The organism is Acidocella facilis ATCC 35904 (assembly GCF_000687875.1).
GTDB classification, from domain to species: domain Bacteria; phylum Pseudomonadota; class Alphaproteobacteria; order Acetobacterales; family Acetobacteraceae; genus Acidocella; species Acidocella facilis.
In genome coordinates this window covers 167720-280383 of sequence record NZ_JHYG01000005.1, presented here as the reverse complement: position 1 = coordinate 280383, position 112664 = coordinate 167720, and the positions used below count along the sequence as shown (strand labels likewise).

The following is a 112664-nucleotide window of genomic DNA, read 5'->3' as shown; positions in this document are numbered from 1 at the left end:
AGCGCCCGGAATGCCAGGGCATGGAGCTCGAGGCCCGCTATGGCAAAGAGCGGATGGACCTCGTGTTCCGGGATTTTCGCGATCAGGCCGAGGAATACGCACTTAACGATGCCAAAATCACCCTGGCCTACGGGCTATGGGTCGAAAAGATGGCCCGGGAGCAATTCGGCCTGAAGCACCTGCCGAGCACGCTCGCGGGCATTTCGGCGGCGCTTGTCCGCCAGAAGGCCGGCGGTGGCGATGCGCTTGCCGCGCTCATGGGCCGCGAGACCCGTACCGAGCAGCGTTTCGATGCGCGGACCCGAAAGTTTCGTACCGTGAAGCGGGACGCGGTATCTCCGGGATTGGCCATCTACTACCAGATGGCCTGCAACGCCTACCACGGTGGCCGCAATGAGTGCTTCTACCACGGCCCCACGCCGGTAGGGATGTGGTACGATTACGACCTGCCCGGCGCTTATACCACGGCGCTGGTGGCCCTGCGGCCGGTCGACCATCGCCGCATCCGCCAGGAGGCCGACCCCGACGCTTTCGGCATCGACGACATGGGCATTGCCTGGGTCACCTTCCGGTTCCCCGCCGGCACGCGGTTCCCGTGCCTGCCGGTGCGGGCCGCCAACGGCGGGTTGGTCTTTCCGCTTGAGGGGCGTCAGGAAGATCGCGTGTACGCCTGCGCGCCGGAGATCTACCTCGCCCGCCGCATGGGCGCCGAGATCGAGATCATCCAAGGCTTCAAGGCGCCGTGGTGCTCCGAGACGCGGATTTTTGAGGATTTCACCCGTCTGGTGCAGACCAAGCGCCGCGAGTTCCCCAAGAAGACCCATGCCGCGCTGAACGAGCTGTGGAAGGAGGTCGGCAACTCGGCCTATGGGCTCACGGGCCAAGGGCTAAAGGACAAGAACGGTTTCGACCCCCGCACCATGCGCTCGCAGCCCATCCTGCAATCGCCGCTCACCGAACCCTTCCTGGCCGCCTGGGCCACCAGCTTCATCCGCGCTGTGCTGGGTGAAATCCTCGCGGGCTTGCCCGATAACGGCACCGTGGTCACCGCCACCACCGACGGCCTGCTGACCAACGTGCCGATCGAGCGCCTGAAGCTGAACGGCCCGCTCTGCTCATATTTTGCCGACATCCGCGAGCGGTTGTTCGGCGAGCGCGAGGTGCTGGACCCGGAGCCGAAGCACGGCGCGCGGCAGCTCATCTCGGTGGCGGTGCGCACGACGTTTACGGCGCTATCCGCCCCCGGCCAGGAACTGGTCTGCGCCAAGGGCAGCGTGAAGCCCGATACCGCGTCGGATCCGGTAGCCCAGAATCGCTTCATGCGGCGTCTGTATATGGATCAGTACATCGGCATGAAGGTCAAGCACGAGTATCTCATCTCGGCTCGGGAGCAGTTCACCAAGGAGTGCGATCTTATTCTCGCGAAGCCCGAGCGGGCCTTGCACATGCGCTATGATTTCAAGCGCCGCCCGGTGCGGCCGCGCATGCAGGCGCTGGGGATACGCCAGGCGCGCGTGGCATGGGAAAGCGTGCCTTGGCGGACGCTCGATGAGGCGGAGTTTGCCCGGGTACGCGTCGAGGGGTGGGGGCGCGAACGGGAAAGGGTCTTCAAGACCCTGGAAGACTATCGCGATTGGGAGGCCTATTTCGAGGCCAGCGTGGCTCTGCGCAATGCCGCGGCCGCCGCAGGCATCAAGCCGCCGTTCCAGATTCGTAAAGACAATGCCAGGGGCATATTACTGCGGCTATTCCTGCAAGCCGGACGCCGGGGGGCTTGGGGGGTTAATTTCCCGCCGCGAGAGCTTGGGGCCATCGCCGAGGCATTCACTGAAGCTGGCTTCAAGGTAACCAAGGACGACATCACCTACGCCGGGCGCCGCTTGGCGCCTCTGCTGGCACACTGTGTACCCTGGGTACCCGAGACGCGGGAGTTGCTGGCCGTGATCCTTCGCCACTTTCCGACGTTCGATTATCGAATGGCGTTTGCTGGCGACGATCCGGAAGCCAAACAGAGTGCCGCGCACGATGCCGCTTCCGATGTTCTGGAGGATTTGTGACCATCGCCACCCTGAACAAGGCCCTGCTACGCGACCTGCCGGCGGTGCCCGCCGGCAGGAAGAAACTGCGCATCGTGGATGCTCAACTGTCGGGATTTCACATGGAACTGGCCGCGACGGGTAGCATCACCTACCGCCTGCGTTACCGCAATGCGCGCGGGCAGGTGCGCGACATCAGGCTGGGGAAGCACCCCGAGCTGACGCCGGACGAAGCGCGGAAGCTCGCGCTGAAGTACAAGGGCGATGTGTGGCGCGGGGGCGACCCCGCGGCGGAGCGCGACCGCCTGCGCGCCATTCCGACCTTCGAGACATTTGTCAGAGAGCATATTCTGCCGCACGCGAAGGAGACGCTGCGCTCCTATGTCGAGGTCGAAGGGCTGATGCGGCTGCGCGTGGTGCCGGCGCTGGGCAAGCTCCATCTGGACGAGATCACCCCGCTTCACGTCGCCCGGTTTCGCAAGGGGATGATCGACGAGGGGCTGTCCGCATCGCGGGTCAATGCGCATCTGGCCGCGCTGCGCCGGGCCTTCAACCTGGCCATCGAGTGGCAGTTCTTCCAAGGAAGGAACCCCGCGGCTTCGCCGGGGATGCTGCGCACCGAGGGGCGCGAGATGTTCTTGGACGCCGCGCAGGTGAAGGGGCTGCTCCTCGCCCTTGCGGCCGATCCGGACCAGGGCGCGGCCTCGGCCGTGGCGCTGCTCGCGCTGACCGGCGCGCGGAAATCCGAGATTCTCCTGGCCCGCTGGTCCTGTGTGGATTTCGACCGCCGCATCCTCTGGGTGCCGCGCTCCAAGAGCGGCCGCCGCCGCCCGATTTTTCTCTCCGATCAGGCCATCGCCGTCCTGAAGCTGCAGCCGCGCCAGCCGGGCGCGGAATTCGTCTTCCCATCGCCCCGCCGGGATGAGCAGGCGCTGTCCGAGCTGCGCGGCGTCTGGGCGCGCGTGAAGCTTGCGGCGGATCTGCCGGAGGATTTGCGCCTGCACGACCTTCGCCACACCTTCGCCAGCCTGCTCGCCAACGACGGCGTACCGCTCTACGATATTGGGAAGCTGCTCGGGCATACGCAGCTTGCGACAACCAGCCGCTACGCCCATCTCCAGGCCGATCGCCAGCTCGAAGCGGTCAATTCCGTCGGCCGGCTTGCCGTCCCCACGGAAAATGAGTCGGTTTCTAAAAGATCAGCTCACAACGACAATGATGAACAGGATGCCGCGTAGAGACCCAGCCGAGACGGTTGGCGGTGGACAGCTTCGATGGGGCATGAGAGGGGCCAGCACCATGTGGTGCTGGCCCCTCTCTGTACGCTAGTCCCGCGATGAGCTTCGGATACTGGTTCCATCAAGTTTCGTTGGTGCCTAGCCCCGCGAGAGCAAGGCCTCGATGGCGGCGACGATGGCTTCTTCACCCGTTGTTCCACGGCGTGCTACGTGCGCCTTGAACCGCACATATAGCTCCGTCGGCAAGAAGGCGCCCACGCGCCGGCCTTTAGCACCCTTCGGCGCCTTGATCTTCGGCTCCGCCAGCGGCGTCGCCTCGCCCTTCGTGTGCAGAAGCGGGCGGTTCACGTGGTCGAGCTGTTTCACGGCACCCTCCCCAGCAGCGCGCCGACCTCGGCCCACAACGCCGCGAGTTCGCGCGCCGCGGCTCCCGTCGGTTCGGCCTCGATGGCCGTCAACCCCTTGCGCATCGCCTCGGCGATCGCCACGCGGTGGTGGACGACCTGCCTCAGCAGGTGCCCCCGCTCGCTGAGCTCCCGTACCGCGCGGCCCGCCAACCGGCTTCTGTAGATGGCTTGGTTAAGAACGAAATGACGCGTCATCGAAAACGTTTCCGCCAATGTTTCGGCCCACTCGATGGCGTCCAAATCGATCATGCTCGGCCCGGTCGGGATCAGCACCAGATCGGCGGTGGCGATGGCGTCGGCCAGGATGTCGGAGAACCCGGGCGGGCAGTCGATGACGATCAAGTCGAATCCCGCGGCCCTGGCGCCCGCCGTGTCGAACCTGAAATCGCCCTCCGGCTGCCGGAGCAGTTGGGGCTCCCGCTTGTCGCGGCGATTCCACCAGGCGGTCAGCGACCCCTGCGGGTCCAGGTCCACCAGCCCGACCCTGATACCGGGGCGGGCGACGAGCGCTGCCGTGGCCAGCGCCGCGGCGAGCGTCGTCTTTCCGACGCCACCTTTTGTGGCGGCGATCGTGATGATCTGCATGCTGTCAACTCCTCCTACTGTACTGTACTGTCGAGGGTCGCGCGAATGCGCGTTCGCCCGATTTCTTGTTAGGGCGGACGCATGCCTGCGCGGCACAGTGCGGCCGGTCGGGCTGCCCCCTCTATTCCGGGCGTGGTCCCGATGAAAGGCGATGTGTCGGGGGTTGCGCGAGAGCGTCGGATGCGCGCGATGGCATGCCAGCTGTATCGTCGACGTCGCCTCATGCGGACCATCCCGCATCTTCATGAGAACGAGTGCGACGTCCGATCCCGTAACAAAGATTTGGGCACGCCTACCGATACATGCGCCCATCTGGCCAACTTCATACACTCAGGAGATACGCATGCGCCCAAACCACACGCTCCCCCTTGCGAACAGGGCACCGTCGCAGCCTCTACCGCCGGCCTGCACCGCGAAGCCCGCCGCCGAGGAAAGCGCGCCGGCCACCGATCGCCTGCTCACCCAGCGGGACGTCGCCCGGCTGCTCGGGGTCACCATCCAGACGCTTGCCAAGTGGCGCCGTACGGGTAAGGGCCCGGCCTGCGTCCCGCTGGCACGCAACGTCGCACGCTACAACGCGGACGACATCAAGACCTACATCGAACAGCTGCGCGCGTCTGCGTCGACAGCCGAATAGGTGTAGAGCTCTCAGGCGTCACCGTAACGGTCCAGGTTCAGAGGGGGATTTCATGAATTCACCTGCTGGCTCGCCGCAGGTCTATCGCAACCAAGCCCCTGCCGCCCGTGCGGCAGGGGCTTTCATATGGAGTTCACGATGACGACGGAACCACAAGACGAGACGCTGGCGGCGCTGCTGCGGCGTCATGCCGCCGGCAACGACTTGCCGCGCTACGTGCCGCAAATTCGCTTCGTGGATGCCATGGCCCGCGGCGACGATCCGCTGCACGTTCTGCCGTATTTCGCCGACGTCGGCGTCCAGGTTCAATCCATGGAAGACCTGCTCGAGGCGTGCAACGATCCGGCCGAAGAGGAATTCGACGGATTCAGAGTCGACGAGGGAGTCGCGGTGTACTTGGCGATCGATGGCCAATGGCTCCTGTTCACTCACTGAAGGGCAAGGCCACATGAAGAATGATCCGAATCTTTCCCCCTCGCGCGATGTCATTTCTCAGCGCATCGCCAGTGACGGCCGCGCTGTTACGTTCCTGGCGACAGACCACATTCCCGGCATGCCACCACGCCTCTGGGGCGTACTGGTGGAAGCGGGCGGCGAGGCGGATGGGGGTGCTGCCGCCTTCATCCGCCTCGGCTTGCGTGGTGGCCGCGATGGCTGGTCGGTAACCCAGCTTCTCGCGATCGCGCAGGCACGCTTCGCAGTTGAACTGGCGCGTAGCGGCGCACCCGTTGCGAAAGCAATTCTCCATCACCTGGAGAATGCGCTCGCTGTCTACCACGAGGCGCTCAGCGACAATTCCATCCTGCCCATTGCCTTTGAACCTGCGCAGGAAGTTTCCTCGTATCCATGGACAAGGGCGCGGGCAGGGCTGTTTTGCATCGACATGTGCCCGGAGCCATTCGGTCACGGTGCGGGCATCACGGCGGAGCAGCTCCTGACCGCGCTGGACCTGGCGCTCGACGCCTGGTTGCCGGTGACCCCATGGCGCCGGCGATGCTGGGAAACGCGCCGCGCGGTGCGCGAGGCTTTGACCCTTGAGGTGCAGCGTGTGCTGGGCGTGAAAGCCTGATCCCGCACCGGCATTTCATGTGCACGCCCTGACCGCCGGTCCGGGCAAATCCCTAACCAGCATCGAGCAGAAGCCCCGCCCCACCGGCGGGGCTTCCGCATTTGGAGCCCCAAACTCATGGATCAAACCGTCCACTCCTTGGAGGCGCTGCTCACGCGCTATTCCGATATCGAAAAGCTGAGCGAGGTGCAGCGCGTGCGTTTTACTGATGCCGTGCGCACCGGCGAGGACCCGCTCAGCATCGTCAAATATTTCGACACAGTTGGCATTAAAGTGCAGGCGCCTGCCGATCTTTTCGCACTCAACGACGATCCTAACGAGGAAGAGGTGAATGCCTTCTGGGTTCCTGAAGGTGTTGCGGTCTCCATCAACAGCGACGATCTCTGGCTTATTTTCGAGATCGACGGCGCTGACACCGTTCCCGGAGGTGTGAGGGCATGATCGATTTCGATGAGAAGGCGGTTGTGGCGGCGCGCGCCACAACCGACGATCGCCGCTTCGTGCTCTTCACCGATACCGATCTACTGCCTCACTGGGGTCAGCGATTTTGGGGTGTGGCGCTGGACACGGGTGGCGATGGACACGGCATCCTGGTCCGTTATGGCACAGGCGGCGGGGCGCCCGTTGGCTGGACGCTGCGCCAGTTGCTTTGCGTGGTGCAGGCCAGGATGGCGTTGGAGCACGCCAGGGCGCCCGAAGGTGGCGCTTTGGCCGTACTTGAGGCTTTGGGGCGCGCCGTGCGACAAATGCCAGCCGGCGAGGCACTGGGCAATGGTGTCGACTTTGGTCCTGGCGGGCAATCCTCGCCTTACGCCTGGACCCTGGCTTGGACCGGCGAACTGGTCTTGCCGCTGTGTCCAGACCCGCAGAGCCGCGAGGAGGGCGTCATGCCCGAGCAGGTTATCGTCGTCATCGACGAGGCGTTGCGCGACTGGTGCGAGCGTGCGCCGTACCTGCGAAAGCTTTGGTTATGCCGCAACGCTGTACGCGCTGCGCTCGCCGCCGAAATCAGGCGCGTGCGGATTGCCCGTGGCGAAGCTCCAGTCGCAGAGGACCCGGACTAAGCTCACGGCCCGACAGGCTCACCCCAAGAGTTGCCAACGCGCCTGACGGCCCCGTCAGGCGCAATTTTTCTGCCTTGTCCGAACACCGTGAAAGGAGACCCCTCGCCATGGGCAAAGCTGTAATCACGTCTGCCGCCTTGCGGGCACTGGCGCCCCTGCCTGCGGGGGTTGTCAAGTTCCGGCTGTTCGACAGCCGGCTGCACGGTTTTATTGCAGAGCAACGTCGGACCACGATCACTCTGTATTTTCGTTTCAAGGATCAGCGCGGCCGTAGCCGCGAGGTTAAGCTCGGGCGTCTGGGTGACGTCACGGCTGAACAAGCGCGCAAACGCGCGGAGCAGCTCAAGGCCGAAGTGAGCCTTGGCGGCGATCCGGTCGCCGCCCGGGAAAAGCTGCGTGCCGTGCCGAGCGTGGCGGAGTTCGCGGCCGATCGCTACTTGCCCCATGTGCGGGAAAGGTTGCGCTCGGCGCATAATATCGACGCCTATCTGCGCCGGCGCATCCTGCCCGCCCTGGGCCGGAAGGCGTTGGACGAGGTGACGGTGACGGACGTGGCGGAATTGCGCCGCAAGCTGGTTGCGGAAGGCTTGGCGCCGGGCACGGTCAATCGCCATCTGGCGACGCTGCGGGCGATGTTCAATCTGGCCTCGAAATGGGAGCTTTTCGAAGGAAGAAATCCCGCCGCTTCGCCCGGCATGTTGCGCGAGGAGCATCGTGATCTCTATCTCAGCCCGGCTGAAACGCAGGCGCTGGTGAAGGCGCTCGACGCGGACGAGGACCCTATCGCGGCGGCGGCGCTGGCGCTGCTCATCGTGACCGGCGCCCGGCGCAGCGAGATCATCCTGGCGAAATGGGAGCAGGTCGATTTGGAGCGCGGTCTGCTCGTGGTGCCGCGTTCCAAGAGCGGCAAGCCGCGCTACATCCCGCTTTCACCAGTGGCGGTGGGCATTCTCCGCCGTCAGGATTCGCTTCGCCGGTTATTGGAGGCGGACCGGCTCGCCGCTCTGGCCGAGGCGGAGGCGTCGGGCAAGGTGGTGGGGGACCCGGGGTCCAATCCGTATGTCTTTCCGAGCCATCGCCGGCCGGGCAAGTCCATCGAGGGGCTGCGCGGCGTCTGGGCACGGGCAAAAAAGGCGGCGGGTCTGCCCGCCGATCTGCGCATCCACGATCTGCGGCATTCGTTCGCATCCGCGCTGGCCAATGCCGGCACGCCGTTGAACGAGATCGGCACGGTGCTGGGTCATTCACAACTCAGCACGACGCAGCGTTACGCTCATCACAGTCCGCAACGGCTGATTGCCACCGCCACCACCGCGTCCAGGGCCTGGAACCTGCTGCCGGAAGCCAAACAGGCCGAGGGTGTAGCGGCAGAGACGGGGGACGCGGCATAGGCCGAACGGACGGGCCGGAACCCCCGCCACAACCACAAGCGTGCAGAAGGAGAAGGCGCCGAAGCGCCTTCTCCAATCCAGAAACGAATCAAAACTCGAAAGGAACCATCATGCGGAACGAGAAGAACCAGCTCACCACCGGCGCGATTGAGCCGCCGCACCATGGGCAAGCGCCAGCCCCAGGGGGCAGAAGGCGTGGCCTGTGGAACCGTTTGCCGGCGGCGGTGAAGATCATCCTCACCCTGCCGGTGGTGATGGCGCTGCTGGGCGCCGAAATCGAGCTGCGACTGGCACCCCAGCTCGACCTTGTCCTCACCGCCGCCGGCGTTTGTGCCATGTGGGCGTGGCTCGCGGGCAGTATCCCGCCGTAGCGTAAATTATGAGAGAGAGCCGCCTGGGGGCCTCTCTCTCTTTTTCCCCTGGGAGTGCCCGGGCTGCCGGTGCTGCCCTGTCTTCCGCCCCTAGACCCTACATCTCCCCGTGATACTGTCACAACGACTACAACCAGCACCGGAATCCAATGGCCGTCGACTTTCAAGATGTTGCGAAGCGCCTGTTCAAGGCCGCCGAGACCCTCTGGACCAACACGGGCCTGCGCCCGGACCAATATGCCCAGCCTGTCCTCGCCCTCATTGCCCTGCGGCAGATGGAGGCTAAATTCCTGCTGGTTGACGCCGAGCTGAAGCCGACTTTCACCGGCCGCCTGAAACCCACCCCGGCCGCCTACCAGGCCCGCGGCGCCATGTTCGTGCCCGAGGTCGCCCGCTTTTCCCGCCTGCTGGCCCTGCCGGGTAATGCCAACCTCGGCGCCGAGCTGACGGCGGCCATGGATGCCATCGTGGATGCCAACCCCGAGCTGGCTGGCGTGCTGCCCCGTGGCTACGCAGCTCTGCCCAACACCGTGCTGGCCGACCTGCTGCGCCTGCTCGCACCGCTGGATATGGAGGGCGACGCCTACGGGCTGATTTTTGAGTATTTCATGGGCGAGTTCGCCTCAGCCTTCATGCAGAAGGGCGGCGAGTATTTTACCCCGGCCTCGATCGTGAAGCTGATCGTGGAGGTGATCGAGCCCTTCCATGGCGCCATACTGGACCCCGCCTGCGGCTCCGGCGGCATGTTCGTGCACTCGGCCGAATTCGTCCGCCGGCACCACAAGGCTCCGGACAAGGAGCTGGCCATCTACGGTGTGGAGAAGATGGACGACACCATCCGCCTGTGCCGCCTGAACCTCGCCGTGCACGGCCTCTCGGGCGACATCAAAGGCGGTGGCAACACCAACAGCTACTACGACGACCCGCACAAGCTGCTAGGCAGGTTCGATTTCGTGATGGCCAACCCGCCCTTCAACCAGAGCGAGGTCGACCGCACCCGCCTCGTCACCGCCACCGGCCAGGTGGACCCGCACTACCCGCTCGGCCTGCCCACGGTGAACAACGCCAACACGCTCTGGATCAACCTTTTCTACGCCGCCCTGAACGAGACAGGCCGGGCCGGCTTCGTGATGGCTAACAGCGCCAGCGATGCCGGCGGCAGCGAGCGGGACATCCGCCGCCGCCTCATCGAGACCGGCGCGGTGGATTGCATCATCGCGGTCGGGCCAAACATGTTCTACACCGTTACCCTGCCGGTGACGTTGTGGTTCCTCGACCGCGGCAAGGCGAAGGGGCCGCGCGCGGATCAAGTGCTGTTCCTCGACGCGAGGCATTTATTTCGGCAGGTCACGCGCGCCCATCGCGTGTTCGACCCCGACCAGACCGAGTTCCTGGCCAACATCGTCCGCCTCTGGCGCGGCGAGTCGACCGAGAATGTCGCCGGTAGCGCCGCCCGCATGGCGGAAGCTTTCCCCGATGGGGGATACCGTGACGTGCCCGGCCTCTGCCGGGTGGCCACGCGCGCCGACATCGCCGCCCAGGATTGGAGCCTCAACCCGGGGCGCTATGTCGGCGTGGCGCCGGGTGAGGTGGTGGAGGATGAAGAATTTCGGGTGAAGCTGGAGGCGTTGCAGGAGGAGCTGGAGGGGCTGAACGCCGAGGCAGTGCGGTTACAAACGATGATCGCAGAGAATGTAGCAGAGCTGCTGACGGCATGACTGGGTATAACCATCCGTTTCTTCAAGGCGGCTTGCCGTCGGGGTGGAAAGTTATGACCGTCGATAAGGTCAAAGCACCTGAACGTCACGCATGTGTCGCGGGACCATTTGGCTCGTCGATCAGTTCAAAATTTTTTGTTGAAAAAGGCGTTCCCGTAATTCGAGGATCGAACCTTTCTCTTGGACTGGAGCGCTTCATTTCGTCAAACTTTGTATTCATTGCCCCTGAAACCGCTGAGAAGTTTTCTGCGCAAACTGTTGTGCCTGGGGATTTGGTTTTTACCTGTTGGGGTACAATTGGGCAGGTCGGTCTGATTCCACCTGATGGTCCATTCCATCGGTATGTGATTTCGAATAAGCAATTGAAGCTTAGAGTAGACTCGCAATTGCTTGAGCCTCTCTTCGCGTATTACTATTTTGCCTGCCCCGAGACGGTCGAATATATCCAAGGGCGCGCTATTGGCTCAGCCGTTCCTGGCATAAATCTGGGGATTTTGAAGTCTCTCCCGGTTATACTTCCCCCTATCGAAACCCAGCGCCGTATCGCCTCCATCCTGGGGGCCTATGACGACCTGATCGAGGTGAACAGGCGGCGCATCGCGGTGCTTGGGGAAATGGCCCGGCGCCTGTTCGACGAATGGTTCGTCAACTTCCGCTTCCCCGGCCACGAAGGCCACGCGATGGTTGAGACGAAGGGCGGGACCATACCCGAGGGTTGGACCATGCAGCCGTTGGAAGCCCTGACGAGCTACATCTCCCGAGGTATTGCACCGGCGTATGATGACGAAGCCCCTGGTCTAGTGATCAATCAGAAATGTATCCGCGATGGTCGACTCTCCCTGAAAGCCGCTAGACGTCAACGCAAAGCTGTACCTCCAGTGAAGGTGGTAGAGGCTGGCGACATTCTGGTTAATTCAACTGGGACGGGAACGCTGGGTCGTATCGCCCAGGCTGAAGAGATTCCCCCAGGCACCACGGTTGACAGCCACGTAACGATCATTAGGCCGCGAAGAGAAGTTGACCGTGATTTTCTTGGCACTTCCGTTTCACGTCTTCAGGCCCTCTTCGAGAGTATGGCCGTTGGTGCTACAAATCAGATGGAACTCAATCGCAGCAGATTGGCGTCTACGGAGGTAGTCGTTCCACACGGCGGCCTTGCCGTTCAGTTCGGGGCAGTCGTGCGGCCGATTCGGGTCCTGGCGCACAAGTTGGAACGACAATGCGATCGGCTGACAGCTTCCCGCGACCTCCTCCTCCCGCGCTTAATTTCCGGCGAGCTTTCCGTCGCCACCGCTGAGCGGGAACTGGAAGACGCCGCCTAATGGTGCCGAAAGACCCTCCCACATCGCTGGTTTCCAGCCTGTCCACCGAGGCAGCCCTGGTGGAAAACCCGGCGATTGAGTTGATGGGTGAACTCGGCTGGTCCACCGCCAACCTGCTGCATGAACAACCCGGCCCAAAAAACCCCACCGGGCGGCTTTCGTTCAAAAATCCCTTTCTGTCGGCCCGGCTGGCGGCGGCCCTTCGCGCGATCAACCCCTATCTGCCGGACCAGGCCTTGGCTGATGCCATCGACACGCTGACGCAGGATCGCTCCGCCATGCTGCCGGTAGCCGCCAACCGCGAGGTGGCCCGGCTGCTGCGCGAGGGCGTGCCGGTCGCCATCAAGCAGCCCGACGGCCTGCCGAAGGATGAGCGGGTCTGGCTGATCGACTGGCAGGACCGGAGCAAGAACGATTTTTTCCTGGCGTCCCAACTCTGGGTGCATAGCGACCTCTATGTTCGCCGGCCCGACCTTGTGGGCTACGTCAACGGCATCCCGCTGTTGCTGATGGAGCTGAAGGCGGCGCATGTAAAACTCTCCGAGGCCTACGACAAGAACATCAAGGACTACCGCGACACTATCCCGCGCTTGTTCGATGCTAACGCCTTCGTGGTGCTGTCCAACGGCCATGAGGCGGTGCTGGGCCCCAGCCACGCGGCGCTGGAGGATTACGCGCTGTGGAAAAAAGTGGCCGATGAGGACGAGGAGGAAAAAGCCGGGTTAGAGACGCTGCTGCGCGGCACCTGCGCGCCGGAGCGGTTTTTAGACATCATCGAGAATTTCATCATCTTCCAGGAGGTGGTCGGCGGCCAGCGCAAGGTGGTGGGCAAGTATCACCAGGTGCTGGGCGTCAACCGTGCCATCGAGGCCGTAAAGCAAGTGCGGGAAAACCAGGGGCGCCTCGGCGTGTTCTGGCACACTCAGGGCAGCGGCAAGAGCTTGTCCATGGCGTTCTTCGCCGAGAAGGTGCTGCGCACGCGGGGGAATAACTGGTCCTTCGTCGTGGTAACGGACCGTACCGAGCTGGATGACCAGATCGCCGGCACCTTCGCCTCCATCGGCGCCTTTGGGGCATTGAAAGCGCGCGACTGCCAGGCGCAGAGCGGCGCCGATCTGCGGGAGAAGCTGGCCGGGCAGCAGCGTTACCTCTTCACCCTGATCCAGAAATTCGGCACTGAGCGGGGCGAGCTTATGCCGGTGCTGTCAGAGCGCTCGGATGTCATCGTCATCACCGATGAGGCGCACCGCAGCCAATACGCCCAGCTCGCCGCCAACATGCGCCGAGCGTTACCCAACGCGGCCTTCCTAGGCTTCACCGGCACACCGCTGATGGCGGGTGAGGAGCGCACCCGCGAGGTATTTGGGGATTACGTCTCCATCTACAATTTTGCGCAGTCGGTGGCCGATGGCGCCACCGTGCCGCTATTTTACGAGGGGCGGCAGCCAGAGCTGCAACTGGCCAAGGAGGATTTGCGCGACGACCTGCAGGCGCTGCTGGATGAGGCGGAACTGAGCCCGGAGCAGGAGAAGCAGGTCCAAACACAGTTCGCCCGGCAGTACCATCTCATCACCCGCGAGGACCGGTTGGATAAAATTGCCGGTGATCTGGCCCGGCATTTTGCCGGCCGAGGCTATCGCGGGAAGGGCATGTTCGTGGCCATCGACAAGGCCACCGCCGTGCGGATGTGCCTGAAGACCCAGGCGGCGTGGCAAGGCCTGATCGCCGAGCAGGAGGCGTTGCTGGCCAAAGCGCCGGAGCCGGCGCGCGAGGCGCTGGCGGAAAAACTCGCCTGGATGCGCGAGACGGGCATGGCGGTGGTGGTCAGTCAGTCACAGGGCGAGATCGAGGAACTGAAGGCCAAGGGTCTCGACATTACCCCGCACCGTAAACGCATGGTGGAGGATGATCTCGAGGGGCGGTTCAAGGACCCCAAGAATCCCCTACGCCTGGTGTTTGTCTGCGCCATGTGGATCACCGGCTTCGACGTGCCAACATGCAGCACCGTCTACCTCGACAAGCCAATGAAGAACCACACGCTCATGCAGACCATCGCGCGAGCGAACCGGAACGCGCCGGGCAAGCAGGCCGGCACGATTGTGGATTACGTGGGCGTGTTCGCGAACCTGCAGGACGCGCTGGCGATCTACGGTGCCCCGAAGGGGGGAGAGAAACCCATCCGCGACAAGAGCGCTCTGGTCGAGCTGCTGGAGGACGCACTCGCTGAAGCGGAGAGCTACGGCAAAATTTATGGTGTCGATACCGCAGGCATCCTCGACGCTGACAAACTCCAGCGGGCCATGCTGATCGGCAAGGCTCAGGAGGCGCTGATTGCCCCTGATGACGTCCGGCGCGGATTCCTGCGGCGCGCCGATGCCGCCACGCGCGCCTATCGGGCCGTGCTGCCCGATGATCGGGCGGCACCATTCCTGAAACGCGTGGCCGCGCTGGTCGTGGTAGCGCAGGCGATCCGCAACCAGCTTGGCCCGGCTGACATTTCTACCCTGGCCGCGCAGGTGGAGGCGCTGCTGGATGAGAATATCCTGGGCGTGGAAATTGCCGCCCCGGTGCGCGAGGGCGGCGACACGAAGGGGCTGACCGACCTCTCGACAATCGATTTCGAGGCTCTGGCGGAGGCGTTCGCGAAGGGGCCTCGCACCACGGTGGATCAGCTGCGTACCAAGGCTACCGAGACCGTGGAGAGAATGGCCGCGCAAAACCCCTCACGCGTGGATTTGATCGAGAAGCTGGAGATGCTGATCGACGCCTACAACTCCGCCACGGCCAGCGTGGAGGAAACATTTGAGAAGCTAAAAGCCTTCATCCGCAGCCTCGATGAAGAGCAGGGCCGTGCCGCGCGCGAGGACCTCACCGAGGATGAACTGGCGATTTACGATCTGCTCACGAGGCCGGAACCGAAGCTGACCAAAGCGCAGGACGCGGAGGTTAAGAAGGTCGCCCGCGAGCTGCTGGTACAGCTCCACGACAAGGTAGCCGTCTTCGAGTGGCACCGCCGCCAGCAGACCCGCAGCGATGTGGAATGGACCATCAGGGAGGTCCTGAATGCACTCCCTGCCGAGCCCTACCCAGAGGAACTATGGAACGCGAAGGTGGATGCGACTTGGCAGTTCGTGTTCGGGCGGCCTGATTGGGCGTTCTCTCTTCAAACTGAGTAACGGCTGAGGGCACTTCGCCGGAGCCGCGAAATCTCATAAGGTAACGTCATGGACGCAGTGACATCGATCGTTGAGCCAAGCTTCGAATTCGACCTCGCGGGTAGGGTTCGAAACCTAGGATTGCCTGCCTCGGCGGTTAACTCTTTGATTCCATTGTTTGAGGCTGTCAGTAACGGCCTTCATGCCATAGAGGCGCGGTGGAAGGACGACGCAACGCGTTTGGGGCAGGTTACCATTGAGATTCATCGGAGCGGTGACGATGACGGGGGCGGTGTCACGGGCTTCACGGTCACCGATAATGGGATCGGCTTGAACGAAACGAACTGGAGGTCATTTCTAACCTCTGATTCGCCGATGAAAATTGCACGCGGCGGCAAGGGAGTCGGTCGCCTGGGATGGCTCAAGGCATTTAGCGACTGTCGAATCACCAGCCGATTTGATGGGGCCGACGGCGTGATGTGCCGGGAGTTCGGTTTTGCGCTGCGTGACGGCCCCAATCCAATTCATGGGCACGTTTTGACGCGGGAGGCTGGCCGGAAAGGCGCAGGCACTGAAGTCCGTCTTATGCCCTTTCAACCCAATTTTGAGGCCTATTGCCCGAAGAAAGCAGCGACAATTGCTGCCAAATTAGTGGGGCACTTCCTGAACTATTTTGCCTTAGGCAAGCTTCCCCATATGGTCATTACTGACGGCGCGGAGGTGATCAATCTGGGTAAATTCTTCTCAGACAATCAACAGCGAAATGACGTCAAGGTTATTGATATCCAGTTGGACCCGATCATCGGACCATCAGAATTTCAAATTTACCACGTGCTCCTCCACAAGCAGTTGAAGTTTTTGGAGGGAGGGAACCACTGGATGTTCTACGCGGGTAATGAGCGCGTGGCCTACCAAGAGCAGCTCGATAGTCAGCTTGGCTTGAAATATGTGGGGGAGAACTCCGACTGCGTTTACGTCGGCTTGGTCACCGGGAGCTATCTGGACGGGCACGTCAATCAGGAGCGAACCAACTTCACCTTCGGTAAAGATAGAATGGCTGAAATTCACAAGGCCGCAATTGCGTCGGCCAAAGAATTTCTTGGGCAATATATCGACCGAATTCGTGAGCAACAGGTTGAGACAACAAGTCGGATCATCCGCGACAACCCGCAATTTTTACCTTTTAGGGATGCACTGCCTGAGTTTGTCGAGAAAAATCTATCCCTGAATACTCAGGGGGACGAGGAGATATTTCTTGAGTTAAGCAGGCGGAAGCTACGCGCCAAGCGACAGTTGGACGGGCAGCTGCGATCCTTGAAGGAGAACGGCCCGGATAGTGTACAAGGCAGCGTCGAGAAGATCACCAAGGCCCTGAATGACGAAAAAAAGAGTAGCTTGGCTGAGTATGTGGTCCGAAGGAAGGCCATCCTCGACTTGCTCGATTCGTCGTTGGCGTTCAAAGAGCCCGAGAAACGCCGCTACTATAAAGAAGAAGTGATTCATGAGCTAATCGTACCACTTAGGTCTAGCTCAGAAGAGCTGGACTATAATCAGCACAATTTGTGGATACTCGATGATCGGTTAGCCTTCTACTCGTTTTTTCGAAGCGACAAGCCATTCTCGACTTTTACTGAAGGGGATAGCGGCAGAGAGCCCGATCTCGCCGTGATCTTCGAACCCTCCCTTGCTTTCCGGCGGGAAGGTTCCGACGAGCCAGTCGTGATTATAGAGTTCAAGCGCCCAGGGCGAACCGAATACGACCAAAACTCCAACCCGGTGACGCAGGTTCTGGAGTACGTCGACCTTTTCCGGGCAGGTAATGCTGTCACGGATAAGAACGGGAGGGTTATCAAACCCATAACTCCGGCCACGCGGTTCGTCTGCTTCGTCATCGCAGATTTTACAGATAATCTGAAAAAAGTTTTGCGATATTCGGTGGCGTCACATCCAACGGCCGACGGCGAGGGCTTCTTTGGCGTGTCCACAGAACACAATGCCAGCATCGAGGTGCTGCCCTATTCGAAAATTCTTCACGACGCAAAGGTTCGAAATGAGGCATTCTTCCGACATCTCGGGCTGGGTTGAAGGACCCCTGGGCAAGGCTGATTGTGGGCATACCGTGGGACGGCGAAGGAGCCCGCAGCCGCTACCAGCCTCGGATCTCACAAGCCTTTGTAAAGCAAGGAGAAAATGGCGCGCCCGAAGAGATTCGAACTCCTGACCCTCAGATTCGTAGTCTGATGCTCTATCCAGCTGAGCTACGAGCGCGCGGTGCGCGGGGTGTAACCGAAGCGTCTTGCGCAGGCAACCCCCACCTTAAAATTAAATCGCCTGCAGTTCTGCGAGCAGCGCATCCCCCATTTCCGCGGTGGACAGGACGGCGCGGCCGGGAGCGGCGATGTCAGGCGTGCGGCCGGCCTTGGCCAGAACGCGCTCCACCGCGGCCTCAATGGCGGCGGCATCCTCGTCCATGTCGAAAGAGTAGCGCAGCATCATCGCCAGGCTCAGCACCTGCGCCAGAGGGTTCGCCTTGGCCTGACCGGCAATGTCCGGGGCGGAGCCGTGGATCGGCTCGTAGAAGCCCGGCAGGCGGCCGGTGGCGTCCTTGGCGCCCAGAGTCGCGGAGGGCAGCAGCCCCAGCGAGCCGGTGAGCATCGCCGCGAGGTCAGACAGCAGATCCCCGAACAGATTGCCGGTGACGATGACATCGAACTGCTTCGGGTTCTTCGCCAGCTGCATCGCGCAATTATCGGCATACATGTGGCTCAGCGCCACATCCGGGAATTCGTCCTGCTGCAGCTTGGTCATCACCTGGCGCCAGAGCAGGCCGGATTCCATCACATTGGCCTTCTCCACACTGCAGACGCGGTTCTGGCGCTTGCGGGCCAGCTCAAACGCCACCCGGCCGACACGCTGGATCTCGCCTGTGGTGTACACCTCGGTATTGATGCCGCGCTGGGTGCCGTCCGGCAGCGTCTCAATGCCGCGCGGCTCGCCGAAATACACCCCGCCCGTGGCTTCACGCACGATCATGATATCCAGCCCGCGCACCAGATCTGGTTTGAGCGAGGAGGCATCCACCAGCGCGTCGAACACTTTCGCCGGGCGCAGATTGGCGAACACCTGCAGCTCGGCGCGCAGCTTCAGCAGCCCGGCCTCGGGGCGGATGTCAAACGGCACCTTGTCCCATTTCGGGCCGCCGACGGAGCCGAACAGCACCGCATCCACGCCCTTGGCCGCGGCCAGCGCCGCATCGGTCAGCGGTACGCCATGCGCGTCGATGGAGGCGCCACCCACCAGCTCCTCGGTGATGGCGAAGCTGGCGCGCTTGCTCTCCTGCAGCCAGCCCAGCACGCGTTTGGCCTGGGCCATCACTTCGGGGCCGATGCCGTCGCCCGGCATCAGCAGCACACTCTTATTGGCAACCATGATTACGCTCCCTGAATTTTCGGCGTCCAGGCCGGGATTTTCGACTCATAGGAATCGATCGCGGCCGCGTGTTCCAGCGTCAGCCCGATATCGTCGAGCCCGCCAAGCAGGCAATGTTTGCGGAACGGGTCCACCTGGAAGGGAATCTCTTCGCCATTCGGGCGCACCACCATTTGCCGCTCAAGGTCCACGGTCAGACGGGCATTGCCGCCCATTGCCGCATCCTCGCGCAGCTTCGCGCAGATCTCTTCCGGCAGCGCGATCGGCAGGATGCCGTTCTTGAAGCTGTTATTGAAGAAGATATCCGCGAAGCTGGGCGCGATGATGCAGCGAATGCCGAAATCCAGCAGCGCCCAGGGGGCATGCTCGCGCGAGGAGCCGCAGCCGAAATTATCGCCCGCCACCAGGATCTGCGCCTTGCGATAAGGCTCCTGGTTGAGCACGAAATCGGCCTTGTCCGAGCCGTCGGCATTATAGCGCATATCCGCGAACACGCTCTTGCCAAGCCCGGTGCGTTTGATGGTCTTCAAAAACCGCGCCGGGATGATCTTGTCGGTATCGATATTATCGATGTTCAGCGGTGCCGCGATCGCGGTGAGGGTGGTGAACTTATCCATCAGATCAGCTCCCGGACATCGGTGATCACGCCGGTCACGGCGGCGGCGGCGGCCATGGCCGGGGAGAGCAGGTGGGTGCGCCCGCCCGGCCCCTGGCGGCCCTCGAAATTACGGTTGGAGGTGGAGGCGCAGCGCTGGCCCGGCGTCAGCTTGTCCGGGTTCATGCCCAGGCACATCGAGCACCCGGCCTCACGCCATTCAAACCCGGCCTCGGTGAAGATCTTGGCCAGACCTTCTTCTTCAGCCTGCTGCTTCACCAGGCCCGAGCCCGGCACCACCAGCACCCGCACGCCCTGCGCCACCTTGCGGCCCTTGGCCACGGCGGCGGCGGAGCGCAGATCCTCGATGCGCGAATTGGTGCAGGAGCCGATGAACACCACGTCAATTTTGGTGCCCTGGATCTTCTGCCCGGCCTCTAGCCCCATATAGCTCAGCATCCGCTCCATCTGGGCGCGCTTGGCCGCGTCCGGCTCATCCGCCGGGTTCGGCACGCTGCCGGTGACGGGAATGACGGTCTCCGGGCTGGTGCCCCAGGTGACCTGCGGAATGATATCTTCGGCCCGCAGCTCGACGATCTTGTCGTAATGCGCGCCCTCATCGCTCGGCAGGGTCTTCCAATAGGCCACGGCGGCATCGAAATCCGCCCCCTTCGGCGCGAATGGACGGCCCTTGATATACTCAAAGGTCACCTCATCCGGCGCCACCAGCCCGGCACGCGCGCCACCCTCGATGGACATGTTGCACATGGACAAACGCCCCGCCATGTCCAGCGCGCGGATGGCCTCACCCGCGAACTCCATCACATAGCCGGTGCCGCCGCCGGTGCCGATCTTGCCGATCACCGCCAGCATGATGTCCTTGCCCGAGCAGCCCTCCGGCAGCTTGCCATCCACGCGGATCAGCATGTTCTTCGCCGGCTTCTGCAGCAGCGTCTGGGTGGCGAGCACATGCTCCACCTCCGAGGTGCCGATGCCAAAGGCCAGCGCGCCCATCGCGCCATGGGTGGAGGTGTGGCTGTCGCCGCACACAATCGTCATGCCCGGCAGCGAAATGCCCTGCTCCGGCCCGATCACGTGCACAATGCCCTGCCGCACGTCCGACATCGGGAAGTACGTCACCCCGAAATCCTTGACGTTCTGCTCCAGCGTCGCAATCTGCAGCGCGCTCTCCGGCTCGTTCACTTCGGTCAGACGCTCAGCACTGGTCGGCACATTATGGTCGACGACGGCGATGGTGTTCTCCACCCGGCGAACCTTGCGGCCCGCCATGCGAAGCCCCTCAAATGCCTGCGGGCTGGTTACCTCATGTACGAGATGGCGGTCGATATAGAGAACGCAGGTGCCGTCCTCCAGCCGATCCACCACATGGGCATCCCAAATCTTGTCAAATAACGTCCGCGGCATCGTCTTCAGGCCTCCTCAAAGTAAGAAAGCCCAGGGGGCAGCTGCCCCCTGGACCCCCGCAAAGGGCCGAGAGGCCCTTTGATCCCATAAATTCGGGTCTGGGAAAGGGAGGGCCATCACAGCCCTCTCCACCGTAAGGTGGTGGTATGGCCCTCCCTTTCCCAGACCCGGGTGGGTTCCAAGGGCCTTCCGGCCCTTGGTGGGGGTGCAGGGGGTGAAACCCCCTGCGGTCTTCCTTACTGAGCGGCCTCGGTGGTCGTGGTGACCTCGCGGGCCTTCTCGGCGATGCGGGCGGACTTACCGCGGCGGCCGCGCAGGTAGTAGAGCTTGGCGCGGCGCACGTCGCCACGGCGGATCACGTTGATCTCCGCGATGATCGGGGCATAGAGCGGGAACACGCGCTCCACGCCTTCGCCGTAGGAGATCTTACGGACGGTGAAGGAGGAGTTCAGGCCACGGTTGGAGCGGGCGATGCACAGGCCTTCGAAGGCCTGGATACGGGAGCGCTCGCCTTCCTTCACGGTCACGTTCACACGCAGCGTGTCGCCGGGGGCGAAGGCCGGGATGGTCTTGGTCTCGGTCAGCTTCGCGATCTGCTCAGCCTCGAGGGTCTGGATGATGTTCATGGGTTAGGTCCTTCTCGAAACGGGTGTTTAGGGTGCTGGCGCACCGGTTGCAACAAATTGGGCATAGAGGTCGGGTCGGCGGGTTTTGGTGATGGCGATGGCCTGGTCCTGCCGCCAGCTGGCGATGGCGGCATGGTTGCCGGAGGTGAGCACCTCTGGCACCGCGCGGCCGTCCCATTCGGCGGGGCGGGTGAAATGCGGGTATTCCAGCAGCTTCTGAGAAAAACTTTCCTCCGTGCCGCTTTCCGCATGGCCCATGACGCCGGGCAGCAGGCGGACTACCGCATCCAGCAGCACTAGCGCCGGCAGCTCGCCCCCGGAGAGCACATAGTCTCCGATGCTGATCTCCTCGCCCCCGCGTGCCTCGATCACGCGCTGGTCGATCCCCTCGAACCGGCCGCAGACCAGGATCACACCTGGTCCGTCCGCCAGCTCGCGCACCTTCGCCTGGGTGAGAGGCGCGCCGCGCGGGGTGAAGAAGATCAGCGGGCGGTCATCCGCGACGCTGGAGATGGCGGCATCCACCACATCCGGGCGCAGCACCATGCCGGCACCGCCGCCGAAGGGTGTGTCGTCCACCGCGCGGTGGCGGCCCAGCCCGAACTCACGGATATCCGTGGCTTTCAGGCTCCAGGTGCCGGCTTCCAGCGCCCGCCCGGCGAGGGACTCGCCCAGCGTGCCGGGGAACATGGCGGGAAACAGGGTCAGCACATCGGCGCGCCAGCTCATAGGCTGGGCTCCTCGGTGTTGGCCATGTCGTCCTTGGCCTCGATCTCTAGCGGCGGGTTCACCACCACATAGCCATCGGCCAGCTTCACCACCGGCACGCAGGCCCGGGTGAAGGGGATCAGCAATCCGCCAGGGGTGAGTTCCAGGCTCGCACCGGCACCGTAATCCAGCACATTGCTGATCTTGCCCAAAACCTGACCTTGCTCATCCTGGGCATTGAGCCCGATCAGATCGGCCAGGTAGAACTCTTCCTCCTCGGTCTCCGGCAAAACGGAGCGGGGCAGGAACAGCTCGACATTGGTCAGGCGCGCGGCAATGTCACGGTCGGTGATGCGGCTGCGGGTGGCGCCGGTGACCGTGCTGATCCAGGCGACATTGTCATGCGCCCAGTCGAGCGCGAAATGCCGGCCCTTGGCGTCGACAAGCACATGCTGGCTGAGGAGATCGGGCTCCTCCCCGTAAGCGTGCACGCGCACTTGCCCGCGCACGCCATGCGGCTTGCCAATCACGCCCATCAGGATCAGCCGGTCTTCCACACTATGCCTCTGTCTATGCCCTCAAAAGCTCAAGCGGCGGCTTCGGCCTTGGCCTTGGCGGCGGCGCGCTCCTGGGCCTTCTTCTTCGGCGCGGACTGCTTCGGCTGCTCGGCATAGACCGGGGCCTTGATCAGCTCGGCCTTGGCCAGGAAGCGGGCGACGCGGTCGGTCGCCTGGGCGCCGTTGGAGAGCCAGTACTGCAGACGCTCGGTCTTCAGCAGCACGCGCTCGGCATGCTCGGCCGGCAGCATCGGGTTGTAGGTGCCGACGCGCTCGATGAACTTGCCGTCGCGCGGCGCGTTCGCATCGGCGATCACGATATGGTAGAACGGGCGCTTCTTGGCGCCGGCGCGGGAGAGGCGGATTTTAACAGACATAGAGACTCCTTGGTTTCATCGTAAACGTTAAAAGGGTTTGCGGCCGCCCTTGGCGCCGCCCATGGCGGCCTGCATCTGGCGCATCATCGCCTCAGGCCCACCCATCTTGTTCATCCGCTTCATCATGGTCGACATATCGTCGAACTGCTTCAGCAGCTTGTTCACCTCCTGCACCGAGGTGCCGGAGCCGGCCGCCACGCGCTTCTTGCGGCTGGCCTTCATGATATCCGGTGCCCGGCGCTCGGCCGCCGTCATCGAGCCGATGATGGCGAGGTGGCGCTTGAACACCGTCTGGTCGAGATTCGCATCGGCGATCTGCTGCTTCATTTTGCCCATGCCGGGCAGCAGCCCGAGAATCCCGGACATCGAGCCCATCTTGGAAATCTGCTTCAGCTGCGAGGCATAATCGTCCAGATCGAACTTGCCCTTCGCCATCCGCTTGGCGAGCTTCTCGGCCTCGGCCTTGTCGATCGTCTCGGCGGCCTTCTCGACCAGCCCGACAATATCGCCCATGCCGAGAATCCGCCCGGCGATCCGCTCCGGGTTGAATTCATCCAGCGCATCCAGCTTCTCGCCCTGGCCGATCAGCTTGATCGGCGCGCCGGTGACCGCGCGCATGGACAGCGCCGCACCGCCGCGCGCATCGCCATCCAGCCGCGTCATCACGATGCCGGTAATGCTCACCGCTTCGTTGAAGGCGGTCGCGGTGGTCACCGCGTCCTGGCCGGTCATCGCGTCCACGACCAGCAGCGTCTCCACCGGGTTCACCGCAGCGCGGATCGCCTTCACCTCCTCCATCAACGCCAGGTCGATGGACAGGCGCCCGGCCGTATCCAGGATCACCACATCGTAGGATTCGCGCCGTGCCGTATCCATGGCGCGGTTGGCGATCTGCAACGGCGTCTGCCCGGCGATGATCGGCAGGCTGGTCACCTCGGCCCGCTGGGCGAGCTGTTCCAGCTGCAATTGCGCGGCCGGGCGCTGCGTATCCAGGCTGGCCAGCAGTACCTTCTTGCGCTCGCGGGTGCGCAGGCGGAGCGCGATCTTGCCGGAGGTGGTGGTCTTGCCGGAGCCCTGCAGACCCACCATCAGGATCGGCAGCGGGGCGGGGGCCAGCAGGTTCAGCGGGGCGGGCAGCCCGCCCAGCGCCTCGATCAGCGCGTCATTGACGATCTTGACGACCATCTGCCCCGGCGTGACCGAGCGCAGCACTTCCGCGCCCACCGCCTGCTCGCGCACCTTGGCCACGAAATCCTTGACCACCGGCAGCGCCACGTCCGCATCCAGCAGCGCCAGACGGATTTCGCGCAGCGCCTCGGTGACGTCAGATTCCGACAGCGCCCCGCGACGGCGGAGCCTGTCGAAAATATCACTGAACTTGCCCGACAGATTGTCGAACATCAGGCCAAACTCCACTCCTTGCGCGCCCCGCCGGGCTCGGGCACATCAGATGCCGCCAGCCCACGCAACGCAAAACGCGCCGTGGTGCGAACACTCGCAGCACGACGGTTTTTTCCAGGGCCGAGCCTGTGCGCCCCTCAAGCCCCAGAGTCAAGCCTGGGCGGCGATGGGGGGCGGAAAAACCACGCTAGAGCGCATTCCGTTCACGTTGGTGCACGGAACACGCTCTCGCTTTTTGTTCGAGCGAGCAACTTTATCCGATCAAACGAGTCCGTTTGATCGGATGTTGCTCTAGCGGGGGCGGTCAGGGTGCGGCGCGGGCGGTGAGCACCATGCGGACCAGATCCGGCAGGCTGCCGGCCTGCATCTTCTCCATCAGGTTGGCGCGGTGGATTTCCACCGTGCGGGCGCTGATCTTGAGGTCATAGGCGATGCTCTTATTCGGCAGCCCCTGCACCAGCCCGTCCAGCACCTCCGCCTCGCGCGGGGTGAGGCGGCGCAGCCGGGCGAGGATGGCCTCGGCATCCGCCGCGCCGGCCAGGGCGCGGGCCTGGCGGGCGAAGCCTTCCTCCACCGCCGCCAGCAGGGTGTCGTCCGAGAAGGGCTTCTCGATGAAATCCACCGCCCCGTTCTTCATCGCCGCCACCGCCAGCGGCACGTCGCCATGGCCGGTGATGACGATGACCGGCAGGAAGATCCGCCGTTCGGTGAGGGTGCGTTGCAGATCCAGCCCGCTCAAACCCGGCATCCTTACATCGGTGACGATGCAGCCCGGGGCGAGCGGGACGGGGCTGTCCAGGAAGGCGCTGGCCGAGTCGTAGGCGCGCACGCTGTGGCCGGCGCTGGCCAGCAGAAACACCAGAGCGGCGCGCACCGCCTCGTCATCATCGATGAGATGGACGATGTTGGTGCTCATGCGGTGCGCAAGGTGAAGGCGAAGAGGGTGCCGCCGCCGGGGCGCGGCTCTGCCCAGAGCTTGCCACCATGCGCCTCGATGATGGTGCGCGAGACCGAAAGCCCCACCCCCATGCCGCTCGCCTTGGTGGTGACGAAAGGCTGGAAGAGCTGGGCCGCGACCTCCGGGGCGATGCCGGGGCCGGTATCGGCGACTGAGATGCGCACCATCCCATCGGGCAGCGGGGCGGTCTCGATCTGCAGGGTTTTGACTTCACTGCCCTGCATCGCCTCCATCGCGTTGCGGATCAGGTTCACCAGCACCTGCTGGATCTGCACCTTGTCGGCGATGACGACGGGGCAGTCCGGATGGAAGCTGAAGCCGACATGCACCCCGCTTTCGCGCGCCCCGATCAGCGCCAGGGCGCTGGCTTCCTCGATCAGCTTGGGCAGGGTTTCGCGCTGGCGCTCGGTGGCGCCGCGGGTGACGAAGTCGCGCAGGCGGCGGATAATCTGCCCGGCCCGCAGCGCCTGCTCGGCGGCGCGCTCGATGCCGTCCTGCAGCAGCGCCGGGTCGGCAGCGCCGCGCGCCAGCAGGCGTTTGCAGCCGCTGAGATAGGTGGCGATGGCGGTGAGCGGTTGGTTCAGCTCATGCGCCAGGGTGGAGGCCATCTCGCCCATGGCGGTGAAGCGCGACATATGGGCGAGCTCGGATTGCAGCTCATGCAGCCTTGCCTGGGTTTCCTGGCGCTCGGTGAGGTCGCGCACGAAGCCGGTGAAGACGCGCCGCGCCCCCATCACCGCCTCGCCGATATAGAGCTCCATCGGGAAGGTGGTGGCATCGCGGCGCTGGCCCATCACCACGCGTGAGGCGCCGATGATGCGTTTCTCGCCGGTGGTGAGGTAGCGGGAGAGATATTGGTCATGCTGCTCGCGATAGGGGGAGGGCATCAGCAGGCTGACATTGCGGCCGGTGAGCTCGGCCTCCTGGTAGCCGAAGAGCCTTTCGGCGGCGGCGGAGAAAGAGATGATGTCGCCCTGCCCGTCGATCACCACCATGGCGTCGGGCACGGTCTCCAGGATGGAGCGCAGATGCGCTTCGCGGTCCAGCCAGGCGGCGTCTGCCGGGGCATGGGTGGAGGGCTTGGTCTTCATGCTCCCCTGGTGGCGTTGTTGTGCAGCCACTCTAACCCGGGCCGGCAGCGAAACACAACCGAAGGCGGTGCCTGAAACAGCCCGCTGAAAAAAGTTGTAAAAGTTTTTTGGGTGCCGCCTTTTTTCCAAAAAAGGCGGCGAAAACGTCTGGGGTGGAGGCGACGCCGGTGCCTCTACCCCAGACGTCTACGGGGGCTTTTTGAAAAAAGTCCCCGCACCCCCAAAAACTTTTGATCATTTTAAAGGGCTTTAAGTGCCCAGATGCGCCAGGAAATGCCGCTCCGCCCGGCGGAAGCAGAAGATCAGGGTGAAGGAAATGCAGAGATAGATCATCGCCGCCAGCCCGAACGCATCGAACGGCGCGTAGGTGGCGGTATAGGCGTCATTGGCCACTTTCAGAATGTCCGGCACCGTGGCGGTAAAGGCCAGGGTGGTGGCGTGCAGCATCAGGATCACCTCATTGCTGTACATCGGCAAGGCGCGGCGCAGCGCGGAGGGGATGATGATGCGCCGGTAGAGCGTGGCGCGTGACATGCCATAGGCGCGCCCGGCCTCGACCTCGCCAAAGGCGGTGTCACGGATGGCGCCGTAGAAAATCTCGGTCGTGTAGGCGCCGGTATTCAGCGCGAAGGAGAGCAGGGTGCAGTTCAGCGCGGAGCGGAAGAAATGCGCCAGCGGCGGCGTGTCTTGGACGAAATGCAGCCCATAAATGCCGGTATAGATCAGCAGCAGCTGGACATAGAGCGGGGTGCCGCGAAAGATGAAGCCATAGAGCCAGACCGGGCCCCAGATCAGCGGATTTTTGGAATTGCGCGCGATCGCCAGGGGCAGCGCCAGGCAGAAGCCGATGGCGCAGGAGATGATCAGCAGCCACAACGTCATCGCCACGCCGGTCATCTGGTAGCCGTCGGAGACCAGCAGCGCCAGGCCGTAATGCTGGAGAATATAGATCATAGCACCGCCTTGCGCACGCCGATCATGTATTTGCGCTCCAGCAGCAGCAGCACGCCGTTGGAGATGATGGTGAGCACCAGATAGACCGCCCCGGCGATGCTGATGAAGTAGAAGGTTTCGAAGGTGGCCTCGCCGGCCTGCTGGGCGATTTTCACCACATCGGTGAGGCCGATGATCGAGACCAGGGCGGTGGCTTTCAGGATCACCTGCCAGTTATTTCCAAGGCCGGGCAGGGCGTAGCGCATCATCTGCGGGAACAGCACCCGGCGAAAGACCAGGAAGGGGCGCATGCCGAACGCCCGCGCGGCTTCCAACTGGCCCTTGGGCACCGCCATGAAGGCGCCGCGAAAGGTTTCGGTGAAATAGGCGCCATAGATGAAGCCCAGCGTGATGACGCCGCTGGTGAACGGGTCGAGATTGAATTCCAGATCCACCGCGTTTTGCAGATTATCGATCCAGTCGGTGAGATCGTTGATCCAGATCTGCAGCGAATAGAAAATCAGCAGCATCAGCACCAGGTCGGGCACGCCGCGGATCAGGGTGGTGTAGAGGGTGGCCAGGGTCCGGGCGGTGCGGTTCTTGGAGAGCTTCGCCGAGGCGCCGATGAGGCCGAGCAGGAAAGAGACCACGAGCGAGAGCAATGAGAGCTCGATCGTCGTGATGGTGCCGGCGAGAAGTTGCGGCCCGTAGCCACCGAGATTGAACATGCTCCAGCCCTGTAGCGAAAGCCGGCCCCGGCGCAAAGATGCCGGGGCCGGATGGTCTTGAGAATCAGGGCGCCTGCTTGGCGGCTTCGGCGTTATAGATGCTGAAGTTGAAATACTTCGCCTGCAGCTTCTTGTAGGTGCCGTTCTTGTGGATCTGCGCGATCGCCCAGTCGATCTTCTTCAGCAGCGCCGGCTCGTCCTTGCGCACGCCGATGGCGATGTAGGAGCCCAGCACGTCCTTCGGATCGGAGGTGACATTGCCGGCCAGCGCGTAATCAGCGCCCTTCGGGGTCTTCAGGAAGCCGTAATCGGCCTCGACGCTATCCTGCAGAGAGGCGTCCAGACGGCCGGAGAGCAGATCGGCATAGACCTGATCCTGGCCCTGATAGGAGACGACGTTGACGCCGTTCGGCTGCCAGTAGGTCTTGGCGTAGGTCTCCTGGATGGTGCCGGCTTCGACGCCGACGGTCTTGCCCTTCAGGCTCGCCGCGGTCGGCTGCAGGCCGGAGCCCTTCTTGGCGATCAGGCTGGTCGGCTCGTCATACATCTCGGAGGAGAAGGCGACCTGCTTGGCGCGCTCCGGGGTGACAGTCATCGAGGACAGGATCGCGTCGAACTTGCGGGCTTCCAGCGCCGGGATGATGCCGTCGAAGGACTGGCTCACGAACACGCATTTCACCTTCAGCTCGGCGCAGATGGCGTTGCCGAGATCGATGTCGAAACCCTGGAACTGGCCCGAGGAGGAGAGGCTCTCGAAGGGCGGGTAGGTGGCGTCGACGCCGAACTTGATTTCCTTGAAGTCCTTGGCCGAGGCGGCCACGGGCGCCAGGCCGGCGAGCAGACAGGCGGCGGCAATGGCCGGCGCGAGGAATTTTTTCATGTTGTCTCCCATGTTTGACAGACCGCCCCGGCCCGCCTGCCGGGATGCGGTTTCAATGACATTACCCGATTAAAATCACAGCGCAATCACCTGTTTGCGGTTCAAAACGTCGTGAAGTTGCGGTGTATCAAGGCAGATGCCGGGCGGGGCGGACAAGGTGAGGGCGAAAATGCCTGTTGAGGCGGCAGCGCAGCGTTGAAGAGGGGTTGGGAGCATATGGCCGAGTCACGGCCGCTGGTGCTGGTGCATTCGGATGAGGAGCCGGTGGGCCAGGCCTTGCGTTTCGCGCTGGCGCTGGAAGGGGTGGAGGTCGGGCTCTGCGCCAGTGGGAGCGCGTTGCTGGCGCGGCGGGATCTGTCCCTCGCCGTCTGTCTGGTGCTGTGCCATGCGCCACCGCAGCTGGATGGCTGCGCCCTGGCGGCCTTGGTGCGCCAGGCCGGCGTGGCGGCCAGGGTGCTGCTGCTGGCGCCGTCTCTCTCGCCGCAGATGCAGGCGCAGGCCCGGGCGGCCGGGGTGTGGCTGGTGCTGGAAACCCCGGTGCAGGGCGATGTGCTGGTGGAGACCATCGTCGCCTGCCTGCCGGGGCGGCGGGACTACGTAGAATCCCTTAAGGAACAAACCGGATAGCGAGGCGGCGCGGCGCGGCGCTAGATCCCTCTGTCTTTGAGGGGATCGCAAAATGTCAGTCACCATAATGAGGTCGCAAGCGCCGCAATTTCGGGTCCCGCCGATGGTGCCGGGCCGTCCGGCCCCGCAGCACGCCGCCCCGGTTCTGCATGTGGCGGCGGAGGCGAGTGTCTTCAGCCAGGGTGATGCGGCGCGCTGCATGTACCGGGTCGTCTCCGGGCTGGTGCGGGCCTGCGCCTTCCAGGCGGATGGGCGCCGGCATATCGATGCCTTCTACCGGCCGGGCGATGTGTTTGGCTTCGAGCTGAACGGCGTGCACACGCTCTGCGCCGAAGCGGTGAGCGACTGCACGCTGGTGGCGCTGCGCCAGCCGGCCCTGCAGAGCGACCCGCAGGAAGCGGCGCAGCTTTATCATTACGCTATGCAGGCGCTGCAGCGCGCCCAGACCCATGCGCTGCTGCTCGGCCGCTGCAACGCGCCGCAGAAGCTGGCGCATTTCCTGCTCGACCTGCCCGCCCTGGGGCCGGTGGTGGAGCTGGTGACCTCGCGCCAGGATATCGCCGATTATCTCGGGCTGACGATCGAGACCATTTCCCGCACCTTGTCGCAGCTGGAGCGCGACGGGGTGGTGAAGCTGATCTCGGCGCGGCGGATCCAGTTTCTCGACAAATCCCGGCTGGAGGCGCTGACCCGCTAAACAGGCTGGACGAATGAGATGATATAATATATCAATCCCAGACGTGACGTTTGGGAGTTGGCGTATGCTGTTTCATCGTATCGGTTTGGCGCTGGTTTTTGGCCTGGCCGGGCATCTGGCGATGGCGCAGCCCGTGCTGCATGCGGTCGGGCTGGAAAATCAATATGCGGACGTGCTGGCACAGATCGGCGGGCCTTATGTAAAGGTGAGCGCGATCCAGTCCGATCCGAACACCGATCCGCATGAGTTCGAGGCGACGCCGCGTATCGCCGCACAGTTCCGCAAGGCCGATCTGGTGGTGGAAAACGGGCTGGGCTACGATTCCTGGGCGGCGCAGCTGCTGAAGGGCGGCCATGCCAAGCTGTTGAGCGCGCAGGCGCTGCTGAAGCTGCCGGATAGCACGCCCAACCCGCATCTCTGGTACCGCACCGATACGATGCCGGCCGTGGCGGCCGCCGCGGCGGCGTTTTTCGAGGCCAAGGACCCGGCGCACAAGGCGCAGTATCAGGCCAATCTGAAAGCTTTCGATGCCGCGCTGGCGCCGTGGAAGGCGGAGATCGCCAAGGTGAAGGCGCGCTATGCGGGCGCGCCGGTGGCGGTGACGGAGCCGGTGGCGGATGATCTGCTGCAGGAGGCCGGGTTGAAGATCATGACGCCGTTTTCCTATGAGCTGTCGGTGATGAACGATACCGATCCGGCGCCGCAGGATGTGGCGGCGGAAGAGGCGCTGCTGCGCGACAACAAGGTGAAGCTCTTTGCCTATAATGAGCAGGTGACGGACCCGCAGACCGAGGCGCTGCTGGCGCTGGCCAGGCAGCACCAGGTGCAGATTGTGCCGGTCTATGAGCTGATGCCGAGCAGCGCCAAGCATTACCAGGACTGGATGCTGCAGGCGACGACGGCGCTGGACCAGGCCCTGGCCGCGAAGTAAGGGCTTGACCTTTCAACGCCCCGCTCTGAAGTAGCGAAAGTTTTTGGGGGTGTGGGGGCTTTTTTCAAAAAGTCCCCACGAAGGCCTGGGGTGGTGGCAATGGCGTTGCCACACGTCACGGTTTTTCGCCGCTTTTTGAAAAAAGCGGCACCAAAAACTTTTGGTTTTTATTCAAGGACTCATTGGTGGATCAGCCGGCACTTGAAGTTACCGATCTGGCCGTCGCCCATGGCGGGCGCGAGGTGCTGCGCAATATCAGCTTCGCGCTGCCGCGGGGCAGTTTCTGTGGGCTGATCGGCGCCAATGGTGCTGGCAAAACCACGCTGCTGCGCGCGATCCTGGGGCTGCTGCCGTCGTCTGGGCGGATCCAGGCCGGCGGGCGGATCGGTTATGTGCCGCAAAAGATCAGCCTGGAGCCGGATCTGCCAGTGCGGGCGAAGGATTTCGTGGCGCTGGGGCTGGATGGGCATAAATTCGGCTTCGCGCTGCCCTCGCGCACCCGGCGCGCGGCGGTGGCGGCCGCCTTGCGGGCGGTGGAGGCGGAGGGCTTCGCCGAGCAGCGCATCGGCCGGCTTTCGGGCGGGCAGCAGCAGCGTGTGCTGATCGCCCATGCGCTGGTGCGCCAGCCGGAACTGCTGCTGCTGGACGAGCCGCTGGCCAATCTGGACATCAAGGCCGCCGCCGAGATCGTGGCGCTGCTGCGCCGGCTCTGCCGGGAGCGGCGGATGAGCGTGCTGCTTTGCGCGCATGACATGAACCCGCTGCTGCCGGTGATGGATCGGATCGTGTATGTCGCCAATGGCCGGGCGATCTGCGGGCCGGTGGAGAAGGTGGTGCGCACCGAAGTGCTCTCGAAGCTCTATGGCTACCATATCGACGTGATCCGCGTGCATGGGCGGGTGCTGGTGGTGGCCGGCAATGCAGGGTTCGAACCGGAGGAAGAGGCGTGCTGCGCGGAATGTGAAGCCGCGCACGTGACGGCCATCCCGTAAGATGATGGCGTTTCTGCAAAGCGGGCCGGTACAGACCGCGCTGCTGCTGAGTGCGGCGGCCGGGCTGCTCTGCGGCGCGCTGGGGGTATTCACCGTGCTGCGCGGCCAGGCTTTTGCCGGCCATGCGCTTTCGGATGTCAGCTCTGCCGGCGGGGCCGGGGCGCTTTTGTTCGGGATTTCGCCGCTGCTGGGGTTTCTGCTGTTCGGCATCGCCGGGGTAGCGGGGCTGGAGCTGCTGCAACCCCGCCGTGCGGCGGGGCGGGACGAGGCGGCGGGCATATTGCTGGGTGCGGGGCTCGGCGTGACGGCGCTGCTGCTGCATTTCTGCCTGACCGGCCATGGCGCCTCGGGTGCGGCGCAGGCGGTGATGTTCGGGGCGATGTTCTCCGCCCCGCCCGGCACCGCGCTCTGGGCCAGTGGGCTGGCGGGGCTGTGCCTGCTGGGGCTGGTGCTCATCGCCCGGCCGCTGCTGCTGGCCACATTGGATGCCGAGCTGGCGCTTGTGGCGAAGCTGCCGGTGCGTGCCCTCGGATTCGCATTTCTGGCGCTGCTGGCGCTGGGGGTGACGCTGGCGGCGATGACCATCGGCGCGATTCTGGCCACAGCCCTGCTGATCGGCCCGGCGGCGAGCGCCTTGCGGCTGGCCGGCTCGCCATTGCGGGCGGTGCTGCTCTCGATGGGGTTGGGGCTGGCCGCCTGCTGGGGCGGGGTGGTGTTGGCCTATGTCTCTTATGGCTGGATCCCGGGGCGGACCTGGCCGGTGAGCTTCTTCATCGTCGCGCTGCTGTTTCTGTTTCATGAGGCGGCGCGCTGGGGGCGCAGGGCATGAGCTGGCTGGCGGAAATCTGGCTGGCGACCAGCCTGGTGGCGCTGGCGGCCGGGGCGGCAGGGTATTTCGTAGTGGTCCGCCGCGCCGGCTTTGCCGCGCATTCGCTGCCCATGGCGGCCTTTCCCGGCGCGGCGGCGGCCAGCCTGTTCGGCTTTCCGCTCTGGCTGGGGTTGGGCGGCTTCGCGCTCGGCGGGGCCGGGCTGCTGGCGCTGATGCAGCGCCGCGCCCGGCGGGATTCCGCCACCGCCTTACTGCTCTCCGGCCTGCTGGCGCTGGGGGCGTTGTTTCTCTCGCTGTCCGGCCATTATGCCGGGTCGGTCTATGGGCTGTTGTTTGGGCAGGTCTTCGCGCTTGGTCCGGCGGATCTGCCGGTGCTGGGGGCCATCGGGCTTTGTGTGCCGCTGGCTTTATGGGGGGCGATGCGCCCGCTCAGCCTCTCCGCCCTCTCCCCGGAGCTGACCCGCGTGCAAGGCGGCAACCCGGCCCTGTTGGAATTTCTGTTCCTGGCGCTGCTGGCGTTGGCGGCGGGCTTCGCGGTGCCGGTGACCGGGGCGCTGCTGGTGTTCAGCCTGATGCTGGGGCCAGGGGCGGCGGCGTCGCGGCTTTGCACCCGGCCGGGCGGGGCGTTCCTGCTCTCGATGGGCTTGGCGCTGGGGCTGTCCTCGGTCTCGCTGGCGCTGGCGTATGTCAGCGACTGGCCGATGGGGTTTTTCACCGGGGTGGGCGCGGCTTTGGTTTATTTGGCGGCGCGGATGACGCGGGCCTGACAGCGCTGGTTCAGGCCGGCTGTTCGGCGCAGTTGGCGCACAGCCCTTCGACTTCGATGACGGCGCGGCTGATGGAAAACCCCTGCCGCGCGGCGGCACTGGCCAGGGCGTGCGAGACCGCGTGATCCTCGATCTCCGTCACCGCGCCGCAGCGTTTGCAGATCAGAAACTGCGCGTCGTCATGATGATGGTCCGCCTCGGCGCAGGGCACGAAGGCGTTCAGCCGCTCGATCCGGTGGATCAGCCGGTTTTCCAGCAGAAATTCCAGCGAGCGATAAATGGTCGGCGGCACCGCGGATTTGCGGATCGGCTTCAGCTGGTCGAGCAGCTGATAGGCCGTCACCGGCGCGCTGGCCTGCAGGATCAGCTCCAGCACCTCGCGCCGCAGGGCGGTGAGCTGGGTGCCGTGCTGCGCGCAGGTGGCCTCCGCGGCCTTGATCCGGGCGGCAATCTCGGTCTCGTGGGGTGGGGCGGCATCGTGCGGCATGGAGAGGATATAGTGTATCCATGCCGCCTGGGCCATCTATTGCGGCATGGCTTCGGGGATGATGGTTTTCACGATGGTCGCATCCAGCGCCTCGAACCCGGCATAATCGATGGTGGCGTAGAGATCCTTGCGGGTGAGCATCTGGTCCACGCAATTCTGCGCCCCGCCATCCTTGGCGATGGCCTTGTAGAGCTTCTCTTGCGCCAGCGCGGCGACGCGCAGCGAGGTCACCGGCCAGATCACCATCTTATAGCCAAAATCCTCGAACTGTTCCTTGGTATAGAAGGGGGTGCGGCCGAATTCGGTCATGTTGGCGAGCAAAGGCGTGCCCTGCATGCGTCTGGCGAATTCGCGGAACATCTCCTCGGTGTTCAGCGCCTCGGGGAAAATCGCATCGGCGCCGGCTTCCATATAGAGTTTGGCCCGCGCCACCGCGCCGTCGATACCCTCCGAGGCGGCGGCATCGGTGCGGGCGATGATGTAGAGATGCCGGCGCGCATGCCGGGCGGCGGCGATTTTCGCCGCCATATCCTGCGCCGGGGCGATTTTCTTGTCGTTCAGATGGCCGCATTTCTTTGGCAGGATCTGGTCTTCCAGATGCATCGCGGCGGCACCCGCATCCTCGAAGCTGCGGACCATGTGCATGACGTTCAGCGCCTCGCCATAGCCGGTATCGCCATCCACCAGGACGGGCAGGCCGGACGCGCGGGCGACCTGGCGGATGAAGAAGCAGACTTCATCGACGGTGATGATGCCGAGATCGGGCAGGCCCATCGAGGCGGTCATCGCGGCGCCGGAGAGATAGGCGGCCTCGAAGCCGGCGTCTTTGGATTGCTGGGCGGCGAGGCCGTTATGGGTGCCGGGAATGCCGAGAATGCCGGGGCGGGCGAGCAGGGCGCGGAAACGCTCGCCGGCGGGGACGTTGGAATAGGATTCAGCGCTAAGATAGGTCATCGCGGCACGCTCCAAAATTATAAAAGTTTTTGGGGTGCAGCCCTTTTTTCAAAAAGGGCTGCAAAATGTGTGGGGGTGGCGGTGGCGTTGCCATACGTCACGGTCTTTCGCCGCTTTTTTGAAAAAAAGCGGCACCAAAAAACTTTTGCTACCGATCCTCAAGCTTCACGAACGGCAGATTCTCCGGCCCGGTATAGTTGGCCGAAGGGCGGATGATCTTGCCATCAATCCGCTGCTCGATCACATGCGCGCTCCAGCCGGCGGTGCGGGCAATGACGAACAGCGGCGTGAACATCAGCGTCGGCACCCCCATCATGTGATAGGAGACAGCGGAGAACCAATCCAGGTTCGGGAACATCTTCTTCGCCTCCATCATCACCGCCTCAATCCGCGCCGCGATATCGAACATGGCGGTGCTGCCCGCCTCCTCCGAAAGCTGCCGGGCGACACGCTTGATCACCACATTCCGCGGGTCGGCGATGGTATAGACCGGATGGCCGAAGCCGATAATGACCTCCTTCTTCTCCATCCGCGCGCGGATATCAGCCTCCGCCTCGTCCGGGGTCGCGTAGCGCTTCTGCACCTCGAAGGCGAATTCATTGGCGCCGCCATGTTTGGGGCCGCGCAGCGCGCCGATGCCGCCGGTCAGCGCCGAATACATGTCCGAGCCGGTGCCGGCGATGACCCGCGCGGTGAAGGTGGAGGCGTTGAACTCATGCTCGGCATAGAGGATCAGCGAGGTATGCATCGCCCGCACCCAGCTCTTGGAGGGGCTACGCCCATGCAGCAGCCGCAGGAAATGCCCGCCAATGCTGTCATCCTCGGTCTCGACCTCGATGCGTTTGCCGTTGGTGGAATAATGATACCAATAGAGCAGAGCCGATCCGAGCGAAGCCATCAGCCGGTCGGCGATGTCCTTCGCCCCCGGCTGGTTATGGTCATGCGCCTCGGGCAGGATGGTGCCGAGCACGGAGACGTAAGAGCGCATCACATCCATCGGATGCGCGCTGGCGGGGATCTGCTCCAGCACCGCGCGGGCGGCAGCGGGGATGCCGCGCATCGCCCGCAGCTTGGTTTTGTAGGCGGCGAGCGCGGCCTTGTTCGGCAGCGTGCCATGGACCAGCAGATGCGCGATTTCCTCGAATTCCGCCGCCTCGGCGAAATCCAGAATGTCATAGCCGCGATAATGCAGGTCATTGCCGGTGCGCCCGACGGTGCAAAGCGCGGTATTGCCGGCGGCGATGCCGGACAGGGCGACGGATTTCTTCGGCTTCGGCAGCGTGGCGGTATCGTTCATCGCATTTTCTCCTGCGGCTTGGGCGTTTGCGTTGGAGATATCCTATGGGTGCGACGCGTCCAGAGGAATGATGCGAAGGCGCTGGACGGGTTTTGTTGATTTTGCAAATTTAAACGCATGAAAGCGCCAAAAATCTTCGCAGGGACGAGGCTGCGCCAGGCCCGCGAGCGCGCCGGGCTGACGCAGCGGGCGCTCGCCGTGGAATTGGGGATTTCGCCCAGCTATCTCAACCAGATCGAGGCGGAGCAGCGGCCGCTGACCGCCCGGCTGCTGGCCCGTGCGGCGGCCAGGCTGGATTTGCCAAGCAGCTATTTCCAGGATGGCGAGGATGCCAGGCTGGCGCAGCAATTGCGCGAGGATCTGGCCGACCCGCTATTTCGCGCCCATCCCGGCGCGCCAGCGCAGATCGAGGCGCTGGTGCGCGGCGCGCCGCATCTGGCGGAAGCGTTCGCGACCCTCTACCGGGCCTACGACTCGCAGCGCGCCGCCCTGGCCCACGCCCCGGCCAGTCTGCCGTTATTTCCCTATGACGAGGTGCGCGACTGGGTGCAGTCCCGCCGCAACCATTTCGAGGCGCTGGACCGGGCGGCGGAGGCGCTGTTCGAGGGGCAAGGGTTTTCGCCGCTGACGTTGCGCGAGGATCTGCGCCGGTATCTGCGCGACGCCCACGGGATTTCGGTGAGTGCGGCGCCCGGCCTGCTGGCGGAGGGGATGTTCTGGCGGCTCAACCGCCGCGCCAAGGCGCTGCATCTGGCCGCCGAGGCGGCGCCGGAGAGCGAGATGTTCTGGCTGGCGCATGTGATCGCCCGGTTGGAGCAGGAGCGGGCGATCGAGGCGGAGCTGCGCCGGGTGCGGTTTTCCGCCGAGGAGACGTACGGCCTGGCGCGGCTGGCGCTGGTGAATTATTTCGCCGGGGCGCTGGTGCTGCCCTATGGCCGGTTTCACGATGCGGCGAGGGCGGCGCGCTACGATATCCAGCGCCTGCAGCGCCAGTTCGGGGCGAGTTTCGAGCAGGTCTGCCACCGGCTCTCCACCCTGCAGCGGCCGGACCTGCCGGGGATCCCGTTCTTTTTCGCCAAGACCGACATTGCCGGGAATGTGCTCAAGCGCTCCTCCGCCACGCGCTTTCAGTTCGCGCAGTTCGGCGGGCCGTGTCCGCTCTGGAATGTGTACCGGGCGTTTTCGCATCCTGGCGAAATCCTGGTGCAGCTGGCGCGCACGCCGGATGACGCGATCTATCTCAACATCGCCCGCACGGTGGGGCGGGGCGGTGGGTCTTACCTCTCCCGGCCACGCGCGGTGGCGGTGGTGCTGGGCTGCGAGACCCGGCATGCGGCGCAGACAGTGTATGCGGCGGGGCTGGATCTCGGCAATGCCAAGGCGGCGGAGCCGATCGGCCCGGGCTGCCGGGCTTGTTCGCGGACCGATTGCCGCCACCGCTCGGTGCCGCCGCTGGGCGCGGCGCTGGATACCGGCACGGCCGCGCGCGGCGTGGTGCCGTATCGGCTGAAGAGTGAGGTTTCAGGCGGCTGAGGCCATTGCAAATCCCAGCAGCACAGGCACAAAATTTTCGGGGTGGGGGGCAAAAACACCCCACGTCTTTCTCTACCAGAACCGATGCGCTGATCTGCGGCTGGCCATCGCATCACAGAAGCGATTCAGCGCCACAGGACGATGCGGATGAAGATTGTTCCTGGGCCGAGATCATCACGATCATTGCACCGCGCGGTTAAGCCCTGGTAGCATTTTCGGGTGATCGGCGCATTTGAAATCGGGTATTTGGCGGCATGACCGGGGCGGCGGCGCGGCTGCGCCTGGTTGGCGTGGCGCTGGCACCTGAGCTGTCGCGGCTGCGCGCGGCGGAAGCGGACCGGCTGCAGGCTGTGCGCATCGCCCGGCCCGGCTGGCCATGGCGCATGGCGCTGCTGGCGCTGGCCGCGCATCTGGCGGCGATTGTGGCCTTGCTCTGGCTGGGGCGGCTGGTGCTGCCGAAGCCGCCGCCGGAGCCGATCGCGATCAGCATCGTCTCCGAGACCGCGCCGCAGGGTACCATCCAGCCGACACCGAAAACCTCTCCCCTACCGCACCCCGCCCCGCCAGCCCCCAGCGCGGCCCCGTCATCCAGCCCGCAAACGCCGCCGACGCGCAGCCCGGCGCCGGCGCTGCCCGCGCCGCCCAGCCCGAAGGCCGATCTGCCGCCCCCGCCGCCCCCCGCGCCCGCCCCAACCCCGGTGGCTGCGCCGGCCCCGCCCAAGCCGGCCAGGGAGGTGGCCAAAGCATTGCCGCCAGCAGCCCCGTCAATGTCCGGCGCGAAAATCAAGGCGCAGAAGCAGGCGGCGGTGACGGTGGCGGTGCTGCATCCGGCGGTGGCCTTTGCCGATAACCAGGCCCCGGATTATCCGCGCGCGGCGATTCTGGCCGGCGAGCAGGGGGTGGTGCGCTTCAGGCTGATCGTCGGCCCGGATGGCCGGGTGGAGCGCTTCGAGCTGACCCAGAGCAGTGGCTATGCGGACCTGGATGCGAGCGTGCGCACCGCTGCGCTGAGCTGGCGCTACCAGCCGGCGACGCGCGGCGGGGTGGAGGTGCCCTCCATCGTCACCTTCCATGTCCGCTTCGTGCCGCATTGAGAACGTGCGAGAGCGTATTCCGCTCACCTTCGCGCGCGGAGCACGCTCTCGCTTTTTGTTTGAGCGAGCAACTTTATCCGATCAAACGATTCCGTTTGATCGGATGTTGATCTAACCTTTGCGCATGCACCTCACTCATCCGCATGAAGCCCCCGCCGCCGATCAGATCGATTTCAACCAGTTTCTCGCCGTGGATATCAGGGTGGGAACGGTTCTGACCGCCGAGCCCTACCCGGAGGCGCGCAAGCCGGCCTACAAGCTCTCCATCGATTTCGGGCCGGGGATCGGGGTGAAGCGCTCCAGCGCGCAGATCACCAAACATTATACGCTGGATGAGCTGGTCGGGCGGCAGGTGGCGGCGGTGGTGAATTTCCCGCCGCGGCAAATCGGCAAATTCATGTCCGAGGTGCTGACGCTGGGGTTTCCGGATGCGCAGGGCGAGGTGGTGCTGTTCGCGCCGGATCAGGTGGTGCCGAATGGGGCGCGGTTGTTTTAGGGGCGGCGGAGGGCGGTCTGTCCGGTGATGAGCAAGTAATCCAAGAAGCAGACATCAAAGACAGGCTAACGGGGCAACGGTAGTCGCCATGAATGTATCGCTTGCAGCGTTCAAAATGCTCGATTTAAGATGTTTACATGCTTTCAGCTGTACAGCTTCGCGTTGCGCGTCCAACTGACAATATCGAGGCTTTGATTCCATTTTATCGAGACGGTCTCGGATTGGACGTATTGTGTCGATTTGAAAATCACAATGGCTTTGACGGCATTATGCTAGGAAAAGTCGGTGTTATTTTTCATTTTGAGTTCACCCGTGCACAAGGCCATACGGTCGGTCGGGCACCGACACAGGACAATCTTTTGATATTCTACCTACCCGATCACGACGAATGGACTGCTGCTATAAACAGCATGAGGTCTGCGGGATTTATGCCTGTGCCGGCGTTCAATCCATATTGGGATAACTTTGGCTGTACTTTTGAAGACCCTGACGGGTTACAGAATCGTTATCCAGCGTGGCAGCTGGGAACCTGAATGAACGTCGCATTTTGAGGGTAAGGGAAACATGAGTACCATCCAGCTTCGCGTCGCAAACTTAAGTGATGTAGGTTCGCTCGCCGCTGTGCATGTTGCGGCCTGGCGTGAGTCCTATCCAGGCATTCTTCCCGATGAGATGTTGGCGGCTCTTTCCGTTGAAGCTAGAACCGACATGTGGCGTGAATTCCTTAGCGCCCCAGCGACGTCAGCGGAAACAAAAGTCTATGTCGCCGAAATGCATGGGCAAATAGTTGGTTTTGGCTCTTGTGGGGGGCAGCGTGAGAAGGCGCTTGCACAGCTGGGCTTTGGTGGTGAGATTAGCGCAATATATCTGTTGCGGTCTCATCAGCGTTTGGGGCTGGGACGCTCGCTTATGACGCAAATGGCGCAGGCTCTGACGAAGTTAGGTTTCGTAGGGGCCGCGCTATGGGTATTGCGCGAAAATATCGCAGCCCGTGGCTTTTACGAACGGCTTGGCGGCACGTTGGTTGGCGAGAAAAAAGATGAGAGGCCAGACGCCACGTTCGACGAGGTGGCATATGGCTGGCGCGACCTGACGCTATTCGTCCGCTAGAGCAATATGTGTTTAGGTTGACGCGCCAGCGTCAAGATAAACACATGAAATTGCTCGCCAAAACAAAACCTAGAGCATCAAGCTAAAAGCTTGATGCTCTAATGGACACTCCGCGCGATGCTTTAAACGGTAAAGTTGGGGTGTAAGCAGCCCTCACCCACTCACGCGACCAACGTCGATTGCCTACTCGCAAACCGCGCCCAGGCATCCGCCGCGTCCTCGTCGAACAATTCCGTCAGCTTGCGCATCATTGTGCCGCCCAGCTCCTCGGCGTCCACGATCGTCACCGCGCGGCGATAATAGCGGGTCACGTCATGGCCGATGCCAATGGCGATCAGCTCCACCGCGTCGCGGGATTCGATCTCCTTGATCACGTCGCGCAGATGCCGTTCCAGATAGTTCCCTGCATTCACCGAAAGCGTTGAATCATCCACCGGCGCGCCGTCCGAGATCACCATCAGAATCCGCCGGTGCTCCGGCCGGTTCAGCAGCCTTTTATAGGCCCAGAGCAGCGCCTCGCCGTCGATATTCTCCTTAAGAAGCCCTTCGCGCAGCATCAGCCCGAGATTTTTGCGGGCCCGGCGCCAGGGTGTGTCGGCGGCTTTGTAGATGATGTGGCGCAGATCGTTCAGCCGTCCGGGATGCGCCGGCTTGCCCGCCGCCACCCAGGATTCGCGGCTCTGCCCGCCCTTCCAGGCGCGGGTGGTGAAGCCCAGAACCTCAACCTTCACCGCGCAGCGCTCCAGCGTGCGGGCGAGAATATCCCCGCACATCGCCGCCACGGTGATCGGCCGGCCGCGCATCGAGCCGGAATTATCGATCAGCAAGGTCACCACCGTGTCGCGGAAATCCGTGTCGCGCTCGCGCTTATAGGTCAGCGCCAGCAGCGGGTCGGCGATGACGCGCGAGAGCCTGGCCGGGTCCAGCATGCCCTCTTCCAGATCAAACTCCCAGGCGCGGGTCTGCTGGGCGAGCAGGCGGCGCTGCAGCCGGTTGGCGAGCTTGGAGACGACCGCCTGCAGATGCTGCAGCTGCTGGTCGAGCTGGGTGCGCAGCCGCCCCAGCTCGTCCGGGTCGCACAGATCCTCGGCCTCGATCTCCTCGTCATGGGCGCGGGTGAAGGCGCGGTAGCTGGTATGGTCGTCGCTGGGGGCGGGCGGGCGGCGCTGCTGCGGGCCGGCCGGGGCCTCGCCATCATCCGCGCCCATATCCTGGGCGTCCTCCTCGTCCTCGCCGGGCTCGTCCGCGCCCTCGGCCTCGGCCATCTCCGGGGCGGAGGCGAGCATCGGGGCCTCCTCCTGCTGGCTCTCGCCTTGGCTGTCCTGGGAATTATCCTGCTGCGGCGTCTGCTCGCCGCCCTCATTCTCTTGCTCGGACTCGTCATCGTCGCCCGGCTCCACCTCGCCCTCGGCCAGCTCCATGGCGGCGAGCAGCTTGCGGGCGGCGGTGATGAAATCGGTCTGGTTGTCGCGCGCGGCGGCCAGCTCGTTCAGGGCGCTGTTGGCGTTGGCATCCAGCGCGTCCCGCCAGAGCGCCAGAGCCGGCTTGGCGGAGTCGGGGATGGAGCCCGGGTCCATCTTGGCGCGAGCCATCAGCGCGAGGGCGGCGGTCAGTGGCAGCTGGTCGCGGGCGGTGATCTGGTCCAGCCCTTGCTGGATATAATCATCCCCCAGCCTGGTGCGCAGATTGGCGGCGACACCGGCCATGAATTCCGAGCCGACCACCTCGACCCGCGCCTGCTCCAGCGCGTCGAACGCCTCCTTCGCCTCGCGGCTTTGCGGGGCGCGGGCATTATGCAGGCCGTCATCATGGTGGCGCAGCCGCAAAGCGATGGCATCCGCCGCGGCGCGCAGCTTCAGCATCTCCGGGTCGGCCAGCGCGCGGGAGGGGGCGGGCAGGCGGGCGCGCTTGCCCACCAGCCCGGAGGGGCCGGGCTGATACGCCACCTGCACATCCGCCGTGCGCGCCATGGCGCGCAGCGTGCTCGCGGTCGCGCGCTTGAAGTCCTCCGCCCGGCCCTGGTCCTGCTTGCCGCTCATCGGCTCAGGCGCTCTTGCGCAGGCCGGTCGGGATCTCTTCGTTGAAGCAGCGCTGGTAATATTCCGCCACGGTCTGGCGCTCCGCCTCGTCGCATTTGTTCAGGAAGGTGAGCCGGAAAGCGAAGCCGAGATCGCCGAAAATCCGCGCATTCTCCGCCCAGGTGATCACCGAGCGCGGCGACATCACGGTGGAGAGATCCCCGGCGATGAAGCCGGCCCGGGTGAGGTCGGCCAGCGCCACCATCGCGCCGACGCGCTTCTTCTCCGCATCGTTCTTGGCATCAAAGCCCATCTTCGCCATCACGATGGCGACTTCCTGGGCGTGCGGCAGATAATTCAGCGTGGCGACGATGTTCCAGCGGTCCATCTGGCCCTGATTGATCTGCTGGGTGCCGTGATAGAGGCCGGTGGTGTCGCCCAGCCCCACCGTGTTGGCGGTGGCGAACAGCCGGAAGGCCGGATGCGGGCGGATGACGCGGTTCTGGTCCAGAAGCGTCAGCTTACCCTCGACCTCCAGCACCCGCTGGATCACGAACATCACATCCGGGCGGCCGGCATCATACTCGTCGAACACCAAAGCGCAGGCATGCTGCAGCGCCCAGGGCAGGATGCCCTCGCGAAATTCCGTCACCTGCTTGCCGTCCTTGAGCACGATCGCGTCCTTGCCGACGAGATCAATGCGGCTGATATGGCTGTCCAGATTGACGCGGATGCAGGGCCAGTTGAGCCGCGCCGCCACCTGCTCGATATGGGTGGATTTGCCGGTGCCGTGATAGCCCTGCACCATCACGCGGCGGTTGAAGGCGAAGCCGGCGAGGATGGCGAGCGTGGTCTCGCGGTCGAATTTATAGGTCGGGTCGATCTCGGGCACATGCTCGGTGCGCTGGGAGAAGGCCGGCACCTCGAGGTCCGACTCGATGCCGAAGAGCTCGCGGACCTTCACCGTGATATCCGGCAGATCGATCGCCGAGGTCGGCAGGGGGCGGGTTTCGGTGGCGACGTCGTTCATTCAATCCATTCCTAATTGCTTCGCGCATGGGGCGCTTGGGCCGGCGGCCGGAGGGTCAGGGTGAGGCGGCGTAGGCGTCCGGCTGCGGCGACATTGTCAGTTTGCCACGAAGCGCCGCATAGGCAAGGTTGATCGTCTTCAATCTTTCCTCGGCCGCGGCATCGCCGTGGTGGATGTCGGGGTGGTGGCGCTTCACCAGCTCCTTGTAGCGCGTCTTCACCATCTCCAGCGTCACCGGCCAGGCGAGGCCGAACACATTCAACGGGTCCCGCAATTCAGCCGGCGTATCCGAAGCGGGCGGCTTTTTCTGCGGGCGCTTGCCGAAGGCGAAGGCGTGCAGCTCCGCCTCGATCGCCTCTTCCAGGCGGGCGGCGCGGCCGTTCTGGCCCAGCGGCCAGGTGGGACGCTGCCATGAGGAATCCTCCCGGGTGGCCGCTTCGATCTCCTCGGGCGACATGCCCTTATAATAATCCCAGGAGGCATTATAGGCGCGCACATGCTCCAGGCAGAACCAATGGAATTCGCGCAAGGTGGAGCGGGATTTCGGCGCGCGGAATTCGCCCGCCAGGGCGCAGCCCGGGCTTTCGCAAGGCTGGCCGGGGGCGGCCGGGTCCGGCACATAGGCCCGGCGGCGGCTGGTCGGCTTGTCGTCGGAAGAATACATGGGCCTAATGTGCGCGTTGAGAGGCCGCGCGGCAACATGAACTTCGCCCGCCATGCGCGCGGCGCGGGACAGAAAACGGAGCAGATGATGACAAGCAGGCTTGACCGCATACGTACCACCCTGGAGGCGGGCTTCGCGCCGCTGGCGCTGGAGATTGAGGATGAAAGCCGCCGCCATGCGCATCATGGTGAGCGCAACGGCCTGCCGGCGGGAGAGACGCATTACCGCGTGGCGATGGTCTCCGCCGCCTTCGCCGGGCAGAGTCGCCTGGCCCGCCAGCGCGCGGTGAATGAGGCGCTGAAATCGGAGTTCGAGACCGGGCTGCACGCGCTCTCCTTGGCCTTGCGCACGCCGGAGGAGGCGGCCGGCTGACCCCGTTGCGTGCTTGAATCACCCGCCTGGCGGCCCAACCTGCTGATTCAGAACGCAGGAGAGCACAGCATGCGCCGCCAGATGGGGTTTGGAACGATCGCGATTGTAGCCGGCTTGGGCGGGTTGCTGTTTGGCTATGATACCGGGGTGATCTCCGGGGCGCTGCTTTATATCCGCGAGAGTTTCAGCCTGTCGGGGGCGATGCAGGGCGTCGTGGTCGCGGTGACGCTGGCCGGGGCGGCGCTGGGCGCGGCCTTTGCCGGGGCGCTGGCGGATGCGCTGGGGCGGCGGATCGTGCTGCTCTTCACCGGGTTGGTGTTCGTCGCGGGCGCGCTGCTCTGCGCTGCCGCCTGGTCGCTGCCGGCCTTGATCGCCGGGCGGCTGGTGGTGGGGCTGGCGATCGGTGTGGCCTCGATGCTCACCCCGCTCTACCTCTCCGAAATCGCCCCGCCGGAGAAGCGCGGCGCCATCGTCACCATCAACCAGCTTTTCATCACCATCGGCGCGTTTCTCTCCTACGTGCTGGATTATGCGATGACCTTTCTCGCCCATGGCGGCGGCGGGCATGATGTGGTCTGGCGGGCGATGCTGGGGCTGGCGGCGATTCCCGGGGCGGCGCTGCTGATCGGCATGGCGCTGCTGCCGGAGAGCCCGCGCTGGCTGCTGGCGCACCAGCAGGAGGAGAAGGCCAAGGACGCGCTGACCAGGCTGCGGCCAGGACGCGATTCCGGGGAGGAGTTCGCGGCCTTGCGTCAGGATATCGCCGAGGCGGACAAGCAGCGCGCGCCCTTCAGCCGGCTATTCGCCGCCGGGGCGCGGCTGCCGGTGATGATCGGGGTCGGGCTGGCGATTTTTCAGCAGATCACCGGCATCAACACGGTCATCTATTTCGCCCCCACCATCTTCAAGGATAGCGGCATGACCGGCAGCGCCGGGGCGATTCTGGTGACGGCCGGGATCGGGCTGATCAATGTCATCCTCACCATCATCGCCATGCGGCTGCTGGACCATGCCGGGCGGCGTGCGCTGCTGCTGGTCGGGCTGGTGGGAATGTTTGTGAGCTTGCTGGGCATCAGCGCCTGCTTTGCCATTGGGCTGCATGCCGGCGGTGGCCATCTGGTGGCGGTGCTGGTGATCGTGCTGATCGCGGTTTACGTGTCCTTCTTCGCGATCGGGCTGGGGCCGGTCTTCTGGCTGCTGATCGCGGAGATTTTCCCGCTGGCGATCCGCGGGCGCGGCATGAGCCTGGCGACCATCGCCAATTGGGGCTTCAACATGCTGGTCTCGCTCACCTTCCTCGATCTGCTGAAGGGGATCGGCCAGAGTGCGACCTTCCTGGTCTATGCCGTGCTGACCGGGGCGGCCTTTCTGTTCACTTACAAGCTGGTGCCGGAAACCAAGGGCCGCTCGCTGGAGGAGATCGAGGCGCAAATGCGCGGCTAGAGCAACATCCGATCAAACGGACTCGTCTGATCGGATACAGTTGCTCGCTCTAGCTCCGCCCGTAATGGTCCTCGATTCTAACGATATCATCCTCGCCGAGATAGGAGCCTGACTGGACCTCGATCAGGGTCAGCGGGATTTTTCCCGGATTATCCAACCGGTGGACGCAGCCGAGCGGCAGATAGATGCTCTCATTCTCCTGGATCAACAGCTCCTCGGTGTCACGCGTCACCAAGGCACAGCCGGCGACGACCACCCAATGCTCGGCGCGATGGAAATGTTTCTGCAGCGAGAGCCGGCGGCCGGGCCAGACGACGATGCGCTTCACCTGGAAGCGCTCGCCCTGGATCAGGCTTTCATAAAACCCCCAGGGGCGATAGCTGCGATATTGCGCCTCCGCCTCCGGCCGCTTCTGGGCCTTCAGCTTGTCGACGATTGTCTTGACGTTCTGCGCCTCGGATTTATGCGCCACCAACACCGCATCCTGGGTGGTGACGACGACGAGATCCTGCACCCCGAGCAGGGCGGTGAGCATGCCCTCCGAGCGGGCGTAGCAATTCTCGGCATTTTCCAGCACCACGTCGCCCTGGGCGAAATTGCCGGCGGAATCCTTCGGCGCGATCTCGGCCAGAGCCGACCAGGAGCCGACATCCGACCAGCCAAGAGCAGCTGGCACGACGGCGGCCTTATGAGTCTTCTCGGCAATCGCATAGTCGATCGAGATATCTGGCGCGGCGGCGAAGCTGGCCTCATCCAGCCGGATGAAGTCCAGATCGTCATGACGCGCGGCAACAGCGGCACGGGCGGCGGTGAGCACTTCGGGAGCCAGAGATTGCAGCTCCTCGATCATGATATCGGCCCGGAAGATAAACATGCCGGAATTCCAGAGATAACCGCCTTCGGCCAGCATCTGCGCGGCGCGGCTGGCGTCGGGTTTTTCCACGAAACGGGCCAGCTTGTGCACGCCGGAGAGGTTGGGCAGCGCCTCGCCCTGGGCGATATAGCCATAGCCGGTCTCGGCTGCCGTCGGCTGCATGCCGAAGGTGACGATATAGCCGGCGCGGGCCGCGGCGGCGGCTTTCGCCAGCGCCTCATGCAGGGCCGGCTCATCCTGAATGGCGGCATCAGCGGCCATGATCCAGAGCACGGCATGCGGGTCGGTCTCGGCGGCGAGCAGGGCGGCGGCGGCGATGGCCGGGGCAGAGTTGCGCCCCACCGGCTCCAGCAGGATGCGCGGCGCCTTCACCCCGGCATCGCGCAGCTGTTCGGCGACGATGAAGCGATGCTCCTGATTGGCAACGACGATCGGGGCGGCGAAGCCAGCGCCCGTGCCGCGCAGGGCGGTTTCGGCCAGCATCGGGGTGGTGGAGAGCAGCGGCCAGAATTGCTTGGGGAAGCTCTTGCGCGAAACCGGCCAGAGCCGCGTGCCGGAGCCGCCGCAAAGAATCACCGGGACGATCTTTTGGTCCGCGTTCTGGTTCGACATGTCAGCCCCTTGCTCTGTTGGCGCGAATTAGCCGTCAAGGCTGGAAACTGTCCAGTCGGGCTGGCAGGATGAAGCGCATGAACAAGCTCCTTGCCAGCGTCAGGCTGGCCGACCTCACCGCCCCGGATTTTGCCGCGCTGGCTCAGCGCCAGCCGGTGATCTTGCTGGCGCTGGGCAGCCAGGAGGATCATGGCCCGCATCAGCCGATGGGGGATTTTGTCCTGGCCGATGAGATCGCCGAACGCATCGCCCGCGCGGCGAATGAGGCCGGCACGCTATGCGTGATGGCGCCGACCTTGCCCTTCGGTGTCGCGGATTTTTTTGCCCCCAGCCCCGGCGGTCTGGCGCTCGCGCCGGAGAGTTTCAGGCGCGTGCTGGCGGAGCTGCTGGAAGGGCTGCTGCGACATGGCTTGCGGCGCATCGTCATCCTCAACGCCCATGGCGGCAATGTGCCGGTGGTGCATGAGGTGACGCTGGCGATCAAACGCCGCACCGGGCTGGTGATCCCGTCCTTCTATCTCTGGAAAATCGCCCGGCAGCTGATGGAACGCCGTCTGGATGGCGCCGCCGGGCGCTTCGGCCATGGGGCGGAGCCGCTGCTCTCGCTGAATCGGGCGTTGCGGGCGGACACCATCCGGGATGCCGCCGGGGCGCCTGAGGGGGGCGAGATGCTGGGGTTGAAGGTGCGGGATTTCGGCACGCTCGATTTCGAGGGGCTGAGCGTGGAAGCGCCGGTGGAATTCGATACCGTGCCCAAGCCCGCCATCGAAGCCGCCTGGGCGGCGGGGGATGCGGATCTGGGTGAGGCGGTGGCTGAGGATCTGGTCGCGGCAGCGGCGCGGTTCGTCGCGCATGTCGCGGCCGAGGTCGGCAAGGCCGTTTGACGCTCTAGGTTTTATTTTAGCGAGCAAGTTCATGTTCTTAGCTTGACGCTGCCGCGTCAATCTAAACACATATTGCTCTAAGGTTCGTGAGGGGAGGCGCACGTGGCGGCTTATGTTCATGTCAATCTGCGGGTGATCGATGCGGCCAAGCAGGCCGCTCTGGCCCCACGCTTTCAGGCTGCACTCGCGGCGGCGGACGGGAAAATTCTGCATTTCGGGCCGGTCGCGGCACAGCTGGAGGGGGATGTGACGCCGCTGCCGCTGGCGGGAATTTTCGAATTTCCGACCTTGGCGCAAGCTTTGGAATTTTATCATTCCGAGGCGTACGGGCCGATCAAGCAAGAGCGGCAAGCGGCGCAGGAGGCGCGGATGTTCGTGGTCGATGCGGGTTAGAGCAATATGCGTTTAGATTGACGCGGCAGCGTCAGGTTAAGCACATGAAACTGCTCGCTAAAACAGAACCTAGAGCCTCAAGCTAAAAGCTTGAGGCTCTAATCGCTTCCCGCACGCATGAAAAAGGCCCCGGTGACGGGGCCTTTTCTGTTGGCGGATGGCCTGCTTGCGTCAGCTGGCCAGCGAGGCTTCCAGGATATCCAGCCCTTCTTCGAGCAGCGCATCGGAGATGGTCAGCGGCATCAACAGCCGCACGGCATTACCGAACACGCCGCAGGAGAGCAGGATCAGCCCCTTTTCCTTGGCAGCGGCGAGGATCTTCTTCGTCGCCTCCGGGTCCGGCTCGTCGGTACCGCGGGTCTTCACCACGTCAAAGGCGATCATCGCGCCGGGGCCGCGGATATTGGCGATCGGGTGGGCGTCGTTGCGCTGCGCCATCGCCTCCAGCCTGGTCTTCATCCGCGCGCCGATGACATTGGCGCGCGCAACCAGCTTCTCTTCCTCGATCACTTCCAGCACCGCCAGCGCCGCCGCACAGCCCAAGGGCGAGCCGGCATAGGTGCCGCCCAGACCGCCCGGCTCGGCCGCATCCATGATCTCGGCCTTGCCGATGACCGCCGAGAGCGGGAAGCCGCCGGCGAGCGACTTCGCCACCGTCATGATGTCGGGCTTGATCGAGGAATGCTCGATGGCGAACATCTTGCCGGTGCGGGCAAAGCCGGTCTGCACCTCGTCGATGATCAGCAGGATGCCATGTTCGTCGCAGATCTTGCGCAGCCCGATCAGCAGCTCCTCAGGGGCGGGCAGGAAGCCGCCTTCGCCCTGCACCGGCTCCAGCGCGATGGCGGCGACGCGGCCTGGCTCGATATCGGCGCGGAACAGCATGTCGATATATTTCAGCGAGTCCTCGACGCTGACCTCGAACTGCTTGTGCGGGAACGGCACATGGTAGATCTCCGCCGGCATCGGGGCGAATTTCTTCTTGTAAGGCAGCACCTTGCCGGTCATCGCCATGGTCAGCATGGTGCGGCCATGATAGCCGCCGGCGAAGGTGATCACGCCGGGGCGGCCGGTGGCGGCGCGGGCGATCTTCACCGCATTCTCCAGCGCCTCGGCGCCGGTGGTGAAGAAAATCGTCTTCGCCTCGCCCTCGATCGGGGCGATGGCGTTCAGCTTCTCCGCCAGCTCAATGTAGCTGTCATACGGCGTGACCTGGAAGCAGGTATGGGTGAAGGCCTCCATCTGCTTCTGCACCGCCGCCATCACTTTCGGGTGGCGATGGCCGGTATTCAGCACCGCGATGCCGCCGGCGAAATCGATATAGCGCTTGCCCTCGACATCCCACAGCTCGGCATTCTCCGCGCGGGCGGTGAAAACCGCATGGGCATTGCCCACGCCACGCGGCACCGCCGCCATGCGGCGCGCCATCAACTCGCTGTTCGTGCTCATTCCGGGTCCATCTCCATCGCGTGACATCACGCCCGCCAGATCGGGGTGTGTTTAAGATTATAAACGCCGCCGATCCGCCACGCCAGTCAATTCGGGCGATATTGTTCCGCTGACGTGGGCTTTTTTTCGAAGCCGTCGGTGCCGGGGGCGGGGCAGGGCGTGGTGGCGATATTCAACACCTGGGCCAGAGGCGGGCCATCCTGGCAGGCGCGCACACCGGCCAGCACGGCCGCTTCCGGCCCGGCCAGCACGGCCTCCACCCGCCCATCCGCCAGGTTGCGTACCCAGCCTTGCAGCCCCAGCGCGCGTGCCCGGCGCAGCAGCCAGTCCCGATAGCCAACGCCCTGCACCCGCCCGGAGATCAGCAGGTGCAGCGCGCTCATGCGCGTGTGAGGTTCAGGAAACCGAGCGCGGCGCTGACATCGGCCAGCACCCGCGTGCGGCGGGCTTCGTCCAGCGGGTCGTCGCCCCATTGTTCGGCCTGCCAAAGCTCGTCCAATGCGGCGGCGGCGCAGGCGGCCTGCGCCTCCAACGCGCCCTCGGCGGCGGCCAGCCCAAGCACGAAGCTGCCCAGCGCCGGGATCAGCACGCCGAGCGCGGCCAGCGCCGCATCGTCGCGCACGGCCAGCAAGGCTTCCAGCTTCTCCTTGGTCCAGGGCAGCTGGTTCACCGGCATCAGCCCGATGGTGGTGATCAGCCCGATGCCATGCGTAGCGTTCAGCCAGCGCAGCCAGGGGTCCCATTGCGCGTGCTGGCGCGCCGCCAGCTCCGGCGGGCCCTCGGCGCGATAACAGAGCAGATCGTTCAGCCCATAGGCGGCGAGCTGGCGGATGACCTCCTCCCGGTGCAGCGCCACCCGTTCCTGCGCGGTGCAGACCATCTGGGTCAGCGGCAGATCATCCGGGGTGAATTCCGCGCCGGTGCGGTTCCATTCTTGCGCGATCGCCTCCGCCAGCTTCAGCGAGGCGACGCTGAGCGGTGCGCCCGAGGGCAGTTTCACCAACCGCTTGTCGAGCTGCACGCGAAACCCGCCATCCTGCGGCAGCGGCGCGGCCAGGGTCCAGAAACGCTTCATTGGCCGAGGATGCCTTGCAGCAGATTACGCGGCCCGTTGGCCGGGGCAGAATTGCCGGCGGCGGGAGCGCTGGCGCTGGCGGGGGCGGCCGGCGCCGGGCCAGGGGCGCCCATCCGCGCCAGGCTGAGCGCGGCGGGGCAGACATCGGCGTGGCTGTCATTGCCGAGCAGCCCGGCCACCTGGCCCAGCAGCGTGTTCGCCCCCAGCGCTTTCTGCGCCGGATTGGCGGCGAGCCCGCTGGCCGCGGCAGCAGCCGCACGCACCGCCGATTCTGGCGCCAAGCTGTAGCGCGGGGCGAGGAAGGTTCCGCCCACCTGCACCGGCACCGTGACATTGGTACCGCCGACGGTGAGGCGCGGCTTCAGCACCAGCCCCAACGTTTCATCGGCGAAATTCACCGAGCCGCCGCCTTGCAGCAGCAGCCGGCTGGAATCGAGCGTCAGCGCCTTCACCGTGCCGGTGCCGTTCTGCGCATCCAGCCGCAGCGCCGCGCAGCGCACGGAAACCGGCCCCTGCGCCCCGGCGAGATTGGCCGGCAGCCCGACCGATTGCAACGCGCCGCCGAAAATCTGCCCGATCACCCGTCCATCGACCACGCCATTGACGCTGGCGATGCCCAGCTGGCCGGTAACGGAACCGAGCAAAGCCGGCAGCGTATTGCCGTGCCCGCTGGCATCCAGCCGCACCTGCACCGTGCCCTCCGCCATGTTTTGCACGCCGAAACCATGCAGGAACGGCCCCAGCGCCAAGGCGGGGGCGTTGAGCTTGACGCTGGCGCTGGCCGGGTCGGTGCTGGCATCGAGGCTAGCAGAGGCGGTAATCGCCCCGCCCGGCAGCTGCGCGGTGAGCGGGCTGATTGTCAGCACGGCTTTGTTCAGCACCGCATGGGCCTGCACGGCGCTGTAAGTCGCCTTGCCATAGGTCAGGGAATCGGCGTGCAGCATCACATCGGCGCTGGCGCGGCGCAGCAGGCTGACCGGCAGCGCGATGTCCGGCACCAGTTGTGCTGGCGGTGCCGCGGCTGGGCTTGTCGCCGGGGTGGCGGGGGCGCTGGTGGCCGGCCAGGCGGCGGCGAGCGCGTCGATATCCGCCTGGGCGATGTTAAGATCCAGCTCCAGCTTCGGCGTGGCGCCGAAGCTCAGGCTGGCATCGCCGCCGAAGCTGGCATTATCCATGTTGGCGGCCAGGCTGTCGAAGCCGATTGCATGGTCCAGCCCCTGCCCGCCAGGGTCGATCAGCGTGGTCTTCACCGAGATGTTTTTCCAGCCGGGCAAAGCGATGCCGGCGGCGGGCGACAAGGCGGCGAGGTCGGGGATGGAGAGGCTGAGCGCCAACGCCGCCCCGGCCAGCGTGTGCGGGGTGGCGATGCCGCCGGTCAGGCTGAGGCTGGCATTGCCCAGGCTGGCATTCAGGCTCTCGGCGAAATTGCCGGCCGGCGGGGTGCTGGCCGGCAGCCAATTGGCCGGGATGAAGGCGCTGGGCGCGGTGAAATTGCCTTGCAAGGCGAAAGGCATCGCCCCCAGCGTGCCTTTGGCGCTCAGCGTGCCGGAACGGTCCAGCCCCGGCAGCTCCAGATCCAGCGCCGCCAGGGTCAGGCCCGGGCGCAGGCTGGAGAGGTCCGCTGCCCCGGCGTTCAGCGACACATTGCTGATCGCCGGCAGCTTCGCGCCCTGATCGGCGATGCGCGCGGTGAGGCTGAGATTTTGCAGCGGCGGCAGGCTGAGCCCGCCCAGCCAGGCCGGCGGCAGGGCGGCGGTGAGGCTGGCCAGCGCCGGGATGGTGGCGTTCAGCGCCAGATCATAGCCGCTGGCATTTTGCGGGCGTGTCACCTTGCCTTGCAGCGTGGCGCTGGCGCCGGCGAAGCCGAAATTCAGATCCACCGGCCAGGGGCTGTCGCCCCTGCCGGTCAGCCGCGCCACCGGGCCAACCATGCCCTGCATGGTCAGCTTGGTGGCGCCGATGGCGGCCGCCCCGGTGAGGTGCAACGGCGCCTGCAGCGAGCTGGCCTGGCCGGTCAGCCTGGTGAGCTGGATCACATTTGGCGGGCTGCTGCCGGGGCCGCGCAGGATGATCTGGCCATTTTGCAGCTCCACCGCCTGCAGCGCCACCTTATAGCGTGGACGCTTGGCGTGCGGCGCCGGACTGGTCTCGGCCGGGCCGGCGGAGGCGCTGGCGGCCGGGGCGAAATTCCAGTCCGCCTGGCCTTTGGCGTCGCGCTCCAGATAAAGTTTCGGGCCGACCAGCACCAGGCGCAGAATATTCACCTGATGATGCAGCAGCGGCAGCAGCGCGATCTGCGCCTGCACCTGGTCCAGCGTCAGCAGCGACGGGTCGGCAAAGCCTTGCGGGTTGGAGAGGCTGAGCGTGCTGGCGGTCAAGGTCGGGGTCAGCGAGAGCTGCAGCTTGATCGGCCCGCCAATGCTGAGCTGCCGCCCGGTCGCCTGCTGCACCGCCGCCACGATCTGCGGTGCGTAATCATTCGGGTTGAACCGCGCCACGAACCAGGCCGCCCCCGCGACCGGCACCGCCACGGCCAGCGCCACCGCCCCGCCGACATACCAGATCCAGCGCCGCCGCCGCGCGGGGCGAGGATTTTCGCGTGAAACCGGGGTGCGCTGCCTGTCCATGAAGCGGAATTAGTCGCTTTTATACCGATAGACGAGGGGCAAGCTTGTGAAACAGCGCAACACGCGCTATGCGCCCCGGCTTAAGTTTGTCGGCCCGGATGCGGGCGTGGTGAAACTGGTAGACACGCCAGATTTAGGTTCTGGTGGCGAAAGCCATGGGGGTTCAAGTCCCTCCGCCCGCACCAGACCGCTTTGTTGTTGATTTAACGAGGTTTGTTCGTCCCATGCAGGTTACCGAAACGCTCTCCGACGGCTTGAAGCGCGGCTTCACGGTCGTGGTTCCCGAACCCGAACTGGCCGCCAAGCGTGAGCAGCGTTTGGCCGAGCTGAGCAAGACCATCCAGATGCCGGGCTTCCGCCCCGGCAAGGTGCCGATGAATATCGTGCGCAAGCGCTATGGCGAGGCGGTGGCCGCCGAGATCGTCGAGGGCGCGGTGAACCAGGCCCATTCCCAGCTGCTGAGCGAGCGCAATCTGCGCCCGGCGATGCAGCCGAAGCTGGAAATCGTCAAGCCGGGCACCGAGTCCGAGCTGGAATTCACCGTCGAGATGGAAATCCTCCCCGAGGTGGCGGTGCCGGACCTGTCCGATGTCACCCTCTCCAAGCCGGTCGCCGCGGTCAGCGATGACAAGGTCGAGGAAAGCCTGAAAAACATCGCCGAGCAGCGCAAGAGCTTCACCAAGGTCGAAGAGACCCGCCCGGCTGTGGCCGGCGAGCAGCTGACCGTCGATTTCATCGGCCGCATCGATGGCGTCGCCTTCGAGGGCGGCACCGCCCAGGATGTGGCGCTGATCGTCGAAGGCCCGGGCTTCATCCCTGGCTTCACCGAGCAGGTCGTCGGCATGCAGGTGGGCGAGACCAAGACCATCACCGTGACCTTCCCCGAGGAATACGGCGCCAAGGACCTGGCCGGGAAGACCGCCGAATTCGAGATCACCGCCAAGCAGTTGGCCGTGGCCGAGGTGCCGGTGCTGGATGACGAGCTGGCCAAGACCATGGGCCTCGAAGGGCTGGAGCAGCTCAAGGAGCGCGTGAAGGAGCAGATCGGCCGTGAATATGAAGGCCTGACCCGCGCCAAGCTGAAGCGCGCTTTGCTGGACGTGCTGGCCGAGAAGGCGCAGTTCCAGGCCCCGGTGTCGCTGGTCGATGCCGAGTTCGACGCGATCTGGGCCCAGGTTGAGGCCGAGAAGGAAGCCGGCGAGCAGGACCCGGAAGATGCCGGCAAGGACGAAGAGACCCTGAAGGCCGAGTACAGGGCGATCGCCGATCGCCGTGTGCGGCTGGGCCTGCTGGTCGCCGAGATCGGCCGCGCCAACGAGGTGCAGGTGACCGACCAGGAGCTGCAGCGCGCCATGTTCAACGAGGCGATGCGCTATGGCCCGCAGGCGATGCAGGTGGTCGAGTTCTTCCGCAAGAACCCGCAGCAGATGGAGCGTTTCCGCGGCCCGATCTTCGAGGATAAGGTGATCGACTTCCTGCTCGGCTCCGTGAAGCAGGATGAAGTGTCGGTTTCCGCTGAGGATCTCGCCAAGGACCCGGAAGAGTAAGAAAGCAGCCGCTTTTTGAAAAAAGCGGCACCAAAAACTTTTGCGATTTTAGGGTGAAGCCGTTTCTCCGCGAGGGGAAACGGCTTCACCTTTCTGAGGCGCCTCTAGACGAACCGGAAAGATGCTCTAACCTAAGAAGCATGACGCCGTGTTTCGCGGTTATGGCGGCCACGTGCTGGCGCGGTAACGAGGCGGAAGCTGCGGTTATTTGATAAAGGATTGAAAACACATGTGGGATCGGGATCCTGTCGAGGTCTATAACAACAACCTCGTGCCCATGGTCGTCGAGCAGACCGCGCGCGGCGAGCGCTCTTACGACATCTATTCCCGGCTGCTGAAGGAACGCATCGTCTTCCTCACCGGCCAGGTGAACGATGTCGTGTCGTCCCTGCTCTGCGCCCAGTTCCTGTTCCTGGAGAGCGAGAATCCGAACAAGGAAATCTCCTTCTACATCAACAGCCCGGGCGGCGTCGTCTCCTCCGGCCTCGCCATCTATGACACGATGCAATATATCCGCTCGCCGGTGTCCACCGTCTGCCTGGGCCAAGCCGCCTCGATGGGCTCGCTGCTGCTCTGCGCCGGCGCCAAGGGCAAGCGATTCGCCCTGCCGAATGCCCGCGTCATGGTCCACCAGCCCTCCGGCGGCGCCCAGGGCCAGGCCACGGATATCGAAATCCAGGCCCGAGAGATCCTCAAGCTGCGCTCCAAGCTGAACCAGATCTATGTCGATCACACGGGCCAGCCCCTCGAAGCCATCGAGGCGAAGCTGGAGCGCGATACCTATATGTCGGCGGATGAGGCCAAGGATTTCGGCATTGTCGACGAGGTGGTGAAATACCAGTCCGAGACCGGCAGCCTGAAGAGCGACGCGCCGAAGCCCGACTCCAGCGGAAGCTAAGCCTCGCGCCCAAGCCTTCCGAAGGTTTCGGAAATCCGGTCCGTTCAACAAAAGGACGGCCGGATTTTTCAGTTTTTTGACGTTCCGCGACGCAAAAAGAGGCCGTCCCCGGCCGGAAATTTTCGATACAGGTCTGAAAACCCTGTAATTTTATGAAAAAACCCGGCGCTTGTGCCCTCTGGCACGGGGGATTAGTCTTTTCAGCTAAGACGCGGGTTGTGGAGTGACTATGACCAGTAAATCGGGCGACACAAAAAATACGCTTTACTGCTCCTTTTGCGGCAAGTCCCAGCATGAGGTGCGGAAGCTCATTGCCGGCCCGACCGTGTTCATCTGCGATGAATGCGTCGAGCTGTGCATGGATATCATTCGCGAGGAGCATAAGACGCATCTCGTGAAAACGCGCGACGGCGTGCCGACGCCGCGTGAGATCTGCAAGGTGCTCGACGATTATGTCATCGGCCAGATGCACGCCAAGCGCGTGCTCTCGGTGGCGGTGCATAACCATTACAAGCGCCTCTCTCACGCGACCAAGAGCAATGATGTCGAGATCGCGAAGTCCAACATCATGCTGGTCGGGCCGACCGGCTCGGGCAAGACGCTGCTGGCCCAGACCCTGGCGCGAATCCTCGACGTGCCCTTCACCATGGCCGACGCGACGACCCTGACCGAGGCCGGTTATGTGGGCGAGGATGTGGAGAACATCATCCTCAAGCTGCTGCAGGCCGCCGATTATAATGTCGAGCGCGCCCAGCGCGGCATCGTCTATATTGACGAGGTGGATAAGATTTCCCGCAAGTCGGACAATCCCTCCATCACCCGCGATGTCTCCGGTGAGGGGGTGCAGCAGGCGCTGCTGAAGATCATGGAAGGCACCGTGGCCAGCGTGCCGCCGCAGGGCGGGCGCAAGCATCCGCAGCAGGAATTCCTGCAGGTGGACACCACCAATATCCTGTTCATCTGCGGTGGCGCCTTCGCCGGGCTGGAGAAGATCATCTCCGCCCGCGGCAAGGGCTCGGGCATCGGCTTCGGCGCGGATGTCCGCTCCCAGGATGAGCGCCGCATGGGTGCCATCCTGCGCGAGGTGGAGCCCGAGGATCTGCTGAAATTCGGCCTGATCCCGGAATTCATCGGCCGTTTGCCGGTGGTCGCCACGCTGGAGGATCTGGATGAGGCGGCGCTGATCGAGATTCTCACCAAGCCGAAGAACGCGCTGGTCAAGCAATATGGCCGGCTGTTCGAGATGGAGGGGGTGAAGCTCACCTTCACCGAGGATGCGCTGAAAGTGGTTGCCAACCGCGCCATCAAGCGCAAGACCGGCGCGCGCGGGCTGCGCTCGATCATGGAAGGCATCCTGCTCGCCACCATGTTTGACCTGCCGGGCCTGGAAGGCGTCTCCGAGGTGGTGATTTCCGGCGAGGTGGCCGAAGGCCGCGCCGAGCCGCTTTATCTCTACTCCGAGACCCGCGCCGAAAACGCCTCCTGAGGCGCTTCTGCCTTGCAAGCCTCGCCGTGAAGCGGGGCTTGCAGGGGCCTGCTCACCTGCCGATATGTCGAATGTGGCCGTAAAAGACGGCGCATCGCGCTGTGCCTGTTGAGGGCAGCCGACAGACCTAAGGAATATATATATGTCTGACGTTAAAGACCCCGGATCGCCCACAGAGACCCTCGCGGTGCTGCCGCTGCGCGATATCGTGGTGTTCCCGCACATGATCGTGCCGCTCTTCGTGGGGCGCGAAAAATCCGTGCGCGCGCTGGAAAGCGTGATGAAGGAAGACAAGCAGATCCTGCTGGTCGCGCAGAAAAACGCCGCCCAGGACGACCCGGCGGCCGATGATATCTACCGTGTCGGCACCGTTTCCACGATTTTGCAGCTGCTGAAGCTCCCGGACGGCACCGTGAAGGTGCTGGTGGAAGGTCTGCGCCGTGCGAAAATCACCGATTTCAAATCCACCGAGGATTTCTTCGAGGTGGTGGCCGAGCCGATCGAGGATCGCGGCGACGAGGCCAAGGAGGTCGAGGCGCTGGGCCGCACCGTGGTCGCGCAGTTCGAGCAATATATCAAGCTCAACAAGAAGATCGCGCCGGAGGTGCTGGTTTCGGTCAACCAGATCGAAAGCCCCTCGAAGCTGGCCGATACGGTCGCCAGCCATCTCGGGCTGAAGATTTCCGACCGCCAGGAGCTGCTGGAACTGGACAGCACGGCGGAGCGGCTGGAGCGCGTCTTCAACCATATGGAATCCGAAATCGGCGTGCTGCAGGTCGAGAAAAAGATCCGCAACCGCGTGAAGCGGCAGATGGAAAAGACCCAGCGCGAATATTACCTCAACGAGCAGCTCAAGGCGATCCAGAAGGAGCTGGGCGAGGGCGAGGACGGCAAGGACGAGACCGCCGAGCTTGAGGAAAAGATCAAGGCCACCAAGCTCTCCAAGGAAGCGCGCGAGAAGGCGCTGGCGGAGCTGAAGAAGCTGCGCTCGATGAGCCCGATGAGCGCGGAAGCCACGGTGGTGCGCAATTATCTGGACTGGATCGTCGGCATCCCCTGGAAGAAGCGCAGCAAGATCAAGAATGACGTGATCGAGGCGGAGAAGCTGCTCGACGAGGAGCATTTCGGCCTGGACAAGATCAAGGAGCGCATCGTCGAATATCTGGCGGTGCAGGCGCGCAGCCCGAAGGTACGCGGCCCGATCCTCTGCCTGGTCGGCCCGCCTGGCGTCGGCAAGACCTCGCTGGGCAAATCCATCGCCAAGGCGACGGGGCGGCAATTCGTGCGCATGTCGCTGGGCGGGGTGCGCGACGAGTCGGAGATCCGTGGTCACCGCCGCACCTATATCGGCTCCATGCCGGGCAAGATCATCCAGGGCATGAAGAAGGCGAAGACCTCCAACCCGCTCTTCCTGCTGGATGAGATCGACAAGCTCGGGGCGGATTGGCGCGGCGATCCGGCCTCGGCCCTTTTGGAGGTGCTGGACCCGGAGCAGAATTCCACCTTCGCCGACCATTATCTGGAGGTGGATTACGACCTCTCGGACGTGATGTTCGTCACCACCGCCAATAGCCTGCGCATGCCCCAGCCGCTGCTGGACCGCATGGAGATCATCCGCATCCCCGGCTACACCGAGGATGAGAAGGTGGAGATCGCCAAGCGCCATCTGCTGCCCAAGCAGGGCGAGGCGCATGGGTTGAAGAAGGATGAATGGTCCGTCTCCGACGACGCCATGCTCGAGCTAGTGCGCACCTATACGCGTGAGGCCGGCGTGCGTAACCTGGAGCGCGAGCTGGCGACCCTGGCCCGCAAGGCGGTGAAGGAGATTGTCACCGCCAAGGCCAAGAAGGTGAAGATCACCAAGGAGAATTTGCAGAAATTCTCCGGCGTGCCGAAATTCCGCTTCGGCGAGACCGAGGCGGAGGACATGGTGGGGGTTGTCACCGGCCTGGCCTGGACCGAGGTGGGCGGCGAGATCCTGACCATCGAGAGCGTGCTGCTGCCCGGCAAGGGCGGCATCAAGCAGACCGGCCAGCTCGGCGATGTGATGAAGGAAAGCGTGGCGGCGGCCTATTCCTATATCCGCTCGCGCGCCACCCAGTTCGGCATCAAGCCGCCTTTCTTCGATAAGCGCGACATCCATGTGCATGTGCCGGAAGGCGCGACTCCGAAGGACGGCCCGTCCGCCGGCATCGCGATGGCGACCTCCATCGTCTCCGCGATCACCGGGATACCGATCCGTAAGGATATCGCCATGACCGGCGAAATCACCCTGCGCGGCCGGGTGCTGCCGATCGGCGGCTTGAAGGAAAAGCTGCTGGCGGCCCTGCGCGCCGGCATCACCACCGTCTTCATCCCCAAGGATAACGAGAAGGATCTCGTTGAAATCCCTGAGAATGTGAAGAAATCCTTGACCATTCTGCCGGTCAGCCATGTCGATGAGGTGATCAGCAAGGCGCTGGTGCGCGCCCCTGAGCCGATCGAGTGGGACGAAGCGCCGGAGGAGCTGGCGAAGGCGCCGGATGGCGAGGTGAGCGCCTCTCTCCCGCACTAAGCAAACCCAAGCGTTTGACGGGTGGCGCGCGATTTGGTTATGACCGCGCGCCACTCTTTTTTGTGGACTGCCCGCGCTGTTTGCGGACAAGCCCGTCACACCCAACCCGACAACAGGGAGTTTTGCCCGTGAACAAGAATGATCTGATCGCCGCCGTGGCCGAGGAAGCCGATCTGTCCAAGGCGAAGGCCGCGGAAGTGGTCGATGCCGTGTTCGGTGCGATCGAGAAGACGCTGAAGAAGAAGGAAGAGGTTCGCCTGGTCGGTTTCGGCACCTTCGCCACCGCCGAGCGTGAGGCCTCCAAGGGCCGCAACCCGCGCACCGGCGAGGAGATCGACATTCCGGCCTCCACCTCCGTGCGCTTCAAGCCCGGCAAGACGCTGAAAGACGCCGTCAACTAATTCAGGCCTGGCCTGAACCGGGAATGGATGGTGTTTCATCCATTCCCCGCTTCGTATGGGGGCGGTTAGCTCAGCGGTAGAGCATCTCGTTTACACCGAGAGGGTCGGCGGTTCGAAACCGTCACCGCCTATACGAAACAACGCTTATGGATCATTTCGGCAAACCTCGCCGCGAAAATATCCACAGTAATTTGCGCAAACGCGATGTCATACGCTTGACGCTGATTTCAATGCCAAGTACATCGCCGCCACGCCTTACGCGGGTGTAGCTCAGTTGGTTAGAGCGCCGGCCTGTCACGCCGGAGGTCGCGGGTTCGAGCCCCGTCACTCGCGCCATTCCCTGCTCCGGCAAAGCTTGCTTCGGCAAAGATTTTCATTATTCCTAAAATTGAATAAGGTTACGATGCGCCGTGCGATTTCGTGCGGTCTTCACGCGTTTGCGCAGCATGGCTGTCCATTTTGGGGCGGGGTTGACCGCAGGCTGTTGCGGTGCGACACGGCGGGTAATAATCCACTACGGTTGGCCGTTTTGGCTATGCCGGCGCGATCAAGGAGATGAGCACAAGTGCAGCTGAACCTGGCTCAGTACTTTCCGATTCTCATTTTCGTCGCCCTCGCCGCTATTCTGGGCGTTGCTTTTATCGCCGGCTCGCTGCTGGCCGGGAAGCAAAAACCCTATGCTGAAAAGCTGTCGGCTTATGAGTGCGGCTTCGAGGCGTTCGGCGATGCCCGCCGGCGTTTTGATGTGCGCTTTTACCTGGTGGCCATTCTTTTCGTGATCTTCGATGTCGAGGTGGCGTTTCTGTTCCCCTGGGCGGTGTCGCTGGGCCATATCGGGCTGGTCGGGTTCTGGTCGATGATGGCCTTCCTGGCGGTGCTCACGGTCGGCTTCATCTATGAGTGGAACAAGGGCGCCTTGGATTGGGAATAAAGCCATGAGCACTGCGCCAAACAATGCTGATATCGCTTGGAACCGGGAGGCGCTGCCGCCTGGGGCCGAGCAGGATGCGGTGATCAAGGGCATTACCGGTGAGCTCGCCGGCAAAGGCTTCATCGTCGCCAATATCGACAAGGTGGTGAACTGGGCGCGCACCGGCAGCCTCTGGCCGATGACTTTCGGCCTGGCCTGCTGTGCCGTGGAAATGATCCACGCGTATATGCCGAAATATGATCTCGACCGGTTCGGCATCATCCCGCGCGCCTCGCCCCGCCAGTCGGACGTGATGATCGTCGCCGGCACCCTGACCAACAAGATGGCCCCGGCCCTGCGCAAGGTCTATGACCAGATGCCCGAGCCGCGCTGGGTGATCTCGATGGGCAGCTGCGCCAATGGCGGCGGCTATTACCATTATTCCTATTCCGTCGTGCGCGGATGCGACCGCATCGTGCCGGTGGATGTGTATGTGCCGGGCTGCCCGCCCACCGCGGAGGCGCTGGTCTACGGCATCATGCAATTGCAGAAGAAGATCCGGCGGACGGGGACGGTGCTGCGTGGCTGAAGAAACCGACATTCAGACCGAGGCGCCTGCCGCGCCGGTCGATGAAATCCTGGTGGGGCTGAGCGCGCTGCCGGGGGCGCATGAGGTGAAGCGCGCGCTGGGCGAGGCGATCATCCTCACCACCCGCGAGGCCGCCCATGCGCTGCTGCTGGCCCTGCGTGACCAGCTCCAATTCCAGCAGGTGATGGATGTCTGCGCCGTGGATTATCCTGAACGCGCGCAGCGTTTCGAGGTCGTCTATAACCTGCTCTCCGTCACCCGCAATCAGCGCGTGCGCGTGATCTTCTCCACCGATGAGGCGGCTGAAGTGGCCTCCGTCACCGATATCTGGCCGGTCGCCGGCTGGTGGGAGCGCGAGATCTGGGATCTGTTCGGCATTCGCTTCAACGGGCTCGCTGATCACCGCCGCATCCTCTCCGATTACGGGTTCGAGGGTCATCCGCTGCGTAAGGATTTCCCGCTCACCGGCTATGTCGAAGTGCATTATGACGATGAGCGCCGTGCTGTGGTTTACGACAAGGTTAAACTGACGCAGGAATTCCGGAATTTCGATTTCCTCTCGCCCTGGGAAGGCATGACCCTGCTCCCCGGCGATGAGAAGGTGAACAGGAGCCGGTCATGAGCGAGGCCGTCGCGAAGACCAAGATTTTCGAGGTCGATAGCCACACCATCAATTTCGGGCCGCAGCACCCCTCCGCGCATGGCGTGTTGCGTCTGATCCTGGAGATGGATGGCGAGGTGATCGAGCGCTGCGATCCGCATATCGGGCTGCTGCATCGCGGCACCGAAAAGCTGATCGAGTATAAGAGCTATATGCAGGCGGTGCCGTATTTCGACCGTCTGGATTACGTCTCGCCGATGGGCTGCGAGCATGCCTTCGCGCTCGCCACCGAAAAGCTGCTGGGCGTGCAGGCGCCGGAGCGGGCGCAATGGATTCGCGTGCTGTTCGCGGAGCTGACCCGCGTGCTCAACCATCTGCTCGCCATTGGTCATTTCGCGCTCGATTGCGGCGCGATTTCGCCGAGCCTGTGGATGTATGAGGAGCGGGAAAAGCTCCTCGAATTTTATGAGCGGGCCTCCGGGGCGCGCTTCCACTCGAATTATTTCCGCCCCGGTGGGGTGGCGAAGGATCTGCCGGCAGGGCTGGAAGCGGATATCGCGGCCTGGGCCGATGAATATCCGAAATTCATCGATGAGATGGAAAACCTGCTGAATGGCAACCGCATCTTCAAGCAGCGTCTCGTCGATATCGGCGTGATCTCGGCGCAAGAGGCGCTGGCCTGGGGCTTCTCCGGCCCGTCTTTGCGCGGCTCCGGCGTGGCGTGGGATCTGCGCCGTGCCCAGCCTTACGACAAATATGCCGAGGTGGAATTCGATGTTCCCGTCGGCAAGCATGGCGATTCTTACGACCGCTATCTCGTGCGCATGGCCGAGATGCGCGAGAGCGTGAAAATCGTGAAGCAGGCGCTGGCGAAAATGAAACCCGGGCCGATCAAGGTGCAGGATCGCAAGATCACCCCGCCGACCCGCGCCGAGATGAAGCATTCGATGGAAGCTCTGATCCATCACTTCAAGCTCTATACCGAAGGCTATCACGTTCCCGCCGGTGCCACCTACACCGCCGTGGAAGCGCCCAAGGGTGAGTTTGGCGTGTATCTGCAGGCGGATGGCTCCAACCGGCCCTATCGCTGCAAGATCCGCTCCACCGGCTTCGCGCATCTGCAGGCCGCGGACAGGCTGTGCAAAGGCCATATGCTGGCCGACATGGTGGCGATCCTCGGATCGCTCGACATTGTTTTTGGTGAGATCGACCGGTGAGCATCAATCACGCAGAACCGACCAGCTTCGCCTATACCGACGCCAACATGAAGTTGGTGCAGAAGGCGATCAAGAAATATCCCGAGGGCAAGCAGATGAGCGCGGTGAAGTCGCTGCTCGATCTGGCGCAGCGCCAGATGGGCGAGCAGACCGGCTCCGCCTGGCTGCCGCGCGCGGCAATGGATGTTGCAGCTGAAATCCTCGGGGTTTCGCCGATGCGCGTGTATGAGGTCGCGACCTTCTACACGATGTTCAATCTGAAGCCGGTCGGCAAATATCATCTGCAGGTCTGCACCACCACGCCGTGCTGGCTGCGCGGCTCGGACGACATCGTCTCCGCCTGCAAGAAGGCCAGCGGCGTCGCCCATTTCGGCGGCACCAGCGAGGATGGGCTGTTCACGCTCAAAGAGGTGGAATGCCTCGGCGCCTGCGTGAATGCGCCGATTTTGCAGATCAATGACGATTATTATGAGGACATGAATGCCGAGCGCGTCGAGGCGCTGCTGGCCGATCTGAAGGCGGGCAAGCCCTTGCCGCCGGCCGGCTCGCTTGGCGGGCGGGCCTCTTCCGCGCCCGCCGCCGGGCTGACCTCTTTGACCTCCAACCCAACCGCCGGGGAGTGAGCCGATGCTGAAAGATGAAGACCGCATCTATCAGAATTTGTACGGCCAACAGGATTGGAAACTCGCCGGCGCCCGCGCCCGGGGCGATTGGAGCGGCACCGCCGAGATCATCGCCAAGGGCCGCGATGCGCTGATCGAGGAGATGAAAGCCTCGGGCATGCGCGGGCGTGGCGGGGCTGGCTTTCCCACCGGCATGAAATGGTCCTTCATGCCCAAGCAGAGCGATGGCCGTCCCTCCTACGTCGTCATCAATGCCGACGAATCCGAGCCCGGCACCTGCAAGGATCGCGACATCATCCGCAACGAGCCGCATAAGCTGATCGAAGGCGCGCTGATCGCCTCTTTCGCGATGGGGGCGAACAAGGCCTTCATCTATATTCGCGGCGAGTATTACAACGAAGCCCAGCGCCTCCAATTCGCGATCGACGAAGCCTATGAAGCGGGTTTGATTGGCAAGAATGCGGCAGGTTCGGGGTGGGATTTTGACCTCGTGCTGCAGCGTGGCGCCGGCGCCTACATTTGCGGCGAGGAATCCGCGATGTTGGAGAGCCTGGAAGGCAAAAAGGGCATGCCGCGGATGAAGCCGCCCTTCCCGGCGGCGATGGGGCTGTATGGTTGCCCGACGACGGTGAATAATGTCGAGACCATCGCCGGCGTGCCGACGATCATGCGCCGTGGCGGCGCCTGGTTCGCGGGCCTGGGCAAGCCGAAAAATGCCGGCACCAAGATCTTCTGCATCTCCGGCCATGTGAATAATCCCTGCAATGTCGAGGAAGAGCTCGGTATTCCGCTGCGCGAGCTGATCGAGAAACATGCCGGCGGCGTGCGCGGTGGCTGGGATAATCTCGGCGCCGTCATCCCCGGCGGCGCCTCCTCCCCGGTGCTGAACAAGGCGATGTGCGACACCCAGCTGATGGATTTCGACAGTCTGGCAGCGTCCAAGAGCATGATGGGCTCCGGCGCCATCATCGTCATGGATAAATCCGTGGATGTGGTGAAAGCCATTTGGCGGCTCTCGAAATTCTTCAAGCATGAGAGCTGCGGCCAGTGCACCCCCTGCCGCGAAGGCACCGGCTGGATGATGCGCCAGATGGATCGCATCGTGCAGAACAAAGCGACTTTGGCGGATATTCATCTGCTGGAGCAGGTCACCACCCAGGTGGCCGGCCACACGATCTGCGCCTTCGGCGAGGCGTCTTCCTGGCCGATCCAGGGCATGATGCGCGCCTTCCGCCCCGAGGTGGAAGCCCGCGCGACCGATTATCAGCCGCCGGTGGCGGCGCAGGCGGCGGAGTAAGCCATGGCCAAGCTCACAATCGATGGCATCGAGGTCGAAGTCCCCAACGGCTCGACCGTGATCCAGGCCTGCGAGGCGGCGGGGATCGAAATTCCCCGCTTCTGCTATCATGAGCGCCTCTCGGTGGCCGGCAATTGCCGCATGTGTCTCGTCGAAATCGAGAAGATGCCGCCGAAGCCTGTCGCCTCCTGCGGCCAGCCAGTGGCGGATGGCATGGTGGTGCACACCGATAGCGAGATGGTCCGCAAGGGCCGGCGCGGCGTGATGGAATTCCTGCTGATCAACCATCCGCTGGATTGCCCGATCTGCGACCAGGGCGGTGAGTGCGATCTGCAGGACGAAGCCGTGGCCTATGGCCGCGACACCTCGCGCTATGAGGAAGACAAGCGCAGCGTCGCCCAGCCCGATTGGGGCCCGCTGGTGCGTACCACGATGACGCGTTGCATCCATTGCACACGCTGCGTGCGCTTCACCACGGAAGTGGCGGGCACGGCGGAGCTGGGCGGTACTTTCCGCGGCGAGAGCACGCAGATCGGCACCTATGTGCAGAAGGCGCTCACCTCCGAACTCTCCGGCAATATCATCGATCTTTGCCCGGTCGGCGCGCTGACCAGCAAGCCCTACGCCTTCACCGCGCGCCCCTGGGAGCTGCGCAAGACCGACAGCATCGACGTGCTGGACGCGCTCGGCTCCAACATCCGTATCGATGCCCGTGGCGCGGAAGTGCTGCGCATTCTGCCGCGCATCAATGACGAGGTGAATGAGGAATGGCTGGGCGATAAATCCCGCTTCTCCGTCGATGGGCTGAAGCGCCGCCGGCTGGATCGTCCCTGGATTCGCGAAAACGGCAAGCTGCGCCCGGCAAGCTGGGAAGAAGCCTTCGCCGCCATCGCCGGCAAGATCAAAGCCACGGCACCCGAGAAGATCGGCGCGCTGGTCGGTGATCTGGCGGATGTCGAATCCATGCTGGCGCTGAAGGAATTCATGGCGGGGCAGGGCTCGGCCAATATCGATTGCCGGATTGATGGCGCCGCCTACGATGTTTCGAAGCGCGCCTTCTACAGCTTCAACACCACCATCGCCGGCATCGAGGAAGCGGATGCGCTGCTGATCATCGGCAGCAATCCCCGCCATGAGGCGCCGGTGTTGAATGCGCGCATCCGCAAGCGCTGGCTGGCGGGCAAATTCCAGGTCGGCGTGATTGGCGAAAAAGCTGATCTCACCTACAAGACCACGCATCTTGGCGAAGGCCCGGCGGCCTTGCAGGCGCTGCTGGACGGCACGCATGAATTCGCCGAAGTGCTGAAGGGTGCGGCCAAGCCGATGCTCATCATCGGCGCCGGCGCGCTGGCCCGGCCGGATGGTGCGGCTTTGCACGCCACCGCCTGGAAGCTGGCCACGCAGTTCAACATGCTGAATGCCGAATGGCATGGCTTCAACGTGCTGCAGCACGCGGCCTCGCGCGTTGGCGCGCTGGATCTGGGCTTGCTGCCCGGCACCAACGGCCTCAGCGCCCAAGCGATGCTGGGCGGTGCCGCCGACGTGCTCTGGCTGCTCGGCGCCGATAACGAGGCCGTGCGCAACATCCCCAACAGCAGCTTCGTGATCTATCAGGGCCATCACGGCGATGCCGGCGCCTCCCGCGCGGACGTCATCCTGCCCGGTGCCGCCTACACCGAAAAAGATGGCACCTACGTCAACACGGAGGGGCGGGTGCAGAGCGCCTATATCGCGGTGAAGCCGCCGGGCGATGCACGTGAGGATTGGCGCATTCTGCGCGCCATCTCCGCCTATCTCGGCCACGCGCTGCCCTACGACACTCTGGAACAGCTGCGCGCGCATCTGAAGGCCAATTACCCGGTGTTCGGGCAAGAATTCCGCCGCTTCGCGGGCACGGATACGGCCGCCCCCGCCAGCTACGGCGCGCTGGGCGATGCCCCCTTCACCCCGGCTCTGGCGAATTACTACCAGACCGACGTGATCAGCCGCTCCAGCCCGACCATGGCCGCCTGCGTGGCCGCCCATAATCCTGCCCTCGCGGAGGCCGCGGAATGACCATGCCGTTCTGGGATACCGATACCGGGATCGTGATCCTCACGCTCCTGAAAACCCTGGCCCTGGTGGTGCCGCTGCTGATCGGCGTCGCCTACCTCACCTATTTCGAGCGCAAGGTGATGGGCGCCATCCAGCTGCGCAAGGGCCCCAACGTGGTCGGCCCGTTCGGCCTCTGGCAGCCTTTCGCGGACGCGATCAAGATGCTGATGAAGGAAACCATCCTTCCGACCGGCTCGGACAAGGTGCTGTTCATCCTGGCGCCGATGATCACGTTCGGCCTCGCCATCATCGCCTGGGCGGTGATGCCGGTGAATAATGGCTGGGCCATCGCCAACATCAATGTCGGCGTGCTCTATCTCTTCGCGGTCTCGTCGCTTGGCGTCTACGGCATCATCATCGCCGGCTGGGCCTCCAATTCCAAATACGCCTTCCTCGGCGCGCTGCGCTCGGCGGCCCAGATGGTCTCCTACGAAGTCTCGATGGGCTTCGTGATGGTGACGGTGCTGATCCTCGCCGGCAGCCAGAACCTCAACGATATCGTGTTGGCGCAGAAGCATCTCTGGTTCGCCATCCCGCTCTTCCCGGTGTTCATCATCTTCTTCATCTCGGGCCTGGCGGAAACCAACCGAGCCCCGTTCGATCTGGCGGAAGGTGAATCGGAAATCGTCGCCGGCTTCTTCGTGGAATATAGCTCGATGTCCTTCGGGCTCTTCTTCCTCGGCGAATATGCCAACATGATCCTGATCAGCGGCATGACCACCACGCTCTTCCTGGGCGGCTGGCTCTCGCCGATCCCGTTCGCGCCCTTCACCATGATCCCAGGGCCGCTCTGGTTCATCTTCAAAGTGCTCATCTGCCTGTTCGTTTTCGTCTGGGTGCGCGCCACGCTGCCGCGCCTGCGCTACGATCAGCTGATGGCGCTGGGCTGGAAAGTTTTCCTGCCCATCTCGCTCGTCTATCTCGTCCTCGTTGCGGGCGTGATGGAATATTCCGGCCTGCTGGCGCATGCGTAAGGGAGCGCAATCATGAACAAGGTCCTGCGTTGGACATGGGGCCTGGTGCTGTGGGAAATTCTCTGCGGCCTGGGCATCACCTTGCGCTATTTCTTCCGGCCCAAGGCGACCATCAACTACCCGTTCGAAAAGAACCCCACCTCGGCCCGCTTCAAGGGTGAGCACGCGCTGCGCCGCTACCCGAATGGCGAGGAACGCTGCATCGCTTGCAAATTGTGCGAAGCGGTGTGCCCGGCCCAAGCCATCACCATCGAGGCCGAACCGCGCGAGGATGGCTCGCGCCGCACCACGCGCTACGATATCGACATGACCAAGTGCATCTATTGCGCCCTGTGCGAGGAAGCCTGCCCGGTCGATGCCATCGTCGAAGGCCCGAACTTCGAGTTCGCGACCGAAACGCGCGAGGAACTGATGTATAACAAGGCGAAGCTCTTGGATAATGGCGACCGTTGGGAGCCGGAATTGGCCAAGCGGCTCGAGCTGGACGCGCCGTACCGGTAAGGGCCCCAAGCACATGATCGCAAATCTCGCTTTCTATCTCTTCTCCTTCATCCTGCTGGCTTCGGCGGTGATGGTGGTGACCAGCCGCAACCCGGTGCATGCCGTGCTCTTCCTCATTCTCGGTTTCGTGAATGCGGCGGTGCTGTTCCTGCTCACCGGGGCGGAGTTCCTGGCCTTCATCCTCGCCATCGTCTATGTCGGCGCCGTCGCGGTCATCTTCCTCTTCGTGGTGATGATGCTGGATGTGGATTTCGTCGCCCTCAACGAAGGCTTCCAGCGCTATGCGCCGGTGGGCGCGCTCGTGGCGCTCATCATGTTCATCGAGCTGGCCTTCATCGCCGGCAATTGGGCGATTGCCCCGGCGGGCGGTGCGGATCGGATGTTCCCCACCCCGGATAACGTCACCAGCTCGGTGGCGTTGGGCAATCTGCTCTATACCTCCTACCTGCCGGTGTTCCAGCTTTCCGGCATCGTGCTGCTGGTGGCGATGATCGGCGCGATCGTGCTCACCCACCGCGACCGCAAGCGCTCGCTGCATCAGAATCTCAGCGCGCAGCATGCGCGCGATCCGAAGCAGACTTTGGCCCTGGTCAACGCCCCGCTCGGCCAGGGTGCCGCGCTGCCGGCCAAGCAGACTCACGAGGAGACACTGTAATGCTCGTCCCGCTCTCGCATTATCTGGTGGTCTCGGCGATGCTGCTGGTCATCGGCATCTTCGGCATCTTCATGAACCGGAAGAACATCATCGTCATCATGATGTCGATCGAGCTGATCCTGCTCGCCGCCAATCTCAACTTCGTCGCCTTCTCCGGCGCGCTGCATGACATGGTGGGCCAGGTCTTCACCATGTTCGTGCTCACCGTCGCCGCCGCTGAATCGGCGATCGGTCTCGCCATCCTGGTCATCTATTTCCGCAATCGCGGCTCGATCGAGGTCGAGGACGTGACGTTGATGAAGGGCTGAACATGTTCACCTTGATTGCCGTTTTCGCGCCGCTGGTCGGCGCCATTCTCGCGGGCATCGCCCGCCCCTTCATCGGGCGTGCCGCGTCGCTGGGGGCCAGCGTCGCCTTCATGCTGGTCTCGGCGCTGTTCGCCATCCTGGCCTACCGGGCCGGGGTGCAGGCGCCGCTGCATCTCGCTACCTGGTTCCATGTCGGCGGCTTCACCCCGGATTGGTCGCTGCGGCAGGACCAGCTGAGCCTGGTGATGGTGCTGATGGTGAGCGTGGTCTCCATGCTCATCCATATCTATTCCGTGGGCTACATGGCGCATGACAAGACGCCGCAGCGTTTCATGTCCTATATCTCGCTCTTCACCTTCGCGATGTTGATGCTGGTGACGGCGAATAACCTGCTGCAGCTGTTCTTCGGCTGGGAAGGGGTCGGCCTCGTCTCCTACCTGCTGATCAATTACTGGTACGACCGCAAAGCCGCCAACGATGCCGCCATCAAGGCCTTCATCGTCAACCGCGTGGGTGATCTCGCCTTCGCCGTCGGCATCGCCTTGGTCTATTTCACCTTCCAGAGCACGCAGTTCGATGTGATCTTCGCCGGTGCCGCCGCGCATGCCGGCCAGCATTACACGCTGTTCGGCACCTCGCTGCCGGTGCTGGAGATCATCGCCTTCCTGCTCTTCATCGGTGCCATGGGTAAATCCGCGCAGATTGTCCTGCACACCTGGCTGGCGGATGCGATGGAAGGCCCGACGCCGATCTCCGCCCTCATCCACGCCGCCACCATGGTCGCGGCCGGGGTGTTCATGATCGTGCGCATGTCGCCGCTGATCAATCTGGCCCCGGAGGCGATGAGCTTCATCACCTTCATCGGCGCCACCACCGCCTTTTTCGCCGCCACCATCGGTTGCGTGCAGAACGACATCAAGCGCGTCATCGCCTACTCCACCTGCTCGCAGCTGGGTTACATGTTCCTGGCCGCTGGTGTCGGCGCCTACCCGGTGGCGATGTTTCATCTGATCAACCACGCTCTGTTCAAGGCGCTGCTCTTCCTCTCCGCCGGCTCCGTCATCCATGCGATGTCCGACGAGCAGGATATCCGGCTGATGGGCGGTCTGGCGGGCAAACTGCCTTTCACCTGCGCGATGATGCTGATCGGCTCGCTGGCGCTGATCGCGATCCCGCCTTTCTCGGGCTATTACTCCAAGGATGCGATCCTGGATGCGGCGCTGGCCGCGCATACCGGCATGGGCACCTATGGCTGGGTCTGCGGTACCGCTGCCGCCGGGCTGACCGCCTTCTATACCTCGCGCCTGTTCTTCCTGGTCTTCACCGGCAAGTCCCGCGCGCCCAAGCATGTGCAGGACCATGTGCACGAAAGCCCGGCGGTGATGCTGGTGCCGTTGCTGTTCCTGGCCATCGGCGCGTTCGGTTCCGGCATCGCGCTGAAGCCGGATTTCATCGGCGCCAACTTCCAGAGCTTCTGGGGCAGCTCCATCGCGGTGGCCGCGAACTCCGCCATGTTCCACATGGAGGACATCTCGTCCCTGGCGAAAATGGCGCCGCTGCTGGTCGGCATTTTCGGCATTCTGGTCGCGGTGCTGTTCTACCTGCTGGTGCCCTCGCTGCCGGGGCGGCTCTCGCAGAGCCTCTCGCCGGTCTACAAGTTCCTGCTGCACAAGTGGTATTTCGACGAGCTCTACGATGCACTGCTGGTGCGGCCCTCGCTGAAGCTGGCGAAATTCGTCTGGCGCGTCGGCGATGAGCAGGTGATCGATGGCGTGCCCAAGGGGCTGGCGGCGATCACCTCTGATGCCTCCGCCCAGGCCGTGAAGCTGCAAACCGGCTCCATCGCGCTCTACGCCTTCGTCATGCTGATCGGCCTGCTGGTCTTCGTCAGCCTCTTCATCTGGGTGAAGTGATATGAACCAGCTTGGTTTTCCCATCCTCTCGCTGATCACCTATTTGCCGCTGCTGGGCGCCTTCATCATCGCCACGCTGAGCGGCGATGAGGCGAAGATCGCCTGCCGGGCGCGGGCCATCGCGCTCGGGTTCTCGGTGCTGGTGCTGGTTCTGGGCGTTTATGTCTGGACGCAGTTCAATACCGGCATCGCCGGCTACCAGTTCGTCGAGGCGATGCCCTGGCTCTCGGGCATCAATGTCGAATATCGCATGGGCGTGGACGGCATCAGCCTGTTCCTCATCCTGCTCACCCTGGTGCTGACCCCGATCGCCATCCTTTCGAGCAACGGCATCAAGACCCGCGCGCGCTCCTTCTTCGCCGCGATGCTGCTGCTGGAGACGATGACCATCGGCATGTTCGCCGCCACGGATTTCGTGCTCTTCTACATCTTCTTCGAAGCCGTGCTGCTGCCGATGTATCTCATCATCGGCGTCTGGGGCGGGGAGCGCCGGATCTACGCGGCGGTGAAATTCTTCGTCTTCACCCTGGCCGGCTCGCTGTTCATGCTGCTGGCCCTGGTCTGGATCTGGCGCCATCTCGGCACCACCAACATCGCGGTGATCACCCATGCCGCCATCCCGGCGCATGCGCAGATGTGGCTGTTCCTCGCCTTCCTCGCCGCCTTCGGCGTGAAGGCCGCGGTCTGGCCGCTGCATACCTGGCTGCCGGACGCGTATGGCGAGGCCCCGGTGCCGGGCACCATCATGCTCGCCGCCGTGCTCTCCAAGATGGGCGCCTACGGCTTCCTGCGCTTTGCCCTGCCGATGCTGCCCAACGCTTCCTACGCGGCCGAGCCGCTGATGTTCACGCTGGGCGTGGTGGCGGTGATCTACATCTCCTATGTCGCCCTGGCGCAGACGGATATGAAGCGCATGATCGCCTACTCCTCGGTCGCGCATATGGGCGTCATCATCATCGGGCTGTTCACCTTCACGGTGGAAGGCATCGAGGGCGCGCTGTTCCAGATGCTCAGCCATGGCCTCGTCATCGCCGGTCTGTTCATCTGCGCCGGCATCCTCACCGCCCGCGGCCAGGGCCTGACGCTGAAAAATCTCGGCGGGCTGGCCAGCAATATGCCGGTGTTCGCGGCGGCCTTGATGTTCTTCACCCTGGCCAATATGGGCCTGCCCGGCACTTCGGGCTTCATCGGTGAAATCCTGGTCATCGTCGGCGCGCTGAAGGTGAATTTCTGGGTCTCGCTGCTCGGCGGCGCCGGCATGGTGCTCGGCGTCACCTACTCGCTGGTGCTGGTGCGCGCGGTTCTCTTTGAGAAATATGCGAGGCCTGAGCTGGCGGGGTTGAAAGACCTCACGGGCCGTGAATACGCCATGCTGCTGCCGCTGGCGGTGCTGGTGATGTGGCTGGGCGTCTATCCCTCCAGCTTCACCCATGCCTTCGATGCGCCGATCAACGCCCTCGTGCAGGCGCATTCCGCTGCCCTCAACCCGCATATGGCGCTGGCCATGGTGACCGCAAAATGACCGAACTCTACGCTCTCCTCCCGGCCCTGGTTCTGGGCCTTGGCGGCATGGTGCTGTTGACAGGCGGCGTGCTGGCGAAAAAATCCGAAACCACCCCGGCCGTCACCTTCGGCGCCGTGGTGCTGCTGGCGGTTGCCGCCGTGGTCAATCTGCTGGCGCCGGACACGCTGATCTGGAACGGTCTGTTCAAGACCAGCCTGTTCACCCGCTTTGCGGATACGCTGGTCTATCTCGGCGCCATCGCGGCGCTGATCCTGTCGGTGGATTACAATAAGCGCGAGGGCATTGCCCGGTTCGAATATCCGATCCTGGTGCTGTTCGCCGTCATCGGCATGATCGCGATGATCTCCGCCGCCGACATGCTCACCTTGTATCTCGGCTTCGAGCTGCAATCGCTGGCCCTTTATATCTGCGCGGCGCTGGCGCGGGATAATCTGCGCTCCACCGAAGCCGGCTTGAAATATTTCGTGCTCGGCGCGCTGGCTTCCGGCCTGCTCGTCTATGGCATCTCGCTGGTCTATGGCTTCGCCGGCACCACCAACTTCGCAGCACTTGGCGAGGTGTTCCGCAGCGGCACCGCCGGTGTCGGCACCATCGCCGGGGTGGTGTTCGTGCTGGTCGGCATCGCCTTCAAAATCTCCGCCGCCCCGTTCCATATGTGGGCGCCGGATGTGTATGAGGGCGCGCCTACTTCCGTAACAGCTCTCTTCGCCACCGCGCCGAAGGCCGCCGCCATGGCGCTGTTCCTGTCGGTGATGGCCGGGCCGTTCGGGCATCTCACCGGCCAGTGGTCGGCGCTGATCCAGATCCTGGCGGTGCTCTCCATGGTCATCGGCGCGCTCGCCGCCATCGGCCAGAGCAATATCAAGCGACTGCTGGCCTATTCCTCGATCAGCCATATGGGCTACGCGCTGATGGGCCTGGCCACCGGCACGGTGGACGGCATCCAGGCCAGCCTGGTCTATATCGCCATCTATGTGGTGATGTCCTTCGGCGTCTTCGGCTGCGTGGTGGCGATGCGCCGCAACGGCCAATCTGTGGAGAAGATCAGCGATCTCGCCGGTCTCGCCTCCGAGCATCCTGGCTTTGCCTTCGCCATGGCGGTGTTCATGTGGTCCATGGCCGGCATTCCGCCGCTGGCCGGCTTCTTCGCCAAGCTCTACGTGTTCGCCACCGCCTTCAATGCCGGGCTGGATACGCTCACCATCATCGGTATCGTCGCCAGCGTGGTCAGCGCCTTCTATTATCTGCGCGTGATCAAGGTGATGTATTTCGATAAGGGCCAGCCGAATTTCGAGCGCGTCTCCGCCGGGGCCGGGTTCGTGATGGCGGTCGGCGCCTTCGCCACCATCGTCTTCGTCATTCTCCCCGGCCCGCTGATGGCGGTGGCCGGCGAAGCCGCGAAGGCGCTGATGGGGTGATCCCCTGGCGCCTCGAATGTTACGAGGAGCTGGGGTCCACCTCCGATCTTGTGGTCACCCGCGCCAAGGCGGGTGAGCCCTCCGGCCTCGCGGTGCTGGCGCTGCGCCAGACCGCCGGGCGCGGCTCGCGTGGCCGGGCCTGGAGCGCGCCGGAAGGCAATCTCAACCTCTCCATTTTGCTGCGCCCGACCCGTCCGGCGGCGGAAGCCGGGCTGTTCTCGCTCGTCGCCGGCATCGCCGTGGCGCAGGCGCTGGCGGGGCAGGGGGCGCAGGGCCTGTCGCTGAAATGGCCGAATGACATTCTCTGCGACGGCGCCAAGCTCGCCGGCATCCTGATCGACGCGGTGCCTGACGGTGCCCGGCTGGACTGGCTGGTCATCGGCATCGGCATCAATCTGCGCCAAGCCCCGGAAATCCCCGGAAGGCGCACCACGGCCCTGGCCGCGCAAGGGCTGGTCCTGGCCCCGGAGGACGCCGCCCGCGCCATCCTGGCCCGGCTGGAGCCGCTGCTGGAGGCGCCGGGCGAGGAGATCCGCGCCGCCTGGCTGGCGCTGGGCCATCCGCTCGGCACCAAGCTGGATATCGCCTTCGCCGGCCAGCGCCGCGCCGGCCTCTTCGCCGGCCTTTCGCCCGCCGGCGAATTGCTGTTGCAGTGCGAAAATCGTATCGAGGCGCTCAATACCGGCGAAGTCTTGCTGGCGAACGGGTAAGAGCGAGGAGGGGCGGATGCTTCTGGTCATCGATGCAGGCAACACCAATATCGTGTTCGCCGTGCATGACGGCACGCAATGGCGGGGCAATTGGCGGCTGGCGACCTCCGCCCAGCGCACCTCGGATGAATATGGCGTCTGGCTGGAGGTACTGCTGGCCCGCGCCGGCATCTCCGCCCAGGAAATCACCCGGGCCGTCATCGGCACAGTCGTCCCCGCCGCCTTGTACCATCTGCGCCGCCTCTGCCGGGAATGGTTCGAGGCCGAGCCGCTGGTGGCCCGCGCCGCGCTGGATTGGGGCTTCGAAATCAAGACCGCCAACCCCGAAGGGGTCGGGGCGGACCGTCTGCTCAACGCTTTGGCGGCGCACCAGCATTACCAGGGCCCGCTGGTGGTGGTGGATTTCGGCACCGCCACCACCTTCGATGTGGTGGACGAAACCGGCGCCTATATCGGCGGCGCCATTTCGCCGGGTATCAATCTCTCCATCGAGGCGCTGCACCAGGCCGCCGCCCGGCTGCCGCGTATCGGCATCGGCCGCCCGCAGATGGTGATCGGACGCGATACCGTGCCGGCCATGCAATCGGGCATCTATTGGGGCTATATCGGGCTGATCGAGGGGCTGCTGGCCCGCATCGAGGGTGAGTTCGGGGCGAAGCTGAAGGCCATCGCCACCGGCGGCCTGGCCCCGCTTTTTGCCGAAGGCACCGCCAAATTCACCGCCATTGACCCAGACCTGACGCTGGAAGGGTTGCGCCTGCTCTCCATGCGCAATAAGCCCCCCTCTTTGCCGCGCGATCGCGCGCGGTTCCTTGAAACTGACTGACGACACGCGAGGAGCAGACCAATTCGTGGCTAAATCCAAAGGCAAGACCGCCCCCGTCATCGACGAGGCCGAGGCGGGGTTCATCTTCGTGCCGCTCGGCGGCACCGGCGAGATCGGGATGAACTTCAACCTCTATGGCTGTGACGGCAAATGGCTGGCCGTGGATTGCGGCATGGGCTTTTCCGGGCCGGAGACGCCGGAGGCGGAAATCCTGCTGCCGGACCCGGCCTTCATCGCGCAGCAGCGCGAGGATCTGCTTGGCCTCGTCATCACCCATGCGCACGAGGACCATATTGGCGGCATCGCCCGGCTCTGGCCGCAGCTGCGCTGCCCGGTCTATGCCACCCCCTTCGCCGCCGCCGTCATCCGCCGCAAGCTGCAGGAGGTGAGCTTCCACCGCGAGGTGAAGATCCACATCATCCCGCCCGGCGGCGCCTTTGAGCTGGCCCCGTTCAGCCTGCGCTATATCCGCATGACCCATTCCACGCCTGAGGCCCAGGCGCTGGCGATCACCACCAGCTACGGCACCGTGCTGCATACCGGCGACTGGAAATTCGATAACGGCCCGGTCATCGGCGACGTGACGGACGAGGCCGCCTTGCGCGAACTGGGCGATAAGGGCGTGCTGGCCATGGTCTCGGATTCCACCAACGCCATGGTCGAGGGCCATTCCGGCTCGGAATCCGATGTGAAAAAGAGCTTCGAGGCGCTGCTGCCGGAGCTGGATGGGCGCATCGCCGTGACCTGCTTCGCCTCCAACGTCGCGCGCGTGGCCAGCATCATCGCCGCCGGCGAGATCGCCGGGCGACATGTGGCGCTGGTCGGGCGCAGCCTGAACAACTATATCGCCGCCGCCCAGGAGGCCGGCTATCTGCGCGATGTGCCGGATTTCGTGCCCGAGGACGAGATCGGCTCCATCCCGGATGACAATCTCCTGCTGCTGGTTACCGGCAGCCAGGGTGAGCCGCGCTCCGCCATGGCTCGCATCGCCGCCGACACCCACCGCTACGCCGTGCTGGGCGAGGGCGACAAGGCGATCTTCTCCGCCCGCACCATCCCCGGCAATGAGCGCGCCATCTTCGCGGTGCAGGACCAGCTGGCACGGCGCGGGGTCGAGGTGATCGTGGATGGCGACGAATTCGTCCATGTCTCCGGCCATCCGGCGCGTGAGGAGCTGCGCAAGCTCTATAAGCTGGTCCGGCCGAAATATATCATCCCGACCCATGGCGAATGGCGTCACCTCTCCACCCAGGCGGCCTTCGCCAAGGAAAACGGCATCGAGACGCTGCTGGTGGAGAATGGCGATGTGGTGCTGTTCGGCGGCAACGGCCCGGCGGTGGTGGATAGCGTGCCCACCGGCCGGCTGGTGGTGGATGGCGAGCGCATCGTGCCGCTGAAAGGCGGCGTGCTCGCGGCGCGCAAGCGCATGCTGTTCAATGGCGTCGTTGTCGGCAGCCTGGCCATCGACTCCAGGGGGGCGCTGCGCGGCACCCCGCAAATTTCCGCCCCCGGCCTGCTGGAGGAGCTGGATGCCCGCCAGCGCCGCGCTTTTGAGGAGGAATTCCAGGAGCTTCTGGAAGACCTCGCCCCGTCCTTGCGCCAGGACGAGGCGGCCTTCGCCGACGCGGCCCGGGCCGGTCTGCGCCGGATCGTCGGCAAGAAGCTGGGCAAGCGTCCTCTGGTCGAGGTCCATATTTTGCGGGTTTGAGTGAAAATTAGGCTGATTTTAAGGATTTTCAGTCATCATGGTTATGTACCGCGCACAATGCGTCTGAAAGCCTAAAAAACTTGCTTTTTGCGAGGCTTTTTTTCTGGCCTTCCCTCCATGTTGCGGCGCATTATGTGGGTACGGATGGAGTTTGGTTCTTCATCCTGCCGTGTGACTGGCGTTTCCTCCCTGAACTTGGCCCGCCGCCCTTATGGGCTGGCGGGCTTCTTTCTTTTCGGCCATTTTGTCCTGGGCGCCCCGGCGCAGCTTCTATCTGACCGAAGATTGATTTAGAGCAGGGCGCCGATGATGAGCCAGAAGCCGGAACTCACCGACCTGACGATCTGCCGTGCCGCCTTCGCGGCCTGGGTGTTCGTCTATCACCTGGATCTGCATTTGCATTTCTCCGCCTGGCTGGGGCCTGCCGCCGGTTTGGTGAGGCATGGCTATATGGGGGTGGACGGGTTCTTCATCCTCTCCGGGCTGGTGCTGATGCACACCCACCAGGAATTCAACGCCCCGAACATGGATCAGGTCGATGCGCGATTCCGCCCGGCGCCGCCGCGGGCCTGGCTGCGCTTCTATGGCAAGCGCCTGGCGCGCATCTATCCGGTGCATCTGGCCACCTTGCTGATCCTGCTCGCCTTGCTGGCGCTGGGTAGCGCGCTGGGTATCGCCCCGCAAAGTCCGCAGCGTTTCGGCCTCGGCAGCTTCGTCGAGAATCTCTTCCTGGTGCAGGGCTGGGGGCTGGACCATTTCGGCGCCTGGAACTACCCGGCCTGGTCGGTGAGCACGGAATGGGCTGGCTATCTGCTCTTCCCGCTCTTCGCGCTGCTGCTGACCTATTGGGACCGAGGGGTCTCCCTGCAGCTCGCCATCGTCGTCTTCCCGGTGATGGGGCTGATCTATTATTTCGCCGGCGAGACCCTCAATCTCGCCTTCGCCGCCGGGCTCTGGCGCCTGATTCCGGAATTTCTCGCCGGCATGGTGATGGTCCGTATCGCCTCAGCGGCCGCCGATTATGATGTCTGGCGCCAGGTCTTCATCGGCGGCGGCGCGGCGCTGATCCTGCTCGGCGCGCTGACGGTGGATGTCGCCACCGTGCTCGGGCTGTGGATGCTGCTGTTCGGGCTCTATATGCAGTATGACGCGCAGCGCCCGCCGGCTTTCGGCCGCCGCCCAGCGCTGCATTTTCTCGGCCTGCTGTCTTATTGTTTCTATATGAGCTTCGCCATCGCCGAATTGCTGACGGTACAGCTCTTCCGCCATCTCGGCTGGCAACCCACCGATGAGAAAGCGCTCTTCGCGCTGATCATGACCGGCCTCACCTTCATCCTCGCGATCCTGCTGCGCGGCTTCGTCGAGCAGCCGGCGCGCCGTGCCGCCAATCGCTGGCTGGCCGAGGATGCGCCCGCCCAAGCGCCGCCGCCCCCGGCCACCGAAAAGCCTCAATCCCTGTTTTAAGGTTCATCATGCGTCTGTCCAAAAGCCTGATCCCCACCCTCAAGGAAACGCCCGCCGAAGCGCAGATCGTCTCGCACCGGCTGATGCTGCGCGCCGGCATGGTCCGGCAGATGGCCTCGGGCATCTATGCCTGGCTGCCGACGGGCATCAAGGTTCTGAACAAGATCGCGCAGATCGTGCGGGAGGAGCAATGGGCGGCCGGCGCCCAGGAAGTGCTGATGCCGACCATCCAGAGTGCGGATCTCTGGCGCGAATCCGGCCGCTATGACGCCTACGGCAAGGAGATGCTGCGCATCACCGACCGGCATGAGCGCGAGCTGCTCTACGGCCCGACCAACGAGGAAATGATCACCTCGATCTTCCGTGATTCGGTGAAGAGCTATCGCGACCTCCCGCAGAACGCCTTCCAGATCCAGTGGAAATTCCGCGACGAGGTGCGCCCGCGCTTTGGCGTGCTGCGCGGCCGCGAATTCTACATGAAGGACGGCTACGGCTTCGACCTCGACCGCGAAGGTGCGGTGATCACCTACAAGCAGATGATGCTGGCCTATATGCGCACCTTCCAGCGCCTGGGCATCACCGCGATCCCGATGCGCGCCGATACCGGGCAGATCGGTGGCGATCTTTCCCATGAATTTCACATCCTCGCCCCCACCGGCGAATCCGGCGTGTTCTATGATGCGGATTTCGAGGCGGGCGATGCCTTCGCGCATGACGACGTGGAAAAATTCTACGAGCAGATGACCACAATCTACGCCGCCACGGATGAGAAGCATGATCTGGCCACCTGGGAGACCATCCCCGAGGCGCGCCGCCGCGAAGGCCGCGGCATCGAGGTCGGCCAGATCTTCTATTTCGGCACCAAATATTCGAAATCGATGAATTTCAGCGTCAACGGCCCGGATGGCGGCAAGATCTTCCCCGAGATGGGCTCCTACGGCATCGGCGTCTCCCGCCTGGTCGGCGCCATCATCGAGGCCAAGCATGACGAGGCCGGGATCATCTGGCCGGATGCGATCGCCCCCTTCAAGGCCGCCATCCTCAATCTGCGTCAGGGCGATAGCGTTACTGACGGGCTGTGCGAGGAACTCTACAAGGCGCTGGGCCAGGACGCGCTCTATGACGACCGCGAGGAGCGCGCCGGGGCGAAATTCGCCGAGGCCGATCTGATGGGCCATCCCTGGCAGATGATCGTCGGCCCGCGCGGGGCGGCGAACCGCATGGTGGAGCTGAAGCGCCGCGCCACGGGCGAGCGTTTCGAGCTACCGGTGGACGAGGCACTGGCAAAGGTTCACTTCTGATGTTCAACGCCTTCGAGCGGAAGATCGCGGCGCGTTATCTGCGCGCCCGGCGCGGCGAGCGCTTCGTCTCCGTGATCGCGATTTTCTCGCTCGTCGGCATCGCGCTTGGCGTCGCCACACTCATCATCGTCACCTCGGTGATGAATGGCTTCCGCCAGGAGCTGCTCAGCCAGATTCTCGGGCTCAATGGCGATATCGGCATCTATGGCGCCGGCCAGCCACTGACCAATTATGATGCGATGTCGCAGAAGATCCGGACCATCAAGGATGTCACCGGCGCCTTCCCGATCTCGCAGGGCGAGGTGCTGATGTCCGGCCCGCAAGGCGGGGCCACCGGCGGCATCGCGCGCGGCATCACGCTGGACGGTCTGAAACAGCTGCCTACCGTCTCCCACCATGTCGTCGCCGGTTCGCTCGCCAACCTCACCGGGGGCGATGCGATTGCCATTGGCGCCGGGCTGGCGCAGCAATTCAACCTCTCCGTCGGTTCGCAAATCTCGCTGATTTTGCCGCAAGGAAAAGCCACCGTCATCGGCACCATCCCGTCGATCCAGGCCTTCCATGTGGTGGCGATTTTCCAGACCGGCATGCAGCAATATGATTCGAGCTTCGTCTTCCTGCCGCTGGACGCCGCGCAGACCTTGTTCCAGCAGACCGGCAGCGCCAGCCAGATCCAGGTCTTCGTCACCGACCCGGATCACGATGAAGCGGTGAAGCAGGCGATTCTCAACATGTTCCCAGGCCAGCCCTTGAATATTCAGGACTGGAAGCAGAACAACGATTCATTCCTCGCCGCCGTCACCGTCGAGCGCAATGTGATGTTCCTGATCCTGACGCTGATCATCATCGTCGCCGCCTTCAATGTGATCTCCTCGATGATCATGATGGTGAAGGACAAGGCGAAGGATATTGCGATCCTGCGCACGATGGGGGCGAGTTCTGGTTCGGTGCTGCGCATCTTCCTGATGGCGGGCGCTTCCATCGGCGTGCTCGGCACCTTCATCGGCTTCGCGCTGGGCGTGCTGTTCTGCCATTACATCAACGATATCAGGCTGTTCATCCAGCACATCACCGGCCAGAAACTCTTTGACCCGACCATCTATTATCTTGAATCCCTGCCGGCCCAGCTGGATTGGCGCGAGGTGGTGGAGATTGTGCTGATGGCGCTGGTGCTTTCGGTGCTGGCCACCCTCTATCCCAGCTGGCGGGCGGCGAAGATCGACCCGGTGGAGACGCTGCGCAGTGAGTGAATATCTGCTCTCGATGAAGGCGGTCCGCCGCACCTACCAGTCCGATGCTGGCGGCCTTACCGTGCTGGACGGCGCGGAGCTGACCCTGGCCCCGGGCGAGATCGTCGCCCTGGTCGCCCCCTCCGGCTCCGGCAAGTCCACCTTGCTGCATCTGGCAGGGCTTTTGGAAAAGCCGGATGCAGGGGCGGTGATCATTCGCGGCCAGAACGCCGCCGAGCTGAACGATGCCGGGCGTACCGCGATGCGCCGTCAGGAGATCGGCTTCGTCTATCAGTTCCATCATCTGCTGGCGGAATTCACCGCGCTGGAGAATATCTCCATCCCGCAGATGATCGCCGGTGTGCCGCAGGCGGCCGCGCATCAACGCTCCATGGAATTGCTGGAAAAATTCGGTCTGGGTCCGCGCGCGACGCATCTGCCGGGCAAGCTTTCGGGCGGCGAGAAACAGCGCGTGGCCATCGCCCGGGCGCTCGCCAACCATCCCTCGCTGCTGCTGGCCGATGAGCCGACGGGTAATCTCGATGTCGCCACCTCCAACATCGTGTTCGAGGAGTTGCTGCATGTGGTGCGCAGCGAAAACACCGCCGCGCTGATCGCCACCCACAACCCTGAACTGGCCGCGCGCATGGATCGGCAGATCACGCTGCGCGACGGGCGTTTGGTTTAAAAAAGTTTTTGGGGCGTGGCCCTTTTTTCAAAAAGGGCCACAAAACCTTTGGGGCTTGGGCACGGGCGGTGCCTAACCCTGCACAGCCTTCTGCGGCAGCCGGTACCCCGCCGCCCGCAACGCCTTGGCCGCACCAGGATGAAACGCAATCCCCGCCGCGTAAATCGGCGCCAGCTCCTGCGCATGCCCCGCCGCCGGCACCGCCACGCCCAGCAGCTTGCGGTTCTTCAGCGCCGCGCGTGTCACCGCCTCGGCCAGGCTGTCCGGCAGGTCGGTCGCACAGACCGCGACATTCGATGTCCCCACCGTGCCGACATTCACGCTCTGCCCCGGAAAGGTGTCGGCGCTCAGAACCGTCCGGAAAAATCCCGGCAGCTTATGCGCCACCTGGGCCGATTGCGCGGCGGACATGCCGATGAGCGCCAGATGCCGCCCCATCGCCGCCGCGTTCAGCGCCGGCAGCGGCGGCGCCCCGATAAAGGCGCAGGCCGCCAGCTCGCCTTTCAGCATCGCCAGCACCTGCTGCTGGTAATCGCCGCTCACCACCCGGGCAGGGGCCACGCCCAGTGCTGTCAGAATCTGTTTCACCGTATCGGCGCTGCTGGAGCCATCCGGCCCGACGCCGACCACCTGCCCCTGCAACTGCGCCAGCTCGCGCACGCCTGCCCCGGTGGAGGCGACGACCTGCAGGCTGGAGGCATAGGCCGGGAACAGGGCGCGGAAGCCGTTCAGCTTTACCCCGGCGGTCCAGCTGCCCTGGCCGGAACGCCCCTGCGCCGCCACCGCCGTGCTGGAGAGCCCAAGCTGCGCCTTGCCTTCCTCGATCAACAGCAGATCGGCGCTGGAACCGCCGGTGGTGCGGTAGGCGATATCGATGCCGGTTTCCCGCTGCACAAGCTCGCCCCAGGCCGGCGCGAAAATCGCAAACGCCCCGCCGGGGGCGCCGGTGCCCATCACCAGCGCGCCGGGCCAGGGGGCGGCAGGCTGTGCGGCCAGGCCCGGGCGGGCGAAGGGCAGGGCCAGCCCGGCCCCCAGCAGCGTGCGCCGCGAGAGGCTCATAGCAGCCCCCGGCAGCGCTCAAGGGCGGAAATCAGCGCGGTGCGCACGCCCGGTTCCAGCGCCGAATGCCCGGCATCCGGCACGATGGTCAGCCTTGCCTGCTCCCAGGCGGCGGCCAGCTCGAAGGCGGATTGCGCCGGGCAGATCATGTCATAGCGCCCCTGCACGATCTCGCCGGGAATGCCCTGCAGCCGGTGCATATGCGCCAGCAGCCCGCCCGGCGGCAGGAACAGATCATTGCGGAAATAATAGGCCTCGATCCTTGCCAGCCCGATGGCGGTGCGGTCCTGGGCGAAGGCGGAGACCGCCTCGAAGCTCGGCAGCAGCGTCGAGCAGGAGCCCTCATACACGCTCCAGGCCCGCGCCGCTTCCGCCTGCATGCGTGGGTCCGGGTCGGTCAGGCGCTTGAAATAATTGCCGAGGATGTCGCCGCGCTCTTCCGGCGGCAGGAAGCTGGTGAAGGCGGCGTGGGCGTCCGGAAACACGCGCTGCAGCCCGTGCAGGAACCACTCCACCTCCTGCGTCCGGCCGAGGAAGATGCCGCGCAAAATCGCCGCCGCCACATGCTCGGGATGCGCCTGCGCATAGGCCAGCGCCAGGGTCGAGCCCCAGGAGCCGCCAAACAGCACCATTCGCTCGATATTCAGGAAATTTCGCAGCGTTTCGATATCGCGGATCAGCTGCGGGGTATTGTTGTTCTCCAGCCCTCCCAGCGGGCGCGAACGCCCGGCGCCGCGCTGGTCGAAAATGATCACCCGCCAGTTGCTGGGATCGAAAAACCGCCGATGCACCGCCCCGGCCCCGGCGCCGGGACCGCCATGCAGAAACAAAACCGGCTTGCCATTCGGGTTGCCGACCTGCTCCCAGTACATCACATGCCCCTCGGAGAGGGGCAGATAGCCGGTCTCGAACGGGCCGATATCGGGGAACAGATCGCCGCGCGGCATGGCTAACCCCCCAGCGCCTGGATCAGCGTCGCGGCGACGCGCTGCGCCTGCTCGTCGGAAAGGTCGGGGTGGATCGGCAGCGCCAGCACCCTTGCCCCCAGGCTCTCGGCCACCGGCAGCGCCGCGCCGTCATGCGAAGGCTGATAGGCAGGCTGCTGGTGCAAGGCACGGGGATAATACACCGCATGGCCGATGGAAGCCGCCGCCAGCGCCGCCTTCGCCGCCTCACGGGTGGCTTCATCCGGCAGCGTCACGCAATAAACCGCCCAGGCGCTCTGGCTCCCGGGCATCCGGGCCGGCACCGCCAGCACGTCTTTCAGCGCCGCGTCGTAAATGCGGGCGATCTCCTCGCGCCGCGCCAATTCGGCCTCGAACACCTCCAGCTTGGCCAGCAGCACGGCGGCCTGCATCGTATCCAGCCGGCCATTCATGCCGGTGCGCAGCACCTCATAGCGGGTCGTGCCCTCGCCATGGGTGCGCAGTGAGCGATAGAGCGCCGCGCGCTCGGCGGATTGCGTGAACAGCGCCCCGCCATCGCCATAGGCGCCGAGCGGCTTGGAAGGGAAAAAGCTGGTGGCGGTGGCATCGGCGGCTTTGCCCAGCCGTACCCCGCCTTGCGCGGCGCCGAAGCTCTGGGCGCAATCATCGAGCGTAAACAGCCCCTCGCGCGCCGCAATGGTTGCAATCCCGGCCCAGTCCGCCGGCTGGCCGAACAGATCCACCCCGATGATCGCCCGCGGCCGCAACGCCCCCGCCTTCTTCACAGTGGCGATGCGCGCCTCCAGGCTGGCCAGATCCATCTGGAAAGTGCGGGGATCGACATCCACGAACACCGGCGTTGCCCCCAGCAGCAGCGGCACCTCGGCGGTGGCGGTGTAGGTGAAGGCGGGCAGGAACACCGCATCGCCGCGCCCGATACCCTCGGCCATCAGCGCGATCTGCAGCGCATCCGTGCCGGAGGAGACGCTGACGCAATGCGCCGCACCACAGAAGCCGGCAAGCTTGGCTTCCAGCTCATGCACCTCGGGCCCGAGAATATATTGCCCATGCGCCAGAACCGCGTCGAGCCGGGCTTTCAGCCCGGGAAGCCGCGCCTGTTGCGCCTTGAGGTCGAGAAACGGGATCGGGGGAAAAGCCTGGGCGTTCATGACGCCGCAGACTACTCGGCTGCGTGCGGAATCGCGAGAGGCGCGGGGCTGAAAAATTCCGGCACCATCTGCTGCAGCAGCGCCATTGCCTGCGCCTCGTCGCCACGCGCCGCGTGCCTGGCCAACGCCTCCATGGCGCGGCGCACGGCCGCCAGATCGGCCAGGCGTGGGGTGGCCATCAGCAGCCCCTCATGCTCGGTCGGCACCGGCTGCTCGGCGCCGTGAAACAATTCTTCAAATAATTTCTCGCCCGGCCGCAGCCCGGTGAATTTGATCTGGATGTCCTCATCCGGCTTCAGCCCGGCGAGGCGGATCATCTGCCGGGCGAGATCGACGATCTTCACCGGCTCACCCATATCCAGCACGAAAATCCCGCCATCGGGGATCGCCTCGGCGCCGCTGCCGACGGCCGAGGCCTGCAGCACCAGCCCCACCGCCTCGCGCACCGTCATGAAATAACGCTGCATGCCGGGATCAGTCACGGTGAGCGGCCCGCCTTGCGCCAGCTGGCGGCGGAACAAAGGCACCACCGAACCGGTGGAGCCCAGCACATTGCCGAAGCGCACGGTCACACAGCGCAAGCCCTGCTGGCTGCGGCGCGCCTGCACATCCAGCGCCTGCGCATACATCTCCGCCAGCCGCTTCGAGGCGCCCATCACCGAACTCGGATTCACTGCCTTGTCGGTCGAGATCAGCACCATCAGGCTGGCCCCGGCGGCGGCCACGGCATCCGCCACCACCTGGGTACCCAGCGCATTGGTGCGCAGCCCTTCCAGCCTGTTCGCCTCGACGATCGGCACATGCTTCAGCGCCGCCGCGTGAAAGACCAGATCCGGCAGAAACTCATCTGCGATGGCGCGCATATGCGGCGCATCGCGCACATCCGCCACCACCGCGCGCCGGGGCAGTGCCGGGGCCAGCTCGCAGATTTCCAGATCGATTTGCCAGAGCGCGAATTCGGAGCTGTCCAGCAGCAAAATCTCCGCCGGGGTGAACATCGCCAGCTGCCGGCAAAGTTCGGAGCCGATGCTCCCGCCCGCCCCGGTCACCATCACCCGCTTGCCGGCGATCAGATCCGCCATCGCGGCACGGTCCAGCTGCACCTGGCGGCGGTTGAGCAGATCCTCGATGGCGATCGGTTGCAGCGCCATCTTCTGGTCGGCCGGGGCCAGGCGGGTGAGGCTGGGGGCGCGCATCACCCGGATATTGCGGGCCTCGGCGGCGCGAATCAGGCAATGCAGCCGGTCGCCGGTGAAATGCGGCGCGGTGACGATGAGCAGATCCGGCTTTTCCGCCAGCCGCTCCAACATGTCCCCGGCGCCATCGGCGGCGGCCAGCACGTCCAGCCCATGCACGCGCCGGCCGATATGTTTCTCGGAGAGCGAGATCAGCCCGGTGATGCGATAGGGCGCGCTGGCCTGCTGGGCATGAGCGGCGAGAAACATCTCGGCATATTCGCCATCGCCGACCAGCAGGGCGGTCTGGGCCGCGCCCCGCGCGCCGCGCTTCTGGCGGATCAGCCGGTAGATCAGTTTCGGCACGGTCAGCGCTGCGCCGAGGGTGAGAATGAGGATGACCGGAAAGGAGGCCGAGGGCAGGGAAATGCCGGCCCCGACCACCAGCAGGCACAGCATCAGCGCCGTCACCAGCGCCGCCAGCCCCAACCCCATCAGATCGCGCATCGAGACGAAGCGCCAATGCAGCCGGGAGAGGCCAAAGGGGATGCCGAGCAGCCAGATCGCGCCCGCGCCCGCCACCGGCAGCATATGCGGGTGCGGCACCGGCGCCGCGGGATTGGCGAGCCAGAAGCTGGCGCCCACAGCCAAACCCGCGAAGGCGCCATCCAGAACGATGTTCACCGCCATGCGCAAAGGCAGGGACGGGATGTCGGTATGACTCATGACCGACTTATAACCGCGATAATAAAGGCAGAAAAACGGTCAAAATCACGCGGAGAGTGAATTAACCGATATAAAACAGCCCTTCGACCTCCACCGCCGCGTCCAGCGGCAGCGAGGCCACGCCCACGGTGGAGCGCGCATGCCGCCCGGCCTCGCCAAACACCGCCACCGAAAGATCGGACGCCCCGTTCATCACCACCGCATGCTGGGTGAAATCCGGGGTGCAGGAAATGAAGCCGCCGAGCCGCACCACCTTGGTCACGCTCTCCAGCCCATTCGGCAACGCCGCCTGCAGCTGGGCGAGCACATTGATCAGGCAGAGCCGCGCCGCGTGCTGGCCTTCTTCCAGCGCCACGCTGGCGCCGAGCTTGCCAGTCACGGCGACCTTGCCGGCGATCGCCGGCAGCTGGCCGCTGACCGTGACCAGATTGCCGGTGATGCTCACCGGCACATAATTCGCAACCGGCGCCATCGCCTGCGGCAGTGTGATGCCCAGCTCGGCCAGGCGCTCGGAAATGCTCATCTCAGCTCACCAGTTTCAAATTGCGACGGCGTTCGCGCGGGGCCGGGGCCGGCAGGTCCAGCGGCAGCAAGGGCGCGCGTTCCGCCGCACCGTCGCCCAGCTCATCCGGCGCGTCAATGCCGGCCGGGGCGAGGTTGGTCTGGCCGAGATAATTCACGGCCAGATTGCGGAAGACATAATCCAGCATCGAGGTCGCGGCCGGCACCGCCGGGTCGCCTTCGACCACGCCGGCCGGCCCAAAGCGGGTGAAGGTGAAGGCCTCGACATAGGTGGAGAGATTGACGCCGTGCTGCAGCCCGATGCTGACCGAGATGGCGAAGGCATCCATCAGCCCGCGGAAGGCCGAGCCCTCCTTGTGCAGGGCGATGAAGATCTCACCCAGCCGCCCGTCCTTATACTCTCCGGTGGAGAGGAACAGCTTGTGCCCGCCCACGGCCACTTTCTGGGTATAGCCGCTGCGCCGGGCCGGCAGCATTTCGCGGTTGATCTGCGTGGCCGGGGCGACCAACGGTGCCGGGCGGGCCGGCATGGCGGGCACCAGGGCGGCCAGCGCCTCATGCATCGCGCCATGGGCGCTGGGGCGGGGCAGCGGGAACAATTCCTCACCGCCCAGCATCCGGGCCAGCGCCCGCTCTGCCGTTAGCCCGCGCGCCGCCAGGGATTGCAACGCCCAGCGCGCCAGCCCGCCATCCTGGTTCAAGGGCGAGAGGGCAGGGGCGAAATTCACCTGCTCGGCGCCCAGCAGCGCCTCGATCTCGGCCTCGCCGAGGAAACCCAGCAGGCTTTCATGCCGGCGCTGGCCGAAGCTGAGCGCCTGCTCCTGCGCCGCCAAAGCCGCTTCGCGCAGCCCGGGCAGCACGCCATCCTCTGGCAAAGCCGGGGCGGTGATGCGCGTGCCCGGGGCATTGCCGCGCGCCAGCAGCCGGGCGGAGGCCAGATCCGCCTCGGCGCCGATGAAGCCGGTCAGCGTCACCGCCAGATCCCGCGCCTGCGCCGAGTCGTAAGCCAGCCCCAGCCGCGCCAGGAACAAATTGAAATCGGTAAAACCCAGTCGCAGCCGGTGCTCGGAGGGGGCGGCCAGGGTCAGCGCCGTCACCGCCAGCTGCACGTCATGGCCAAGGGCGGCGAAGTCGAACCCGCCCGCCTCATCAAGATAAGCGGAAGGGTTAAACACAAAGCCCGGCTGCCCACCGGCGCGGTTGCGCCAGACATTGCCGCTGGGGCTGGCGCGGTGCGCGGCCAGCATGGCGTGCAGCTCATGGCCGATGCGCTCGCCCAGCCCGGCGGCCAAAGCCCGGGCCGCGATCGGCGCGATCCAGCTCTCCGCCGCCTCGGCGATATGGCGCATCCGCCGGCCCGGCAGAATGGCCGCCAGCGCGTTCGCCGCCTCCTGCCCCCAGGCGGCGGGCAGCGTGACCAGCACGGTCTCGGCATCCGGATCGGGGGCGGCCTCGAAGGTCGCGAGCTTGACGCCGTGCCAGGATTTATCGGTTCGGATCTGTGCCATGGATCGAGTTTAGGCCCTGATATGACTCAATTAAAGTGCATCTTGTGTTGAATCTCTGCCTGACCCACAGAATCTTGTGGATAGCTTTTCCATCATGCCGTCACGCTGCGTTGCACCGGCGAGATGGACCATTCGCGCGGCTTCACCTATATCACAGCCATGAGCAACGCCGCCCAAAGCCCGGCCGCGACCGGCCCCGCCTCCACCGCTAAGGCAAAGCCGCTTGGCCTCAAGCGCCTGATCCTGAATCCCGGTCTGTTTTTCCTCACCACCTTCAAAGGCCGCTTCATCGGCCGGGACGAGGCGGGGAACCAGTATTTCGAGCGCCCGGGCAAGCCGCGCGCCCGGCGCTGGGTGGTCTATGCCGGGGTGCAGGACCCCTCGGTGGTGCCGCCGCAATGGCATGCCTGGCTGCATCACCTCACCGATGCGCCGCTTGCCGCCGCGCCCCGCGCCTGGCAGCGCCCGCACAAGCCCAACCTCACCGGCACGCCGGCGAGCTACCGCCCGGCCGGTCATGACTACATGGGCGGCAAGCGCGCCGCGGCCTCGGCGGATTATGAATCCTGGACCCCGGATCAAGGCTGATGGTCCGCCGCGTTCCGGAACTCGCCGCCGGGTTTGCCGTCATCATCGTCGCCGTGCTGTTCCTGGTCTACGCGCTGCGTGGGGCGGGTGAGGTCAACACGGGTGGCTATCCGCTGCAGGCGCAGTTCGGCTCCGTCGGCGCGCTCAGCGTCGGCGCGGATGTCAAGATCGGCGGCGTCGTCGTCGGTCATGTCGCCGCCGAGACGCTGAACCCCACCACCTATGCCGCGCAGGTCAAGCTCGCCATCAATAGCGATATCAAGGTGCCCGAGGATAGCAGCGCCTCGATCACCTCCGACAGCCTGCTCGGCGGCTCCTATATCTCGATCTCGCCCGGTGGCTCCAATACGATGATGAAGCCCGGCGCCAGCTTCCAGGTCACCCAGTCGGCGGTGAATCTCGAGGATCTGCTCGGCAAGTTCATCTTCTCGATGGGCAATGGCGGCGGCGCCAAGAGCAGCGGCCAGGGCAGTGGGCAGAGCAACGGCCAGAGCGGCGCGCAGGGCGGCACCGCCGGCGCGTCCGCGCCAGCCCAGCCCAGCAACCCGATGGCGCTGTCGAAATAATGCGCCTTCTCCTTCTGGCCAGCGCCGTCTCGCTGATCGGCGGCGCGGCCTTCGCGCAGACCATGCTGGGGCAGAGCAGCCCCGGCCAGGGCGCTGGCGGCACGCAGGCCCCCGCCATGCTGGTGCCGCCGCCGCCGCCCGTGGTGGCGGCCCCGCCAACCGCCCCGGTGGCGCCCGTCGCCCCCAGCCCCGCCCCACCGCCGGGCCTGGTGGAAACCCCGCTGCCCCCGCCCGGCAGCGGCAACGCCGATAACGGCAATGGCGCGAATACCGATAACGGCGGCACCGCGCAGGCGCAGGCCGTCTCCCCGGCGGCGCCGAACGGGCTCACCCCCGCCCCCGCCCCCGCCAGCAATGGCGCGGTCGCACCAGGCCCCAGCGGCAACAACCCCGCCCCGCTGCCCAACAACGATGTCGCGCCGACCCCGCCGAATGATTGGGTGCCCGGCAAGACCGCCGAGATCGGTGTGTTGAGCAAGGCCGATGGCAGCACTTCGACCTTGACCATCCCCGTCGGCGGCCAGGCGACCGCGGGCGATCTGATCGTCAGCGTTCAGGCCTGCGCCACCCGTCCGCAAGGACAACTTCCTGATGCGGCGATCTTTTTGACTTTGCAATCAAAAGATGGTTCCGGCAGCGCACCGCTCTATCATGGCTGGATGGTGCGCTCCGCCCCGGGCGCCACCGATGCGGGGAACGCCGGCGAAGCTTTCCGGGTTATGAACTGCTCGTAAAATTTCCTGTACGATCATCGGGTTGTGCCAAAAATGCCACAGGTCCAGAATGTTAAAATCGAAACCCGTTTTGATCTGTTGAATTCCCGTCCGCAGGGCTAAATAGACCTTGGTCAATTAAACGCACTCACTTTTGGAGTTACGTCATGAAGCTGCGCTTAGCCCTTGCCGCCGCCACCTGCCTTGCGCTGCCCCTCGCGGCGCACGCGCAGCCGGTTACCGGCCCTTATGTCAGCCTGGGTGCTGGCACCACCATCCAGAATCCGATCAACCTCAACAGCCGTTCCACCGGCTCGTCCGGCAAGATGCTGTTCCGTGACTCCTACTCTGGCGACGCCGCCGTGGGTTATGGCTTCGGCAACGGTTTCCGCGTCGAGCTGAACGGTAACTTCTACCGCGACACCGCGCACAAGGTTGATGGCAATGGCGGCCTCGGCCAGACCCGCGTCACCGGCGGTCTGAACACCTATGGCCCGATGGTCAACGTGCTGTACGACTTCAATGTCGGCCTGCCGATCTTCCCCTATGTCGGCGCCGGTGCTGGCTACCAGTGGCAGAAGTTCGACAGCCATGTCGTGAATAACGGCGTTGGCGTCGGCGGCACCAAGGGCTCCTTCGCCTACAACATCATCGGCGGCGTGTCCTACCCGCTGGCGATGGTGCCGGGCCTGTCCCTGACCGCCGAGTATAAGTTCACCCAGCTGACCGCCAGCCGCAACTACGCGGCGATCCAGCCGGGCGGCGGGCAGCTGCATGTCGGCCAGTCCACCAGCCACACCTTCCTGCTGGGTCTGCGCTATCAGCTGTTCCAGCCGCCGGCCCCGCCGGCTCCTGCCCCGGCTCCGGCCCCGGTCGCTGCTCCGGCCCCGGCCCCGGCCAAGACCTACCTGGTGTTCTTCGACTGGGATAAGTACAACCTGACCCCTCGCGCGACCCAGATCATCGCGCAGGCCGCGTCCGACTCCAAGACGCAGAACGTCACCACCCTGGAAGTCAACGGCTACACCGACACCTCGGGTACCGCGACCTACAACATGGGTCTGTCTGTGAAGCGCGCGAAGGCGGTTGCCGCCCAGCTCGTCGCCGACGGCGTGCCGGCCTCCGAGATCGAGATGCACGGCTATGGCGAAACCCACCTGCTGGTTCCGACCGGCCCGGGTGTGCGCGAGCCGCAGAACCGTCGCGTGGAAATCATCTTCCACTAATCTTCGCGCAAGCGTGGATGAGACCCCGGCAGGCAACTGCCGGGGTTTTTTATTGCCAGGCGCGTGAGGCGCGTTGCATTTTGGCTACAGCAAAGCGCCGCGTGCGCGTGCCCCCTTCGCAACCGGCCCATTTGCCTCCACATAGGCTCAAGTGCCGTTCTGGAATGGCGCCTGTCGGAAGGAAATCAGATCATGCAGTTTCGAGCCGCCTTATTCGCCGCGACAATGCTGGCCGTGCCGCTGGCGCTGGCCGGCCGGGCAGAGGCCCAGCCAGTGGCCGGCCCCTATGTCAGCCTGGGCGGCGGCCTGGATCTGAAGAGCGCCACCACCCAGAAAAATTATGTCGCCGGCGGCGCCAATCTCTCTGGCGACACCAAGGCGGTGTTCAAGAACGGCTTTGATGCCCGTGCCGCCATCGGCTACGGCTTCAATAATGGCTGGCGGGTCGAGCTGGAAGGCGACTATATCCGCAACGGGCTGGACAAGGTGAAGTCCGGCGGCGTCGCCGCCAAGGGCAGCGGGCATGAGAGCCAGTATGGCGGCTTCGTCAACGGCGTTTATGATTTCGATATCGGCCTGCCCTGGCTTTATCCCTATCTGGGTGCCGGCATCGGCTGGCAGGAAGCCCGCTACAGCGATGCCAAGGCTGGCGGCTTCAACGTCAACCAGGCGCGTGGCTCCTTCGCCTATCAGGGCATTGTCGGCCTGTCCTTCCCGATCGCCCCGGTGATGGGCCTCTCCGCGACGGTGGAATATCGCTTCATCGGCCTGACCACAGCGCGCCGTTACGCGATCGACAATGCGGGCATCCCCGTCAGCTTCAAGCAGCAGGGCGAGTATAACAACCAGATCAATATCGGCCTGCGTTACGAATTCGCCCCGCCAGCCCCGCCGGCCCCGGCGCCGCAGCCGGCCGCCGCGCCCGCCGCGGCCCCGGCGCCCGCCCCGGCCAAGACCTATCTGGTGTTCTTCGACTGGGATAAATACAGCCTGACCCCGCGCGCGACCCAGATCATCGCGCAGGCCGCCTCCGACTCCAAAACACAGAACGTCACCACGCTGGAGGTTAACGGCTATACCGACACCTCGGGGACCGCGACCTATAATATGGGCCTGTCCGTGAAACGCGCGAAGGCGGTTGCCGCCCAGCTCGTCGCCGATGGCGTGCCGGCCAACGAGATCGAGATGCACGGCTATGGCGAAACCCACCTGCTGGTGCCGACCGGCCCGGGTGTGCGCGAGCCGCAGAACCGCCGCGTGGAAATCATCTTCCACTGAGCGTGTCGCGCTGAAACGAAAAACCCCGGCTCGCGCCGGGGTTTTTTTGTTCAGGCCGGGATCTGCACGGCGTAGTCGCCAAGCGGTAGTTTCTTCTTGATGACGCCGTTGGCGAGAAGGAAGTCGCGGTAGGTGAGGTAGCGGGCGTCGTTCAGCTTCGCCGGATCCTTCGCGAAATAAGGCGGCATTGCGTGCCAGGAGGCGATGTCGAGCTTGTCGTTCAGGCTCGGATTATCCTTCAGGAATTGCTTCAGCATCCCCTCCGGGTCCGCCTGCAACGCTGCCACGCCTTCTTTCAGCGCGCTCAAAAACGCCTTCAGCGCCGGGTTCTTCAGCCCGCTTTCATTCGAGAGCAGCAACAGCTCGTCCGAGGCCGGCACCCCGTAATCCTCCGGCAGGAAGATCACCGGGTCCAGCCCGGCCTGTGCCAGCTGAATATCCTCGTAATTCCTGTAGGTGCCGATCACCGCGTCGACCGATTTGCTCTGCAATGCCGAAACCAGCTCGAAATTGACATTCACCAGCTGAATATCGGCCAGGCTCATGCCGACATGCTTGAGCATCGCGCCGATGATCACCGGCTCCACCCCTGCCACCGAATAGCCGACCTTGCGGCCCTTCAGATCCTGCAGCTTGGTGATGCCGCTGGCTTTCAGCGCCGTCAGCGTGTTCAGCGGCTTGTCGATCAGCGTGCCGGTCCGGCGCACCGGCAGGCCCTGATCGACCAGCAGGTACAGCTCGGTCTGGTAGGTCAGCGCCGCATCGGCCTTGCCGGCGGCAACCAGGCGCGGCGGCAGATCCGGATCGGTCGGCGCCACCAGCTTCACATCCAGCCCGGCCTTGGCATAGGCGCCGCAATATTTCGCGGCGAAGAGCGGGGCATGGTCGGGATTCACGAACCAGTCGAGAATCAGCGTGAACGGCGTCGCGGTCGCGGCGCGGGCCAGGCCGGGCGCGCACAGCGCGCCGCTGGCGGTTGAGAGGAATAGACGTCTATTGAGGCTCATTGGCGCTCTCCCTTCGCTGGCATGACCCAGGCAGGTTCTACGGGTATGATCTCAGCCCGCACGATGCGGACACCCCGGCGTGATGCTTCTCCCGCGTTTAGGGTCGCGTCGTCAATCTTGCGTCTTGGGTTGGCGGGGGGCTTCGCGCTAAACCGCTCTCATGAGCACGACCGACCCGACCGACGCGACGCTGCGCAAGGCCGCCAGCGGCGCCAGCTTGGCTTTTGCCGTGGTGCTGGTGGTGGTGAAATTCGCCGCCTGGATCGCCACCGGCTCGATGTCCCTGCTCACCTCGGCGGTGGATGCGCTGGTGGATGTCGGCGCCAGCCTCGCCACATTTTACGGGGTGCGCTACGCCCAGCGCCCGGCGGACGCGGATCATCGCTACGGCCATGGCAAGGGCGAGGCCATCGCCGCCTTCACCCAGGCGATGCTGCTGGCAGGTGCGGCGATGGTGCTGGCCTTCCAGTCCATCGAACGGCTGGTGTTTCCGGAAAGACTGGAAGCGCTGGATTTCGGCATCATGATCATCGCGCTGAGCCTGCTCGCCGCCATCGTTCTGGTGGTGATGCAGAGCTGGGTGGTGGGCCGCACCGGCTCCACCGCCATCGCCGCCGACCGTGCGCATTACCTCACGGATGTCGCGGTCAATGCCGCCGTGCTGGCGGCTTTGGCGCTGACCCATTTCACCGGCTGGACCCGCGCCGACCCGGCCTTCGCGCTGCTGATCGCGCTTTACATGATGTGGAATGCGCGCTTCGTGGCGAATGAGGCGCTGAGCCAGCTGCTCGACCGCGAATTGACCGAGACAGACCGGATGATGATCCGCCGCACCGCGTTAGGCTGCCGGGGGGTGGAGGATATCCATGATCTGCGCACCCGCCATGCCGGGGACCGGGTATTCGTTGAGTTTCATCTGGAGGTGGAGGGGCGGCTCAGCGTCAATGAGGGCCATGCCATCGGCGATGCGGTGGAGCGCGCGGTGCGCCGGGCGCTGCCGGGCCGGGTGGAGGTGAGCGTGCATCTGGAGCCGGCGGGGATCGAGGATCACCGGCTGGACGATCAGGTGGAAACCAAAGGATAGGTGCCAAAAGTTTTTTGGGGCCGACCCTTTTTTTCAAAAAAGGGTCGGGGAGGCCTGGGCGTATGCACCTGCGTTGCCAACACCCCAAACGTTTTGCGGCCCTTTTTGAAAAAAGGGCCGCCTCCCAAAAACTTTTGAACCCTAAATCCAGCCCAGCAGAATCGCCGCCGCCACCGCCAGCCCCACCTCGCGGTTCAGCTTGAACAGCGCCAGGCACCGCGCCGGATTATCAATATCCAGCCTGATAATCTGCCAGGCCAGCAGCGCGCCGGGCACCACCATCAGCCAATAGCCCCAGGGGTGTAGGGAAAAGCCGGACATCGCGATCAGCAGCATCAGAAACGCCAGCCCGTAGAGAATGCACAGCGCCTCGCGGGTGCGCGTGCCGAACAGCCGGGCGGTGGATTTCACCCCGATCAGCGTATCGTCCTCGCGGTCCTGATGCGCATAGATCGTGTCATAGCCGATGATCCAGAAAATCGCGCCGAGATAGAGAAGCAGCACCGGCCAGGTGAGATGCCCCCTTGCCGCGGCGAAACCCAGAGGCGCGCCCCAGCCGAAGGTCAGCCCGAGAAAGGCCTGCGGCCACCAGGTGACGCGCTTGGCCAGCGGATACAGCACCACCAGCACCAAGGAGGCCACGCCCAGCAGCTTCGCGGTGTTGTTCAGCGTCAGCAATATCGCCAGCCCGATGGCGCAGAGGACCGCCAGGAAGCTCAGCGCCTGCATCGGCGTCACCATGCCCGAGGCCAGCGGGCGGCCGCGGGTGCGCTCCACCATCGCATCCATTTTGCGGTCCCAGAGATCGTTCACCACGCAGCCCGCCCCGCGCATCACCACGCTGCCGATGCCGAACAGCACGGTAAACCACAGCCCCCACCAGAAATTTTTCGCGGTCAGGCAAATCGCCCACAGCCCGGGCAGAAATAGCAGCCAGGCGCCGATCGGCCTGTCCAGCCGCGCCAGCAGAACATAGGGAAGGTAACGCTCGGGCAGACGCGCCACCCAGCCGCCGCGCCTGATATCGGTAAATCCGCTCATATCTGCTATTCAGCCCGGCATGGCCGATACGTCAATTCGTCTGCATGTTCCCGATCTCCCCGGCGCTGGCGAGGGCTTTGCCGTCTCCGATGGCCAGGCCCATTATCTCGCCAATGTCATGCGGCTGGGCAAGGGCGATACAATACGGGTTTTTAATGGCCAGGCCGGGGAATGGCGCGCCCGCATCGCCAAAATCTCCCGCAAGGCCGCGATTCTGGAGCCCACCCAGCAGATCCGGGCTCCGGCGCCGGAGCCCGATGCCTGGCTCTGCTTTGCCTTGCTGAAACGACAGAAAACCGATCTGGTGGTGGAAAAAGCCACCGAGCTCGGCGTCTCCGTGATCCAGCCGATCATCACCGTCCGCACCAATGCCGACCATGTGAATCTCGAACGCCTGCGCAGCATCGCCACCGAGGCGGCGGAGCAATGCGAGCGCCTGCATCTCCCCGAAATCCGCGCGCCGCTGCCGGTGATGAAGCTGATGGCGGCCTGGCCGGCGCAGCGCCCGCTTTGCATCGCCGATGAGCGGCGCGACGCTGGCCTGCTTGGCCCAGCCTCCGGCCCCAGCGCCTTGATGGTCGGTCCGGAGGGGGGCTTTACCGATCAGGAGCTTGAAGCTATCGCGCGAACACCCATCATTACACGCGTGTCATTGGGCAGCCGCATCCTGCGGGCCGAAACCGCCGCCATCGCCGGGCTGGCGCTGCAACTCGCAGCCCAGCCCTGAGACAGCGCCCGGCATCGCGCCTGAAACACAGAGTTTGAAGGAAGAGAGACTTGTCAAATCCCGGTGACGCTGACGCGCGTGTGGTTGAAAGCGTCAAGGATCTGGCGGCCTATCTGGACTCCGGCGCGAAGCCGGCCGCCCAGTACAGCATCGGCACCGAGCATGAGGCCTTCGGCTTCCGCGCCGCTGATTTCACCCCGCCCGCCTATGAGGGGGCGGATGGCATCGGCGCATTGCTGCGCGCCGTGCAGGCGCGCGACGGCTGGGCGCCGATCCTCGATCACGGCAACATCATCGGGCTGAAAGGGGCGGGCGGCGCCTCGATCTCGCTGGAACCGGGCGGGCAGTTCGAGCTCTCCGGCGGCACGCTGGCGGATCTGCACGCCACCAAGGCGGAGCTGGACGCGCATGTCGCCCGGCTGCGCGCCGTCACCCCGGCGCTGGGGCTGGGCTTCGCGCCTTTGGGCTTCCACCCCACCGCCACCCGCGCCGCCATGCCCTGGATGCCCAAGGGTCGCTACAAGATCATGCGCGGCTACATGCCCAAGGTCGGCACGCGCGGGCTGGACATGATGCTGCGCACCTGCACCGTGCAGGTGAATCTGGATTTCACCTCCGAGGCGGACATGGTGGCGAAGATGCGCGTCGGCGCCGCCCTGCAGCCGCTCGCCACCGCCTTGTTCGCCAACTCGCCCTTCTATGAGGGCAAGCCCAACGGCCTGCTCTCCAACCGCGCCAATGTCTGGACCGACACCGACAATGCCCGCTCCGGCATCCCGGCGGTGATCTTCGAGGACGGGTTCGGCTTCGAGGCCTATGCCAGCTGGCTGCTCGATGTGCCGATGTATTTCGTCTATCGCGACGGCGGCTATCACGACGTCGCCGGCGCCTCCTTCCGCGATTTCATGGCGGGCAGGCTGGCCGGGCTGGAGGGCGAACGCGCCACCATCGGCGATTTCGCGGACCATTCCACCACCGCCTTCCCGGATGTGCGGCTGAAGAAATATATCGAAACCCGGGGCGCTGATTCCGGCCGCCCGGAGATGATGCTGGCGCAATCCGCCCTTTGGACCGGGCTGTTCTACGACGCGGCGGCGCTGGCCGCCGCCCAGGCGCTGATCAAAACCTGGCGCCATGCGGACATATTGGCCCTGCGTGCCGATGTGCCGGTCAGCGGCATCAACACGCCCTTCGGGAAAGGCAGCCTGCGGGATCTGGCGAAAGAGGTCGTCGCCATCGCCGCCCAGGGCCTCAAGGCCCGCGCCCGGGGCAACGCCGCCGGGGCGGATGAAAGCCTCTACCTGGCCCCGCTGCAGGAGATCGCCAACGGCGCGCCCACCCAGGCGGAGCATTGGCTGGCCCGCTATCACGGCGCCTGGAACGGCGACATCACCCGCATCTTCACCGAGGCGGCCTTCTGATCCACAAATTTTGCTTAGAGCATCAAGCTCTTAGCTTGATGCTCTAAGTTTTGTTTTAGCGAGCAATTTCATGCGTTTAGGTTGACGCTGGCGCGTCAACCTAAACGCATATTGCTCTATGAATCAAAAAACCCGCCTGAAGGCGGGTTTTTTTCGTAAAGTGCCGGGCGTTATGGGCTCTTGCTGCTCGCCACTTCCGGATGGCTGGAACTGGCGGTCTTCGCCTTCACCTTTTCCACCGGCTTCTTGTGGCTCACGCTCTTGGCCTTGTGCTCGGTTTTCACCGGGGCAGGAGGCGCGGCTGGGACGGCGGCGCTGGCAACCTGGGTGGTGGCGCCGGGCGGCGCGTCAGTGACGAAGCTGTCGAGCTGGTCAGGCGTCTTCATCGCCAGCACGGCGTTATATTCGGCCTGGTTGTTCAGGCAGAAAATCTGCCCCTGGGCGATGCCGGCGACCGACTGGTTGTTGGCCAGCAGGGTGATGAAGCTGTCTTCCATCTTCTGGCCGCTATAGGGGCCGCTCGCCTTGTGGAAATAGGCATCCATCTCATGCTGGGCGTCGAGCACATGCGGCTGGAAGCTGTGCATGAAGGCGTCATATTTGTCGCGCTGGTCGCAGGAGAGGGCGGCGACCATCAAGGCGGATTTCAACGCCACCACGTTGAAGGCCTGCTGGATCTTCTCCTGCTCGGCCGGGGTGAATTTGATCTTCGGCGAAACCGGCGGCGGCACCGCCACGGCGACGGCATAAATATGCCCGACCGGCGTGGCGGCGGCCTGCGGCGCCGTCACCGGCGCCGGGCGATGGCAGGCGGTGAGAAGCAGCGCCGCGGCGCCCATGCCGAACGCGATCTTGCCATACGCCGTGGCCTTGCGTGAACTGTGCAAAGTGAAAATCCTCAACCTGTCGAAGCCTTGAAACCGGCCCCCATCTTACAGGTGCCGGCAGGCGCGGCCAAGGCGCTCAGGCCAAGAAAGATCTACGCCAACCCCTTCATAATAAAACATTTGCTCAAAGGCGAGCAAAAAGTAATGAAGGGGCGGGCCGAGGGCTTAGAGTTTTGCCACGCGCAGCGCGTTGGTGGTCCCCGCCTGGCCGAACGGCACGCCGGCAACCACGACGATCTCATCGCCCTTGCTGGCAAACCCCTCCACCCGGGCGATTTTCTGAGCATGTTCAACGGCTTGAGTCATTGAATGCGCGGCCTCGGCGCGCACCGCATGCACCCCCCACACCGCCGCCAACCGGCGCGAAACCGCCTCGTTCACGGTCAGCCCGATCACCGGGCAGTCCGGCTTCTCGCGCGCCACGCGCAGCGCCGTGGAGCCCGATTCGGTCAGCGCCACGATCGCCTTGGCATTGATGGTATGCGCCACCTGCACGGCGGCGGCGGCGATGGCGTCGGCCGAGTTCTTCTCCGGCTGCGGCCGCTTGGCATCCAGCCCGCCGCGCCAATCCTCGTCGCGCTCCACCCGGGAGATGATGCGGTCCATCATGTTCACCGCCTCGCGCGGGAATTGGCCGGCGGCACTCTCGGCCGAGAGCATCACCGCATCGGCGCCATCGAACACGGCGGTCGCCACGTCCGAAGCCTCGGCGCGGGTCGGGGCGGGGGCGGTGATCATGCTCTCCAGCATCTGCGTCGCCACCACCACCGGCAGGCCGCGCTGCTGGGCGGCGCGGATGATGCGCTTCTGCGCGATCGGCACTTCTTCCGGCGGCAGCTCGACGCCCAGATCCCCGCGCGCCACCATCACCGCCTGCGCCTCGGCCATGATGCCGTCCAGATTATCCAGCGCCTGCGGCTTCTCCAGCTTGGCCATCACCAGCGCCCGCCCGGCGGCGATGCGCTTGGCCTCGATCACGTCTTCCGGCCGCTGCACGAAGGAGAGGCCGATATAATCGATGCCCAGCGGCAGGGCGAAATCCAAATCGGCGCGGTCTTTCTCGGTGAGGGCCGGGATCGGCAGCACCACATCCGGCACGTTCACGCCCTTGCGGTCGGAGAGCACGCCGCCCACCACCACTTCGGTCAGCAGATGATCGTCGCGCTTGCGCAGCACTTTCAGCCGCAATTTGCCGTCATCGAGCAGCAGCGTCGCGCCGATCTCGGCGGCGGCGATGATCTCGGGGTGCGGCAGGCAGACCCGGCGCGTATCGCCAGGGGCGCGGTTCATATCCAGGGTGAATTGCGCCCCGGTCTGCAGCTGCACCCGGCCGGACTGGAAGCTGCCCACCCGCAGCTTCGGCCCCTGCACATCCGCCAGAATGCCGATCGGCCGGCCGGTGCGCTTCTCCACGGCGCGGATCATCTCGATGCGCTGGGCGTGGTCCGCATGCGCGCCATGGGAGAAATTCAGGCGGAATACATCCGCCCCGGCCTGGAAGAGCTGCAAGATCATCTCCGGCGTGGAGCTGGCCGGCCCCAGCGTGGCGATGACCTTGGTGCGGCGGTGGCGGCGCAGACGTTCCATGCGAAAACCTCGGTTTGTTGTTTAAAATCGGTTTGTGGAGAGCGGCAGCGCCATATTGCGCCCGGCCCGCGCCTGCGGCAGGCTGGCGCCCGGGCCAGGGGCGACCCCTGTGCTGCCCGACCGGTAATTTTTAAGGTCGTTGAAATAGGCGTTTTCCACGCCGCGACTATGAGCGGGAGCAGAAACTTGAGCAACCCCTTGATGGATAGCGCTACCCAGGAGCGGCTGGAGGCGGCCGCCTTTCGCGCTTTGGTGGCGCATTTGCGGGCACGCCCCGACGTGCAGAATATCGATCTGATGAATCTGGCCGGCTTCTGCCGCAACTGCCTCTCGCGCTGGTATCGCGAGGCGGCGCAGGCGCAGGGGGTCGAGCTGAGCGATCCGCAGGCGCGCGAGATCATCTACGGGATGCCCTATAAGGAGTGGCAGGCGCTACACCAGAAACCGGCGAGCCCCGACCAGCAGGCGGCATTCAAGGCGGCCAATCCGGGGCATTAAGGGAACTTTTTGAAAAAAGTTCCCTTACCCTCAAAAACTTTTGCGACTGGACGCGGGCCGTTCGAGACCGGTGCCACGTAAAATCTCGTTGACCTGGGGCGGAGGGGTCTTTATGCCCGCCGCCCTGACCTGGAGTGGGCTATGTCTGTATCGACCGAAGAGAAACCGACCAATATCGCCGGCGAGCGGCTGCGCAGCATCATCGAGCGCATCGAGCGTCTGGAAGAGGAGCGCAAGGCGCTGGCCAACGACATCAAGGACATCTTCTCCGAAGCCAAATCCGCCGGCTTCGACGTGAAGGTGATCCGCCAGCTGATCAAGATCCGCAAGCAGGAGCCGGCCGAGGTGGAGGAGCAGGAGACCCTGCTCGACATCTATCGCCGCGCCATCGGCATGTAAAAGACACGGGGGGCAAAGCCCCCAAAGGTGTAAAAGATACGGGGGGCAAAGCCCCCAAAGGTGTAAAAGATACGGGGGGCAAAGCCCCCCGTTTGACCTTGGCGCCGCAACGCCTAAATCTGTTCCGTGAGATTTGAAGGAACGGAGCGGATATGAAGCAGGCACGGATCAACTGGCAGCCCGAGGGGCTCTCCGCCGGAAATGCTGCATCCCTGCCGAGCTGGGATCTGAACGATCTCTACACCTCTACCGCTGACCCGCGCCTGGCCGCCGATCTGCAGGATGTGCAGCAGCGCGCCGAGGCTTTTACCGCCTATCAGGGCAAGCTCGAAGCTCTCTCCGGCGCCGAACTGGCCGAGGCGATTCGCACCTATGAGGCGCTGCAGGAAATCCCCGGCCGGATCATGTCCTATGCCGGGCTGCTGTTCGCGGCCGACAGCTCGATTGCCGCCCACGGCCAGTTCTACCAGACTATGTCCGAGAAGCTGACCGCGCTCGGCACCAAGACCCTGTTCTTCACCCTAGAGCTGAACCGCCTCTCGGACGAGGCGCTGGCGGAAAAGCTCCGCGCCCCGGAGTTGCAGCGCTACGAATCCTGGCTGCGGGATCTACGTGTGTTCCTGCCGCACCAGCGCGAGGATGTCATCGAACAACTGTTCATGGAGAAGGAGGTCACCGGCCATTCCGCCTGGACCCGGCTGTTCGACGAAACCATCGCAGCGCTGCGATTGGAGGTCCGCGGCGAGGAGCTGACCCTTTCCGCGGCGCTGAACAAGCTCTCCGACACTGACCGCGCCGTGCGCGAGGACGCCTTCAAGGCGGTCGCCAAGACGATGGCGCAGAATGAGAAATTATTCGCCCTGGTGCTCAATACCATCGCCAAGGACAAGGCGATCGACGATGAGTGGCACGCTTATCCGCATCCCTGGTCCTTCCGCAACCGCGCCAACATGGTCGAGGATGAGGTGGTGGAGGCGCTGGTCGGCGCGGTGAAATCCTCCTATGGCCGGCTATCGCACCGCTATTATGCGTTGAAGGCGAAATGGCTGGGGCTGGAGAAGTTGGAGCAATGGGACCGCAACGCCCCGCTGCCGGCGGACCTGGACAAGCATATTTCCTGGCAGCAGGCGCGGGACATCGTGCTGAACGCCTATGGCGGCTTCTCCCCGGAGCTGGCCGAGACCATCAAGCCCTTCTTCGAGAAAAACTGGATCGACGCTGATCTGCGTCCGGGCAAGGCCGGCGGCGCCTTCTCGCATTCCACCGTGCCCTCGGTGCATCCGTATGTGCTGATGAATTTCCACGGCAAGGCGCGGGATGTGATGACGCTGGCGCATGAGCTGGGCCATGGCGCGCATCAGTCGCTGGCCGCCAAGCAGGGCTATCTGCTCGCCGGCACGCCGCTGACCCTGGCCGAGACCGCCAGCGTGTTCGGCGAGATGCTGACCTTCCGCTCATTGCTGGATGCCGAGACCGATCCGGCCCGCCGTCGCATCATGCTGGCGCAGAAGGTGGAGGACATGCTCAACACCGTGGTGAGGCAGATCGCCTTCCACGAATTCGAGGTCGCCTTCCATACCGAACGCGCCCAGGGCGAGAGCCTGCCCGAGCGCATTGCCGAGATCTGGCTGGACGTGCAGACCAGGAGCCTCGGGCCGGCCTTCAATTTCACCGAGGATTACAAGGTCTTCTGGGCCTATATCTCGCATTTCTTCCACTCCCCCTTCTATGTCTATGCCTATGCTTTCGGGGATTGCCTGGTGAATGCGCTCTATGCGGTTTACCAGGAGAGCCCGGACAAGGCGGGCTTCGCGGCGAAATATCGCGACATGCTGGCCGCCGGCGGCACCAAGCGGCATAAGGCGCTGCTGGCCCCGTTCGGGCTGGACGCCTCCGACCCCGCCTTCTGGAACAAGGGTTTGGACGTGATCTCAGGCTTTATCGACGAGCTGGAAAACGCATGAGCGATCGCAAGGACGGAAATTTTTTCGGCGAGATGCGGCGCATGGCCCGTACCTCGGGGGCGGTGGGCGGCATTGCCGCGCGCATCGCCGGCGAGCGCGTGTTCGGCATCAAGACCGACCAGGCCAAGCATGCCGAGGATTTGAAGGCGCTGCTCGGGGGGCTGAAGGGCCCGATGATGAAGGTGGCGCAGTTCCTCTCCACCGTGCCGGACGCGCTGCCCCCGGAATATGCCAAGCAGCTGGCGGAATTGCAGGCCAACGCCCCGCCGATGGGCTGGCCCTTCGTGCGCCGGCGCATGTCCGGTGAGATGGGGCCGGATTGGGAGGGCAAGTTCCAGAGCTTCACCCGTGAGGCGGTGGCCGCCGCCAGCCTGGGGCAGGTGCACCGCGCGGTGCTGCCGGATGGCCGGGACGTGGCGGTGAAGCTGCAATATCCTGACATGCCCAGCGTCATCGAGGCGGATCTGCGCCAGGTGAAGATGGCCATGGCCGTTTACCGGCGCATGGATAACGCGATCATTCAGGACGATATCTTCGTCGAGCTCTCCGAGCGCTTCCGCGAGGAGCTGGATTATCAGCGCGAGGCCGCGCAGATCCGGCTCTACCGGCTGATGCTGGCGGATGTGCCGGATGTGAATGTGCCGGAGCCGGTGGAGGGCTATACCACCACCCGGATGCTGACCATGACCTGGCTGAAAGGCCAGGGCTTCCGGGACTGGATGGCGGCCAACCCGAGCCAGGAGGCGCGCAACGCCCTGGCCACGGCCTTGTTCCGGGCCTGGTATATCCCGTTCTATCGCTATGGCGTGATCCATGGCGATCCGCATCTGGGCAATTACCAGGTCAGCGAGAGCGGCGGGCTCAATCTGCTGGATTATGGCTCCATCCGCGTGTTTCCGCCGAAATTCGTCAGCGGCGTGCTGGAGCTCTACAATGCCGTGCGCGAGGCTGACGAGGCCCGCGCCCGCCACGCCTATGACATCTGGGGCTTCAAGGGCATCACCGACGAGCAGGTGGCGGTGCTGAATGAGTGGGCGAAATTCCTCTACCAGCCGCTGATCGAGGACCGGGTGCGGCCGATCCAGGTCGGCCAGGGTACGGAATTTGGCCGCGAGGTGGCGCAGAAGGTGCATGCGGGCTTGCAGCGCACTGGTGGGGTGCGCCCGCCGCGCGAATTCGTGCTGATGGACCGCTCCGCGATCGGGCTGGGGGCGGTGTTCATGCGGCTGGGCGCGGAGCTGAACTGGTGCCGGCTATTCCAGGAGACGGTGGCCGGGTTTGACGAGGCGGAGCTGGCGGCGCGCCAGGCGGATGCCTTGAAGATTGCCGGGGTGCCGGAGGCCAAGTAAACCTCAACCCCTCAGCAAGGCGGAGCCAACCATGGCGATTCTCAAACGCGGCCTGCGGTCCGGGCTTCTCGCCCGGGCCTATCGGAAGCTGCTGCACTCGATCTATGTGAACGATCTCTGGCTGGATCTGCGCCTGCACGCCAAGCGCGAGGCGGTTGAGTATGTGATCGCGCATATGCCAGAGGCGATGGTGCTGGCGGACCGCTACGAGCTGGCGCGCTTTGCCCTCGGCCGCGCCCCCAAGGAAGGGCTGGTGCTGGAATTCGGTGTCGCCGGTGGGGCCAGCTTGCGCAATCTGGCGGGCCAGACGCCGCGCGAGGTGCATGGGTTCGACAGTTTCGGCGGGCTGCCGGAGGATTGGGCCGGCACCAAGGAAGGGGCCGGCGCCTTCACCCAGAAGGGCAAGCTGCCCAAGGTTCCCGCCAATGCCAGGCTGCATCCGGGCTGGTTCGACCAGACGCTGCCGCCCTTCCTCGCCGCCCATGCCGGAGATGTTGCGTTTCTGCACGTTGATTGTGACATCTATACCAGCACGGTGACGATTTTTTCCGCCCTGGCGGGGCGGATCGTGCCGGGGACGGTCATTCTGTTTGATGAATATTTCAATTATCCCGGCTGGCGCGGGCATGAATATAAGGCCTTCCAGGAATTCATCGCGCAATCCGGCCTGAGCTATGAATATATAGGTGTTTCCGCTGAAAAGGGGCATGTGGCGGTGCGCCTGGGCGCGGCGGGCAGCCTGCCGGAGCCGCGGGCGGGCGCGGCGCTCGCGCGTCCATAAAACTAAACAAACCGGAAAACGAGGCCTGGTCCCGAGGGTTGTGCCGACGCGCCAGGCGGGGCCGCGCGGCGGGCGCGGGCTTGTAATATCCAGCGCCTTAACACAAGGTAACAGAAAATTTTCAAGCGTTTGAGGACCAGGGTATGCGGTTAGCGGTTTTGAAGGAGCGTCGTGCGGGGGAACTCCGCGTGGCGGCCACGCCTGACACGGTGAAGAAACTGATCGGGCTGGGCCTGACGGTGGCGATCGAGACCGGGGCGGGGATCGCGGCGGCGATTCCGGATGCGGAGTTCATCGCGGCGGGCGCCGAGATTGTGCCGGATGCGGCCGCCGCGCTGGCGGGCGCCGGGATTCTCTTCGCCGTCGCCGCGCCGGATGAGGCGGTGCGGGCGCTGATCGCGCCGGGGACGCTGCTGATCGCAACACTCGGCGCGGCCTCGGATGCCACGCTGGCGCCGGCTCTGGCCGCCGCGCGCATCGATGCGGTGGGGCTGGAGCTGCTGCCGCGCATCACCCGCGCGCAGAGCATGGATGTGCTCTCCTCCCAGGCCAACCTCGCCGGCTATCGCGCCGTGATCGAGGGGGCCTATGAATTCTCCCGCGGCTTTCCGCTGATGATGACCGCCGCCGGCACCGTGGCGCCGGCGCGCGTGTTTGTGATCGGCGCCGGTGTGGCGGGGCTGCAGGCGATCGCCACCGCGCGCCGCCTCGGCGGCGTGGTCTCGGGTACGGATGTGCGCCCGGCGGCCAAGGAAGAGATCAAATCCCTCGGCGCCAGCTATATCGGCGTGGATGACGAGGAATCCGCCAAGCAGACCGGGCCCTATGCCGGGCAGATGTCCGACGAGTTCCGCAAGAAGCAGGCGGAGCTGATGGCCAGCACCGTGGCCAAGAACGACATCGTGATCTGCACCGCCTTGGTGCAGGGCCGCAAGGCGCCGGTCATCGTCACCTCGGAGATGGTGGCCGCGATGAAGCCGGGCTCGATCGTGGTCGATCTCGCGGCCGAGGCCGGCGGCAATTGCGCCGAGACGGTGCCGGGCGAGACCATCACCACGCCCAACGGGGTGAAGATCATCGGCCACAAGAACTGGCCCTCGCGCATCGCGGTGGCGTCCAGCCAGCTTTATGCCCGCAATCTGCTCACCTTCCTCACCAATTTCTGGGACAAGGACGCCAAGGCGCCGAACCTGAAGCCGGAGGATGATCTGATCAAGGGCGCGTTGGTGACCAAGGGCGGCGAGATCGTCCATCCCAACTTCAAGCCCGCCGTTTAATTCGCAGGGAGGCTTCATCATCATGACACCCGCAGACTTGGCCGCCCAGGCGGCGGACCTCGCCCATCAGGCCTCGATCCTGGCGCAGAACGCCGCCGGGGTTGCCGCCGTGGCGGCCCAGCACGCGCCGCCGGCGGCGCCCTTCGTGTTCCTGTTCAGCATTTTCGTGATGGCCGTGTTTGTCGGCTATTACGTGGTCTGGTCGGTCACCCCGGCGCTGCACTCGCCTTTGATGGCGGTGACCAACGCGATCTCCTCCGTCATCATCGTCGGCGCGATGCTGGCCACCGGGCTGCATGGCTCGATGGTGGCGCATGTGTTCGGCTTCCTGGCGGTGGTGCTGGTCAGCGTCAATATTTTCGGCGGCTTCGCGGTCACCAACCGCATGCTGGCCATGTTCAAGAAGAAGTAACGCCCGATGAACCAGTCTCTCACCTCGTTTGCGTATCTCGTCGCGGCGGTTCTGTTCATCCTGGCGCTGCGCGGCCTTTCGCACCCCACCACCTCGCGCCAGGGCAACCGCTTCGGCATGATCGGCATGGTCATCGCCATCCTCGCCACCTTCCTGCATGGCGGGATGGATTGGGGCTGGGCGCTGACCATCATCCTGGGCATCGCCATCGGCGGCGGCATCGGGCTGGTGGTGGCGCAGAAGATCAAGATGACGGCGCTGCCGCAGCTGGTCGCGGCCTTCCACTCGCTGGTGGGTCTGGCGGCCGTGTTCGTCGCCACCTCGGCGCTGAACGCGCCGCAGAGCTTTGGCATCGGCACGCCGCACAATATCCATACCGAGAGCCTGATCGAAATGTCGATCGGCCTGGCCATCGGTGCCATCACCTTCACCGGCTCGCTGATCGCCTTTGCCAAGCTGCAGGCCTTGATGAAGGGCACGCCGATCACCTTCCCCGGCCAGCATAAGCTCAATGGCGGTCTGGGCGTGCTGATCGTGCTGCTGATCATCGCCTTCGTCGCTTCCGGCGGCAGCACCGTGCTGTTCTCGCTGATCGCCCTGGTGGCGCTGGCGCTGGGCTTCCTGCTGATCATCCCGATCGGCGGGGCGGATATGCCGGTCGTCGTCTCGATGCTGAATTCCTATTCCGGCTGGGCGGCGTCGGGCATCGGCTTTACCATCGGCAATCTGGCGCTGATCATCACCGGCGCGCTTGTTGGTTCCTCGGGTGCGATTCTGTCCTACATCATGTGCAAGGGCATGAACCGCTCGATCATCAACGTGATTGCCGGCGGCTTCGGCAATTCCGGCGATGCCGGGGCGGTTGCCGGCGCTTCCAACGGCGACAAGGCGGTGAAGCATGGCTCCGCCGACGATGCGGCCTTCATCATGAAGAACGCCTCCAAGGTGATCGTGGTGCCGGGCTATGGCATGGCGGTGGCGCAGGCCCAGCACGCGCTGCGCGAGATGGCCGACACGCTGAAGAAGGAAGGGGTGGAAGTGAAATACGCCATCCATCCGGTGGCGGGGCGCATGCCGGGGCACATGAACGTGCTGCTGGCCGAAGCCAATGTGCCGTATGACGAGGTGTTCGAGCTGGAGCAGATCAACAACGAATTCGCCACCGCGGATGTCGTCTATGTGATCGGCGCCAACGACGTCACCAACCCGGCCGCGAAGACCAACCCGGCCAGCCCGATCTTCGGCATGCCGATCCTGGAAGTCGACAAGGCCAAGACCGTGCTGTTCGTGAAGCGCTCGATGGCGTCCGGCTATGCCGGCGTGGAGAATGAGCTGTTCTTCAAGGACAACACGATGATGCTGTTCGGCGATGCGAAGAAGATGACCGAAGAGATCGTGCAGGCGCTCAATCACTGAGGCTGGGTGCCGGAAAGAAAAACCCCAGGGCCTGAGGCTCTGGGGTTTTTGCGGACCAGGCCGGGACGCTTATTCAGCGGGCAGGGTGGCCGGCTTGCGGTGGAAGATCTTCGCGAAGAGGGTCTTCACGGCGCGGGCGATTTCCTGCGCGATGATCTGATTGCCTTCGGCGGCGGCGATCATGCCTTCGCCCATCGTCTCAAAGCTGCTCTTAAAGCTCATTGTTAAGCTCCTTCAAATGAGGGCAGTTGCCCAGGGTTGAAGGACGGCCTCCAGCTAAACCTTGATCCCCTTATCCTCCCGGCTTCTGCTGCGCTGCAACAAACGGGTTTGCATGGCAGTTTTGCCGGAATGGAAGGGTTATTTGCGCAGGGTCAGGATCGACCAGGCGCCATCGATGAGCTGGCGCTCCAGCCGCAGCCCGGCGCGGCGATGGCAGGAGAGCACCCAGTTCACCTGGGTATTGAGCAGCCCGGCCAGGATGGCGACTCCGCCCGGGGCCAGATGCGCGGCGAGCTGATGCGCCATGGCGCAAAGCGGCCGGGCCAGGATGTTGGCGAATACCAGATCGAACGGCGCGGCCTTGGTGATACGCGGGTCCTGCCAGCCATCGGCCTGGATGGCGCGGATCATGCCCTGCACCCCGTTCAGCTTGGCGTTTTCAGCGGCGACACGGGCGGCGCGGGGATCGATATCGGTGGCCAGCACGGGTTTGTGCAGCAGCTTGGCGGCGGCGATGGCGAGAATGCCCGAGCCGGTGCCGAGATCCAGAATCCGCCGCGGGTGGTGATGCTTGACCAGGTCCTCGAGCGTGACGAGGCAGCCACGGGTGGAATTATGCTCGCCGGTGCCGAAGGCCAGACCGGCATCGAGCGTGATGGTGATGCGCCCGGGCAGCTTGGCATCCTTGATATGGGTGCCGCGAATGGCGAAGCGCTTGCCGATCAACTGTTCCGGAAAGGCCTGCTGGGTGCGCGCCAGCCAGCCGCCGACCGGCACCAGACCGCGGGTGATCTCGGGCGAGACACCGGAGACCATTTCGGCGATCATCAGCGCGGCGGCGAGGTCGGCCTCATGTTCGCCGCGCTCCTTCACCCCTTGCAGGTCCCATTCATCGACATCTTCATCGTGGTAGAAGGAGACCGCGCGGCAGACGCTGGAGAGGGCGGCCTCGAACGTCTCCATCACCTCGGCCGGCACCCGCAGGCTGATGCAGTCCAGCAATTCCTCAGCCATCCTGGCGCTCCACGAAACGGTCCAGCACGCGTTTTTCTCCTGATGTCTCGAAATCGATATCCAGCCGGTCGTCATCGGCCGCGATCACCCGGCCATAGCCGAATTTCTGGTGAAATACCCGCGCGCCGACCGGGATTTTTTGCGCCCGGGCGGGCCTGGCCTGCACCTCCCAGGCATCCGGGCGGCGGGCCTGCAGGGGGAAGGTGGTGGCGGGCAGGGCAGGGCGGGCGCCGGCGGGCTGGGCGGAGCCGGAACGGCGGATGACCTCTTCCGGCAGCTCCTCGATGAAGCGGCTGGGAATCGAGCTTTGCCAGTTGGCATAGATGCGCCGGTTGGCGGCATGCAGGATGATGGCGCGGTGCCTGGCCCGGGTGATGCCGACATAAGCCAGCCGCCGCTCCTCCTCCAGGCTCTTATTGCCGCCCTCATCGAGCGAGCGCTGGTTGGGGAACACGCCTTCCTCCCAGCCGGGGAGAAAGACATTGTCGAATTCCAGCCCCTTGGCGCCGTGCAGTGTCATCATCGAGACCTTGGCGCCGTCCTCCTGGGCTTCGGCTTCCGTCACCAGCGCGACATGCTCCAGAAATTCCTGCAGCGTGCCGAAATCCGCCAAAGCGCGGGAAAGCTCCTTGAGGTTTTCCAGCCGGCCCGGCGCGTCCGGGGCCTTGTCGGCCTTCCACATGGCGATGTAGCCGCTTTCTTCCAGCAGCGTGTCCAGCGCCACCACCG

General features: G+C 64.4%; 109 protein-coding genes, 4 tRNA genes and 1 riboswitch (2 of these 114 running past the window's edge). Of the genes, 73 read left to right on the top strand and 40 right to left on the bottom strand.

Going from position 1 to position 112664, the window contains the following annotated elements:
• Positions 1 to 2057: the 3' portion of a hypothetical protein gene (locus T331_RS0109055; RefSeq protein WP_026439773.1), read on the top strand. 820 nt of this gene lie to the left of the window's left edge; only the last 2057 of its 2877 coding nucleotides appear in the window; the start codon falls outside the window, past its left edge; it ends in the stop codon at positions 2055 to 2057.
• Positions 2054 to 3274: a site-specific integrase gene (locus tag T331_RS0109050; protein ID WP_026439772.1), complete on the top strand. Its 1221-nt coding sequence runs from the start codon at positions 2054 to 2056 to the stop codon at positions 3272 to 3274. Before T331_RS0109055 ends, T331_RS0109050 begins: the two co-directional genes overlap by 4 nt.
• Before the next feature lie 138 nt (positions 3275 to 3412).
• Here T331_RS0109050 and T331_RS0109045 read toward each other — a convergent pair whose 3' ends face one another.
• Both T331_RS0109045 and T331_RS0109040 read right to left on the bottom strand, forming a co-directional pair.
• Positions 3413 to 3640, bottom strand: a complete 228-nt coding sequence (locus T331_RS0109045; protein ID WP_026439771.1) for a hypothetical protein — start codon at positions 3638 to 3640, stop codon at positions 3413 to 3415.
• Positions 3637 to 4266 (bottom strand): ParA family protein, encoded by a 630-nt coding sequence (locus T331_RS0109040; RefSeq protein WP_026439770.1) that lies wholly within the window; start codon positions 4264 to 4266, stop codon positions 3637 to 3639. Before T331_RS0109040 ends, T331_RS0109045 begins: the two co-directional genes overlap by 4 nt.
• 343 nt (positions 4267 to 4609) lie before the next feature.
• On the opposite strand from T331_RS0109040, the gene T331_RS20145 reads away from it, so the two are divergent.
• The 11 genes from T331_RS20145 to T331_RS0108980 all read left to right on the top strand — a co-directional run bounded on the left by T331_RS20145 (position 4610) and on the right by T331_RS0108980 (position 17078).
• Positions 4610 to 4903, top strand: coding sequence for a helix-turn-helix transcriptional regulator (locus tag T331_RS20145; protein ID WP_051622270.1), 294 nt, complete (start codon positions 4610 to 4612; stop codon positions 4901 to 4903).
• A gap of 126 nt (positions 4904 to 5029) precedes the next feature.
• Positions 5030 to 5338 carry a hypothetical protein gene (locus tag T331_RS0109030; RefSeq protein ID WP_026439768.1) on the top strand — a complete coding sequence of 103 codons (309 nt, stop codon included), beginning with the start codon at positions 5030 to 5032 and terminating at the stop codon, positions 5336 to 5338.
• Positions 5339 to 5351: 13 nt separating this feature from the next.
• Entirely contained in the window at positions 5352 to 5972 is a 621-nt protein-coding gene (locus tag T331_RS19875; protein ID WP_155992660.1) for a hypothetical protein, read from the top strand.
• Positions 5973 to 6089: 117 nt separating this feature from the next.
• The gene (locus T331_RS0109015; protein WP_026439765.1) at positions 6090 to 6413 is read left to right on the top strand and encodes a hypothetical protein; all 324 of its coding nucleotides are present in this window, start codon (positions 6090 to 6092) and stop codon (positions 6411 to 6413) included.
• Entirely contained in the window at positions 6410 to 7036 is a 627-nt protein-coding gene (locus tag T331_RS0109010) for a hypothetical protein (RefSeq protein WP_026439764.1), read from the top strand. The genes T331_RS0109015 and T331_RS0109010 overlap by 4 nt, the downstream gene beginning before the upstream one ends.
• 107 nt (positions 7037 to 7143) lie before the next feature.
• On the top strand, positions 7144 to 8427 hold the full coding sequence (locus tag T331_RS0109005; RefSeq protein WP_026439763.1) for a site-specific integrase: 1284 nt from the start codon (positions 7144 to 7146) through the stop codon (positions 8425 to 8427).
• A gap of 110 nt (positions 8428 to 8537) precedes the next feature.
• Positions 8538 to 8798, top strand: coding sequence for a hypothetical protein (locus T331_RS0109000; protein ID WP_026439762.1), 261 nt, complete (start codon positions 8538 to 8540; stop codon positions 8796 to 8798).
• 149 nt (positions 8799 to 8947) lie between these two features.
• Complete coding sequence (locus T331_RS0108995) at positions 8948 to 10516, top strand: class I SAM-dependent DNA methyltransferase (RefSeq protein WP_026439761.1); 1569 nt, start codon at positions 8948 to 8950, stop codon at positions 10514 to 10516.
• A gap of 53 nt (positions 10517 to 10569) precedes the next feature.
• A complete protein-coding gene (locus T331_RS0108990; RefSeq protein ID WP_081822176.1) occupies positions 10570 to 11838 on the top strand; it encodes a restriction endonuclease subunit S in 1269 nt (422 codons plus the stop codon).
• Positions 11838 to 15014, top strand: a complete 3177-nt coding sequence (locus T331_RS0108985; protein WP_026439759.1) for a type I restriction endonuclease subunit R — start codon at positions 11838 to 11840, stop codon at positions 15012 to 15014. The genes T331_RS0108990 and T331_RS0108985 overlap by 1 nt, the downstream gene beginning before the upstream one ends.
• A gap of 48 nt (positions 15015 to 15062) precedes the next feature.
• Positions 15063 to 17078 carry a hypothetical protein gene (locus T331_RS0108980; RefSeq protein WP_155992658.1) on the top strand — a complete coding sequence of 672 codons (2016 nt, stop codon included), beginning with the start codon at positions 15063 to 15065 and terminating at the stop codon, positions 17076 to 17078.
• Positions 17079 to 17184: 106 nt separating this feature from the next.
• On the opposite strand, the gene T331_RS0108975 is transcribed toward T331_RS0108980, so the two are convergent.
• The 14 genes from T331_RS0108975 to T331_RS0108910 all read right to left on the bottom strand — a co-directional run bounded on the left by T331_RS0108975 (position 17185) and on the right by T331_RS0108910 (position 28701).
• Positions 17185 to 17261: transfer RNA gene (locus T331_RS0108975), tRNA-Arg, on the bottom strand.
• A 54-nt stretch (positions 17262 to 17315) separates the two neighbouring features.
• A complete protein-coding gene (gene leuB, locus T331_RS0108970) occupies positions 17316 to 18422 on the bottom strand; it encodes a 3-isopropylmalate dehydrogenase (protein ID WP_008494341.1) in 1107 nt (368 codons plus the stop codon).
• 2 nt (positions 18423 to 18424) lie between these two features.
• Positions 18425 to 19039: a 3-isopropylmalate dehydratase small subunit gene (gene leuD, locus T331_RS0108965; RefSeq protein WP_008494342.1), complete on the bottom strand. Its 615-nt coding sequence runs from the start codon at positions 19037 to 19039 to the stop codon at positions 18425 to 18427.
• Positions 19039 to 20442 (bottom strand): 3-isopropylmalate dehydratase large subunit, encoded by a 1404-nt coding sequence (leuC, locus tag T331_RS0108960; RefSeq protein ID WP_026439757.1) that lies wholly within the window; start codon positions 20440 to 20442, stop codon positions 19039 to 19041. Before leuC ends, leuD begins: the two co-directional genes overlap by 1 nt.
• Positions 20443 to 20678: 236 nt before the next feature.
• Positions 20679 to 21068 (bottom strand): 50S ribosomal protein L19, encoded by a 390-nt coding sequence (rplS, locus tag T331_RS0108955; RefSeq protein WP_026439756.1) that lies wholly within the window; start codon positions 21066 to 21068, stop codon positions 20679 to 20681.
• Positions 21069 to 21095: 27 nt separating this feature from the next.
• Positions 21096 to 21797 carry a tRNA (guanosine(37)-N1)-methyltransferase TrmD gene (gene trmD, locus T331_RS0108950; protein WP_026439755.1) on the bottom strand — a complete coding sequence of 234 codons (702 nt, stop codon included), beginning with the start codon at positions 21795 to 21797 and terminating at the stop codon, positions 21096 to 21098.
• A complete protein-coding gene (gene rimM / locus T331_RS0108945; protein WP_026439754.1) occupies positions 21794 to 22333 on the bottom strand; it encodes a ribosome maturation factor RimM in 540 nt (179 codons plus the stop codon). Before rimM ends, trmD begins: the two co-directional genes overlap by 4 nt.
• Positions 22334 to 22362: 29 nt before the next feature.
• Positions 22363 to 22710: a 30S ribosomal protein S16 gene (gene rpsP / locus T331_RS0108940; protein ID WP_008494347.1), complete on the bottom strand. Its 348-nt coding sequence runs from the start codon at positions 22708 to 22710 to the stop codon at positions 22363 to 22365.
• A 27-nt stretch (positions 22711 to 22737) separates the two neighbouring features.
• Entirely contained in the window at positions 22738 to 24111 is a 1374-nt protein-coding gene (gene ffh / locus T331_RS0108935) for a signal recognition particle protein (RefSeq protein WP_008494348.1), read from the bottom strand.
• 304 nt (positions 24112 to 24415) lie between these two features.
• Positions 24416 to 25027: a response regulator FixJ gene (fixJ, locus tag T331_RS0108930; RefSeq protein ID WP_008494349.1), complete on the bottom strand. Its 612-nt coding sequence runs from the start codon at positions 25025 to 25027 to the stop codon at positions 24416 to 24418.
• Positions 25024 to 26160, bottom strand: coding sequence for a sensor histidine kinase (locus T331_RS0108925; protein WP_026439753.1), 1137 nt, complete (start codon positions 26158 to 26160; stop codon positions 25024 to 25026). Before T331_RS0108925 ends, fixJ begins: the two co-directional genes overlap by 4 nt.
• A gap of 249 nt (positions 26161 to 26409) precedes the next feature.
• Positions 26410 to 27114 carry a histidine ABC transporter permease HisM gene (gene hisM, locus T331_RS0108920; protein ID WP_026439752.1) on the bottom strand — a complete coding sequence of 235 codons (705 nt, stop codon included), beginning with the start codon at positions 27112 to 27114 and terminating at the stop codon, positions 26410 to 26412.
• Positions 27111 to 27821, bottom strand: coding sequence for an ABC transporter permease (locus T331_RS0108915; protein ID WP_026439751.1), 711 nt, complete (start codon positions 27819 to 27821; stop codon positions 27111 to 27113). Before T331_RS0108915 ends, hisM begins: the two co-directional genes overlap by 4 nt.
• Positions 27822 to 27885: 64 nt before the next feature.
• Complete coding sequence (locus T331_RS0108910) at positions 27886 to 28701, bottom strand: ABC transporter substrate-binding protein (protein ID WP_026439750.1); 816 nt, start codon at positions 28699 to 28701, stop codon at positions 27886 to 27888.
• A 216-nt stretch (positions 28702 to 28917) separates the two neighbouring features.
• On the opposite strand from T331_RS0108910, the gene T331_RS0108905 reads away from it, so the two are divergent.
• From T331_RS0108905 to T331_RS0108880, 6 genes are all read left to right on the top strand, one after another.
• The gene (locus T331_RS0108905; RefSeq protein ID WP_026439749.1) at positions 28918 to 29328 is read left to right on the top strand and encodes a DNA-binding transcriptional response regulator; all 411 of its coding nucleotides are present in this window, start codon (positions 28918 to 28920) and stop codon (positions 29326 to 29328) included.
• Between the two features lie 67 nt (positions 29329 to 29395).
• Positions 29396 to 30025 carry a helix-turn-helix domain-containing protein gene (locus tag T331_RS17890; protein WP_162173893.1) on the top strand — a complete coding sequence of 210 codons (630 nt, stop codon included), beginning with the start codon at positions 29396 to 29398 and terminating at the stop codon, positions 30023 to 30025.
• Positions 30026 to 30089: 64 nt separating this feature from the next.
• On the top strand, positions 30090 to 30956 hold the full coding sequence (locus T331_RS17885) for a metal ABC transporter solute-binding protein, Zn/Mn family (protein WP_035179676.1): 867 nt from the start codon (positions 30090 to 30092) through the stop codon (positions 30954 to 30956).
• Between the two features lie 185 nt (positions 30957 to 31141).
• Positions 31142 to 31948 (top strand): metal ABC transporter ATP-binding protein, encoded by an 807-nt coding sequence (locus T331_RS0108890; protein WP_035179751.1) that lies wholly within the window; start codon positions 31142 to 31144, stop codon positions 31946 to 31948.
• A 4-nt stretch (positions 31949 to 31952) separates the two neighbouring features.
• Entirely contained in the window at positions 31953 to 32777 is an 825-nt protein-coding gene (locus T331_RS0108885; RefSeq protein ID WP_026439747.1) for a metal ABC transporter permease, read from the top strand.
• Complete coding sequence (locus T331_RS0108880) at positions 32774 to 33544, top strand: metal ABC transporter permease (protein WP_035179673.1); 771 nt, start codon at positions 32774 to 32776, stop codon at positions 33542 to 33544. Before T331_RS0108885 ends, T331_RS0108880 begins: the two co-directional genes overlap by 4 nt.
• A gap of 10 nt (positions 33545 to 33554) precedes the next feature.
• Here T331_RS0108880 and T331_RS0108875 read toward each other — a convergent pair whose 3' ends face one another.
• The 3 genes from T331_RS0108875 to prpC all read right to left on the bottom strand — a co-directional run bounded on the left by T331_RS0108875 (position 33555) and on the right by prpC (position 36282).
• Entirely contained in the window at positions 33555 to 34031 is a 477-nt protein-coding gene (locus T331_RS0108875) for a Fur family transcriptional regulator (protein ID WP_026439745.1), read from the bottom strand.
• Positions 34032 to 34067: 36 nt separating this feature from the next.
• On the bottom strand, positions 34068 to 34985 hold the full coding sequence (gene prpB, locus T331_RS0108870; RefSeq protein ID WP_026439744.1) for a methylisocitrate lyase: 918 nt from the start codon (positions 34983 to 34985) through the stop codon (positions 34068 to 34070).
• Positions 34986 to 35133: 148 nt separating this feature from the next.
• The gene (gene prpC, locus T331_RS0108865; RefSeq protein ID WP_008494365.1) at positions 35134 to 36282 is read right to left on the bottom strand and encodes a bifunctional 2-methylcitrate synthase/citrate synthase; all 1149 of its coding nucleotides are present in this window, start codon (positions 36280 to 36282) and stop codon (positions 35134 to 35136) included.
• A gap of 117 nt (positions 36283 to 36399) precedes the next feature.
• On the opposite strand from prpC, the gene T331_RS0108860 reads away from it, so the two are divergent.
• The 5 genes from T331_RS0108860 to T331_RS0108845 all read left to right on the top strand — a co-directional run bounded on the left by T331_RS0108860 (position 36400) and on the right by T331_RS0108845 (position 40515).
• Complete coding sequence (locus T331_RS0108860) at positions 36400 to 37815, top strand: helix-turn-helix transcriptional regulator (RefSeq protein ID WP_026439743.1); 1416 nt, start codon at positions 36400 to 36402, stop codon at positions 37813 to 37815.
• Between the two features lie 254 nt (positions 37816 to 38069).
• Entirely contained in the window at positions 38070 to 38909 is an 840-nt protein-coding gene (locus T331_RS0108855) for an energy transducer TonB (protein ID WP_026439742.1), read from the top strand.
• A gap of 124 nt (positions 38910 to 39033) precedes the next feature.
• Positions 39034 to 39405, top strand: a complete 372-nt coding sequence (locus T331_RS0108850; protein ID WP_026439741.1) for a tRNA-binding protein — start codon at positions 39034 to 39036, stop codon at positions 39403 to 39405.
• A 137-nt stretch (positions 39406 to 39542) separates the two neighbouring features.
• Entirely contained in the window at positions 39543 to 39938 is a 396-nt protein-coding gene (locus tag T331_RS19465; RefSeq protein WP_081822174.1) for a VOC family protein, read from the top strand.
• A 31-nt stretch (positions 39939 to 39969) separates the two neighbouring features.
• Positions 39970 to 40515, top strand: coding sequence for a GNAT family N-acetyltransferase (locus T331_RS0108845; protein WP_035179671.1), 546 nt, complete (start codon positions 39970 to 39972; stop codon positions 40513 to 40515).
• Between the two features lie 161 nt (positions 40516 to 40676).
• Here T331_RS0108845 and cobT read toward each other — a convergent pair whose 3' ends face one another.
• The 3 genes from cobT to T331_RS0108830 are packed head-to-tail and all read right to left on the bottom strand — an operon-like array spanning position 40677 to position 44227.
• Positions 40677 to 42554, bottom strand: coding sequence for a cobaltochelatase subunit CobT (gene cobT, locus T331_RS0108840; protein WP_026439739.1), 1878 nt, complete (start codon positions 42552 to 42554; stop codon positions 40677 to 40679).
• Positions 42555 to 42558: 4 nt separating this feature from the next.
• Entirely contained in the window at positions 42559 to 43563 is a 1005-nt protein-coding gene (cobS, locus tag T331_RS0108835; RefSeq protein ID WP_026439738.1) for a cobaltochelatase subunit CobS, read from the bottom strand.
• A gap of 55 nt (positions 43564 to 43618) precedes the next feature.
• Positions 43619 to 44227 (bottom strand): J domain-containing protein, encoded by a 609-nt coding sequence (locus T331_RS0108830; RefSeq protein ID WP_008494375.1) that lies wholly within the window; start codon positions 44225 to 44227, stop codon positions 43619 to 43621.
• 87 nt (positions 44228 to 44314) lie between these two features.
• On the opposite strand from T331_RS0108830, the gene T331_RS0108825 reads away from it, so the two are divergent.
• Positions 44315 to 44599 (top strand): BolA family protein, encoded by a 285-nt coding sequence (locus T331_RS0108825; protein WP_026439737.1) that lies wholly within the window; start codon positions 44315 to 44317, stop codon positions 44597 to 44599.
• A gap of 69 nt (positions 44600 to 44668) precedes the next feature.
• The gene (locus T331_RS0108820) at positions 44669 to 46042 is read left to right on the top strand and encodes a sugar porter family MFS transporter (RefSeq protein ID WP_026439736.1); all 1374 of its coding nucleotides are present in this window, start codon (positions 44669 to 44671) and stop codon (positions 46040 to 46042) included.
• 49 nt (positions 46043 to 46091) lie between these two features.
• Here the strand turns inward: T331_RS0108820 and T331_RS0108815 are convergent, their stop codons facing one another.
• Positions 46092 to 47528, bottom strand: a complete 1437-nt coding sequence (locus T331_RS0108815; RefSeq protein WP_008494378.1) for a mannose-1-phosphate guanylyltransferase/mannose-6-phosphate isomerase — start codon at positions 47526 to 47528, stop codon at positions 46092 to 46094.
• A gap of 77 nt (positions 47529 to 47605) precedes the next feature.
• On the opposite strand from T331_RS0108815, the gene T331_RS0108810 reads away from it, so the two are divergent.
• A complete protein-coding gene (locus tag T331_RS0108810; RefSeq protein ID WP_026439735.1) occupies positions 47606 to 48412 on the top strand; it encodes a creatininase family protein in 807 nt (268 codons plus the stop codon).
• 102 nt (positions 48413 to 48514) lie between these two features.
• Positions 48515 to 48805: a DUF1330 domain-containing protein gene (locus tag T331_RS0108805; RefSeq protein WP_008494380.1), complete on the top strand. Its 291-nt coding sequence runs from the start codon at positions 48515 to 48517 to the stop codon at positions 48803 to 48805.
• Positions 48806 to 48976: 171 nt separating this feature from the next.
• Here the strand turns inward: T331_RS0108805 and gabT are convergent, their stop codons facing one another.
• The 4 genes from gabT to T331_RS17875 all read right to left on the bottom strand — a co-directional run bounded on the left by gabT (position 48977) and on the right by T331_RS17875 (position 53956).
• A complete protein-coding gene (gene gabT / locus T331_RS0108800) occupies positions 48977 to 50254 on the bottom strand; it encodes a 4-aminobutyrate--2-oxoglutarate transaminase (protein ID WP_026439734.1) in 1278 nt (425 codons plus the stop codon).
• Between the two features lie 86 nt (positions 50255 to 50340).
• Positions 50341 to 50637 carry an acylphosphatase gene (locus T331_RS0108795; protein ID WP_026439733.1) on the bottom strand — a complete coding sequence of 99 codons (297 nt, stop codon included), beginning with the start codon at positions 50635 to 50637 and terminating at the stop codon, positions 50341 to 50343.
• Complete coding sequence (locus tag T331_RS17880; RefSeq protein WP_035179668.1) at positions 50634 to 51329, bottom strand: ATP12 family protein; 696 nt, start codon at positions 51327 to 51329, stop codon at positions 50634 to 50636. Before T331_RS17880 ends, T331_RS0108795 begins: the two co-directional genes overlap by 4 nt.
• A complete protein-coding gene (locus T331_RS17875; RefSeq protein ID WP_051622269.1) occupies positions 51326 to 53956 on the bottom strand; it encodes an AsmA family protein in 2631 nt (876 codons plus the stop codon). Before T331_RS17875 ends, T331_RS17880 begins: the two co-directional genes overlap by 4 nt.
• 100 nt (positions 53957 to 54056) lie before the next feature.
• On the opposite strand from T331_RS17875, the gene T331_RS0108780 reads away from it, so the two are divergent.
• The 29 genes from T331_RS0108780 (at position 54057) to T331_RS0108640 (ending at position 83393) form a co-directional block, all read left to right on the top strand.
• A tRNA-Leu gene (locus tag T331_RS0108780) sits at positions 54057 to 54141 on the top strand.
• 39 nt (positions 54142 to 54180) lie between these two features.
• Positions 54181 to 55503, top strand: a complete 1323-nt coding sequence (gene tig, locus T331_RS0108775; protein ID WP_026439732.1) for a trigger factor — start codon at positions 54181 to 54183, stop codon at positions 55501 to 55503.
• A 229-nt stretch (positions 55504 to 55732) separates the two neighbouring features.
• Positions 55733 to 56401, top strand: coding sequence for an ATP-dependent Clp endopeptidase proteolytic subunit ClpP (gene clpP, locus T331_RS0108770; protein WP_008494386.1), 669 nt, complete (start codon positions 55733 to 55735; stop codon positions 56399 to 56401).
• Between the two features lie 229 nt (positions 56402 to 56630).
• On the top strand, positions 56631 to 57887 hold the full coding sequence (clpX, locus tag T331_RS0108765) for an ATP-dependent Clp protease ATP-binding subunit ClpX (RefSeq protein ID WP_008494387.1): 1257 nt from the start codon (positions 56631 to 56633) through the stop codon (positions 57885 to 57887).
• A gap of 142 nt (positions 57888 to 58029) precedes the next feature.
• A complete protein-coding gene (gene lon / locus T331_RS0108760) occupies positions 58030 to 60441 on the top strand; it encodes an endopeptidase La (RefSeq protein ID WP_026439731.1) in 2412 nt (803 codons plus the stop codon).
• Positions 60442 to 60563: 122 nt separating this feature from the next.
• On the top strand, positions 60564 to 60842 hold the full coding sequence (locus tag T331_RS0108755) for an HU family DNA-binding protein (protein ID WP_035179664.1): 279 nt from the start codon (positions 60564 to 60566) through the stop codon (positions 60840 to 60842).
• 59 nt (positions 60843 to 60901) lie between these two features.
• Positions 60902 to 60973: transfer RNA gene (locus T331_RS0108750), tRNA-Val, on the top strand.
• 128 nt (positions 60974 to 61101) lie between these two features.
• Positions 61102 to 61178, top strand: a tRNA-Asp gene (locus T331_RS0108745).
• Between the two features lie 229 nt (positions 61179 to 61407).
• Complete coding sequence (locus T331_RS0108740) at positions 61408 to 61773, top strand: NADH-quinone oxidoreductase subunit A (protein ID WP_008494391.1); 366 nt, start codon at positions 61408 to 61410, stop codon at positions 61771 to 61773.
• Positions 61774 to 61777: 4 nt separating this feature from the next.
• Positions 61778 to 62341 carry a NuoB/complex I 20 kDa subunit family protein gene (locus T331_RS0108735; protein WP_026439729.1) on the top strand — a complete coding sequence of 188 codons (564 nt, stop codon included), beginning with the start codon at positions 61778 to 61780 and terminating at the stop codon, positions 62339 to 62341.
• Positions 62334 to 62963, top strand: coding sequence for an NADH-quinone oxidoreductase subunit C (locus T331_RS0108730; protein ID WP_026439728.1), 630 nt, complete (start codon positions 62334 to 62336; stop codon positions 62961 to 62963). Before T331_RS0108735 ends, T331_RS0108730 begins: the two co-directional genes overlap by 8 nt.
• Positions 62960 to 64159 (top strand): NADH-quinone oxidoreductase subunit D, encoded by a 1200-nt coding sequence (locus T331_RS0108725; protein WP_026439727.1) that lies wholly within the window; start codon positions 62960 to 62962, stop codon positions 64157 to 64159. The genes T331_RS0108730 and T331_RS0108725 overlap by 4 nt, the downstream gene beginning before the upstream one ends.
• Entirely contained in the window at positions 64156 to 64782 is a 627-nt protein-coding gene (gene nuoE / locus T331_RS0108720) for an NADH-quinone oxidoreductase subunit NuoE (RefSeq protein WP_008494395.1), read from the top strand. Before T331_RS0108725 ends, nuoE begins: the two co-directional genes overlap by 4 nt.
• Positions 64783 to 64786: 4 nt before the next feature.
• The gene (gene nuoF, locus T331_RS0108715; protein ID WP_008494396.1) at positions 64787 to 66079 is read left to right on the top strand and encodes an NADH-quinone oxidoreductase subunit NuoF; all 1293 of its coding nucleotides are present in this window, start codon (positions 64787 to 64789) and stop codon (positions 66077 to 66079) included.
• A gap of 3 nt (positions 66080 to 66082) precedes the next feature.
• Positions 66083 to 68134 carry an NADH-quinone oxidoreductase subunit NuoG gene (nuoG, locus tag T331_RS0108710; RefSeq protein ID WP_026439726.1) on the top strand — a complete coding sequence of 684 codons (2052 nt, stop codon included), beginning with the start codon at positions 66083 to 66085 and terminating at the stop codon, positions 68132 to 68134.
• Between the two features lie 2 nt (positions 68135 to 68136).
• Entirely contained in the window at positions 68137 to 69147 is a 1011-nt protein-coding gene (gene nuoH / locus T331_RS0108705) for an NADH-quinone oxidoreductase subunit NuoH (RefSeq protein WP_008494398.1), read from the top strand.
• 12 nt (positions 69148 to 69159) lie between these two features.
• On the top strand, positions 69160 to 69648 hold the full coding sequence (gene nuoI, locus T331_RS0108700; RefSeq protein WP_008494399.1) for an NADH-quinone oxidoreductase subunit NuoI: 489 nt from the start codon (positions 69160 to 69162) through the stop codon (positions 69646 to 69648).
• A gap of 13 nt (positions 69649 to 69661) precedes the next feature.
• A complete protein-coding gene (locus T331_RS0108695) occupies positions 69662 to 70303 on the top strand; it encodes an NADH-quinone oxidoreductase subunit J (protein ID WP_026439724.1) in 642 nt (213 codons plus the stop codon).
• Positions 70303 to 70611 (top strand): NADH-quinone oxidoreductase subunit NuoK, encoded by a 309-nt coding sequence (gene nuoK / locus T331_RS0108690; RefSeq protein WP_026439723.1) that lies wholly within the window; start codon positions 70303 to 70305, stop codon positions 70609 to 70611. The genes T331_RS0108695 and nuoK overlap by 1 nt, the downstream gene beginning before the upstream one ends.
• A 2-nt stretch (positions 70612 to 70613) precedes the next feature.
• Positions 70614 to 72524: an NADH-quinone oxidoreductase subunit L gene (gene nuoL / locus T331_RS0108685; RefSeq protein ID WP_026439722.1), complete on the top strand. Its 1911-nt coding sequence runs from the start codon at positions 70614 to 70616 to the stop codon at positions 72522 to 72524.
• Between the two features lies 1 nt (position 72525).
• Positions 72526 to 74046 (top strand): complex I subunit 4 family protein, encoded by a 1521-nt coding sequence (locus tag T331_RS0108680; protein ID WP_026439721.1) that lies wholly within the window; start codon positions 72526 to 72528, stop codon positions 74044 to 74046.
• Positions 74043 to 75467, top strand: a complete 1425-nt coding sequence (nuoN, locus tag T331_RS0108675; RefSeq protein ID WP_008494405.1) for an NADH-quinone oxidoreductase subunit NuoN — start codon at positions 74043 to 74045, stop codon at positions 75465 to 75467. The genes T331_RS0108680 and nuoN overlap by 4 nt, the downstream gene beginning before the upstream one ends.
• The gene (locus T331_RS0108670; protein WP_051622268.1) at positions 75464 to 76177 is read left to right on the top strand and encodes a biotin--[acetyl-CoA-carboxylase] ligase; all 714 of its coding nucleotides are present in this window, start codon (positions 75464 to 75466) and stop codon (positions 76175 to 76177) included. The genes nuoN and T331_RS0108670 overlap by 4 nt, the downstream gene beginning before the upstream one ends.
• A gap of 16 nt (positions 76178 to 76193) precedes the next feature.
• Positions 76194 to 77003 (top strand): type III pantothenate kinase, encoded by an 810-nt coding sequence (locus T331_RS0108665; protein WP_026439719.1) that lies wholly within the window; start codon positions 76194 to 76196, stop codon positions 77001 to 77003.
• Positions 77004 to 77121: 118 nt separating this feature from the next.
• Positions 77122 to 78711: a ribonuclease J gene (locus T331_RS0108660; protein WP_155992666.1), complete on the top strand. Its 1590-nt coding sequence runs from the start codon at positions 77122 to 77124 to the stop codon at positions 78709 to 78711.
• Between the two features lie 309 nt (positions 78712 to 79020).
• Complete coding sequence (locus tag T331_RS17870; protein ID WP_162173892.1) at positions 79021 to 80175, top strand: acyltransferase family protein; 1155 nt, start codon at positions 79021 to 79023, stop codon at positions 80173 to 80175.
• 8 nt (positions 80176 to 80183) lie between these two features.
• Positions 80184 to 81476, top strand: a complete 1293-nt coding sequence (proS, locus tag T331_RS0108650; RefSeq protein ID WP_026439717.1) for a proline--tRNA ligase — start codon at positions 80184 to 80186, stop codon at positions 81474 to 81476.
• Positions 81476 to 82726, top strand: coding sequence for a lipoprotein-releasing ABC transporter permease subunit (locus T331_RS0108645; RefSeq protein WP_026439716.1), 1251 nt, complete (start codon positions 81476 to 81478; stop codon positions 82724 to 82726). Before proS ends, T331_RS0108645 begins: the two co-directional genes overlap by 1 nt.
• A 13-nt stretch (positions 82727 to 82739) precedes the next feature.
• Positions 82740 to 83393 carry an ABC transporter ATP-binding protein gene (locus T331_RS0108640; RefSeq protein WP_081822186.1) on the top strand — a complete coding sequence of 218 codons (654 nt, stop codon included), beginning with the start codon at positions 82740 to 82742 and terminating at the stop codon, positions 83391 to 83393.
• Between the two features lie 72 nt (positions 83394 to 83465).
• On the opposite strand, the gene T331_RS0108635 is transcribed toward T331_RS0108640, so the two are convergent.
• The 6 genes from T331_RS0108635 to T331_RS0108610 all read right to left on the bottom strand — a co-directional run bounded on the left by T331_RS0108635 (position 83466) and on the right by T331_RS0108610 (position 90478).
• Entirely contained in the window at positions 83466 to 84452 is a 987-nt protein-coding gene (locus tag T331_RS0108635) for a TAXI family TRAP transporter solute-binding subunit (RefSeq protein ID WP_026439714.1), read from the bottom strand.
• On the bottom strand, positions 84449 to 85399 hold the full coding sequence (gene pip, locus T331_RS0108630) for a prolyl aminopeptidase (protein WP_026439713.1): 951 nt from the start codon (positions 85397 to 85399) through the stop codon (positions 84449 to 84451). The genes T331_RS0108635 and pip overlap by 4 nt, the downstream gene beginning before the upstream one ends.
• A gap of 2 nt (positions 85400 to 85401) precedes the next feature.
• A complete protein-coding gene (locus T331_RS0108625) occupies positions 85402 to 86547 on the bottom strand; it encodes a DegT/DnrJ/EryC1/StrS family aminotransferase (protein ID WP_026439712.1) in 1146 nt (381 codons plus the stop codon).
• Between the two features lie 11 nt (positions 86548 to 86558).
• Positions 86559 to 88448: a polysaccharide biosynthesis protein gene (locus T331_RS0108620; protein ID WP_026439711.1), complete on the bottom strand. Its 1890-nt coding sequence runs from the start codon at positions 88446 to 88448 to the stop codon at positions 86559 to 86561.
• 61 nt (positions 88449 to 88509) lie between these two features.
• Positions 88510 to 88971 carry a RidA family protein gene (locus T331_RS0108615; protein ID WP_008494419.1) on the bottom strand — a complete coding sequence of 154 codons (462 nt, stop codon included), beginning with the start codon at positions 88969 to 88971 and terminating at the stop codon, positions 88510 to 88512.
• Position 88972: 1 nt separating this feature from the next.
• Positions 88973 to 90478 carry a TSCPD domain-containing protein gene (locus T331_RS0108610; protein ID WP_026439710.1) on the bottom strand — a complete coding sequence of 502 codons (1506 nt, stop codon included), beginning with the start codon at positions 90476 to 90478 and terminating at the stop codon, positions 88973 to 88975.
• A 159-nt stretch (positions 90479 to 90637) separates the two neighbouring features.
• Between T331_RS0108610 and T331_RS17865 the strand changes: the two genes are divergently transcribed.
• From T331_RS17865 to T331_RS0108585, 5 genes are all read left to right on the top strand, one after another.
• Positions 90638 to 91066 carry an NADH-ubiquinone oxidoreductase subunit NDUFA12 family protein gene (locus T331_RS17865; protein WP_211248696.1) on the top strand — a complete coding sequence of 143 codons (429 nt, stop codon included), beginning with the start codon at positions 90638 to 90640 and terminating at the stop codon, positions 91064 to 91066.
• Positions 91066 to 91632 carry an outer membrane lipid asymmetry maintenance protein MlaD gene (gene mlaD, locus T331_RS17860; protein WP_051622266.1) on the top strand — a complete coding sequence of 189 codons (567 nt, stop codon included), beginning with the start codon at positions 91066 to 91068 and terminating at the stop codon, positions 91630 to 91632. Before T331_RS17865 ends, mlaD begins: the two co-directional genes overlap by 1 nt.
• Positions 91632 to 92366, top strand: coding sequence for a DUF2155 domain-containing protein (locus T331_RS19175; protein WP_051622265.1), 735 nt, complete (start codon positions 91632 to 91634; stop codon positions 92364 to 92366). The genes mlaD and T331_RS19175 overlap by 1 nt, the downstream gene beginning before the upstream one ends.
• A 146-nt stretch (positions 92367 to 92512) precedes the next feature.
• A complete protein-coding gene (locus tag T331_RS0108590; protein WP_026439708.1) occupies positions 92513 to 93571 on the top strand; it encodes an OmpA family protein in 1059 nt (352 codons plus the stop codon).
• 192 nt (positions 93572 to 93763) lie between these two features.
• The gene (locus tag T331_RS0108585; protein ID WP_026439707.1) at positions 93764 to 94849 is read left to right on the top strand and encodes an OmpA family protein; all 1086 of its coding nucleotides are present in this window, start codon (positions 93764 to 93766) and stop codon (positions 94847 to 94849) included.
• Positions 94850 to 94899: 50 nt separating this feature from the next.
• On the opposite strand, the gene T331_RS0108580 is transcribed toward T331_RS0108585, so the two are convergent.
• The gene (locus tag T331_RS0108580; protein WP_051622264.1) at positions 94900 to 95856 is read right to left on the bottom strand and encodes an ABC transporter substrate-binding protein; all 957 of its coding nucleotides are present in this window, start codon (positions 95854 to 95856) and stop codon (positions 94900 to 94902) included.
• A riboswitch (TPP riboswitch) is annotated at positions 95848 to 95943 on the bottom strand. It overlaps the preceding gene by 9 nt.
• Positions 95944 to 96016: 73 nt before the next feature.
• On the opposite strand from T331_RS0108580, the gene T331_RS0108575 reads away from it, so the two are divergent.
• Positions 96017 to 96940: a cation diffusion facilitator family transporter gene (locus tag T331_RS0108575; protein WP_026439705.1), complete on the top strand. Its 924-nt coding sequence runs from the start codon at positions 96017 to 96019 to the stop codon at positions 96938 to 96940.
• 141 nt (positions 96941 to 97081) lie between these two features.
• On the opposite strand, the gene ubiA is transcribed toward T331_RS0108575, so the two are convergent.
• The gene (gene ubiA / locus T331_RS0108570; RefSeq protein ID WP_026439704.1) at positions 97082 to 97981 is read right to left on the bottom strand and encodes a 4-hydroxybenzoate octaprenyltransferase; all 900 of its coding nucleotides are present in this window, start codon (positions 97979 to 97981) and stop codon (positions 97082 to 97084) included.
• 19 nt (positions 97982 to 98000) lie between these two features.
• Between ubiA and T331_RS0108565 the strand changes: the two genes are divergently transcribed.
• Positions 98001 to 98708: a 16S rRNA (uracil(1498)-N(3))-methyltransferase gene (locus T331_RS0108565; RefSeq protein WP_026439703.1), complete on the top strand. Its 708-nt coding sequence runs from the start codon at positions 98001 to 98003 to the stop codon at positions 98706 to 98708.
• Positions 98709 to 98758: 50 nt separating this feature from the next.
• Positions 98759 to 100129 (top strand): glutamate--cysteine ligase, encoded by a 1371-nt coding sequence (locus T331_RS0108560; protein WP_026439702.1) that lies wholly within the window; start codon positions 98759 to 98761, stop codon positions 100127 to 100129.
• 170 nt (positions 100130 to 100299) lie between these two features.
• Here T331_RS0108560 and T331_RS19170 read toward each other — a convergent pair whose 3' ends face one another.
• Both T331_RS19170 and pyk read right to left on the bottom strand, forming a co-directional pair.
• Entirely contained in the window at positions 100300 to 101016 is a 717-nt protein-coding gene (locus tag T331_RS19170) for a hypothetical protein (RefSeq protein WP_051622263.1), read from the bottom strand.
• A gap of 165 nt (positions 101017 to 101181) precedes the next feature.
• Positions 101182 to 102603: a pyruvate kinase gene (gene pyk, locus T331_RS0108550; protein WP_026439701.1), complete on the bottom strand. Its 1422-nt coding sequence runs from the start codon at positions 102601 to 102603 to the stop codon at positions 101182 to 101184.
• A gap of 201 nt (positions 102604 to 102804) precedes the next feature.
• On the opposite strand from pyk, the gene T331_RS0108540 reads away from it, so the two are divergent.
• The 8 genes from T331_RS0108540 (at position 102805) to T331_RS0108505 (ending at position 110699) form a co-directional block, all read left to right on the top strand.
• Positions 102805 to 103101 carry a DUF1244 domain-containing protein gene (locus T331_RS0108540; protein ID WP_026439700.1) on the top strand — a complete coding sequence of 99 codons (297 nt, stop codon included), beginning with the start codon at positions 102805 to 102807 and terminating at the stop codon, positions 103099 to 103101.
• Positions 103102 to 103242: 141 nt separating this feature from the next.
• The gene (locus tag T331_RS0108535) at positions 103243 to 103500 is read left to right on the top strand and encodes a DUF2312 domain-containing protein (RefSeq protein ID WP_008494438.1); all 258 of its coding nucleotides are present in this window, start codon (positions 103243 to 103245) and stop codon (positions 103498 to 103500) included.
• 152 nt (positions 103501 to 103652) lie between these two features.
• Positions 103653 to 105464: a M3 family oligoendopeptidase gene (locus T331_RS0108530; RefSeq protein WP_026439699.1), complete on the top strand. Its 1812-nt coding sequence runs from the start codon at positions 103653 to 103655 to the stop codon at positions 105462 to 105464.
• The gene (locus tag T331_RS0108525) at positions 105461 to 106813 is read left to right on the top strand and encodes an ABC1 kinase family protein (RefSeq protein WP_008494440.1); all 1353 of its coding nucleotides are present in this window, start codon (positions 105461 to 105463) and stop codon (positions 106811 to 106813) included. The genes T331_RS0108530 and T331_RS0108525 overlap by 4 nt, the downstream gene beginning before the upstream one ends.
• 31 nt (positions 106814 to 106844) lie before the next feature.
• The gene (locus tag T331_RS0108520) at positions 106845 to 107594 is read left to right on the top strand and encodes a class I SAM-dependent methyltransferase (protein ID WP_026439698.1); all 750 of its coding nucleotides are present in this window, start codon (positions 106845 to 106847) and stop codon (positions 107592 to 107594) included.
• A 143-nt stretch (positions 107595 to 107737) separates the two neighbouring features.
• On the top strand, positions 107738 to 108871 hold the full coding sequence (locus T331_RS0108515; protein ID WP_026439697.1) for a Re/Si-specific NAD(P)(+) transhydrogenase subunit alpha: 1134 nt from the start codon (positions 107738 to 107740) through the stop codon (positions 108869 to 108871).
• A 22-nt stretch (positions 108872 to 108893) separates the two neighbouring features.
• Positions 108894 to 109283: a proton-translocating transhydrogenase family protein gene (locus T331_RS0108510; protein WP_026439696.1), complete on the top strand. Its 390-nt coding sequence runs from the start codon at positions 108894 to 108896 to the stop codon at positions 109281 to 109283.
• Positions 109284 to 109289: 6 nt separating this feature from the next.
• Entirely contained in the window at positions 109290 to 110699 is a 1410-nt protein-coding gene (locus T331_RS0108505; protein WP_008494444.1) for an NAD(P)(+) transhydrogenase (Re/Si-specific) subunit beta, read from the top strand.
• 69 nt (positions 110700 to 110768) lie between these two features.
• Here T331_RS0108505 and T331_RS19870 read toward each other — a convergent pair whose 3' ends face one another.
• From T331_RS19870 to T331_RS0108490, 3 genes are all read right to left on the bottom strand, one after another.
• Positions 110769 to 110921, bottom strand: a complete 153-nt coding sequence (locus T331_RS19870; RefSeq protein ID WP_155992657.1) for a hypothetical protein — start codon at positions 110919 to 110921, stop codon at positions 110769 to 110771.
• Positions 110922 to 111059: 138 nt separating this feature from the next.
• On the bottom strand, positions 111060 to 111935 hold the full coding sequence (locus T331_RS0108495) for a 50S ribosomal protein L11 methyltransferase (RefSeq protein ID WP_026439695.1): 876 nt from the start codon (positions 111933 to 111935) through the stop codon (positions 111060 to 111062).
• A protein-coding gene (locus tag T331_RS0108490; protein ID WP_026439694.1) for an ATP-dependent helicase crosses the window boundary here: on the bottom strand, positions 111928 to 112664 show its 3' end. The gene runs 1435 nt beyond the window's last position; only the last 737 of its 2172 coding nucleotides appear in the window; its start codon lies off the right edge, out of view; the stop codon is at positions 111928 to 111930. Before T331_RS0108490 ends, T331_RS0108495 begins: the two co-directional genes overlap by 8 nt.

Coding starts and splice junctions, on each gene's coding strand:
- rplS (WP_026439756.1), bottom strand. CDS start 21,068: ATGAACATCATCCAGACCCTCGAGGCTGAGCAGATCGCGAAGCTGACC.
- leuD (WP_008494342.1), bottom strand. CDS start 19,039: ATGGATAAGTTCACCACCCTCACCGCGATCGCGGCACCGCTGAACATC.
- T331_RS0108565 (WP_026439703.1), top strand. CDS start 98,001: ATGGCCGATACGTCAATTCGTCTGCATGTTCCCGATCTCCCCGGCGCT.
- T331_RS17890 (WP_162173893.1), top strand. CDS start 29,396: ATGAGGTCGCAAGCGCCGCAATTTCGGGTCCCGCCGATGGTGCCGGGC.
- T331_RS0108850 (WP_026439741.1), top strand. CDS start 39,034: ATGCACCTCACTCATCCGCATGAAGCCCCCGCCGCCGATCAGATCGAT.
- nuoI (WP_008494399.1), top strand. CDS start 69,160: ATGAACAAGGTCCTGCGTTGGACATGGGGCCTGGTGCTGTGGGAAATT.
- T331_RS17865 (WP_211248696.1), top strand. CDS start 90,638: ATGAGCAACGCCGCCCAAAGCCCGGCCGCGACCGGCCCCGCCTCCACC.
- prpC (WP_008494365.1), bottom strand. CDS start 36,282: ATGAACGATACCGCCACGCTGCCGAAGCCGAAGAAATCCGTCGCCCTG.
- T331_RS0108735 (WP_026439729.1), top strand. CDS start 61,778: ATGAGCACTGCGCCAAACAATGCTGATATCGCTTGGAACCGGGAGGCG.
- T331_RS0109010 (WP_026439764.1), top strand. CDS start 6,410: ATGATCGATTTCGATGAGAAGGCGGTTGTGGCGGCGCGCGCCACAACC.
- T331_RS0108695 (WP_026439724.1), top strand. CDS start 69,662: ATGATCGCAAATCTCGCTTTCTATCTCTTCTCCTTCATCCTGCTGGCT.
- gabT (WP_026439734.1), bottom strand. CDS start 50,254: ATGAGCACGAACAGCGAGTTGATGGCGCGCCGCATGGCGGCGGTGCCG.
- cobS (WP_026439738.1), bottom strand. CDS start 43,563: ATGAACGACGTCGCCACCGAAACCCGCCCCCTGCCGACCTCGGCGATC.
- T331_RS0108525 (WP_008494440.1), top strand. CDS start 105,461: ATGAGCGATCGCAAGGACGGAAATTTTTTCGGCGAGATGCGGCGCATG.
- hisM (WP_026439752.1), bottom strand. CDS start 27,114: ATGATCTATATTCTCCAGCATTACGGCCTGGCGCTGCTGGTCTCCGAC.
- cobT (WP_026439739.1), bottom strand. CDS start 42,554: ATGAGCGGCAAGCAGGACCAGGGCCGGGCGGAGGACTTCAAGCGCGCG.
- nuoG (WP_026439726.1), top strand. CDS start 66,083: ATGGCCAAGCTCACAATCGATGGCATCGAGGTCGAAGTCCCCAACGGC.
- T331_RS19875 (WP_155992660.1), top strand. CDS start 5,352: ATGAAGAATGATCCGAATCTTTCCCCCTCGCGCGATGTCATTTCTCAG.
- prpB (WP_026439744.1), bottom strand. CDS start 34,985: ATGACCTATCTTAGCGCTGAATCCTATTCCAACGTCCCCGCCGGCGAG.
- T331_RS0108640 (WP_081822186.1), top strand. CDS start 82,740: ATGAAGGCGGTCCGCCGCACCTACCAGTCCGATGCTGGCGGCCTTACC.
- T331_RS0109015 (WP_026439765.1), top strand. CDS start 6,090: ATGGATCAAACCGTCCACTCCTTGGAGGCGCTGCTCACGCGCTATTCC.
- T331_RS0108825 (WP_026439737.1), top strand. CDS start 44,315: ATGACAAGCAGGCTTGACCGCATACGTACCACCCTGGAGGCGGGCTTC.
- T331_RS0109005 (WP_026439763.1), top strand. CDS start 7,144: ATGGGCAAAGCTGTAATCACGTCTGCCGCCTTGCGGGCACTGGCGCCC.
- clpP (WP_008494386.1), top strand. CDS start 55,733: ATGTGGGATCGGGATCCTGTCGAGGTCTATAACAACAACCTCGTGCCC.
- T331_RS0108910 (WP_026439750.1), bottom strand. CDS start 28,701: ATGAAAAAATTCCTCGCGCCGGCCATTGCCGCCGCCTGTCTGCTCGCC.
- T331_RS0108625 (WP_026439712.1), bottom strand. CDS start 86,547: ATGAACGCCCAGGCTTTTCCCCCGATCCCGTTTCTCGACCTCAAGGCG.
- leuC (WP_026439757.1), bottom strand. CDS start 20,442: ATGCCGCGGACGTTATTTGACAAGATTTGGGATGCCCATGTGGTGGAT.
- T331_RS0108885 (WP_026439747.1), top strand. CDS start 31,953: ATGGCGTTTCTGCAAAGCGGGCCGGTACAGACCGCGCTGCTGCTGAGT.
- T331_RS0108980 (WP_155992658.1), top strand. CDS start 15,063: ATGGACGCAGTGACATCGATCGTTGAGCCAAGCTTCGAATTCGACCTC.
- T331_RS0108620 (WP_026439711.1), bottom strand. CDS start 88,448: ATGAGTCATACCGACATCCCGTCCCTGCCTTTGCGCATGGCGGTGAAC.
- T331_RS0108495 (WP_026439695.1), bottom strand. CDS start 111,935: ATGGCTGAGGAATTGCTGGACTGCATCAGCCTGCGGGTGCCGGCCGAG.
- leuB (WP_008494341.1), bottom strand. CDS start 18,422: ATGGTTGCCAATAAGAGTGTGCTGCTGATGCCGGGCGACGGCATCGGC.
- T331_RS0108540 (WP_026439700.1), top strand. CDS start 102,805: ATGGATAGCGCTACCCAGGAGCGGCTGGAGGCGGCCGCCTTTCGCGCT.
- T331_RS20145 (WP_051622270.1), top strand. CDS start 4,610: ATGCGCCCAAACCACACGCTCCCCCTTGCGAACAGGGCACCGTCGCAG.
- T331_RS0108575 (WP_026439705.1), top strand. CDS start 96,017: ATGAGCACGACCGACCCGACCGACGCGACGCTGCGCAAGGCCGCCAGC.
- T331_RS0108860 (WP_026439743.1), top strand. CDS start 36,400: ATGAAAGCGCCAAAAATCTTCGCAGGGACGAGGCTGCGCCAGGCCCGC.
- T331_RS17875 (WP_051622269.1), bottom strand. CDS start 53,956: ATGGACAGGCAGCGCACCCCGGTTTCACGCGAAAATCCTCGCCCCGCG.
- fixJ (WP_008494349.1), bottom strand. CDS start 25,027: ATGAGCACCAACATCGTCCATCTCATCGATGATGACGAGGCGGTGCGC.
- T331_RS19465 (WP_081822174.1), top strand. CDS start 39,543: ATGCTTTCAGCTGTACAGCTTCGCGTTGCGCGTCCAACTGACAATATC.
- trmD (WP_026439755.1), bottom strand. CDS start 21,797: ATGAGCTGGCGCGCCGATGTGCTGACCCTGTTTCCCGCCATGTTCCCC.
- T331_RS0108635 (WP_026439714.1), bottom strand. CDS start 84,452: ATGAGCCTCTCGCGGCGCACGCTGCTGGGGGCCGGGCTGGCCCTGCCC.
- T331_RS0108585 (WP_026439707.1), top strand. CDS start 93,764: ATGCAGTTTCGAGCCGCCTTATTCGCCGCGACAATGCTGGCCGTGCCG.
- T331_RS0108990 (WP_081822176.1), top strand. CDS start 10,570: ATGACCGTCGATAAGGTCAAAGCACCTGAACGTCACGCATGTGTCGCG.
- nuoN (WP_008494405.1), top strand. CDS start 74,043: ATGACCGAACTCTACGCTCTCCTCCCGGCCCTGGTTCTGGGCCTTGGC.
- clpX (WP_008494387.1), top strand. CDS start 56,631: ATGACCAGTAAATCGGGCGACACAAAAAATACGCTTTACTGCTCCTTT.
- T331_RS0108820 (WP_026439736.1), top strand. CDS start 44,669: ATGCGCCGCCAGATGGGGTTTGGAACGATCGCGATTGTAGCCGGCTTG.
- mlaD (WP_051622266.1), top strand. CDS start 91,066: ATGGTCCGCCGCGTTCCGGAACTCGCCGCCGGGTTTGCCGTCATCATC.
- T331_RS0109030 (WP_026439768.1), top strand. CDS start 5,030: ATGGAGTTCACGATGACGACGGAACCACAAGACGAGACGCTGGCGGCG.
- T331_RS0108665 (WP_026439719.1), top strand. CDS start 76,194: ATGCTTCTGGTCATCGATGCAGGCAACACCAATATCGTGTTCGCCGTG.
- T331_RS0108725 (WP_026439727.1), top strand. CDS start 62,960: ATGAGCGAGGCCGTCGCGAAGACCAAGATTTTCGAGGTCGATAGCCAC.
- T331_RS0109000 (WP_026439762.1), top strand. CDS start 8,538: ATGCGGAACGAGAAGAACCAGCTCACCACCGGCGCGATTGAGCCGCCG.
- T331_RS0108615 (WP_008494419.1), bottom strand. CDS start 88,971: ATGAGCATTTCCGAGCGCCTGGCCGAGCTGGGCATCACACTGCCGCAG.
- T331_RS0108845 (WP_035179671.1), top strand. CDS start 39,970: ATGAGTACCATCCAGCTTCGCGTCGCAAACTTAAGTGATGTAGGTTCG.
- rpsP (WP_008494347.1), bottom strand. CDS start 22,710: ATGTCTGTTAAAATCCGCCTCTCCCGCGCCGGCGCCAAGAAGCGCCCG.
- T331_RS0108645 (WP_026439716.1), top strand. CDS start 81,476: ATGTTCAACGCCTTCGAGCGGAAGATCGCGGCGCGTTATCTGCGCGCC.
- T331_RS17870 (WP_162173892.1), top strand. CDS start 79,021: ATGAGCCAGAAGCCGGAACTCACCGACCTGACGATCTGCCGTGCCGCC.
- T331_RS0108925 (WP_026439753.1), bottom strand. CDS start 26,160: ATGAAGACCAAGCCCTCCACCCATGCCCCGGCAGACGCCGCCTGGCTG.
- T331_RS0108505 (WP_008494444.1), top strand. CDS start 109,290: ATGAACCAGTCTCTCACCTCGTTTGCGTATCTCGTCGCGGCGGTTCTG.
- ubiA (WP_026439704.1), bottom strand. CDS start 97,981: ATGAGCGGATTTACCGATATCAGGCGCGGCGGCTGGGTGGCGCGTCTG.
- T331_RS0108530 (WP_026439699.1), top strand. CDS start 103,653: ATGAAGCAGGCACGGATCAACTGGCAGCCCGAGGGGCTCTCCGCCGGA.
- T331_RS0108520 (WP_026439698.1), top strand. CDS start 106,845: ATGGCGATTCTCAAACGCGGCCTGCGGTCCGGGCTTCTCGCCCGGGCC.
- T331_RS0108810 (WP_026439735.1), top strand. CDS start 47,606: ATGAACAAGCTCCTTGCCAGCGTCAGGCTGGCCGACCTCACCGCCCCG.
- T331_RS0108610 (WP_026439710.1), bottom strand. CDS start 90,478: ATGGCACAGATCCGAACCGATAAATCCTGGCACGGCGTCAAGCTCGCG.
- nuoL (WP_026439722.1), top strand. CDS start 70,614: ATGTTCACCTTGATTGCCGTTTTCGCGCCGCTGGTCGGCGCCATTCTC.
- lon (WP_026439731.1), top strand. CDS start 58,030: ATGTCTGACGTTAAAGACCCCGGATCGCCCACAGAGACCCTCGCGGTG.
- T331_RS0108680 (WP_026439721.1), top strand. CDS start 72,526: ATGAACCAGCTTGGTTTTCCCATCCTCTCGCTGATCACCTATTTGCCG.
- T331_RS0108660 (WP_155992666.1), top strand. CDS start 77,122: ATGAACTTCAACCTCTATGGCTGTGACGGCAAATGGCTGGCCGTGGAT.
- tig (WP_026439732.1), top strand. CDS start 54,181: ATGCAGGTTACCGAAACGCTCTCCGACGGCTTGAAGCGCGGCTTCACG.
- pip (WP_026439713.1), bottom strand. CDS start 85,399: ATGCCGCGCGGCGATCTGTTCCCCGATATCGGCCCGTTCGAGACCGGC.
- T331_RS0108510 (WP_026439696.1), top strand. CDS start 108,894: ATGACACCCGCAGACTTGGCCGCCCAGGCGGCGGACCTCGCCCATCAG.
- T331_RS17880 (WP_035179668.1), bottom strand. CDS start 51,329: ATGAAGCGTTTCTGGACCCTGGCCGCGCCGCTGCCGCAGGATGGCGGG.
- T331_RS19870 (WP_155992657.1), bottom strand. CDS start 110,921: ATGAGCTTTAAGAGCAGCTTTGAGACGATGGGCGAAGGCATGATCGCC.
- T331_RS0108880 (WP_035179673.1), top strand. CDS start 32,774: ATGAGCTGGCTGGCGGAAATCTGGCTGGCGACCAGCCTGGTGGCGCTG.
- T331_RS0108875 (WP_026439745.1), bottom strand. CDS start 34,031: ATGCCGCACGATGCCGCCCCACCCCACGAGACCGAGATTGCCGCCCGG.
- ffh (WP_008494348.1), bottom strand. CDS start 24,111: ATGTTCGACAATCTGTCGGGCAAGTTCAGTGATATTTTCGACAGGCTC.
- T331_RS0108855 (WP_026439742.1), top strand. CDS start 38,070: ATGACCGGGGCGGCGGCGCGGCTGCGCCTGGTTGGCGTGGCGCTGGCA.
- T331_RS0108830 (WP_008494375.1), bottom strand. CDS start 44,227: ATGTATTCTTCCGACGACAAGCCGACCAGCCGCCGCCGGGCCTATGTG.
- pyk (WP_026439701.1), bottom strand. CDS start 102,603: ATGGAACGTCTGCGCCGCCACCGCCGCACCAAGGTCATCGCCACGCTG.
- T331_RS0108985 (WP_026439759.1), top strand. CDS start 11,838: ATGGTGCCGAAAGACCCTCCCACATCGCTGGTTTCCAGCCTGTCCACC.
- T331_RS0108905 (WP_026439749.1), top strand. CDS start 28,918: ATGGCCGAGTCACGGCCGCTGGTGCTGGTGCATTCGGATGAGGAGCCG.
- T331_RS0108815 (WP_008494378.1), bottom strand. CDS start 47,528: ATGTCGAACCAGAACGCGGACCAAAAGATCGTCCCGGTGATTCTTTGC.
- T331_RS0108590 (WP_026439708.1), top strand. CDS start 92,513: ATGAAGCTGCGCTTAGCCCTTGCCGCCGCCACCTGCCTTGCGCTGCCC.
- T331_RS17885 (WP_035179676.1), top strand. CDS start 30,090: ATGCTGTTTCATCGTATCGGTTTGGCGCTGGTTTTTGGCCTGGCCGGG.
- T331_RS0108535 (WP_008494438.1), top strand. CDS start 103,243: ATGTCTGTATCGACCGAAGAGAAACCGACCAATATCGCCGGCGAGCGG.
- nuoK (WP_026439723.1), top strand. CDS start 70,303: ATGCTCGTCCCGCTCTCGCATTATCTGGTGGTCTCGGCGATGCTGCTG.
- T331_RS19175 (WP_051622265.1), top strand. CDS start 91,632: ATGCGCCTTCTCCTTCTGGCCAGCGCCGTCTCGCTGATCGGCGGCGCG.
- T331_RS0108795 (WP_026439733.1), bottom strand. CDS start 50,637: ATGAGCGCGCTGCACCTGCTGATCTCCGGGCGGGTGCAGGGCGTTGGC.
- T331_RS0108915 (WP_026439751.1), bottom strand. CDS start 27,821: ATGTTCAATCTCGGTGGCTACGGGCCGCAACTTCTCGCCGGCACCATC.
- T331_RS0108580 (WP_051622264.1), bottom strand. CDS start 95,856: ATGAGCCTCAATAGACGTCTATTCCTCTCAACCGCCAGCGGCGCGCTG.
- nuoF (WP_008494396.1), top strand. CDS start 64,787: ATGCTGAAAGATGAAGACCGCATCTATCAGAATTTGTACGGCCAACAG.
- T331_RS0109040 (WP_026439770.1), bottom strand. CDS start 4,266: ATGCAGATCATCACGATCGCCGCCACAAAAGGTGGCGTCGGAAAGACG.
- proS (WP_026439717.1), top strand. CDS start 80,184: ATGCGTCTGTCCAAAAGCCTGATCCCCACCCTCAAGGAAACGCCCGCC.
- T331_RS0108995 (WP_026439761.1), top strand. CDS start 8,948: ATGGCCGTCGACTTTCAAGATGTTGCGAAGCGCCTGTTCAAGGCCGCC.
- nuoH (WP_008494398.1), top strand. CDS start 68,137: ATGCCGTTCTGGGATACCGATACCGGGATCGTGATCCTCACGCTCCTG.
- T331_RS0108515 (WP_026439697.1), top strand. CDS start 107,738: ATGCGGTTAGCGGTTTTGAAGGAGCGTCGTGCGGGGGAACTCCGCGTG.